Genomic DNA, 111,142 nt, shown 5'->3' on the forward strand with positions numbered 1-111,142 from the left:
GTGTCCAGGCTCTCGCTGGTCTCCGTCAAAAACTCCCGCAACAGATCATCCATGAGCTACGCCTTACTGACCTGAACCTGGACTTCGACGTCCGAGCCAGTCTTTGACACGGACGGAAGTCCCTCCCCTGGATCGTTAGACAACCCCTTTCACAGTCCCGTTAATTTCATCCTCCGTGCTAATACGGATATTGAAGAGAAGTTTGCGGTTTGACGACACGCAGCAACGCTTTTCGGCAAGACCGGCTCTGCGCCTCGGCGGCGGGGAGGCGTGAGGTGAACGGGCCGATAACAACGGGGTGAGACGCGCGGGAAAGGCTTGCTCGTGAAGGACGATAGAGGTGGCCTGCGGGGCATTGAACCGAGCCGCCCGCAACCGGAGCCGCACGCGCGTTCCTCGTCTCACATTGTCGCTGCGACCTTCAGGGTCTGCGCATTCGGTAAACGAACAGTTACCCCGTCGCCAGGGCGGCGCGCGCCACGCTAACCCAATCGTGCGGCCGAGCTCATGTCGCCATCGGGACGATGCTCCGCCAGGCAATCGTTGATGGCGGCGAGCAGCGCGTGCGGCGTGAACGGCTTGCGCAGGCAGCGCGCAGCACCGAGCTCCAGCGCCATCCGCAGGAAATCGGGCGCAGGCGAGTTCAAATTTGCAAAGGCGTAGCCGGACATCGCAATCAACGGAATGACGGGCGCGCGCTCGTGGAAGATCCGGATCGATTCGAACCCGCGCATGTGCGGCATGAAGATATCGATGACCATCAGATCGAATTGCCCCGTTTCGAGAGCGCGCAATCCGGCTTCACCTCCTTCGGCAATCGTCACTCGAAAATTGTTGCGCTGAAGATAGACCTCGATGGCCATGCACACCATCGGGTCGTCGTCGACAACGAGAATATGGCGTAGACTTTCGGTCCCCGTAAGAGCTTCCCGTTTCGGCGATTCAATAATTGAACCGTGGGGCACGCCGTTCTCCTTTGCTTTCAATCAAGAGAGGGATGGTCGCAAACATCATTGGCGGGACGAGAAAAACGAAGACGACGGAAACGAGATCCGCGGTCATCGAGCGCCAGGTTTCAGAGCAATAATGGATAGCTGTAAGCACTCGCCCAACGGACGAGGCGGCGCGGGTCGACCGGCGTCCGATGGCAGCGCGGATGCAATGCTTCCGGCTCATGAAGGCCCCCTTACCGCTTTTTCCTGCATGCCCTTGCAGGACACGCGCCGCTCAAAAGCGAATCAACGCGCCGTTCTTATTTCCGCCGCAAATGAGACAGCCTGTCTGCCCTCTAACGGGTATATGGACGACACTACAACCTTTACAATAAACTTTGTTCGCCGTGCAACTGAACGACGAACGGGCCCCGCGCCGATTGTCCCATCGAACCCGCCGGATTGACCTGCATGACCGCGAGCGCCCGCCCGCCCAATCAACTGCTGCAATTGCTCGATGCTGCGGATTTCGATCTGCTGCGCCCGCATCTCGCGACGGTCGAAATGGTCAGGAAGTCTGTCTTGGGCGAGGCGGGTGCCGCGCTGAGATATGTCCACTTCCCGCATGGCGGATCGGTTTCGATCACGGTGGGCCTGTCCGAAGGACAGATGATCGAGGTTGCGATGTTGGGCCGCGACAGCGCCGTAGGCAGCGGCGCGGCGCTGGCCGACGGCATCGCGCCCTCGGACGTGGTCGTGCTATTCCCCGGCGCCGCGTCCGTGCTTGAGATTTCGGCTTTCCGTGCCGTCGCTGCCGCAAGCACGCCGTTTCGAAAGCTGATGATCCGCCATGAGCAGATCTTGCTGGCGCATGCGCAGCAGTCGCTGCTCTGCAATACGATCCATCCGGTGGAGGCGCGGCTCGCGCGTTGGCTCTTGCGCGCCCGCGATCTCTCCGACAGTGGAATCCTGCCGCTGACTCAGGAGGCACTGGCGCAGATGATCGGGGTCCGGCGCAACGCCATCTCGCTGGTTGCGCATGAACTTCAGCGCACCGGCATCATCCACTACAGCCGGGGCCACATCGAAATCCTCGATCTGCGGGCGCTGCAAACGACGGCTTGCGCGTGCTATGCCGCGGTGAAAGCCTACCATCTCCGCCTGGTCGGAACGGCACCGTGACGACAGAGCGAGGCCGTCGACTGTGTGCCGGCGTGAATGCAGCATTCCCAGGAACGGTCGCAGGGAGGACATCTTGTCCCAATTGCCAATATATCCCGACGTGAACATGATGGAACCTGACCTGCGCCGGGCGTGATTTCGCCCATCGCGATCTGATCGTGCAGGACATGGGAGGCAGCTTTGGAAACGATGGTGCGCTCAGCCAACGGCTTCCTGTCCGCACTGCCGGCAGACGACTATGAATTGCTCCGCCCGCACCTGCGAACAGTCGATCTGCCCCATGACGCCGTGCTGGTCGAGACCGGCGAGACGCTGAAGCGCGCTTATTTTCCCCACCGCGGCGTCATCTCGCTGGTGGTGAAGCTCGCCAAGGGTGAACATGTGCAGGTCGCCATGATCGGCCGCGACAGCCTGCTCGGGACGCTCTCGACCATGGGCGATGCGTGCGCGCTGAATACCGCCATCGTGCTGGTTCCGGGCCTTGCATCGGTGATGGATCTCGACCGGCTGCGGATCGCCGCCGACCAGAGCAGCACGCTGCGCACCTCGCTGACGCGCCATGGGCTGGCGGTCTACGCCCAGGTCCAGCAGACCGCGGGCTGCAACGCCGCCCATCCGGTCGAGGCGCGGCTGTCGCGCTGCCTGTTGCACACGCACGACCTGTCCGGCGACTACCGGTTGCTGCTGACCCAGGAGGCCATGGCGCAGATGATCGGGGCGCGGCGCAACAGCGTGTCGCTGGTCGCCAATACCTTGCAGCAGGCCAATTTCATCCATTACAGCCGCGGGCACATCCAGATCGTCAACCTCGACGGCCTGCGCCAGACGGCATGCGAATGCTACGCGACCGTGAAGGCGCAGTACGACCGTCTGCTCGGCGCGCGCTGACCGCCGCGGCTCCATGGTAAATCGCCGGCTAACGCCAGTCTGCAAACACCTCACGTCCCGCTACCGGAACTGAAATTCGAATGCCGTAGACACGGAACATGGTGTCGCGCCGGAACGTGCCGCGCGACAGATGACCCGCGATCAAGGCAGCAAGACCATGTTTGACGTCACCCTCGCCCCGGCGCCAAAGGCGCTCGATGCCGAGCCCGCACGCGAGCCGCGCGCCTATGAAGCGCTGGTGCGCGAGATCGGTGAGGACGGGGCCGGTGAAGTGCGCGAGGTGTTCTGGAGCGAGACCTGCGCGCGCCTGGAGCTGTTCCGCACGCTCTCGCTCGCACAGCACGCCGGCAAGATCGCACGCGAAGCGCATTCGCTGAAGAGCGCGGCCGGGACGTTCGGCTATGCCAGGCTCGCGGTGCTGGCGCTGACGCTGGAGAAAACCGCGGAGAGGCTCGACGACGTCGAATTCCGCGATCTCCTGGATCGCATGGATGCGGCTTATGCCGCCGCGCGTGCGCAGGAGCCGCAGGTCTGAAGCGTGATGCATTTGAGACGAAACGTCATCACGGTTCGGATACCCTTTCAGGCATAGTGTTTTTCTAGAGATCGCCGCGCAAGTCGCACCGGCCCGGGCCGCGCGAAACCCGCCGTACTTCTACGGCTTGGGATTTTTAGAGATGGCTAATCATAGGTGGTGATAGTCGCGGGAAACCAGGAGGGTTTTCCATGTTCACCTACGAGACCGCGGACCAGAAAGAGGTTCGCCGCTTCCGCATCGCACAGTTCAACGGCCGGATGGCGACGGTGAAGGCGGGAGAATCGACGGTGACCGGCTTTGTGCGTTCGGTGCTGGAGCAGGAATCGACCATGCCGCCGCGCTGGACCATCACGATCATCCCGAATGGGCCGAAGGAAGAGATCAAGCCGCTGCGTCCCGCCTCGCGCGCGCGTCCCTTCGCCGAAGATTATTTCTGAGCACGATCGGTTTTCGGCAAGCCCGCGCCGCTACCTGCGGCGCCAAGTCCTCAATCGATTGAATGCAGCAGTGCCGCACGGACGAGGTCCGCGGTGTTGCGCGCACCGAGCTTGCGCATCGCCTCGGCACGATGGCTCTCGAAGGTGCGCGGACTGATCTGCATCCGAAGCGCGCCCTGCTTGTTCGAGTAGCCTTCGCTGATCAGTCTCAGCACCTCGCGCTCGCGCTTGGTCAGGCGCTTCTGGCCGGACAGGCCGATGAGTTCGGCGCTCGGCACGCGTTGGGCTTGCTGTGCGCGGGCGGCCTTTGCATCCGCATCCTCGGTGCCGGCGGGAATCGCAAGGCCGGCCTTGTGAGGACCTGCAAGCTGCTTGACCAGACCGCAGACGCGCTCGGTTTGGGCCAGCGCGTTCTCCACCACCCGCTGCAGATAGGCACGATCGCCGGTCACGGGCGCGAGCTGATCGCTGTGATGCTTGATCTCGCCCATGTAGAGCAGCAGCGCAGTCAGGGGGCCGTTGAGCTCACGGGCGATGGCAGCGGCCATTTCGTCGGCGGCCTTGGCCCGGGCGGCGCTCAGGCGGACGAAATCGAGCTCTTCAGTTGGAGCGGCGCTGCTTTCGTACCATTCCGACGGCCGCGAATCGGTGGCCGTATCATTCTGTGACCCCATGTCACTCATTTAGCGGAACCGGGGGCGATCTGTGGTTAACTTTTTGCTCCGTAAGACTACGGTGATTTTGACGGTTTTGCGCTAAAATGGCGACGTCGGCACAATTTGTGCTTGCGCCGGCCGGCAGGCGACCACGCAAGGGTTGAGTTTTTCGCTGGAGTCCTGGGCAAACGGGCCGAAAACTCCTTAACAGCCGCCTTCGCCCGACCTCGCCCCCCGGTTTTTACGGAATAATTAACGGCGACTTGCTTCTCTTAGGGAGGTTGAGAGCGCGCAAATGCCTCTACGCATTGGGCCCGCACGCCCGCGGGAAACGCTGCGAAAGATTGCGTGCCATGGATGAGATCGATCGGCTGTCGGAATTCTTGCAGAGGCTGACGCCGCTGTCGCGCAGCTGTCTGCTCAGCGAACTGGAGCGGCTCGAGCTGTGCGGCATCGACATGCCCGGTTCGGCCGACATTCAGTCGCGCCTGCGCGCCGAGTTTCGCAAGGACGGATCGACCCAGGCGCGCGCCACGAGCCCTTCGCGTTACTTCTTCGCGCCGCTCGAGCTGCTCCTGATCGACGGCGCGCCCGAGCACGCCAACATGGGGCGGATCTCGCGCAACACCCTCACTCCGATCTGGGAGTGGATCTGCCGCGATCTGCTGCCGACCATGGCACGCGACTACATCAAGGCGATCAACGACCAGGTCGCCGCCAACAACCCGAAGGAAGTTTTGAAGATCGCGTCGACCTTCCAGACCAAGGTCATCAAGGTCCTCGAGAACACCCTGGCATCGACGGAGAGCGCCGAGTTCGCGCGCGGCAAGCTCGCCCAATACACCGCCTCGCGCAGCGCCTTCGACGACGTCAGGAAGATGCAGCTGGTGCTGCGTGCCGGCAACGCGCTGCCGAAGTTCAACGAAAAGCTGCCCGAGAAGATCGCCAAGTTCGACGACGGCCAGGTGGCCCAGATCACCGCACAGCTCGACGCCTTCAAGAAGGCGCAGCCCGAAGCCCTGCCGTTCGCGCTGGCGCTGGTGGCGAGGCGCCTCACCACGCCCTGGCAATTGGCGCGTCTTGCCACCAAGGCCGCCGCGAGCAAGAGCGTTGCCGATGTCGCCGCAACGTCCTATGCCTGCGTCATTCCCATGGTGCTGGACCGGCTCGACGACAAGCGGCTCGCGCTTCGTGTCGCGCTCCGGCACAACCGGGTGCTGGTCGCCCGCGACCTGCTCACCGAGATCTACGACACCGAATATGCGCTCAAGGTGCGCATCGACGGCATCGAGAGTCACGAATGGGGCGTCCGCCTTCAACAATTGATGGACGCGATCGCAGCGCTGGTCTCCGCCGAGGTGAGCCGCTTCCCGTCCAATGTCGGCCACATTCTCGGATCGCGCCGGCTGCGCAGCCACGACACGATCGGCGGTAAGCTGACCTATCTGGCCTGGAAGGGGCGCGATGCGATGCAGGACGGCGCGGCCGCGTTTCGCAAATTGATCGGGCAGACCTGATATCGCGCGGCAGTCTATTGTTCGAGCATGATCTGTTCGGAACACCGCGGTACACTTTTCCGGATCATGCTCTAATGCGCGCGCGGCAGGCACAGGAAGCGATCGAGAAATCGCCCTGACATCACGACCCTGAACCACCAGTACATCAACCGCCGCGTCGTCATTGTCGTAATCCTCGACAGCCCACCACCGGCTGTGCGGAGCAATAGCGCAGCTGCAGCAACACGCGTGTGATGCGTTTCACATTCGCGGCGGCAGGCCCGGACGCGTTGTCGCAGAACCTTGGCGCGCGCGAGCCAAACATGCGCGCACAGCGCGAAGGCGAATCCGCCACTGACGGCGCGATCCCTTTTCACCGTCTTCGTCGCGCACGAGCGGTCGCGCGCTCCGCGAAGGCACTCACGATTAATCGTTCGATGCTCTCGCCGGTGCTTCGAAAGGGCACACCACGTCATCGCTTGCCTTCATCCGCCAGCGAGCAAAAAACCGCTGCAATGTCGCGTGAGAGGAAATTTCGCATGCGCCGGCAATCGTTGCGCGCGTGGTGCTCGGGTATGCAAATTCTTTTCGAAGATTCTGTCGAAAGATTAGCTCGAGTTGCAGGGTTTAACGTTACTCAAATAATTCAAGAACGATGTGAAGCTCTCCTTATTTGAACCCACGCTCGGCGTTTAAGAAACCGTCACGGAACGGGAGTGGTGTTGATGAACGATGGGATGGTTGAACTCGTCGGACGAAGGCCTGTGACCTTCGGACGACGAAAGGTAACGCCGCGCGCCTGCGTGGCCGACAGCAAGCGTCATCTGCGCGCCTTCCTCAGCGAGGTGCTGGAGGATCTCGGCTTCGTCACCAGCGAATGCGCCAGTGCGGACGAGCTGAAAACCGTGCTCGCCACCGAATTGCCGGACCTGATCCTGCTCGGCGTCGCCGCCGACGGTATCGAGCCCGGACGATTTCTCGAAATACTGGTGCGCGAGGCATTTGCCGGCAAGGTTCTCGCCGTCGGCGCCCGCGAGTCGATCATCGTCAGGGCCGTGCGCCAGGTCGGTGAGGAATACGGCCTTGCCATGCTGCCGCCGCTCACCACGCCCTTCGCCGCGGAAACGCTGCGCGACCGGGTCGCCATGCTGCTGCCGGAGGAGCCGGCGCCGAGCCCGGCCGTGCATGTCGGCGAGGCCCTGCATGCCGGCTGGCTCGAGCTCTGGTACCAGCCCAAGATCGACGCGCGCACGCTGGTCCGCAGCGGCGCCGAGGCGCTGGTGCGGATGCGGCATCCGACCTGGGGCGTGGTGCCGCCGGCTTACTTCATTCCCGAGGAGCACGATCCGCATCTGCGCGACCTCTCCGAATTCGTGATCGAGCGCGCCATGCGCGACTGGCATTTTCTGCTGGAGCAGCAGACCCCGGTCAATCTCTCGATCAACCTGCCCGCGTCCTATCTGAAGGAGCCGCAGGCGGTGCGCGATCTCTGCCGCCGCGTGCCGACGCATCCGGCCTTCGGCGGGCTGACGGTCGAGATCGACAGCGAGGAGGCGATCCGCGACCTCGATCTGCTGACCGAGGTCGCGCGCGAGGTCGGCCTTCACAATATCGGCCTGTCGATCGACAATCTCGGGGCCAACTGGCCGTCGCTGATGGAGCTCGACAGGATTCCCTTCGTGAAGCTGAAGGCCGACCGGCAATTCGTCACCGGCAGCGGCAATGACCGGTTGAAGCGCACGGTGTGCCGTCACATCGTCGAGCTTGCGCAGAGTTATGGCGCACGTTCGGTGGCGCAGGGAGTCGAGAGCCGCGCCGACCTCGTCGCTGCCAACGAGCTCGGCTTCGACCTCGTGCAGGGCTTCCTGTTCGGCAAGCCGATGCCGCTGAAGAAGTTTGCGAGGAGCGCGCTGACGAAGACGGTGATGGAGTGAGCGTGAGGCGCAGGCCTCACGCGTACCGCCGCGCGAAAAACACGCAGGCGACCACGAGCATGGTCGCGACGATCATGCTCCAGGCGACGGGCTCGTGCAGCAGAAGGCTAGCGAGCGTCAGGCCGAAGAACGGTTGCAGCTGTTGCAATTGCCCGACGCGCGCGATGCCGCCGATCGCAAGGCCGCGGTACCAGAAGATGAAGCCGACGAACATGCTGAAGATCGAGACGTAGGCGAGCCCGATCCAGGCGGGCACGCTGACGCCGCTCCAGGATGGCGGCCAGGTGAGAATTGCGAGCGGCACCATCAGCGGCAGTGCGAGCAGGAGCGCCCAGGAGATCACCTGCCAGCCGCCGAGCCGGCGCGACAGCGCGGCCCCTTCGGCATAGCCGAGGCCGCACAGCACGATCGCAGCCACCATCAGGAGATCGCCGGTGAGCGACGTCGAACCGGCGCCGGACAGGGCGAAGCCGGCCACCGTAGCGCTGCCGAGACAAGCGAACAGCCAGAACAGCGGCTGCGGCCGCTCGCCGCCGCGCAGCACGGCGAAGATCGCCGTCGACAGGGGCAGCAGGCCGATGAAGACGATCGAATGCGCGGAGGTGATGTGCTGAAGCGCGAGCGCGGTCAGCAGGGGAAAGCCGACCACGACGCCGATCGACACGATCGCGAGCGAGGCCAGATCCCCGCGCTGCGGCCGCGCCTGCCGGAGCAGGAAGAGCACGGCAAGGCCGATCAGCGCCGCGATGACCGCGCGCGCCGAGGTCAGGAACAGCGCGGAGAAGCCGCCGACCGCAACGCGCGTCGCCGGCAGGGAGCCGCTGAAGATGATGACGCCGAGAAGTCCGTTACCCCAGCCGCCGCTCGCAGATTGCATGTCCGTCTCATTTTCTTTTCGAGCACCGACACTCGCCCTTCCGGGATGGCGAGGCCAGCGACAATCCAATACAATCTGGCCGAACTGTATGGGTATGGAAGGACGTACACTTTGCCGGACGAGGCGCAAACCGGAGGTCGCGGCGGCACGCGGACCGTCGAGGTGATGAGCGCGATCCGCGCCAAGGTTGCCGGCCGTGCGCTCGGCGCCGGCGACCGCCTGCCCTCGATCCGCAGCCTCGCCTCAGCGATGGACGTCTCGCCCTCCACGGTGGTGGAGGCCTATGATCGCCTGGCCGCCGAAGGCCTGATCCGCGCCCGCCGCGGCTCGGGCTTCTACGTCTCGCAGACGATCCTGCCGCCGCTTGCGCTTGCCGAAGCCGAGCCGCGGCGCGACCGCGAAGTCGACCCGTTCTGGGTCTCCCGGCAATCGCTCGATGCCGACGACGCCGTGCCGAAGCCCGGCTGCGGCTGGCTGCCGGCGAGCTGGATGCCGGAGGCGGGCTTGCGCCGCGCCATCCGTGCGCTGGCGCGGACGGACGCGGATCTGTTGACCGACTATGGCAGCACGCGCGGCGCTGTTTCGCTGCGCCGGCTGCTGCTCGCGCGCCTCGCTGAGGATTCGATTCACGCTTCCGTCGATCAGCTCATGCTGACGGGCTCGGGCACGCAGGCCACCGATCTGATTTGCCGCTTCCTGCTCCGGCCCGGCGACACGGTGCTGGTCGACGACCCCTGCTACTTCAATTTCCGCGCGCTGCTGCGGGCGCATCAGGCCAGGATCGTCAGCGTGCCCCATACGCAATCGGGCCCCGACGTCGCGCGTTTCGAGCAGATTCTCGGCGCCGAGCGTCCCAGGCTCTACATCACCAATTCGGCCCTGCACAATCCGACCGGCGCGACGATGTCGCTTGCGACCGCGCACCGGCTGCTGACGGCGGCCGCCGCGCACGACCTCACCATCATCGAGGACGACATCTTCGGCGACTTCGAGCCGGAGCGCTCGCCGCGGCTTGCCGCGCTGGACGGGCTCAATCGCGTGATCCGCATCGGCAGCTTCTCCAAGACGCTGTCGGCCTCGGTCCGCTCGGGCTACATCGCCGCGCGCGCCGACTGGATCGAGCATCTCGTCGACCTCCAGGTCGCCACCAGCTTCGGCGGCCCCAGCCCGGTCGCGACGGAGATCATCGCCAAGGTGCTGGCCGGCGGCGGCTATCGCAAGCACATGGACGAGCTCCGGCAAAAACTGACACGGGCGCGCCGCGACATCGCGCGGAAACTCGGGGCGATCGGCGTCGAGCCCTGGCTGATGCCGCGCGGCGGCTTCTTCCTGTGGTGCCGCCTCACGGACGGTCAGGACGCGACCCAGGTCGCGCGTGCCGCGCTCGAGGAGGATGTCGTGCTGGCGCCCGGCAACGTCTTCAGCGTGGCGCAGACGTCCCGGCACTTCATGCGCTTCAACGTGGCGCAGATGAACGACCCTCGGACGTGGGAGGTGCTGCGGCGGGCGCTGAAGGCGGCGCCGACATAGCCAGCGCGGCGGTTCCCGGCAGGGAGAGAGAAATCGGTTGCCGTACGGCGTCGCTGGATTAAGCTGCGAAGCTGTATTTTATCGCCTGTCGATCCAATCATATTCAACCGAACGACGTCATGCGCTCCTTCATTCTCGCGGCAATTGCCGCACTCGGGCTATTCCACTTTCCGGCTCAGGCCGAGACCTTGCAGAAGAAGTTCGGACCCAGTTGGAACTGCAGTTACATCTCGGTGGAACTGCAGGGCCTGTATAACAAATGCATGGAGTGCGACGCTCACAAGCAGCACGTCGTTCGAACCGGCTATGATTCCGGAGAATGCATCGACAAGGCATCGTTGAGAGAGAATCTCACGACCCGGCCGGACTACGAAAGTCCCCAAGAGGAGCAAATGCGGCTCAACAGCGCGGCTGCCGCCGCTCGCGAGCTGCAGCAATTCCAGCACTGGCGCAATCAGCGCACGCCGCTGGAGTCGGACGTTTCGGGTGACGGCGGCGGGCGCGTGGCTCCCAGCCCCCCGAGGTCGAATGCCTTGCCGCGGGGGAATTCCGGCCCAACCCGGGAGTCCGGCGTCAGCGGCGCCCGCGAGCCGGCTGCATCAAGCTCGAACTCGGCTGGCGTCGGCGCAAGGACTCGCGAATCGGACGTCAGCGGCCCGACCCAGCGGCCCGCCCCGGCAGCTGTCGGCGGCGTGCACATAGGCGCCGTTCCGACCGGAAAGGAAGGCGACCTCAGCGAGCTCCGCCGCAAGGTTCTCAATTTGAAGAAGCCGGATACTTAACCGAAGAATTTCTCGAAGCGGGGACGTAGACCTCCATGATGCACAGAGTGCTTGTCAATCGGCGCGGCTTTCTGGCGTCGGGCGCGAGCGCGCTCGTCGCGCAACAGCCCCTGGCTGCGTTGGCGGCTGACAGCGCGTGCAAGGCTCCGCCCGCGACGGTGACCACGAACATGCGGGCTGAAGTCGCCGTTTCGCTGCGCGAAGCGTTGAGACAAGCCAAATCAGGCGGATCGAAGCGGCTTACGGGTCTGACCCGGATTGATACCGTCTGCCAGGATGACGACTACGATATCCTGCTCTGCGGCGTTGCCGAGAGAGGCCAGCCGGATCTTTACCTCGACGATCTCATCGTCGCGATCAGGTCGGCCAACAGGAAGTACGGGAATATCGAGCCGGGCATTTCGCTGGACCCGGACAGAAGCCAGACGCCCGGCCTCGACCAGATTGCCGGGCGCGACGCGGCCGCCAGGCAACAATATCTGCGCATGTGCTCGCAGCAGCCGCAAATGGTTCGCGTGGACTCGCTGCCCAGGCATTGCCGCGTCACGAAGGTGCTGGTCGAAGCCGACTATCGCATGAAGCAGGTTTCGCAGGGTACGCTGCAATTGCCGGTCGACCCGCCCCTGCCGGGGACGTTCGCGCGCCGGCTCAACCAGTCGCGGCAGATGCTCCGGGCCGGCACGTCAACGGGCGACTGGAGCAGCCGGCGCCGGTTCTGGTTCGAACCCGGCAAGTTCGAGTATGCGCACGATTACCAGATCGCGTCCCTGCAATCGGCCCAGGTGATCCTTAGCGACGCCGACGCCAATGCGGATGCAGGTGCCAAGAACGGGAACGAAGACCCCATCGCCAGGGAGTTCGCCTGCGACTGGACCGCGCGCATGGAGGAGACGTTTCGTGCCGAGCCGATCTGGCGCGACATGTACAACATCTACCGGCATTTCGCGATCGCACATATCCTGAAGGAGCAGGATCTTCTCACCTATCATATCACGCCGCTGATCGATGCCCATCAGATCGACCACGTCGAATTGCCGGATTCACTTCCAGGCCTGGGGCGTTGGGAAACCCTCGAAGAGACCAAGGGCAACCGTCGTATAACGCTGGTCTCGTCGGTCTGTGGCGGCGTTTCGCTGGGGCTGACGAAACGCGTGACGGCGACCCGCGTCGGTTCAGCAGGCAATTCGCCGTCGCAAATGACATTGCTGTCGCGGGCGGTCGCTCTCTCGCGGCCGGAAAAGACATCGGTGAGCTGGGCCGTTCCGGCGACGGCGCTTCAGGCCGCGGCAAAGTGGTTCGTGGATCGGGAAGAGAAGCGTCTTCAAGACGAGAGAGAGGCCGAGGAGCGGAAGCGCAAGGAGGCGGACGACACCAAGACGGGCGCGATGATCCTGGCCGGGTTCGTGGCGACCGCATCGTTCGTGGGGTGGCTGATGAATCGCCGGAACGCACGGCCCCCGCCGGCATTGGCGGCCACGGTTTCGGACCTCCCATCTGCCCCCCTCGTGAGGATACCCGACGAAGCCAAGACGCCGACAGCGTTTGCGGGCCTGCGCCGCAACGATCCCTGCCCGTGCAATTCAGGAAAGCGCTTCAAGCATTGCCACGGCGCGCATGAGACGGCGTCGGATTCCGACTGAGCGCAGGAACTAAGAGCAGGAACGACCTCCGGCTAATACAGCGGCTCCTCGTACACCTTCTCGCCGTCGAGCAGCAGCCGCTTGATGGCGGCGCGGCCCGAGGGCAGCACGGCGGCGACGATGCGCAGCTTCTGCTGGTTGCGGGCCTGCTCGAGCTTGCCGCCCTCGCCTTCGGGCACGAAATAGCTTTCGAGGCCGTATTTGATCGTCAGCCTGTCGCAGAAGGTGCGGATGTTGGTTCCGCAGGAATAGCTGACGCGGCCGCGGATCTGTACCTCGGGTGCGGTGACCGGCACCGGCCCGGCATGCACCGACACCGCGGCGTAAAGCCCGTCGGCATTGGGCGCGAGCTTGACGAACACGACGGGATTGCGCGCATCAGTCGACTTGCCGGCGAGATGACCTGCCGGCAGTTGCGAGATGTCGTAGCGCAGCACGACATAGTCGCCGCGCAGCAGATCGCGCGGATCGACCGGCTGCGTCTGCAGCGTCACCTCACGGCCTTCGCGCAGGATCTGCATGCGGTCGGCGACCATCAGCACCAGCAGCGCGCATTGCACGAGCACGGCGACGCCGAACAGCACGGCTTTCGGGGTACGGTGCCAGAGCGCGGCTAAGGACATGGCCAGCTGGTTCATCGCGCACTCCTCGGCAGCAAACGATTGAGCGCGGTGGCAAAGGCGACGGCGACGATGCCGGCCGCCGCAAGGAACGCCGAGCGGCCGAGCAGCGATCCCTTCACCGCCCAGGTGATGCCGGCGATGACGCCGGCGATCCCGAGCCAGCCGGCGATGATGCGCGGACGCACCTCGTCGAGCACGCCCGACACGACGAGGCAGAGCATGGCACAAAGCAGTGCCGCATAAGCCGGCCAGGGCTCGCCGGCCGTGGAGACCGGCCAGACCGGCGCGGCGAGCAGCACGAGCCCGATGGCGCAGGCGGCAAGGATTTCACCGGCGCGCCTGGTGAACGCAGCGGAGACGAAGGTGAGGATCACGCCCGCCGCCCCGCACAGGATCGACCACAGCGGCTGGCCGGACGCGATGCGGCTCCGGAACAGAAAGTTGTCGTCGACCGTCGTCACCTCCAGGGCAGCGGCGGCGGCCAGCGCAAACGCGCCGTAGATCGACAGAACGCTGCCGAGCCGGGCCGCCCGCGGCGAGGGCCAAGCTGCTATCGCCAGTCCGGCGCCGAACAGCAGGGCCGCACCGTTCGCGAGCACGAAGGACGGCGGGGCGCCGTCGAACTCGAACCGAAACGACGTCGCGATCCACCACGGCAGCACCGCGATCGCGACGAGATGGGCGGCGACACGGGAATTCCAGGCGAAGGCAAGGCCGGCGGCAATCAGCCAGACCACCAGATACGGAAGATGCAGAACGTCGGGCGTGTCGTAGATCCGCATGCAGGTCCAGATGCAGGCGGCGACGAGGCCGACCGCGAGCGCACCGCGCGACCCGGTCAGCATCGCTGCGGCGAATGCGCCGATCGACCACAGCAGCATGCCGCCGGCAAAATCCTCGCCGAGATGATACATCTGGCCGACCAGCGCGATGCCCGCGCCGAAGATGATCGCCCCGATGCTCGCGCAGAGATCGGCGAGGACGTTGCGGCCCGTCGTCGCGAACCATGCGCCAAGCGCGCCTGCGACGATCATGCCGGCGAGCAGGATCGCAAACCGCGCCAGCCGCGCGATCTCGGTCCAGTGCGCCGCCACGAAGGCGAGGAAAGCGGCTGCGATCAACAGGCCGCCGACAATGCCGACCACGACGGCGATATTGATGCCCGCCGGCAGCGGCGGCAGCGCATGACGGATGGCAGCAGCCGCCGCCGGCGCAATCACGCCATCGGCCTCCCATTGCGCAAGATCAGCTTCGAGGCGATCGCGGTAGGTCTTCTCGAACATCGTGGAGGGTTACCTCGGGCTCGGCGAATGGCGGGACGTTGCTGGGTCGGATCGTGGACGCCGCGGGTTCAAGCTGGCACCGCGCAGCGCGGGGTCTTCGGCCCCCGACACCAAAAAGTGCGAAAACAACCCCATGCACAGTAGACGGCCGCTGCAACATCAATGACTTGCGCGGTGAGGCGTCGGGCAGTTTTTGGGGCGCAAGCGATCCGGGCGATCGCAAGCTTTGGCCGGACGGCGATCCATCGATCTTTTCATATTCTGCAAAAGTGATGCTCGGACTGCGCCCATGGTTGGCAGGGATTCAAGACTGTAGCCTCCGGTCAAGATGGCCATCAACGGCCACACTGTACCGATGGGAGGACTGCATCCATGGCGTTTGCATCTGCGCGACTCCGGGAGCGAGCAGACCATGCGAGCGGTCCGCAACACGCCGCCGCGGGAGCCGGCGCGGGCCGCGGCCTGCGCGGGCGCCGAGGGGAGACCGTGACGCGCGCGCTTTCACGAGCGCTGATGTGTCTCGTGGCCGCGGCGAGTCCGGCATTTCATGCGGGCCCCGCGAGGGCGCAGACGGCCGCGGCTTCGGCTGCGGATACCGCGGCAGATGCGGCTGCGAACTCCTGGCCGAACCGCACGATCACCTGGGTGGTGCCGTTCGGCGCCGGCGGCGTCACCGACCTCGTCTCGCGCAAGATCGCCGAGCTGCTGCGGACGCGGCTCGGGCAGCCCGTGGTGGTGGAGAACCGGCCCGGCGCCGGCGGCACCATCGGGACGGAGTTCGTGGCGCGGGCGCAAGCGGACGGCTACACCGTGCTCTACGCGTCCGGCGGGCCGATGACGATCCAGCCGAATCTGGGACTGACGAAGCTCAACTACGACCCGCTGAAGAGCTATGTCCACGTTCGCGGCGTGAGCTCGTCGAACCAGGTCCTCGTCGCGACGGCGGCGGCGCCCTACAACACGCTGGCCGAGTTCGTCGCCTACGCGAAGGCGAGCCCGGGCAAGGTCAACTTCGGCTCCCCCGGCCCGGGCACCGCCCAGCATCTCGCCGGCGAGATGTTCCAGGCGGCCGCCGGCATCAAGCTGACCCACGTGCCCTACAAGTCGGGCTCGAACCAGATGACCGACATGATGTCGGGCATCCTGGACGTCTCCTTCGACTACCTCACCGTGCTCCGGCCGCTGATCGACACCGGCAAGGTCAAGGTGCTCGGCACCACTGGTGCTACGCGGATGGCCGCGCTGCCCGACGCGCCGACGGTGCTCGAGGCCGGCTACCCCGACGCCGTCAATGCCGGCTCGACCTGGGTCTCGCTTCCCGCCGGCACCGACCCGAAAATCGTGAGCAAGCTCTCCGAGGCGATGGCCGCCGTGCTCGCCGACCCCGGCATCGCCGCGGACCTCGCCGCCAACGGCCAGGTCTCGATCGCCGACAAGGGGCCGGCCGAGCTGGTGCCGTTCATCGTCGAGGAGACGGCGCGAAACAGGCGGGTGGTTGAGAGGGCGGGGATTGGGGAGCGGTAGCGGGGGGCGTTCGCACTCGATCCCGAAGCGATCCCGCTCGACGGATAGGCGGGATTCCGATCGAGCCTCTTGAAGATGACTTAGCTACGGCGTCGACGCCAGTTCGGAATTTTGTCTGCCCGACGTTAGCGGTCGAACAGCGCCAGCTTAGTGCACTGTCATTGCAACTGACTTGCATAAAAAAAGCCGATAGCGCTCAGGTTTGAGCTTAGAATTGTGGCAGCCCAAATGTGCACCTTACGAAAGGTTACAAGATAATGCAGTTGAATTTATGCGATATCGCTACGCTACCTGTCGGAAACGATCGAACTCCTTGGGCAGCAACCCAACAAGCTTTTCTGGAGTAAGATCATACATATCCCAAGTGACATCCAGTTGGGAGCGGACCTTAGCCAATCGCCGGGGTGTCCCGCCCTTCTTTCCACCTGCGCCTTTTTTCAGCTTCTGCTTTTCAGGGTCATAGTAAAGCGCGCGAGCGGCGGCCTGAAAGACAGGGTGAAACATATCCTGCTGACTTGTCAGTTGCTCCCGGATTTCAGGAAGAACCGCGGGACTTCCGCAAAGCAGATGATCTGCAGTGTCGCCTAGAGTATCCACAAGAAGAACCGGCATTCTCACCAAGTGACGCTGCGCTTTTTGCCAGTCATTGGGGTTGCTGGGGTACCAGCGATGAACCTCGCCGAACTCGCGCCGCCCGGCTTTGTCACGCAAAAAAAGAACATCCCGCAGAACAAAAGTCAGCCATGCCCAAAGTCCGGTGTTCGGAACGAGTGTGGGTAATTGGTGATTGCCGAGCGAGGCTTTGATAGCCAACGCCATCTCCTTGGCTGTTTCGAACGGAAGCACTTGGAATGGTCCCGTACCCGGGATCATCTGAGCGATCGCTGGATCGTCCAAGTCCACGGCCATCTCGTCGAGGGTGCCATTGAAAGCGCGCTCGAAAAGTGAATTTCCGGCGTCCGTAAACTGATAAAGCGATGCGTATCTCATTGTTGATTTTCCGGCGTGAGAACCTTGAGCAGGCGGTCAGCAAGCTGATGTCGTTGCGCAAAGGTATCCACCAGATCGTCAACCCATTTACGCCTGTCGGCGCGGGATTCGCTAAGTGGCGGCTTTTTGCCTGGCATCAGGATGCCGGCCCATTTGATCCAGTCCTGCATCCACTCAATGTCGTGCGGATTGGATTGGTCAAATATGTCTTCAAAAATCTGCAGAAGTATTGCCGGAAGCGCGCAGCCAGTGAAAGCTGCATCAGTCCGGGCCCATGTAGCGGGATCGGGAATTCGTTCGTCAACGTACACGACTGGATAGTCATCATCACGAATGTCAAGGCTCCATACGCGAGGAGCAGTTCTTGCAGGCAGGAAAAGAAGAATTCCGTCTGTGTTTTTGTTCTGGGAGTTTGACTTCTCCGGCTGAAGCGTCCAGCTATCAGTACTTCCAAGCAGCAGGCTTCGATTGTTTTCGGATGTTGCGGCTACCCGCAATTGAACGGATGGCGCAACAAAGGATTTGTTCTGGATTTCAGCAACTGTGTTCAGCGATCCGAGATTGCCGAAATCGGCGATCTCGACCAACTTGTTCTCGTAGAGGCGCACGGTGACACGAGCGTCAGGCGGAAATCCCTGAAACGATCTCTGTTCCACGATCCCGAGCGTCAGGAGCCGCTTCCCGGGCACCTCGGCAATCTTGAGTTCGACGCTGGAGCGACTGAGCTGCCGCCGTCCCGTTAATCTAATCCGTCTGCGCATCGCGTGTCGTCCTGATCCGGGTGTCAAGCTCGCGGTTTGCATCGAAGCCTGTTACCCCGATGGAAAAATCCGAACCGCAGTTGGTTGCCTGAAGCCGGTTGTCGGTAAAAGAGATGTCGCAATCCTGATAGTCAGTGGAAAGCTCTGAAGGCGTAAAATCGTATTCGGCCCACCCCGGATTCCGCGTGCCGTCAGCATACGCAATCCTGACGGAAAGGCTGATTGGCCAGTTTTCGTATTTCGGGTTGGCCTTGATGCGGAACCCGTTGTCTAGTTTTTCAATCAACACTGCGGCGACGACCGGCGGTGGAGGAGGTGGTGGTGGCGGCGGCGTATCAACATCGTCGTTACCACCTCCGGTTCGCTTGCCGGGATCATCGCTCGGTATGGAGAAAAACGAGCTGAACACGTCCGCATCTGGCTCGGCGATGTTAGGCGTGAGCAAGTTGCGCAGTTCAACCGGAAGCGATTTTACGAAGCGCCTGACCCTGAAGTTGGAGCGGAAACCATTTTCCTCGAGCTTCGTCTTGATGTCCTTTGATTCAAGGAGGTCGAGATGGGCCTTGCCTTCGCAGAAATTGAGATAGGTCGCCAGAAGATGGTCATCGACAAGCAGGACGGCATCGAAAACCCCGGGATTGCGGGCCTTCACTTCAGGCAGGGCCATGCCTTCACGAAAAAAGCGGTCGATGGGCAACTTGCCATGGGGTGCTCGGGCAAGCACTGCGCGAAGCACGACGTGCGAGACCTGTCCGTTTCGCTCAAGGTTGAACCGAATCCGGATGCCGATCGGCTCGTCGTTTTCGGTGGCCGTCTGAAGCTTCTGTCCAAGCGGCTGGTCGCGGAGCGTCTGTAACGCTGCCTTCAGGTCGCTTTTTGCGTCTGTAAGCGGGATTTCAATTGAATTATTGGCGAGGCAGCGACGGATCAATGCGAGGTATCGCGCAGAATCTTTTGATATGGCTTCGTCATGAATTTTTGCCGCCACACGAGCGGCAGCAGTTTCGATTGATTTTTCGTCTAGCTGCTCACCATTGACGCGAACGATGAGTGTTCCGTTGATGATCGCCGGCGCGAAATGCTCGATCGCCGATGCCAGAATGCCGTCACCACTGAGTTCCGGGTGCGGATAAGGAATGACAAGCGCGAGTCCACTGGCATGACCACCTTGATCATAGCCCTTGAGATTAAACGCCTGCTCGATACCGCGGTGAAAAATGCTGGAACTATATAGATTGTAGATCGAATTATGTTCGCTGCTGGCAAGGTAGGCGTGGGTCGAATGGAAGCCGGTGGCGTCTTCGAAAGCCTTAAGGACGCACATGCCACAAGCCGCCGTTACTCCGTCCACGCTACGGCGGGTCAGGCCAATGACGGTCTGAAGCTTCGAGGCAATGAGAAATGTTATCCGCCCGATGCCACGACCGCCCCTCCCCGTTCCATCCTTGTTTGAGACGCCGAAATTGAGCCAATAATTCCAGAAGTCGCTCATGCGCTTCTTCAGGTCGCCACCAAGACCCTTGGCGTTGAAATCTTCGATCGTGAGCCAAGCTATTTGATCGTTGTCCCATTCTTCGGGGATCCCGTATTTAGCCTTCCGGCGGAACTCGATCGCGCGTTCAAAGAAGCGGCGGCGTGGACCGAGCGTGTCCGTATGAAAATTGAAACTGATGATGACCGGCTGCTCAGTGTCCAAGCGTGCATCAAGACTGTTTTGGATGGCTTCGCGGACGAACGTTTCTGAATAGGGATAATCGGGACGATCGAACATCTCGAAATCCAGCCCCTGCGAAATGGGAGTTGGCCCCACCCGCGGCCAGATCCACTCCCAAACCTGTCCCACCGAACCGCCCTGCATTAGACCCCCAAGCCGAATCCCCGCTTGCTGACGTCACCTTCCCCGCCGAATTTTCCGCGGGCCGCTCCAAGTTCATTCTGGAGCGCCCGAAAATTCTTCGGACGTCATCCTCAGTGTACGCATAGGCACTGACATTAGACAGGTTGCCAATTAGACAAATGTCGCGCGATCCGAGTGACCCGCGCCTCGGCATCGGGTCCGTCCCCGTTATCGACGACGACAAACCGCGCTGACGCACGCTGTGACGACCGCGCCGTGCTGGCCCCGCGGTGGACGGGCGGCCGTTCTTCGCCGGCGAAGCGACGTCGCCAACGTTCTTCACGACGGCGCATAAGGTAAGGATGGTGGGGAGGCGGGCGGCTAAGGAAGTGCTGGTAGAGGTCGGTGGCCAAGCTCAACTTGACGGAACATACCATGAACAACTATACATTCTGGGACGAATCGATGACAAGCTGTCAGTTGATTGTCCCAGGATGAAAAGCCATGCCCCGTTCGCATCACTCGGTCGAATTCGAAGCTCTTCGACTGAAAACGGGGCTATCCAAGGCCGAGACGGCCAACCTCCTTGGCGTTACCGAGCGGACCGTCATCCGGTATGAGAACGGAGATTCTCGTCCATCTCCGGTCGCACTGAAATGGCTGCAAGAGTATCTGGCAAAGATACCCGAAAAGCGCCGACGGCCAGCGGCGTTCAAGTTTATCGACTTGTTCGCGGGGATTGGTGGCCTGCGGATTGGCTTCGATGCGATCGGCGGGCAGTGCGTATTCACGTCCGAATGGGACAAGTACAGTCAGATCACCTACCGCGAGAATTTTGGCAAGGACCATCCGATCGCGGGGGACATCAGAGAATATTCAAAGGACCCTGCGCAAATCCCCGCGCATGACGTCTTGCTTGCGGGCTTTCCTTGCCAACCATTTTCGATTGCCGGTGTTTCAAAAAAGAATGCACTGGGTCGTCCGCACGGTTTCCTCTGCGATACACAGGGCACATTATTCTTTGATCTGGCGCAGATCATCGCCCACCATAAGCCTTCCGTCTTCTTGCTGGAAAACGTGAAAAACCTCCAACGGCATGACAAGGGACGTACTTTTGCAACGATTGTAAACGTCCTCCGAAATGAATTGGGTTACGAGATTCATCATCGCGTCATTAGCTCTGCTCCATGGGTTCCGCAGAAGCGCGAACGCATTTTCATCGTGGGCTTCAGAAAGGAGAGTAAGTTTGACTTTGATCGACTTGTCGTTCCCGAGGAAGGCCCAAAGCTTGGATCGATTCTAGAGCCCAACGAAAACGTCGATCCCAAATACACATTGACCGCGCATCTCTGGAAGTATCTCAAAGAGTACAAGAACAAGCACGAGTCGAAGGGCAATGGATTTGGCTACAGCCTGTTCGGTCCGAATGATGTCGCCCGCACTCTTTCAGCCAGATACTTCAAAGACGGTTCAGAAGTCTTGATTGCCCAACAAGGAAACCGACCGCGCCGCTTGACGCCACGCGAGTGCGCAAGGCTCATGGGCTTCCGTCACGTGGACGGGTCGGATTATCGGATCCCTGTTTCTGACACCCAAGCGTACAGGCAATTCGGAAACGCTGTGGTAGTGCCTGTCGTTGCGGCAATCGCTCAGCTGATGAAGCCGCACATTCTGGCTGCGGTCGAAAACCGATCACACCGTAAGCCAACGCAGCAATCGGAATTGCCCTTTGTGAAGGAACCTGATCGAGCGTTCGTCTATGGTTGATGTCGTATCGCCCGAGGTACGAAGCCGGATGATGGCCGGCATTCGGGGCAAGAATACGAAGCCAGAATTAGTTATCCGGCGCGGCCTTCATGCGAGGGGCTTTCGCTATGTTCTGCACGACAATCGCCTGCCAGGAAAGCCGGACCTTGTATTTCCCAAGCATCACGCCGTGATATTCGTCCACGGTTGCTTCTGGCACGGCCATTCTTGTCATTTGTTTAAATTGCCAAGTACGCGACGAGAGTTCTGGCAAAAGAAGATCAGCCGCAATCAACAAGTGGATCATAACGCAATCGTCGCGATCAAAGACGCCGGCTGGCGCTGCTGTGTTATTTGGGAATGCGGCCTCAAGGGACGCGGGGCCATTCCGGTCGACCTGCTCCTCGATCGATGTTCAAGCTGGCTTCGTTCAAAGCGCCCCTCGTATGAGCTACGGGGAGTACCAGGAAGATGAAGCGGGGATATCTTTCGGAATATTTCGTAGGAGTCGCCGCAAAGACTTTGGCTGCGACCGAAGTTGATCCTGAGACCTCCCGTGGTCACGAGTACCAAGGCGTTGATGCCTTCCGCGAGTTTCTTGGCTCACCCGATTCCAAGAAGAAGATCGACGTTACATACATTCGTCTGGAGGATGACGAACCCCCGCTCAGGCTCGAACTCGACGGCACTTGGTACAACAGCCGAAAAAACCAGCCGCATCGAGAACCCGAATATCGGCTGTATTATCCGGCCACAGCAGAGGAAGTGGTTCGTAAGGCACGAGCTGGAGACACGCTCTTCTTCTGCAAGCCGAAAGCCGGTCCATTGTTGGCCATGAGTTGCGCCACTGGCAGCGCAATTGAGCAACAACTTTGCTGGCTCTTCGGCCTGCACGCGACTGGCGATCGTTTCGGCGACAACAAGCGTGACCTGCGTCGTGAGCGTGGCCAGGAACTGTCCTTTACCGCCCGCTATATTCTCGAGCTGATCGAGATAGAGGCCATTATTACCGAGGACGAGTGGCTCGAAGCGATTCTAAAAAAGTTTGGCGCAAAATTTCCAGCGACAGGTCTCTTCTCCGAATTCGCGAGAAAACATGCTCCCGAGACGAGCGTTCGAGACGATCCCGATCATGCTCTCACGACATGGATCGAATTCGAGGAGAGGCTATTCCGCACTTTGGAGCGGCACATTGTATCGGAACGACTGGCCAACGGCTTTATGTCAGGCAAGCAGGCCGACGTTGAGGGTTTCATCAAATTTTCCTTGAGCGTTCAGAACCGACGCAAGTCACGGGCCGGGTCGGCCCTCGAAAATCATCTCGCCGCTATTTTTGCGGCGAGAAAACTCAGATTCGAAAGAGGGGTGAGGACCGAAAATAATAACAAGCCCGACTTTCTCTTTCCGGGGGCAAAAGAATATGCGTCATCAGCCTTTTCCGCGAATCGTCTCATGATGTTGGGAGCGAAGTCGACCTGTAAGGACCGCTGGCGTCAGATTTTGACTGAAGCGGACCGGATCAAAAGGAAGCATCTTTTGACACTGGAGCCAGGAATCTCAGAGAATCAAACGTCAGAGATGCGCGCCAAATCATTGCAACTTGTCCTACCCAAAAAGCTCCATGAGACCTACAAACCAGCTCAGCAAAGCTATCTCCTGGCGCTATCCGAGTTTGTCGGTCTGGTGGAAAAGGCCCAACGCTAAGTCGTCGTCCTAGTTTATCATTGCGGGCTGAAGACACCTGTCCAGCACCAGCAGGAAGCGATTATGGCCGCTCTGGACCAAGGGCGAAGTTCCTAACCCCGACGCTGGCGCAGTCCGGACGGACGTCACTGCACGACGCCCTCACGTCTCTCAAAGCCCAAGCGGGCCCTAAAGTGTTGCAGGCAAATACACGAAATTTTGCAAAGTAATCAGCTAACTGGCGGAGAGGGAGGGATTCGAACCCCCGATAGGCTTGCACCTATGCCGCATTTCGAGTGCGGTGCATTCAACCACTCTGCCACCTCTCCTGAAGGCGCCATGGTAGGAGCAGGGCCCCTGTGGTTGGGGGCGTTAATAGGCGAGGATCGCGGGCCAGACAAGGCGCGAAAGGGGAAAATCGGAGGGTTGTTTGCCGGGTTTGGGCTGTTCTCGCCGCGTCGGAGACAATCGGCACCTTTTTCCGGGCTACCCCTCTCCCTAACCCTCCCCCACATCCGCCTTCGCCCGAAGGCGGGCTTCGGCGAGACAAGCGCGGGGGAGGGAACGCACCTGCCTTGTCGCGGCGACTGAAACCCTGATCTGATCATGCTCAGAGCACTTGCCGGATGGAAGGACCTGCCATGGAGCACCTGACGATCTCCGCCAATGGCGCCGAATTCCACGTGGTTCGCGCCGGACGCGGCAAACCGCTGCTTTTGCTGCACGGCTGGCCGGAATTCTGGCTGACCTGGGAGCCGGTGATGGCGCGCCTCGCCGACCGGTTCAGCCTGATCGCGCCCGATCTGCGCGGCTTCGGCGACAGCGACAAGCCCGACGGGCCCTACGGGCCGGACGGCCATGCGAGCGACATGCTGGCGCTGATGGACGCGCTCCGTGTCGACCGATTCGGCGTGGTCGGCCACGATGTCGGCGGCGCCGTGATGCAGCCGCTGGCGCGGCAGGCGGCGTCGCGGCTGTCGGGGCTGTTCTTCTTCGACTTCGTCTATCCCGGGATCGGGCCGCGCATGGCCGCGCCCGATCGGCTCAACCACATCTGGTATCAATCCTTCCACCAGATGGAGATGGCGCCGGCGCTGGTCGGCGCCAACAGGGAGAGTTGCAGGCTCTATATCAGCCATTTCCTCAAGGGCTGGGCGCACCGGAAGGACGCCTTCGACGACGTGCTCGAGGCCTTCACCGACACTTTCTTCGATGACGGCAACCTCGCCGGCGGCTTTGCGCATTACCGCGCCTCGCATGCCGGGCGCGTTGCGATGATGAAGGGCGAAGCGCCAGTTCTGCCGCCGATCGCGGTGCCGACCTGCGTGCGCTGGGCGGAGCACGATCCGCTGTTTCCCTATGCGTGGACGGATCGGTTGTCCGAGACCTTCAGCGCGCTCGATCTGAAGATGCTTCCTGATGTCGGACACTTCCCGCATCGGGAGGATCCGGATGGCGCGGCGGCGGAGATCGCGGGGTTCTTCTCGCGGGTGGGGTGGAGCTGAGTTCGCGGGAGCTGGAGCGGGATGAAGTCGCTTCGTCGGCTTGCTCCGCCACTCCCGCTTGCGGGAGAGGCCGACGCGTTCGAAGAACGCGGCGGGTGAGGGCTCTCACCGCACCGGGATACAATCGGGCAATCCCAACGCGGAGACACCCCCCACCCCGGCCCTCCCCCGCAAGCGGGAGAGGGAGTGCACCTTCATTGAGGCGCGAGCCTGGCTCATTCCATCATGTTCGGAAAAACGGGGTGGGACCGCCAGACGCGGTAAACACTGGCGGTCCCGGTGCCGCTCATTGAAAATCTGGCTGGGAAGGGCGGCTTCGCCGGCCAGGTGAGGCGACAATTCGACCCTAGCGTGCAGCCCCGGCGCTGCAACGCAATCCGGTCCTTAACCTAACCAGTCAAGGTTACTCCTTGTCGCTTTTGGCGCTATCCTTGTTGTTTTCCTTGCCCTTTTTCTTGCCGTTCTCCGTAGTGTCCCGGTTCTTCCCGTTCTCCTTGCCGGTTTCCTTGCGGCGGTTGGTGAAGCGGGCATTGCCGAGGCCGGTGCCGATGGTGAGCACGCCCCAGCGGTCGACGTCCTGCATGAACGGCACCTCCGAGAGGCCCTGCACCACGCCGTCATTGTGCATCAGGATCGCGGTGTCGTGCTCGCCGATGACGGGGATGCCCTCGATCAGGCTCGCCGGCAGGTTGAACTTGCTGCTCTCCCAATTGCCCGGCAGGTTCTGCGCGCCCTTCTCGATCGAGCCGTCGGCGTTGATGACGCCGGGACAGGCGATGCCGATGAAGGGGGCGAGCTTGTAGCCTTCCTTCTCGGCCTCGGTGATCAGCCCCTTCAGCATCTTGGTGAGCCGCTTCACCGCGCCTTCGCGCGTCGGCTCGTCGTCGGCATGACGCCACAGCTCGGATTTGACGACCTTGGCCTTCGACAGGTCCTTCGCCTTTTTCCAGCTGGTTTCCACGAGGCCGCAGCGGATGTTGGTGCCGCCGATGTCGACGGCGAGGATGCTGTCATGGGCCTCGAAGATCCAGGACGGCGCCAGATGCAGCGCGCCGATCAGGCCGGCTTCATCAGGGTGATGGCGGATCGGCTGCAGGTCGATCTTGAAATCCTCGGATTTCAGGATGATCTCGGTGCGCGCGATCGCGAGCTCGCCGAGCCGGGAATCGCGAAAGCCGCCGCCGACCACGATGCGCTCGGTCTTGGCCCAGGCTTTTGTCTTCAGGAAGCGCCGGGTGACATAGGCGAGCTCCTGGGCAAAGTCCTCGATCGCGCTGTGCACCACCGCGGAGGCCTCGACGTCGTCGCCAACGAGAATGTCATCCAGCGTCTTCTTGCTGATGTTCTCGGACGGCTCCTTGCCGAACGGATCCTCCCCCGTCTTGCGCAGCGGCTTGCGCCAGCGGTCGAGAATCTCGCGGAACGCGCCCTTGCTGGCGCGGTCGCCGAGAAAGCCGTCCTCGTCCTTGATCTCGATATTGAAGCTGTCGACGTCCACCGACGGCAGCCGCTCCGCGCCGTGATGGGCGATGCCCGTCGTCTTGACCAGTTCGTCCGTTGCCATTGATGAGCCCTTGCCCGCTTGACGTGTTCCGGCGGACTAACTGCGAGGGAACCGGTTTGTTGCAAGGCGGCCCGAGATTCGGCCTAAGGCCTCGAGGCGAGCCAAATCCTTCAAATCCGGGCTGTTTTCGGCGGTTTTCCTTGACTTGGCGCAGGCGGCGGCTATAAGTCCCACAGCCGGCGCGGGGCGTTTCTCGCGCCGCTTGTTTTTGCGTGGGTTTTCAATGGGATAACTCCCGCCCGCACAAAACCACATAAACCCATAGCGACTGACAAAAAGCCGGCCCGGACGTAACAGTCGCGAGGCCGGGATTGAACACGGAGAAAAAAACGATGTTCGCAGTCATCAAAACCGGCGGCAAGCAATACCGCGTCGTGCCGGATGATGTTCTCGAAGTTGGCAAGATCGAAGGCGAAGTCGGCTCGATCGTGCAGTTGAATGACGTGCTGGTGCTCGGCGGCGACACGCCGGTGCTCGGCGTTCCCACGGTGGCCGGCGCCTCCGTTGCGGTCGAGGTGCTCGACCACAAGCGTGGCCCCAAGGTCATCGCGTTCAAGAAGCGCCGCCGCAAGAATTCGCGCCGCAAGCGCGGCTATCGCGACGAGATCACGGTGCTCCGCATCTCCGAGATCCTGGCGGACGGCGCCAAGCCCACCAAGGGCCCGCGTCCGAAGAAGGAGAAGGTGGCGAAAGAGGCCGCTGAATAAGCCAGAATTGATCACGCCAATTCACGAATTGATGCGTGAGAGATTTTGAAATGATTCCGTCAAGGAATTGATCTAGAACGACTTAGGTTTTCGGAGACGAGCCATGGCTCACAAAAAAGCAGGCGGTTCATCGCGCAACGGTCGCGATTCCAAGGGTAAGCGCCTCGGCATCAAGGCGTTCGGCGGGGAAGTTGTGATTCCCGGCAACATCATTGCGCGTCAGCGCGGCACCACCTGGCATCCCGGCCTTAATGTCGGCATGGGCACGGACCACACTCTGTTCGCCAAGATCGAGGGTCGCGTCACGTTCCAGGCCAAAGCCAACGGCCGCACTTTCGTATCGGTCCTCCCGATCGCAGAGGCTGCTGAATAGACGGTGGATCAAATTGGAGTCCGCCGGTCCCACTGAACCGGCGGAGTCCCAGAGATCTCAAGAGATCGAAGGCTCCAAGGGGAGGCGGGAAACCGGCCTCCCCTTTTCTTTTGACTTGCTCACTTTGACTTAGTGACTTTCTCACGGAGCCGGACATGTTGCAGGATTTCTCGAGCGTGACCCTGGCGGAGGCGAGACCCAGCGTCGTCGCCACCGAACGGCTGACATTGCGGCGGCCGACGCTGGCCGACGTCAGGACCATCGCCCGGCTCGCCAACGACCGCCGCGTCGCGGAAAACACCCGCCGCCTGCCGCATCCCTATTCGCAGGACGACGCCGTCGAATTCATCCGTGCCACCGCCGCGCTCGGCAGCGAAACCGTGTTCCTGATCGAGCACGATAGCGGGCCGGTCGGCATGGTCGGCATCGACTGCTCCACGCCTGGCAATGCCGAGCTCGGCTACTGGCTCGGCGTCGAGCATTGGGGCCAGGGCTTTGCCACCGAGGCCGCGCGCGGTGCGATCGACTTCTTCTTCGAGGAGTTCGAGGACGAGCACCTCCATGCCGGCGCGCGCGTCACCAACCCAGCCTCGCGCAAGGTGCTGGAGAAGTGCGGCTTCCAGTGGAGCGGCGTGCAGCTGCATCGCTTCCTCGCGCTGGGATCGTCGACCCCGGTCGACTGCTTCCGCCTGTCGCGCGGCGTGTGGGCCTCGCTGAAGAGCTGGAGCAGCGCGAGAAGGGTGAGGTAGGCGGCGGACACTTACCCTCCCCTGGAGGGGTCCGGGACGAGCGAAGCTCGCCCGTGGTCGATCGCGCGCAGCGCGAGCGGGGTGGGGTGATCTCTCCACTCGGGCACTGTTGGATGTGGAGAGACCGTCACCCCACCCCGCTCCGCATTCCGCTTCGCTACATGCGCAGCGACCCTCCCCCTCCAGGGGAGGGTGGGAGCTACGCCGGCGGATTCACGTCCTCACTCGGACGCCCCAGATCGCGCTCGCGCAGATAGATGTAGAACCCGGCGCCGATGATGATCGCGGCGCCGACGATGGTCGCGACCGACGGCACATCACCAAACACGAAGAAGCCGAAGATCACCGCCCAGACGATCATCGAATACTGATACGGCACCACGACGCTGGCCGGCGCCAGTTTCAGCGAGCGGTTGACGCAGAACAGCGCCGTCACCGAGATCAGCCCGGCGGTCGCGAAGATCACGAGGCTGCCCGGGGTCGGCGGCACCCAGTTGAAGGCCGAGAGCACCGCGCCCAGCGAGAACGTGCCGACGAATTGCGAGGACGCCATCACGATGTCGGGCGTCTTGCGCAGGCTGCGTGTGATCAGCATCAGGGTCGCGAAGGACAGACTGCCGCCGAGCGCGATCAGCGCCGGCAGGCTGACGGTCTGCGCCGACGGCCGCAACGCGATCAGGACGCCGCAGAAGCCGATCAGGATCGCGGTCCAGCGCCGCCAGCCGACCTTCTCGCCCAGAAAGATCGCCGACATCGCGGTGACGAAGATCGGGCCGGCGAGATAATAGGTGATGACGTCGGCGAGCGGCAGATAGACCGTGGCGAGGAAGAACGCCGCAACTTCCAGCGTCGACAGCACGACGCGAAACAGCTGCAGGCGTGGGCGCTCCAGCTGCAGGAACTGGTGGCGCTGCTTCCAGATCAGCGGCGACAGCAACAGCAGCGCGGCGCAGGCGCGCAGGAACAGCAGCTGCCCGACCGAATAGGTGCCGACCAGGAACTTGCCCATGGCGTCGCCGAACGAGAACATGAAGATCGACAGCACCATCAGCCCGATGCCGGCGAGGCGCGCGGAGCGATCGTCATAGGCGGAGAGGTTCTTGAACAGGGGCATTGAGACGAGACTATGTGGAGTCGTCATTGCGAGCGAAGCGAAGCAATCCAGACTGTCTCTGCGGGAATAGTCTGGATTGCTTCGTCGTTTCGCTCCTCGCAATGACGAACGGAGAGAGCGTCAGGAATCGGCTGGTAGAGTTGCCAGCAGTCGTTTTAATGACGTGAGCCGCCGCGACAAGCCCGCAACGCCGAATTGAACGGATTGTCGCACTCTTCGCATCGCGGTAGCGATAGGCGCCTCCCGAATGAAAGAGCATCGCCATGACCGACTTCGATCCGAACCAGCATCGCATGATCCCGACGCAACGCTGGTTTGAGGATTTCGTGGTCGGCGAGCGTTTCGTGCTGCCGAGCCGGACCCAGACCTCGGCGATCTTCGCCGCGTTCCAGACCGCGAGCGGCGACACCCATCCCGTGCACTATGACGTGGAATATTGCCGCAGCCGCGGCATGCCGCACCTGCTCGCCCACGGCTTCCAGACCCTGATCCACACCGCGCCCGGCGCCGGCCTGTTTCCATTCATGGTCGAGGACTCCCTGGTCGGCTTCCTCGAGCAATCGAGCCGGTTCCTCAAGCCTGTTTACGCCGACGACACCATCTACCCCGCGCTCGAGGTCACCGAGCTGGTGCCGGGACGAACGACAGGCGCAGTGACGCTGCGCAGCAGCGTGTTCAACCAGCGCAAGGAGCTGGTGCTGGAGGGCATGCAGAAATTCCTGATCCGGCGGCGGCCGGCGTGAGGATTATTCGATCACGTCATCGGCGGTCGCCAGCAAGGTCGGCGAGATTGCAAGACCCAGCACCGAGGCGGTCTTGCCGTTGAGAACGAGCTCGAACTTGGTGGCCTGCTGCACCGGCAGTTCGGCCGGCCTTGCGCCCTTGAGCACCCGTGCCGTGTATTCGCCGGCCAGCTCCATCACGTTGAAATAGTCCGAGCCGTAGCTCGCCAGCCCGCCGGCCTCGACATAATCGCGGACGTCGAAAATGGTCGGCACCTTGTGACGCAGCGCCAACGCCGCAATGCGCGTGCGATGGACGTAGAAGAAGGCTTCCGGGCCGAACACCAGGCCCGCGCCCGGCGTCGACAGCAGCTGCGCGAAGGCGCTGTCGATCTCACCCTCGGTCGCGGCATTGAGCACCTCGACGCGAATGCCGAGCGGCGCCGCGGCCCGCGCCAGATCGGAAACAAAAGGCGCAGCCAACGCCGAGCCCGGCTTCACCAGGGCGAAATAGCGCGACACCCCGGGCACGAGCTCGCGAAAGATGCCGAGCCGCTTGGCCGACAGCTCCGCATTGAGCGAGGTGATGCCGGTGGCATTGCCGCCGGGACGGTTGAGGCTCTCGACGAGACCGAGCGCAACCGGATCGGTGCCGGACGAGAACACGATCGGGATCGTCGCCGTGGCTTTCCGGGCCGCCATGGCCGCCGCCGTGGTTCCGGGCGTCGCGATCAGCGCGACGTTGCGGCGGACCAGATCGGCCGCGAGCGGGGCGAGCTCCTCGTTCCGGCCCGAGGCCCAGCGATATTCGATCGCAACGTTCTGCCCTTCGGTGAAGCCGCCACTCGCGAGCCCCTTGCGAAACGCCGCGAGCCGCTTGACGTTCTCCTCCGCGGAGCCGGCGTGCAGGAAGCCGATGACCGGCATTGCCGGTTGCGCACGCGCCCGCGACAGCGCTGCGACCGCAATCGCGCCCCCGATGAACTCCCGCCGCCGCATCCGCAACGCTCCGCCCCGTTCCGGGCCGCTATACCACATCCCGGCGATGCGGGAGCCGCCCCGAAGGGTTAAGCAAGGGGCGAAATCGCGAGAAATTCGGCCGATTTGCGGGTCTATCCGGGTTGCCGGAGGGGGCCGGCTGGCCTACCTATGGCCCATGAAATTCCTCGACGAAGCAAAGGTCTATATCCGCTCCGGTGACGGCGGAAACGGCTGCGTGGCGTTCCGCCGCGAGAAGTTCATCGAATTCGGCGGTCCCTCCGGCGGCAATGGCGGCCGCGGCGGCAATGTCATCATCGAGGTCGCCGACGGGCTGAACACGCTGATCGACTACCGCTACCAGCAGCACTTCAAGGCCCAGAAGGGCGAGAACGGCATGGGCTCGGACCGCCACGGCGCCAACGGCAAGAACATCGTGCTGAAAGTGCCCATGGGCACGCAGATCTTCGACGAGGACCGCGAGACGCTGATCCACGACTTCACCAAAGTCGGCGAGAAGTTCGTGCTGGCCGAGGGCGGCAATGGCGGCTTCGGCAACGCGCATTTCAAATCCTCGACCAACCGCGCCCCGCGCAACGCCAATCCCGGCCAGGTGGGCGAAGAGCGCTGGATCTGGCTGCGGCTGAAGCTGATTGCGGACGCCGGTCTCGTCGGCATGCCCAATGCCGGCAAGTCGACCTTCCTGTCCAAGGTCAGCGCGGCACGGCCGAAGATCGCCGACTATCCCTTCACCACGCTGCATCCGCAGCTCGGCGTCGTGAACGCCGACGGCCGCGAGTTCGTGCTGGCGGACATTCCCGGCCTGATCGAAGGCGCGCATGAAGGCACCGGCCTCGGCGACCGCTTCCTCGGCCATGTCGAGCGCTGCCGCGTGCTGCTGCACCTGATCGACGCCACCTGCGAGCATGCCGGCAAGGCCTACAAGACCGTGCGCAAGGAGCTCGATGCCTATGGCGGGCTCTTGACCGACAAGATCGAGATCGTCGCGCTGAACAAGATCGACGCGGTCGAGCCGGACGAGCTCAAGAAGCAGAAGGACCGGCTGAAGCGCGCCGCCAAGAAGACACCGCTGCTGCTGTCCGGCGTGACCGGCCAGGGCGTGAAGGAAGCCTTGCGCGCGCTCGTCGAGGTGATCGGCGAGGCCCCGGTCTCCGCCAAGGCGAAGAGCGCGGCCGAAGCGGAGCCGTGGTCGGCGTAGTGGTCGTCCCCGCTGTCGTCCCTGCGGGCATGCGCATCACTGGCTTGTCTTCGCCAGCGCGATAGCGCAGCATCGAACAATCAAGAAACGGCAGGGATAATTCATGGCGCGCGCGAAGAACGTTCTCTGGATCATGTGCGACCAGCTTCGCTATGATTATCTCGGCTGCACCGGCCATCCCACGCTGAAGACCCCGAACATCGACGCCATGGCGAAGCGCGGCGTGCTGTTCAGCAAGGCCTATGTGCAGTCGCCGATCTGCGGCCCCTCGCGGATGTCGTTCTACACCGGCCGCTACATGCGCTCGCACGGCTCGCACTGGAACGGCTGGCCGCTGCGCGTCGGCGAGCCGACGCTCGGCGATCATCTCAAGAAGATCGGCGTCCGCAACGTGCTGGTCGGCAAGACCCACATGGCCCCCGATCTCGAAGGCATGAAGGCGCTCGGCATTCCCCCGGAATCCGTCATCGGCGTGCACGTCGCCGAATGCGGTTTTGAGCCTTATGAGCGCGACGACGGCCTGCATCCCACGGGGCGCCCGCGACCGAAATACGACGACTATCTGCGCAGCCAGGGTTTCGAGGCCACCAATCCCTGGGAGCACTGGGCCAATTCCGGCGCAGCCGAGGATGGTTCGCTGCAGAACGGCTGGCTGCTGGTGCACGCCGACAAGGCCGCGCGCGTGCCGGACGAGCATTCCGAGACGCCCTACATGACGCGGCGTGCGATGGACTTCATCAGCGAGGCCGAGACCGACGGGCGGCCGTGGTGCCTGCATCTGTCCTACATCAAGCCGCACTGGCCCTACATCGCGCCCGAGCCCTATGCCAGCATGTACTCGACCGGGGACATGATCCCGGCGATCCGCTCGATGCGCGAACGGCAGAATCCACATCCGGTGTTCGGCGCCTATATGGACATGCGCTACTCCCGCAACATGGCGCGCGACGAGGCCCGCGAGAAGGTGATCCCGACCTATATGGGCCTGATCACCCAGATCGACGACCAGATGGGCGTGCTGATGAAGTTCTTAGGTGAGCGCGGTTTGCTGGACACCACCATGATCGTGTTCACCTCCGATCACGGCGATTATCTCGGCGATCACTGGATGGGCGAGAAGGACCTGTTCCACGAGCAGTCGGCCAAGATCCCGCTGATCATCATCGATCCCTCCAGCGAAGCCGACGCCACGCGCGGCACGCGCAGCGACGCACTGGTGGAGGGCATCGATCTCGCCCCGACCTTCGTCGATTATTTCGGCGGCAAGGTGCCCGGCCACATCCTCGAAGGACGCTCGCTGCTGCCGCTGCTGCGCGGCCCGACGCCATCGGATTGGCGCAAGGTGGCGTTCTCCGAGTACGACTATGCCATGCAGGACGTGCGGCTGAAGCTGAACCAGCCGATCGAGCGCTGCCGCCTGTTCATGGTGTTCGACGGCCGCTGGAAATACATCCACGCCTCCGGCTTCCGCCCGATGCTGTACGATCTCGAAACCGACCCGGAGGAATATCTGGATCGCGGCGACGATCCTGATTGCGCCGGCATCATCGCGCGGCTCCAGGCCGAGCTGTTCGAGTGGGCGCTGCATCCGAACGACCACATCACCACGACGCGCGAGAAGATCGCGGCCTATGCCGACAACCAGCTGCAGGTGAAGAACGGCGTCCTGATCGGCATCTGGGACGAGAACGAGCTCGCCGCGATCAAGGACGGCATCGCGCAGCGCGCGAAGATGTGAGTTCTTCGTCGTCCCGGACAAGCGCGCCATCAAGCGCGCGCCGATCCGGGACCCATACTCCCAGGCCGTAATTGTGGGGCGGGCCGGCAACTCCGAGTCTTCGCCAAACTCAATCCTGTGGCTATGGATCCCGGATCAGCGCTCCGCTTCGCTGCGCTTGTCCGGGATGACGTTGGGATAGTTGCGCTTGCATCGCCAGAAGATCTCAATTCTCGATCTTGTATCCCGTCGCTTTCACGATCGGCTGCCACAGCGCGATGTTCGCGGCGAGCTCCTTGGTCAATCCCTCCGGAGTCGAGCCGACCGGGATCAGCCCGATCGCGGTGAGCTTCTCCTTCACCTCGGGCTTGGCGAGCGCAGCGCTCGCGGCGGCACCGAGCTTGCTGGCGAAATCCGGCGGACTGCCGGCGGGAAGCCACATGCCGTACCAGGCGTCCGCGACGAGATCGATGCCGCTCTCCTTCAGCGTGGGAACCTCCGGCGCGAACGGCGAACGCTCCGCACTCGATGACGCGATGATCTTCACGCCCTTGGCCCGATGCTGCGGCAGCGCATCGGCCAATGTCACGATACCGAACGAGACATGTCCCCCGATGATGTCGTTGAGGATAGGCGCGCTGCCACGATAGGGCACGCGGGTCAGGGGAATGCCGAGATCCTTCTCCAGCTTGGAGCCCATGAAATGCGGAATGGTGCCGTTGCTCGGCACCCCGAACGAGGTCTTGTCCGGATGCGCCTTCAGCCAGGCGACGAATCCCTTGAAGTCAGCGGCTTCGATCGCGGGATTGATGACGACGGCGAATTCAAACCGTGCCAGCAGCGACACCGGCATGAAATCCTTCGCCGTGTCGAAGCTCGGATTCGTCTCCACCATCGGCAGCAGGTACATGGTCGGTCCCGTCGTCACCAGCACCATGCCGCCGTCGGGGTTTGCCCCCTTCACCGCCTTGATCCCGATCAGGCCGTCACCGCCGGTGCGGTTCTCGACCACGATGGTCCGTTGCAGCATCGGAGCCATCTCCTGCGCGATCAGCCGGCACAGCGTGTCGCCGCCGGCGCCCGCCGCAAACGGAAATATGATCTTGGTCAGCCCGGCCTGCGCTTGCGCTTCACCTGCCTGCGCCAGCAGCGGCAGCCCGAGACATCCGGCCATGAATGTGCGGCGATCCATGTGTTTCCCCCTCGACCTCATTTTGGTTGGCCGCAGTTAGGACCAGAGCGGCGTCCCCGACAAGGCCCACCTTCGCCATTTACCATCCGTTACCGTCCTTGCCGCCTTGCGCCGGCCATCGTCCTGCTGCAAAAGCAGGCCTATCGGCGCCGCTCTCTCGCTCCGCCGTTTCCAAGAGCAGATCGCCCGAGCGCGCCGACACGCATACAGACATGGCCAGCCCCGAACTCAGTCAATTCCGTCGCATCGTGGTCAAGGTCGGCTCCGCGCTGCTGGTCGATTCCGACAAGGGCGAGGTGCGCTCGTCCTGGCTCGCCGCGCTCGCCGACGACATGGCCAAGCTGCACAAGGAGGGCCGCGACGTCCTCGTCGTCTCCTCCGGCTCGATCGCGCTCGGCCGCAGCCGCCTCAAACTGCCGCGCGGCCCGCTGAAGCTGGAAGAGAGCCAGGCCGCCGCCGCCGTCGGCCAGATCGCGCTGGCGCGGATCTGGTCGGAGGTGCTCGGGGCCCACGGCATCGGCGCCGGCCAGATCCTGGTGACCCTGCAGGACACCGAGGAGCGCCGCCGCTATCTCAACGCGCGCTCCACCATCGGCAAGCTGCTGGAGTGGCGCGCCATCCCCGTGATCAACGAGAACGACACGGTGGCGACCAATGAGATCCGCTACGGCGACAACGACCGCCTCGCCGCCCGCGTCGCCACCATGGCCAGCGCCGACCTGCTCGTGCTGCTGTCCGACATCGACGGTCTCTACGACGCCCCGCCGAAAAGCAACCCGAACGCAAAGCTCATTCCGGTGGTCGAGAGCATCTCCTCGGAGATCGAGGCTGTGGCTGGTGACGCCGAGTCCGAGCTGTCGCGCGGCGGCATGCGCACCAAGGTCGAGGCGGCCAAGATCGCCACAACCGGCGGCACGCATATGCTGATCGCCTCCGGCAAGATCGAGCATCCGCTGCAGGCGATCGCCGATGGCGGCCGCTGCACCTGGTTCCTGACGCCCGCCAATCCCATCACCTCGCGCAAACGCTGGATCGCGGGCACGCTGGAGCCGAAGGGCACGCTGACAATCGATGCCGGCGCCGTGACGGCGCTGCGCGCCGGCGCCAGCCTGCTGCCGGCCGGCGTGATCAAGGTCGAAGGCCAGTTCGCCCGCGGCGACGCCGTGATCGTGCGCGGCCCCGACACCAGCGAGATCGGCCGCGGCCTGATCGCCTACGATGCCGAGGAGGCCGAGCGGATCAAGGGCCGCTCCTCGCCTGACGTGATGGCCATCCTCGGCATCAGCGGCCGCGCGGAGATGATCCACCGCGACGATCTGGTGGTGGGCGGGTAAGGGCCGCCGCGGCCCATTTTGCTGGGCCAATGACCCAGACGGCCCGCCGCCTGGGAGACCTGCCATACCCTTCCCGCCCTTCGCAGACGCGGGATTTCCGTGCTAGGACACCGCCTTAGCAAAGGTTGAAAACCCCATGGCCGCCCCCCTCAAAGCCGTCGACGGCAATGCCGATCTTCAGGCGCTGATGTCCGATCTCGGAACCCGTGCCCGCGCTGCCGCACGCGTGCTGGCGCTGGCGCCGCCGGAGCAGAAGAACCGGGCGCTGGAGGCCATGGAGCGGGCGATCCGTGCCAATGCGGCCGGCATCCTCGCCGCCAATGCCGAGGACGTCGCGGAGGCCCGCGCCTCCGGCAATGCCACCTCCTCCTTCATCGACCGCCTGACGCTGACGCCGGCGCGCATCGAAGGCATGGCCGAGGGCATCGCCATCGTGCGCGGCATCGCCGATCCCGTCGGGATCGTCACCGAGAGCTGGCAGCGGCCGAACGGCATGACCATCGAACGCGTGCGCGTGCCGCTCGGTGTCGTCGGCGTGATCTTCGAGAGCCGCCCGAACGTGGCGGCTGATGCCGGCGTGCTGTGCCTGAAGTCGGGCAATGCCGTGATCCTGCGCGGCGGCTCCGACAGTTTCCGCTCTTGCCGCGCCATCCATGACTGCCTGGTGCAGGGCCTGCGCGAAGCCGGTCTGCCGGAAGCTGCGATCACGCTGGTACCGACGCGCGACCGCGCGGCGGTCGGCATGATGTTGTCGGGACTGAACGGCGCCGTCGACGTGATCGTGCCCCGCGGGGGCAAGAGCCTCGTCGCACGCGTCGAGCAGGAAGCGCGCGTGCCCGTGTTTGCGCATCTCGAAGGCGTCAATCACGTCTATGTCGATGCCAGCGCGGACCTTGCGATGGCGAAGTCGATCGTGCTCAACGCCAAAATGCGCCGCACCGGCGTCTGCGGCGCGGCCGAGACGCTGCTGGTCGATCGCGCCGCTGCTGCATCGAGCCTGAAGCCGCTGGTCGAGATGCTGATCGAGGCCGGCTGCGAAGTGCGCGGCGACGACGCCGTGCAGAAGGCGGACGCGCGCGTCAAGCCTGCGAGCGACGACGATTGGGACACCGAATATCTCGACGCGATCATCGCCGCGAAAGTGGTGGACGGCGTCGATGGTGCAATCGCGCACATCCAGGATCACGGCTCGCACCACACCGATGCGATCGTGAGCGCGGACGAGGCTGCGGCGAAGAAATTCCTCAGCGAGGTCGATTCCGCGATCGTGCTGCACAACGCCTCGACGCAGTTCGCCGATGGCGGCGAGTTCGGCTTCGGCGCCGAGATCGGGATCGCCACCGGCCGCTTCCACGCCCGCGGTCCTGTCGGCGCCGAGCAGCTGACGAGCTTCAAATATCGCGTTCACGGCACCGGGCAGACGCGGCCGTAGGTAACGTTGCAAGGCGCGGGGCATTGAGCAACAATTTCGTCGTGCCGCGTTCGGTAGCGCAAGCGGCTCCGCCCCATACGCAGGGCATGCGCATCGGCCTGCTCGGCGGCTCGTTCAATCCGCCGCATCAGGCGCATCGCGCCATCAGCCAGTTCGCGCTGAAGCGATTGCAGCTCGATCGCGTGTGGTGGCTGGTGACCCCCGGCAATCCGCTGAAGGAGAACGGCAATCTGCACGAGCTCGGCGAGCGCATGCAGGCCGCGCGCGAGGTCGCCGACGATCCGCGCATCGAGGTCAGCTGTCTCGAATCCGTCATCCGCACCCGCTACACTATCGACACGATCAACACCTTGCGCCGCCGCTTCTCCGGCCTGCGCTTTGTCTGGATCATGGGCGCCGACAATCTCGCTCAATTCCACCGATGGCAGCACTGGCGGCGCATCGCCGCCCAGGTGCCGATGGCCGTGATCGATCGTCCGCCGCAGAGTTTTCGCGCCCTCGCCTCCCCCGCAGCCCGGGCGCTATCGCGCTACCGTCTGCCTGAGAAAAAGGCAGCGCTGCTCGCGGACCGGCCGGCGCCGGCCTGGGTGTTTCTGACCGGATTGAAGCTGAATTTGTCCTCGACGGGCCTGCGGAACCCGGACGGGAGCTGGAAAGGTACGACGTGAGACGGCGTGTGCGGGCGAGAGGCTCTCTGGCATATTGAAACCCTTAACCCCACATGATGTAGTGTAACCGGTGAGCGCCGGATTCGGCGTTCGCGATACAGTGAAAGGAATGGTCCCTGACCGCATCTGTATTGTCCAAGTCAGCTTCAACCAAGTCTGTTTTACCCAAGGTTGCCAAGCCGACGCGTAAAACATCGACCAAAGCTGCGGCCTTGAAGGCGCAACCCGACGCCGACAAGACGCTGAGCCTGATCCTCTCCCGCCTCGAGGACATGAAGGCGGAAGAGACGGTCACCATCGACCTTCGCGGCAAATCGGCGTATTCCGACTACATGATCGTCACCACCGGCCGGGCCAACCGGCACGTCGGCGCGATCGCGGAAAACGTCGCCAAGGGCCTCAAGGAAAACGGCATCAAGAACATCCATGTCGAGGGCTTGCCCAATTGCGACTGGGTGCTGATCGATTCCGGCGACGTGATCGTGCACGTGTTCAGACCCGAGGTCCGCGAGTTCTACAACCTCGAGCGGTTGTACACGCAGGGCCCAGGGGCGGCGAAGGCGATCGCGGCGAAGGCGATCTAGGCTCATCGAGCCGATTTCGAATCGGCTGACGCGCATGCTAGCGTCGTGCGCGCGCAACCTGCGCGCGGTGTTGAAAACGCGACCCTGAACATACCATGCGTGTTGCTGTCATTGCGGTGGGCCGGCTGAAGCAGGGCCCCGAACGGGAGCTTGCCGACCGCTATTTCGAGCGGTTCGACGAAGCCGGCCGCAAGCTCGGCTTCCGCGAGCTCACCATCCATGAAATCCCGGAGAGCCGCGCGCGCGATACCGCGACGCGGATGACCGAGGAAGCCGCGGCGATCTCGGCGCATATTCCGGACAGGGCGATCCTGGTGGCGATGGACGAGCGCGGCCAGAACCTCGATTCCACCGTATTCGCACGGCATCTGGCGCGCTGGCGCGACGAGGGCGCCGGACATACTATCTTCGTAATCGGAGGGGCGGACGGACTTTCGCCCGAATTGCGCCGTAAGGCCAAGCTCGCGATCGCGTTCGGCTCTGCGACCTGGCCGCATCAAATGGTCCGCGTCATGCTTCTGGAACAGCTTTACCGGGCCGCCACCATTCTGGCCGGCCACCCCTATCACCGCGCGTGATACGCGCCACAACGAGCACCTTTGCCGACACGATGCGAGCGCCGCTCCTCAACCTGCTGCTGATCACTGGCGTTGCCGGCGCAAGCCTCGCGCAAGCGAACACAAGCCTCGCGCAAGCTCAGACGGCAACGCCGGCACAGCAAGCCGCAGCCGTCTCTCCCGATGCCATCAAGCAGCGCGAGCAGGAGCTGGAAGCCGCCCGCGCCAGGCAAAAGAGCGCCGAGGAAGCGCAGGCCAAGCTCAAGGCCGAGATCACCTCACTCGGCAAGGACCGCACGCAGCTCAATCAACAGCTGATCGACACCGCCGCCAATGTGCGCGGGGTCGAGACCAAGATCGACGACACCGAAGCGCGGCTGCGAAACCTGAACGGCCGCGAGCAGGAGATGCGCGCTTCACTGGATTCGCGCCGCGCCGACATCGTCGAGGTGCTGGCGGCATTGCAGCGGGCCGGACGGCGTACGCCGCCGGCGCTGCTGGTGCGCCCCGAGGATGCACTGCAATCGCTGCGCACCGCGATGCTGCTCGGCGCCGTCGTCCCCGAATTGCGCGGCCGCGCCGAAAAGATCGCAAGCGAGCTCGGCGAGCTCGTCGCCTTGCGCAAGGCCATCGCCACCGAGCGCGACCAGCTCGCCTCCGACCGCGACAAGGCCAGGAGCGACCAGAGCCGCCTCACCGCCCTCGTCGACGAGCGGCAGCGCCAGCAGGCGGCGCGCGAAAAGGATCTCGACGCCGAGAACTCGCGCGCGATCATGCTGTCAAAGCAGGTCGGCGATCTCCAGGGCCTGATCACCAAGATGGAGCAGGACCTGCAGAGCGCCGCCAAGGCCGCCGAGAAGGCGGCCGAAGCTGCCAGGCAGGCCGAGGCCAAGGAAGCCAAGCTGGCGGCCGCCAGCGCCAAGGCCGGCCCCGGCGCTTTCAAGGACCGTTCCCGCACCACCCCGGCGATCGCGTTCGCCTCGGCCAAGGGCCTGCTCCCGCTTCCGGTTAACGGTAACAAGATCAGGGAGTTTGGCGGTTCCGACGGGGTCGGCGGGGTCCAGAAGGGCATTTCGCTGGCGACCAAGCCCGGCTCCCAGGTCACGACGCCGTGTGACGGCTGGGTGGTCTATTCCGGCCCGTTCCGCAGCTATGGACAACTCTTGATCCTCAACGCCGGGGGCGGGTATCATGTCCTGATCGCCGGGATGGAGCGCATTTCGGTCAACATCGGACAGTTTGTGCTCACGGGGGAGCCGGTCGCGACCATGGGGTCGACATCTCAAGTCGCCTCCATTCTCGCGACGAACGCGAGTCAACCTGTGCTGTATGTCGAGTTCCGTAAGGACGGCACTCCAATCGATCCAGGCCCATGGTGGGCCGCAAATGAAGGCGAGAAGGTTCGCGGATGATGCGCAAGACTTCAGTAATTCTCCTCAGCGCAGCCACCGGTGCGGCGCTGACGCTGTTCGTGACGCAGCCGCGCGCGGTGTTCATGGGCTCCAGCGCGCGAGCCGCCACCGCGGACACCTATCGCCAGCTCAATCTGTTCGGCGACGTCTTCGAGCGCGTGCGCTCGGACTATGTCGAGAAGCCCGACGACACCAAGCTGATCGAATCCGCCATCAGCGGCATGCTCACCGGCCTCGATCCGCATTCGAGCTACATGGACGCCAAGAGCTTCCGCGACATGCAGGTGCAGACCCGCGGTGAGTTCGGCGGTCTCGGCATCGAGGTCACGATGGAAGACGGCCTGATCAAGGTGGTCTCGCCGATCGACGACACGCCGGCCTCGCGCGCCGGCATCATGGCCAACGACATCATCACCAATCTCGACGACGAGGCGGTGCAGGGCCTGACCCTGAACCAGGCGGTCGAGAAGATGCGCGGCCCGGTCAACACCAAGATCAAGCTCAAGATCATCCGCAAGGGCCAGGACAATCCGCTCGACGTCACGCTGGTGCGCGACAACATCCGCGTCCGCTCTGTGCGCGCGCGCGTCGAGCAGGACGACATCGCCTATATCCGCATCACCACCTTCAACGAGCAGACCACCGAAGGCCTGAAGCGCGAGGTCGCCAACCTCTCGAATCAGATCGGCGACAAGCTCAAGGGCTACATCATCGACCTTCGCAACAATCCGGGCGGCCTGCTCGAGGAAGCGGTCACCGTCTCCGACTCGTTCCTGGAGAAGGGCGAGATCGTCTCGACCCGCGGCCGCAATGCCGAGGAGACCCAGCGCCGCACCGCGCATGCGGGCGACCTCACCAAAGGCAAGCCGGTCATCGTGCTGGTCAATGGCGGTTCGGCTTCGGCGTCGGAAATCGTCGCCGGCGCGCTGCAGGACCACAAGCGCGCGACCATCGTCGGCACGCGCTCGTTCGGCAAGGGCTCGGTGCAGACCATCATCCCGCTCGGAAGCGGCAACGGCGCGCTGCGCCTGACCACGGCGCGCTACTACACGCCGTCGGGCAAGTCGATCCAGGCCAAGGGCATCGTGCCTGATATCGAAGTGCTGCAGGACGTGCCGGACGAGCTGAAGGCGCGCACCGACACCAAGGGCGAGGCTTCGCTGCGCGGCCATCTCAAGAACGACGGCGACGAGAAGACCGGCTCACAGTCCTACGTCCCGCCGGACGCCAAGGACGACAAGGCGCTCAAGCTCGCCGGCGACCTGCTCCACGGCATCAAGAACAGCGCTTCGGCCGCGCCCGCCTCCGGCGGCGACACCAAGGCCACGACCGACAAGCCCAAGGCTGCGAACTAAAGCGGCCAACTAAGTCGGCGTCATAGCGATCTCACGAAAAGGGCGGCTCCCGGAGCCGCCCTTTTTGCTTGGAACTCCCGACGCCGTCCGGCATCCCCGGCCTATCCCGGCCTGCCGCCACTTGACCATGGCGTGGTATCGTCGGCAGCAGTGATTCGGGATCGCGCATGACTGAAACGGCCGATGATCTGAGCGCCCCGCTCGGACAGGACAAGCCGCGCCGGAAACGCCGGCTGCGGCTGCCGTTCTCGGCCATGCAGCTGCTGGCCGTGCTGCTCGGCCTGTTCCTGCTCACCTTTGCGGGCTTTGCCATCTTCAACAAGGATCCGCTCGGCGGCGAGCCGATGACGCGGATTGCCATCCGCGAAAACGGCGCAGACAAGGCCCCCGCCGAGAAGCCGGCCGCGCCCGCGGACAGCAAGCACGAGACCAGGGAAGCGCCGAAGCAGGCCGCCCCTGGAGAGCAGAAGACCGTCACCATGATCGACGGCTCGACCGGCGCGCGCCATGACGTGGTGATCGGCGCCGGCGATGCAGCGGACAAGGGCGAGGCGGCGGCCGCTTCGGCCCCGCCGCCGGTCATGGCCGGAATCGATCCGAAGCTGTTGGAGAAGTCGCGCTACGGCATGATCCCCGTGGTCGCCGGCGACCTCAAGCCATTCAACGTCTATGCCGCGGATGCCGACCGCACCAAGGCCGCCAAGATGCCGGTGGTCGCGATCGTGATCGGCGGCCTCGGCGTCGGCGCCGCCAAGACCCTAGATGCCATCATGAAGCTGCCGCCGGCGGTGACCCTTGCCTTCACGCCCTACGGCGCCGATCCCGGCAAGCTCGCCGAGCGCGCCCGCGCGCAGCGCCACGAGATCTTCCTGCAGATCCCGATGGAGCCCTACGATTTTCCCGACAACGATCCGGGTCCGCAGACGCTGCTGACCTCGCTCAGCCCCGACCAGAACATGGACCGCCTGTATTGGCATCTGAGCCGGATGCAGGGCTATGCCGGCATCACCAATTTCATGGGCGCGCGCTTCGTCGCGACCGAGCCGGCGATGCAACCGATCATCCGCGAGGCCGCCAAGCGCGGTCTCGGCTTCTTCGACGACGGCTCCTCGCCACGCAGCATCGCCTCCCAGGCAGCAAGCAGCGCGGCGATGCCGTTCGGCAAGGGCGACATTGCGATCGACGCGGTGCCGACCCCGACCGAGATCGACCGCGCCCTGAACAAGCTCGAATCGGCGGCACGCGAGCGCGGCGCGGCGGTGGGCACGGCTTCCGCCCTTCCCGTCTCGATCGACCGCATCGGCGCCTGGACCAAGACATTGGGCGACCGGGGTATTCTTTTGGTGCCATTGACAACCGCGATGCTGAAATCAAAATCCAGCTAAATCAACGAATTGGTGCGGCACGGATCCTGACGGGGCCGGTTAAGCCGTACCGGCAGCATGCGAGAGGTCTGGCGGAATGGCGCGTTACGAGGATCTGCCCTACCGGACCTGTGTCGGGGTGATGCTGATCAACACGGCGGGACTGGTGTTCATCGGCCGCCGCGCCGGCGGCATCGAGCATGTCGACGACACCCATGTCTGGCAGATGCCGCAGGGCGGCGTCGATCCCGGCGAGGACACCTGGGAAGCCGCCAAGCGCGAGCTCTATGAGGAAACCAGCGTGCGCTCGGTCGAGCGGCTCGGCGAGGTCCCTGACTGGCTCACTTACGACATCCCGCGCACGGTCGCCGGACGCGCCTGGAAGGGCCGCTACCGCGGCCAGCGCCAGAAATGGTTCGCGGTCCGCTTCACTGGCAAGGACAGCGAGATCAACGTCGAGAAGCCCGGCGGCGGCGGCCACAAGGCCGAGTTCGTGAGCTGGCGCTGGGAGCCGATGAAGAATCTCACCGGCCTGATCATCCCCTTCAAGCGCCCGGTCTACGAGCGCGTGGTGCAGGAATTTTCCGCGCTGGGGGGTTGAAGAGCCAGCTCTACCCCAACACTCCGTTCGTCACCCCCGCGAAGGCGGGGGTCCATAACCACAGGCGGGTGTGGTGAGCCGGATTTCACCGCAAGCTTCCAACTCGTGACTGCTTGTGGTTATGGATTCTCAGGTGCGCAATTGCGCACCATAGCTCGCGCTCCGCGCGCCCCGGAATGACGGTGAGAGATTACGCGTGACGACTGAAAAGCCCTACCGTCCCAATGTCGGGATCGCCCTCTTCAACACCGAAGGCCGCGTCCTGATCGGCCATCGCTTCAAGGGCGATGGCCCTGAGATCATCCTGCCCGGCCTCGACTGGCAGATGCCGCAGGGCGGCGTCGACGAGGGTGAGAATCTGCAAGACGCCGCGAAGCGCGAGCTCTGGGAAGAGACCAACGTCGTCAGCGCGAGCTTCCTCGGCGAGACCGACTGGTTCGCCTACGAATTCCCGCCCTATGACGGCCCGCAGACGCATCGGCTGGCAAAGTTTCGCGGCCAGCGCCAGAAATGGTTCGCGCTGCGCTTCACCGGCAAGGACGACGAGATTGATCCGCTGACGCCGCGCAACGGCCAGCCGGCGGAGTTCGACGCCTGGCGCTGGGAGCGGCTCGACCGTGTCGCCGACCTCGTGGTGCCGTTCCGGCGCGAGGTCTATCTCGCGGTGGCGCGTGAGTTTGCGACCTTCGCCAACTGAAATTGCGAAAACAACCCCATGCACAGTAGAGTGGGGCTTGAAATCATGAGAGAATTTTCGTCGGCGATTGGCGTGTGAGGGAGCCCCGCTTTCTCATTCCCTCCTCCACAAGGGGAGAGGGAACGCAGCGCTTGCTGCGCGCCGGTCGGGCCTCATCTCAGCTAATTGATCGGTCCCACCGTGAACGGGCCGATCGCGATGACGTGGCAATCGCTGTCGCGCTTGGCGCAGTCGGCCAGCGCGGACTTGACGGCGGCCTGCTCGTCGGCGGCCTTGAGGCCGAGACCTGCCCGGCCGGCGGTGCCGACGGCGACCGCATTCCAGCCCATGGCGTCGCCGAGCTTGCGCACCACCTCACCCCGGGCATCCGCCACGATGGAAGCGTTGCTCGCCGCATTGAAGAAGCCGGTGATCCGAAACAGGGTCGGGATCGGCACGACGAAATTGTCGTCGATCGCGACCACGAGGCACGCCACGCCAGCGATCGCGCCGCACGATTCCAGCGACCGCCGCGCCGCGTCCTCTGCGGATGAGGCGCCGAGCACCATGAAATAATGTCCGCCCGGACCGAGCGCGACCGAGCGGGATTTCGCCGCGGGCACGAAGATGTTCTCGAGCCGGACTTTCTGCGGCTCACGCACGATCGGAAAATCCTTCGATGCGAAGGTCCGTTCGGTCATCGCATCGTGCCGGAAGTAGGGCGACGGCGGCATCGGCGGCTTGCCATGCGCGTACACGACATTGTTGCCGAGCGCATAGAGCTCGCATCGCCGCGGCGATTGCGCGGCGTCGGCGCGCTTCTGGCACTGCTCGATCGCCATGTTGCGCGCGGCTTCCTCGTTCGGCTGGTTCATCGCCGAGCCGGTGAAGCCGCCGACATTGAGCGCAAAGGCCTTGTAATCGCCGGAGCTCGCATAATCGCCGGCGAGGAAGGCGCGCACGCGCTCGTTGATGAAGGGCACGCTGTCGGCTGCAAGCCGGCCCGATGTCGGTGATGCCGATGGCGACGGCGCAGGCATCGGCGCCATCGCGGCGCCGGCGCCAGGCGGCATCATCGGCGCCTTTGCCATTTGGGTCGGCATCGGCGTCGGCGACGCGGCCATTGCAGTCGGCGCTGGGGTCGGCGCAGCGCTGGGCGTCACGGCAGAAGCCGCGATGGTTGCGCCCTGCTTGAGCTTGGTGTTGTAGAGGAAGCCGGTGACAACGATGCCGACGATCGAGACGACGGCGACCACCAGCGGCCACATCCACACCGGTGCCGCGGCCACCTTCGCGGCCGCCTTCTTCAGCTGCGGCTTGGAATAGCTGCCGTCCTCGCGCCGCATGGCCACCATGTAGGCATGCACCGGCGTCGGGATGTTCTTCACCTCCTGCGCGCCGATATCGGCGAATTGCACCGACAATTTGTTGGCGACCTGCTCGTGCACGGCGCGCGAGACGCAGATGCCGCCGACCTCGGCAAGGCCTTCCAGCCTTGCCGCGATGTTGACGCCGTCCCCCAAGAGATCGCCGTTGCGCTCGACCACGTCACCGATGGTGATGCCGATGCGAAACGACATCTGCCGGCTCGGCGGATAGGCCATGTTGCGGGTCCGCAGGGATTCCTGGATGTCGATCGCGCAACGCACCGCATCGACCGCGCTCGGGAATTCCGCGAGCACCGCATCGCCTGCGGTATTGAAGATGCGGCCGCTGGCCTTGGCGATGAAATCGTCGACGACCTCGCGATAGGAGGCCAGACGCCGCAGCGTCTCCTCCTCGTCTTCCGCGACCAGTCTCGAGTAACCGGCAATATCGGCTGCGAAAATCGCTGCGATCTTGCGTTTCATCTGCACCCTGCCCCGGGAACAAAATATGCGGGCAGAATGCCGCCTTCCCCGGCACGGTGCAACAAAGTTTCAGCGCCCGCCACATCCGTGACGAGCGCTGAAGCCGTTCAGAAATCTTGAGCTTGGCCCCGAAGCGATGCCTCGGGGCTTAGTGCATGGCCGTGGAGTTGAGCTGATGCTGGATGCTCTTGTAGTGATCAAGCCGCTCGATGGCCTGATCGAGCTCGCTGCCTTCGTGCTCCTTCAGGCTCTCTTCCATTCCGGCGATGGTCTCGGCGAACTGGGCGCGGTCGAGCTCGGCCAGCGACGTCGCGACGTCGGCGAGCACGGTCAGGCCCTTTTCGGAGACCTCGGCGAGACCGCCGAGCACGATGACCTTCTCGTGCTTGCCACCGGTGGTGATGGTGAGAATGCCGGGACGAATCGCCGCGACAACAGGCGCATGCCCCGCCAGCACGCCGAAGTCACCTTCGACGCCGGGAATGTCGACCTGATCGACCTCGCCCGAGAAGGAGAGCTTTTCCGGTGAGACGAGATCGAAGTGGAAGGTGGCCATGGTTGTTTCCGTTCTCTTCACTTGTCACCCGCGGGCTTGACCCGCGGGTCCATCCATCAAAACCTTCTTTTGATGGATCGCCGGGTCAAGCCCGGCGATGACGAGATGACTAAGCTTAGGCCGCTTCAGCGGCCAGCTTCTTGCCCTTCTCGACGGCTTCTTCGATGGTGCCGACCATGTAGAAGGCAGCTTCCGGCAGGTGGTCGTACTTGCCTTCGACCAGGCCCTTGAAGCCCTTGATGGTGTCGGCGAGGTCGACGAACTTGCCGGGCGAGCCGGTGAAGATTTCGGCGACGTGGAACGGCTGCGACATGAAGCGCTCGATCTTGCGGGCGCGGGCCACGGCCAGCTTGTCCTCTTCGGAAAGCTCGTCCATGCCGAGAATGGCGATGATGTCCTGGAGCGCCTTGTAGCGCTGCAGCACCTGCTGGACCTGACGGGCGACCGCGTAGTGCTCCTCGCCGACGACCAGCGGGGAGAGCATGCGCGAGGTCGAGTCGAGCGGGTCCACCGCCGGATAGATGCCCTTTTCGGCGATCGAGCGCGATAGCGTGGTGGTCGCGTCAAGATGCGCGAACGAGGTCGCGGGCGCCGGGTCGGTCAAGTCGTCGGCCGGAACGTAGATCGCCTGCACCGAAGTGATCGAGCCCTTCTGGGTGGTGGTGATGCGCTCCTGCAGCGCGCCCATGTCGGTCGCGAGCGTCGGCTGATAACCCACCGCCGAGGGAATACGGCCCAAGAGCGCCGACACTTCCGAGCCGGCCTGGGTGAAGCGGAAGATGTTGTCGACGAAGAACAGCACGTCCTGGCCCTTGTCGCGGAAGTCTTCCGCGATGGTGAGACCCGTGAGCGCGACGCGGGCGCGGGCGCCGGGCGGCTCGTTCATCTGGCCGAACACCAGCGCGCACTTCGACTTCACGCTCGGATCCGGGTTCTTCGGGTCGGCGTTGACCTTGGACTCGATGAACTCGTGATAGAGGTCGTTGCCCTCGCGGGTGCGCTCGCCGACGCCGGCGAACACGGAATAACCGCCGTGCGCCTTCGCGACGTTGTTGATCAGCTCCTGAATCAGCACGGTCTTGCCGACGCCGGCGCCACCGAACAGGCCGATCTTGCCGCCCTTGGCGTAGGGAGCGAGGAGGTCGACGACCTTGATGCCGGTGACGAGAATTTCAGCTTCGGTGGACTGGTCGGTGTAGGTCGGCGCTTCCTGATGGATGGCGCGCAGGCCTTCGGTCTTGACCGGGCCGGCTTCGTCGATCGGCTCGCCGATGACGTTGATGATGCGGCCGAGCGTGCCTTCGCCGACGGGAACGCGGATCGGCGCGCCGGTGTCGGTCACTTCCTGGCCGCGGACCAGACCTTCGGTGGTGTCCATCGCGATGGTGCGGACGGTCGACTCGCCGAGATGCTGGGCGACTTCGAGCACCAGGCGGTTGCCGCCGTTCTTGGTCTCGAGCGAATTGAGAATGGCCGGCAGGTGGCCTTCGAACTGCACGTCGACGACGGCGCCGATGACCTGGGTGACGCGACCGAGCTGGGCTGCCATTGAATGTCTCCTTCGATCCGAACTTCTAGACCACGGTCCGAAGACCGGGATGTTGCGTTGATGGGTGCCGATGCGTCCTTAGACGGCTTCGGCGCCCGAGATGATTTCGATCAGTTCCTTGGTGATCTGCGCCTGACGCGTGCGGTTGTAGACCAGCGTCTGCTTGCGGATCATTTCACCGGCGTTGCGCGTCGCGTTGTCCATCGCGCTCATCTGCGCGCCGTAGAACGAGGCGTTGTTCTCGAGCAGCGCGCGGAAGATCTGGACCGCGAGATTGCGCGGCAGAAGACGGGTGAGAATCTCGTCCTCTTCCGGCTCGTATTCGTAAGACGTGGTGTTGGCGGCAGCGCCCTCCTCGACCACCAGCGGAATGATCTGCTGGGCGGTCGGGATCTGCGCAATCACCGACTTGAAGCGCGAATAGAACAGCGTGCAGACGTCGAACTCGCCGTTGTCGAACCGCGCCAGCACCTTCTTGGCGATGTCCTCGGCATTGACGAAGCCGAGCTGGCGGACGCTGCGCAGGTCCATATGCTCGACGATCTGCTTGTCGAACTGGCGGCGGAGCTGCTCGTAACCCTTGCGTCCGACGCAGAAGAACTTCACGTCCTTGCCCTGCGCCATCAGCGCCAAAGCGCGCTCGCGGGCGAGACGCACGATCGAGGAGTTGAAGGCGCCGGACAGGCCGCGCTCGCCGGTGCAGACCAGCAGCAGATGAACCTGGTCCTTGCCGGTGCCGGCCAGCAGCACGGGTGCGCCGGGCGAGCCCGCCGCGGCGCTGGCGATGTTGGAGATCACCGCGCTCATCTTGTCGGCATAGGGGCGCGCCGCTTCCGCGGCGGTCTGCGCGCGGCGCAGCTTGGAGGCCGCGACCATCTGCATGGCCTTGGTGATCTTCTGCGTCGCCTTGGTGGAGGCGATGCGGACGCGCATGTCTTTAAGTGACGCCATTCTTCGTTCACCCCGGCGGTTCGGCCCTTGTCGGCCAAGCCACTAGCCTATCCCAGTCGTCATGCCCGGGCTCGTCCCGGGCATCCACGTTCTATCTTGCAAGCCGAAACGCGTGGATGGCCGGGACATCAGTTGCGAAGACGCGCTTCGCGCTTTAGCCCGGCCATGTCGGCGTTTAAGCGAAGCTCTTCGCAAAGCCTTCGACCACCGACTTCAGCTTGGCAGCTGTGTCGTCGGAGAGATCGCGGCTGTCGCGGATCGAATTGAGGATGTCGACGTGCTTGCCGCGCAGCAGCGAGAGCAGGCCGTCCTCGAACGCACGCACCTTGTTGAGCGCCAGCGGATCGAGATAGCCGTTGGTGCCGGCCCAGATCACGCAGACCTGCTCTTCCATCTTCAGCGGCGAGAACTGCGGCTGCTTCAGGAGTTCGGTCAGGCGCGAGCCGCGGTTGAGCAGGCGCTGGGTCGAGGCGTCGAGGTCGGAGCCGAACTGCGCGAACGCCGCCATTTCGCGGTACTGCGCGAGCTCGCCCTTGATCTTGCCGGCGACCTTCTTGGTGGCTTTGGTCTGCGCGGACGAGCCGACGCGCGACACCGACAGACCGACGTTCACCGCGGGGCGGATGCCCTGGAAGAACAGGTCGGTTTCCAGGAAGATCTGACCGTCGGTGATCGAGATGACGTTGGTCGGGATGTAGGCCGACACGTCGTTGGCCTGGGTTTCGATGACCGGCAGCGCCGTCAGCGAGCCCGAGCCCATGTCCTTGTTCAGCTTCGCCGCGCGCTCGAGCAGGCGGGAGTGCAGATAGAACACGTCGCCGGGATAGGCTTCGCGGCCCGGCGGGCGGCGCAGCAGCAACGACATCTGGCGGTAGGCGACGGCCTGCTTGGACAGATCGTCATAGATGATGACGGCGTGCATGCCGTTGTCGCGGAAGTACTCGCCCATGGTGCAGCCGGTGAAGGGCGCGATGTACTGCATCGGCGCCGGATCGGATGCGGTGGCGGCGACGACGATCGAGTATTCGAGCGCGCCCTGCTCTTCCAGCACCTTCACGAACTGGGCGACGGTCGAACGCTTCTGACCGACGGCGACGTAGACGCAGTACAGCTTGATGTTCTCGTCGGGCTGCGCGTTGAGCGGCTTCTGGTTCAGAATGGTGTCGAGCGCGATCGCGGTCTTGCCGGTCTGACGGTCGCCGATGATCAGCTCGCGCTGGCCGCGGCCGATCGGGATCAGGGCGTCGATCGCCTTGAGGCCGGTCGCCATCGGCTCGTTCACCGACTTGCGCGGAATGATGCCGGGCGCTTTGACGTCGACGCGCATGCGCTTGTCGGCCTGGATCGGACCCTTGCCATCGATCGGGTTGCCGAGCGCGTCGACGACGCGGCCGAGCAGGCCCTTGCCGACCGGCGCGTCCACGATGGCGCGGGTGCGCTTGACGGTCTGGCCTTCCTTGATCTCGCGGTCGGCACCGAAAATAACGACACCGACGTTGTCGGTTTCGAGGTTCAGCGCCATGCCGCGGGTGCCGTTCTCGAACTCGACCATTTCACCGGCCTGGACGTTGTCCAGACCATAGACGCGGGCGATACCGTCGCCGACGGACAGCACCTGTCCGACTTCGGAGACTTCAGCTTCCTGGCCGAAATTCTTGATCTGGTCCTTGAGGATCGCGGAAATTTCCGCGGCGCGGATGTCCATCAGCCTGCCTCTTTCATCGCGTGCTTGATCGAATTGAGTTTGGTGCGAAGCGAACCATCCACCATGCGGCTGCCCAGCTTGACGACAAGGCCACCGATGATCGAGGGATCGACTTTCACGTTCAGCGCGACGTCCTTGCCGGTCACCGACTTCAGGGCAACCTTGAGGGCGTCGAGATTCTTGTCCGAGAGCGCTTCCGCCACCGTGACCTCGGCCGTCGTCTCGCCCTTGAACTTGGCGACGAGGGCGCGATAGGCGCGGATGACTTCGGCCACCGCGAACAGGCGGCGGTTGGCGGTCAGCACTTTCAGGAAATTGGCGGAGATGCCGGCGATACCGGCCTTGGCCAGCACGGCCGACAGGGCCTTGGACTGGGCATCGGCCGCAAACACCGGGCTGCGGACGAGGCGCTTCAGATCGGCGCTCTCGTTCAGCAAGGCCTCGAATTTATCGAGATCGGCTTTGACCTCGTCGACCACTTTCTGGTCGCGGGCCAGTTCAAACAAGGCCGTTGCATAACGGCCGGACACACCTGAAACGGACGTATCTTCTGCAGCCACAGACGCGCTCTTTTTGCTGTCAAACTCGCAAGGGAAAAACCGTCGCCACAAAGCGGCGCCTAGCGATCCAAGCCCTTGGAATTCAAGCGGGACTTCGATTTTCGGCCGGCACGGGAGGTGCCGGGTCCGTTAAAATCGCGGCTTTGCTAACATAGCAGGCGCGCAGGTGCAACATGACGCCAAATTAAAGGCACGAGGTTCTGTCGCCAGTTCGTCGCACGTTGCGACACTTCTTTCATGATCCAAGGACCGGATGACCCGCGCCACGGAATTGCCGTGAGCCCTGTCGCGGCAGCCCGCCATTTCGTTCCTGCCCACAGCGCATAGCGGCCATGAACACGGATCGCTGAGGCGTGACTCCCGGGCCGGCTGCCAGCTCGCCCCGAATACTTACCGAATTCTAAACGTGGAGCGGGATGACTTCGCTTTACAGTATTCGAAAGTAATAAATAGGTTAAAGAATCGTTAAAGCGAAAGATTACGGAACATCGGCTGCAATATCGGTGCCAGTCACAAGATATTTCATGACGACACAGAACGGATTTACTGCCCAATTCATGCCGCATTGGGAATCGAAACGCCAAACCGCTCACAAACTGATGGGGGCTCCACTAGCCACATATGTGGCAATACTAGCTTAGGGACCACTAAATGCTGTCTTTGAAGACGCTGGGCTTTGTGACCCGGCCGCGTACGGCGATCGCTTTCGTTGCCGCAACTCTCCTTATCGGTGGAACTGCCACCGAAGCTTCCGCCAAATCCCGCCACCACCGGCATCACCATCATCACCGCCACCACGCCCAGGCCGATACCAACACGACGTCCGATTGGCGCAACGCCAATGCAGCGATGACGCCGACCTCGGGCGGCGGCCACAGCTTCTCCGGCATGGCCTCCTATTACGGCAACGAGTCCGGCAGCCGCACCGCCTCCGGCCAGCGCTTCAACCAGAACGCCCTGACCGCCGCGCACCGTTCGCTGCCGTTCGGCACCAAGCTGCGCGTCACCCATCGCGGCCAGAGCGTGGTCGTCACCATCAATGACCGCGGCCCCTTCATTCGCGGCCGGGTTCTCGACCTCTCCACGGGCGCTGCCCGCGCCATCGGCCTCACCGGCGCCGGCGTCGGCCGCGTCACCGCGGAAGTCGTCTCGTAAGGGCTCGACGCCCTCACGCTACGCGCAGATTTCCATCAGTTTGATGCGCGTCTGAAACAAGCCCGCGGTCTTGGGGGACCGCGGGCTTTTTGTTTATGCTCGTCGCCGCCGCACGTGTCCCGGACAAGCTGCAACGCTTAAGCGTTGCGGCGCAGAGCCGGGACCCAGGAGCGGCGAGTTCCTCTGCGAGATGGGCCCCCGCTCTGCAGCGCACCGCCGAAGAGGCGCTGCGCTGCGTCCGGGGCACGAGAGGAGAGATCTGAGTCCTCCTACAAGAAGCTCTGCGGATCGACGTCGACTTCCAGCTTCTGATTGCCCGTCGGCTTCGGACACACCGTAAGCCAGCTCCGCAGATAGTCCGAGAGATCGAAGCCGCGCGCCGATTTCACCAGGATGCGGAAGCGGTAGCGGCCCTTGATGACGGCGAGCGGCGCCTCCGCCGGACCCAGCACCACCACGCGCTCGTCGCGCGGCGCGAGCGCGACCAGCCTGCGGCCAAGCCCTTCGGCGCTCGGGCGGTCTCCGGCCGAGATGATCAGGCTCGCGAGCCGGCCGAACGGCGGATACAGCGTCCTTTCACGCAGGTCGATCTCGCTGTCGTAGAAGGCCTCGCGGTCGCAGGCGATCAGCGCCTTCATCACGGGATGATCGGGCTGATGCGTCTGCAAGTATCCGACGCCGCGGCCCTGCTCGCGGCCGGCGCGGCCGATCACCTGGTTGAGCAATTGCCAGGTGCGTTCTGCCGCGCGCGGATCGCCGTTGCTGAGGCCGAGATCCGCATCGACCACGCCGACGAGATTAAGCCGCGGGAAATTATGGCCCTTGGCCACGAGCTGCGTGCCGATGATGATGTCGACGCGGCCTTCAGCGATCTCGGCGAGCTCGCTGCGCATCGTCTCGATCGAGGTGATGAGATCGCTCGACAGCACCATGGTGCGCGCTTGCGGAAACAGCGCGGCAGCCTCCTCCTGCAGGCGCTCGACGCCGGGCCCGACCGCGACGAGCGATTCCTCCGCCGAGCAGTGCGGACAGGTATGCGGGCGCGGCATCGAGAAGCCGCAATGATGGCAGACGAGGCGCTGGCGAAAGCGGTGATCGACCAGCCAGGCATCGCAGATGGTGCAGGCGAAGCGGTGGCCGCAGCCGCGGCACAGCGTCAGCGGCGCATAGCCGCGGCGGTTGAGGAACAAGAGCGCCTGCTCGCGCCGCTCGATCGCACCTCTGATCTCGCCGGCAAGGCGCGGCGAGATGAAGCGGCCGCGCGCCGGCGGCTCGCGGCGCAGATCGATCGCCTCGATATGCGGCATGTGCTGGCCGCCGAAGCGCGAAGGCAACGCGACGCGCTGATAGCGGTGCTTGCGCGCGTTGACCTCGGACTCGACCGACGGCGTCGCGGAGGCCAGCACCACCGGGATCTTTGCGATATGGCCGCGCACCACCGCCATGTCGCGGGCGTGATAATGCACGCCCTCGTCCTGCTTGTAGGCCTGGTCGTGCTCTTCATCGACGACGATCAGGCCGAGATCGGCGTAAGGGAGAAACAGCGCCGAGCGCGCGCCGACCACGACCGGCGCGGTGCCGCCCGAGATCGCCGCCCAATTGCGGGCGCGGGTGCGCGGCGTTAGCTCCGAATGCCATTCGATCGGCCGCACGCCAAAGCGTTGCGCGAAGCGATCGAGGAACTGGCCGGTGAGCGCGATCTCCGGCATCAGGATCAGCGATTGCTTGCCGCGGCGGATGGTTTCCGCGACCGCCTCGAAATAGACCTCGGTCTTGCCCGAGCCGGTGACACCGTCGAGCAGCGCCACATGAAAGGTGCCGTTGGCGGCAAGCGCACGCATCGCATCCACGCCGGCCCGCTGCAGCGGCGAAAAATCCGGCCGGCCGAATTCCGGATCGGGCACCGGCGGCGGCGCAGGCGGCGGCATCGGCTCGACCGTCAGCGTGCCTTCGTCGACGAGGCCGTCGATGACGCCGGCCGAAACGCCTGCCTCCTTCGCCGCCTCCGACTTGCCGTGCAGCAGCCGGTCCGACAGGACCTCGATCACGCGCGCCCGCGCCGGCGTCAGCCGCTTCGGCGGATCGCCGACCAGGCGCACGCCGGGACGCACCCGCTCGGGGCCGAGATTCTCGCCCATCCGCAGGCACATGCGCAGCACCATGCCGCGCGGGCTCAGCGTGTAATTGGCGACCCAGTCGACGACCTGGCGCAGCTCGGGCTTGAGCGGGGGAATATCGAGCTTCTCGCTGACTTCCTTGAGGCGGTTGTGCAGGCGCGGATCCGGATTGGCGTTTTCGCCCCAGACCACGGCCAGCACCTCGCGCGGGCCGAGCGGCACGGCGACGAGATCGCCCGCCTTCAGCTCCATCGCGCGCGGCACCTTGTAGGAATAGGTCTGGTCGAGCGCGACCGGCACCAGCACGTCGACCATGCCGGTCGTGTTGGTTGGGGCGGTCGAGCTGCGGGACGAGTGATCCATGGAGAGGGAATCGGAACCTTTGGGCTTTCAGCCTAGCGCGAGGGCACGACCTTAGCGAACGTTAACGGGTCTGATGCGATATACTCTGCGGAATCAATTCGTCCAGAGCGCATGAGCAAAGCCGCCGCACCCCAAATCGAGCTCGCCAGCGCCGATCCCTCGATCGCGCAGGAGATGACGCGCTGGCTGTCGCATCTCGGCGCCGAGCGGCGGCTGTCGCCGAAGACGCTGGAGGCCTATGGCCGCGACTTGCGGCAGTGCCTGGATTTCCTTTGTTCGCATTGGGGCGAGCGCGTGACGCTCAAGCGCTTCGCCGCGCTGGAGGCGACCGACGTCCGCGCCTTCATGGCGATGCGCCGCGCCGACGACATCGCCGGCCGCTCACTGATGCGCGCATTGGCGGGCCTACGTTCGTTCGGCCGCTTCCTCGAACGCGAGGGCAAGGGCAAGGTCGGCGCGCTCTCCGCGATCCGCGCACCGAAGGTGGCGAAGAGCCTGCCGAAGCCGTTGCCGATGGCGTCTGCCAAACGTCTGGCCGATGCCGACGAGCGCGCCGGCGAGGAACGCGAGACCTGGATCCTCGCGCGCGATGCCGCGGTGATGGCGCTGCTCTACGGCTCGGGCCTGCGCATCTCTGAAGCGCTCGGCCTGAAGCGCCGCGAGGTGCCGAGGCCGGGCGAAGGCGACGTGCTGGTCGTCACAGGCAAAGGCAACAAGACCCGCATGGTGCCGGTGCTGCAGAACGTGCTGGAGCTGGTGCAGGACTATGTTGCGATGTGCCCCTATCCGCTGCCCGCGGAAGGCCCGATCTTCGTCGGCGCACGCGGCGGCCCGTTGAGCCCGCGCATCATCCAGCTCGCGATGGAGCGGCTGCGCGGCGCGCTCGGCCTGCCCGACAGCGCGACGCCGCACGCGCTACGCCACTCTTTCGCCACGCACCTGCTGTCGCGCGGCGGCGACTTGCGCGCCATCCAGGAATTGCTCGGACATTCCTCGCTGTCGACGACGCAGGTCTATACCGGCATCGATTCCGAGCGCCTGCTGGAAGTCTATGCCAGCGCGCATCCGCGGCGGTGAAGGCCGCCGATTCCTGACATGAAGCTGTCACAGCGCGCGTGCCTCTTGCGCAGGCCGCGCGGTTCGGTCAATCGTTGCGGAACCGAAGCGGAGGGGAATCATGAGCGCACATGAAAGCATGGAGCATGCCGAGCACGCCGAACACGCGTCCGGCTCGAACAAGAAGATCGCGCTCTTGATCGCGGTGCTGGCGCTATTCCTGGCGGTCTCGGAGACGCTCGGCAAGGGCGCGCAGACCGAATCGATCAGCAAGAACGTCGAGGCCGCCAATCTCTGGGCGTTCTTCCAGGCCAAGAGCATCCGCCGCACGGTGGTGGTGACCGCGGCCGAGCAGGGCAAGCTCGCACTCGCCGCCGCGGACGAGGCGCAGAAGCCCGCCGTGCAGAAGCAGGTCGACGACTGGACCAGGACCGCGCAGCGCTATCGCTCCGAGCCCGAGACCGGCGAAGGCACCGAGCAGCTCGCCGAGAAGGCCAAGCACGCCGAGCACGATCGCGACGAGGCAACCGCGAAGTACCACCATTTCGAGCTGGCCTCGGCCGCCTTCCAGATCGGCATCGTGCTGGCTTCGGCCACCATCATCACCGGCATGTTCGCGCTGGCCTATGTCAGCGGCATCCTGACCCTCGCCGGCCTGTTCATGACCGCGCTCGGCCTGTGGTGGCCGCATTTGCTGCATTTGCATTAGGAGAGGAGAGATCGCTGTACTCTCCGCGTCATTGCGAGGAGCCCTTGCGACGAAGCAATCCAGACTGCCTCCGCGGAAAGATTCTGGATTGCTTCGCTGCGCTCGCAATGACGGCGGATAGAGGTGTGCTCCGGCAGCTAGCGCGCCTGGTGCACGCTCTTCCTGAAGCGCTGGATCAGGCGCAGCGTGCGTGACGACCAGCCTTCGCCGTTGCCGGCGATCAGCTCGCGGACGCGGCGCTTGATGGGATCGACGAGCTCGGTGGCCTTGGCACGGATCTTCATCACGAGATCGTAGATCCGCTCGAACCAGCGCATCTCCAACAGCTTGGAGCGCGTGACGTCGAACACGAAGGCGGTGACGCCGACGCCGAGCAACTTGGCGAACAGGAACGTGGATACGCCGGTCATCCAATATTCATGGGTGAGCAGCCACAGCCCGATCAGCTTGAGCGGAAACAACGGGATGATCGGCACGGCGAAGATGATCAGCGTCGTCGCCGGCGACAGTGCATCGACGCGATCGGCCAGCCAATGCTTGAAGCGCGCTAGCGGGATCGCTGCGACAACTTTCGCAACGATCGGCTCGAGATGGTCCCATAGCCAGGCTTCGATCAGGAAGATGATCGCAAGCAGGACCCAGACCGGTTGAAGAAGGCGGCGCAGCATATGTTTCCCGCCCGATTCAGCGCTGGGCGCGTTGCTACATATGGATGGCCCGCTTGCCGACTGCAAGCGCGGCTTCCTTGACCGCTTCCGAGCGGGTCGGATGGGCGTGGCAGGTGCGCGCGAGATCTTCCGCACTGCCGCCAAACTCCATGAGAACACAGGCTTCATGGATCATTTCGCCGGCTTCGCGGCCGATAATGTGCACGCCAAGCACGCGATCGGTCTTCGCATCTGCGAGAATCTTCACAAAGCCGTCGGTGGTCTGGTTGACCTTGGAGCGGCCATTGGCAGTGAAGGGAAACTTTCCGACGGTATAGGCGGTGCCCGCCTGCTTCAATTCCTCTTCGGTCTTGCCGACGGAGGACACTTCCGGCGTGGTATACACGACGCCCGGGATCACGTCGTAATTCACATGGCCGGCCTGGCCTGCGATGATCTCGGCGACGGCAACGCCCTCATCCTCGGCCTTATGCGCGAGCATCGGGCCTGCAACGACGTCACCAATGGCGTAAACGCCTTTCAGGCTGGTGGCGAAATGCGGATCGATCTGCACGCGGCCGCGGGGATCGAGCGCAACGCCCGCTTCCTTCAGGCCGAGCGCCTCGGTGTAGGGCACGCGGCCGATGCAGACCAGAACGACATCGGCCTCGATGGTTTCAGCCGCGCCGCCGGCGGCCGGCTCGACCGTCGCCTTCAGCGTCTTGCCTGAAGTATCCACGCCCGTGACTTTCGCGCCGAGCTTGAACGCAAAGCCCTGCTTCTCGAGGATGCGCTGGAATTGCTTGGCGATCTCACCATCCATGCCGGGCAGGATGCGATCAAGGAATTCGACGACGACGACTTCGGCGCCGAGACGGTGCCAGACCGAGCCGAGCTCGAGGCCGATCACGCCGGCGCCAACGATGAGGAGCTTGCCGGGGACCTTGTCCAGCGACAGCGCGCCGGTGGACGACACGATGCGCTTCTCGTCGATCTCGATGCCCTTGAGGCGCGCGATGTCCGAGCCGGTGGCGATCACGATGTTCTTGGTCTCGACCACTTGCGACTTGCCGTCGGCGGAGACTTCGACCTTGCCGGTGCCGAGGACCTTGCCGGTGCCCTTGAGCACGTCGACCTTGTTCTTCTTCATCAGGAACTCGACGCCCTTCACGTTGCCGTCGATGCCCTGCTGCTTGAAGTTCATCATCGCGGGCAGATCGAGCTTCGGCGCGGAAACGCTCACGCCCATCTTGGCGAAGGAGTGCCCGACTTCCTCGAACATCTCGGAGGCGTGCAGCAGCGCCTTCGAGGGCATGCAGCCGACATTGAGGCAGGTGCCGCCGAGGGTGGCGTTCTTTTCGACCACGGCGACTTTCATGCCGAGCTGGGCTGCGCGCACCGCACAGACATAACCGCCAGGTCCGGTGCCGATGACGACGAGATCGTAGGTAGCCATGAGAGAAAGTCCCGTAAGGTTTAACGTGATGAGATGTGTCAGCGTCCGCGCGGCGCGTCAGCGTCCGCCGGACACATCGAGCGTGGCCGCGGTGATGTAGGACGCCTCGTCCGACATCAGCCAGATGATGGCGCTCGCGATCTCGTCGGCGGTACCGACGCGCTTCATCGGCACCATATGCGCGAGACGATGGTGCCGATCGGGCTCGCCGCCCGAGGCGTGGATTTCGGTATCGATCAGGCCGGGGCGAATGCCCGCGACGCGAATGCCCTCGTTTGCGACCTCATAGCCGAGACCGGTGGTGAAGGAATCGATCGCGCCCTTGGACGCGGCGTAATCGACATAGGTGTTGGGTGCGCCGAGCTTGGCCGCGACCGACGACAGATTGACGATGACGCCGCCCTTGCCGCCGTGCCTGGTCGACATACGCTTCACGGCTTCGCGGGCGCAGAGGATCGAGCCGGTGACGTTGATCGCCAGCACGCGCTGGATGCGTTCGGCCGACATCTCGTCGACACGCACGCCGCTGGTGCCGACGATGCCGCCATTGTTGACGAGCGCGCCAAGCGTGCCGAACTTGTCGGCCTCCTTGAACAGGTCGACGATGTCGCGCTCCTCGGCGACGTCGCATTTCACCGCGATCGCCTTGCCGTTGCTGGCCTCGATCTGCGCGACCACCTCGTCGGCGGCCTTCTTGTTGCTGGCATAGCCAACCACGACGCGATAGCCGCGCGCGGCCGCCGCAAGCGCGGTCGCCCGCCCGATGCCGCGGCTGCCGCCGGTGATGACAACGACCTTATCCGTCACGCGCGCCTCCATGGTTCGACACGCGCCGTCGCGCAAGCCGGCGACGGCGCTCGCAAAGCATCAGGGATCAGAGATCGAGCACCAGACGCGCCGGATCTTCCAGGCTCTCCTTGACGCGAACCAGGAAGGTGACGGCTTCCTTGCCGTCGATGACGCGGTGATCGTAGGACAGCGCCAGATACATCATCGGGCGGACCTCGATCTTGCCGCCGACGACCATCGGACGATCCTGGATCTTGTGCATGCCGAGAATGCCGGACTGCGGCGCGTTCAGGATCGGGGTCGACATCAGCGAGCCGTAGATGCCGCCATTGGTGATGGTGAAGGTGCCGCCCTGCATCTCGTCGATCTTGAGCTGGCCGTCACGGGCGCGGCGGCCGAAATCGGCGATGCCCTTCTCGATGTCGGAGATCGACTTGTGGTCGCAGTCGCGCACCACGGGCACGACGAGGCCCTTGTCGGTGCCGACGGCGACGCCGATGTGATAGTAGTTCTTGTAGATCAGATCGGTGCCGTCGATCTCGGCGTTGACGGCCGGGATGTCCTTCAGCGCCTGCACCACGGCCTTGGTGAAGAAGCCCATGAAGCCGAGCTTGGCGCCGTGCTTCTTCTCGAACGCATCCTTGTAGTGGGCACGCAGCGCCATCACGTTGGTCATGTCGACCTCGTTGAAGGTCGTCAGCATGGCCGCGGTGTTCTGCACGTCCTTCAGGCGGCGCGCGATGGTCTGGCGCAGGCGGGTCATCTTGACGCGCTCTTCGCGGGCGGCGTCATCGGCCGGCGACGGCGCGCGCACCTGCACGGCGGCGGCGGGCTGGTTGACCGGGGTCGGCGCGGAAGCCGCGCGCTCGATCGCAGCGAGCATGTCGCCCTTGGTGACGCGGCCGTCCTTGCCGGAGCCCGGAACGGTCGAGGCGTCGATGCCGGTCTCGGCGGAGAGTTTTCGCACGGACGGCGCCAGCGGCGCATCGGCCGGGGCCGCCTTCGCGGCCGGAGCCGGCGCGGGTGCAGCAGTGGGCGCCGGAGCAGCGGCAGGCTTGGCGGGTGCGGCAGCGGGCTTCGCAGCACCGACGCCATCGGTGATCTGCCCGAGCAGCGCACCGACCGCGACCGTCGCGCCGTCGGCGGCGATGATCTCGCTCAGCGTGCCGGCGGAGGGCGCGGGGACTTCGATGGTGACCTTGTCGGTCTCGAGCTCCACCAAGGGCTCGTCGACCGCGACGGGGTCGCCGGCCTTCTTGAACCAGCGGCCGATGGTGGCCTCGGTGACGGATTCGCCGAGCGTCGGCACACGAATTTCAGTCATGGTCTTTTCCTTAAGGGATCGCCAATGCGGTCATGAATTCATAGGTCATGCCCCGCGAAGGCGGGGCATCCAGTACTCCGCGGCGTTCGTTCAGGTCACGAAGGTCACGGCGTACTGGATTGCCCGCCTTCGCGGGCAATGACAGAGTTTAAAAACGTCTCAGCTCAGTGCTTCGTCCAGGAACGCCTTCAGCTGAGCCTGATGCTTGGACATCAGACCCGTGGCGGTCGCGGCGGAAGCGGCGCGGCCGACATAACGCGGACGCCGGCTCACGCCGTTCACCTGGTTCAGCACCCATTCCAGATAGGGCTCGATGAAGTGCCAGGCACCCATGTTGCGGGGCTCTTCCTGGCACCACACCACTTCGGCCTTCTTGAAGCGCGACAGCTCGGCCACCAGCGCCTTCAGCGGCACCGGATAGAGCTGCTCGACGCGCATCAGATAGATGTCGTCGATGCCGCGCTTCTCGCGCTCCTCGTAGAGGTCGTAATAGACCTTGCCGGAGCACAGCACGATGCGGCGGACCTTCTCGTCCGGAACGAGCTTGATGGCTTCGTTCGGCAGCATCTGGGCGTCATCATAGAGGATGCGGTGGAAGGTGGTTCCCTTCGCCAGCTCCTCGAGACGCGACACCGCCCGCTTGTGACGCAGCAGCGACTTCGGCGTCATCATGATCAGCGGCTTGCGGATCTCGCGATGCAGCTGCCGGCGCAGCGCGTGGAAGTAGTTCGCCGGCGTGGTCGGGTAGACCACCTGCATGTTGTCTTCCGCGCACATCTGCAGGTAACGCTCGAGGCGCGCCGAGGAGTGCTCCGGTCCCTGGCCCTCATAGCCATGCGGCAGCAGGCAGACGAGGCCGGACATGCGCAGCCATTTGCGCTCGCCGGAGGAGATGAACTGGTCGAACAGGACCTGCGCACCGTTGGCGAAGTCGCCGAACTGGGCTTCCCACAGCGTCAGCGTGTTCGGCTCGGCGAGCGAGTAGCCGTATTCGAAGCCGAGCACGGCTTCTTCCGACAGCAGCGAGTTGATGACCTCGTAATGGCCCTGCTCGTTGCCGAGATGGTTGAACGGCGTGTAGCGGCTCTCGTCTTCCTGGTCGATCAGGACCGAGTGACGCTGCGAGAAGGTGCCGCGCTCGCAGTCCTGGCCGGACAGACGGACATGGTGGTTCTCGTTCAGCAGCGTGCAGAACGCCAGCGCCTCGCCGGTCGCCCAATCGATGCCGTTGCCGCTCTCGATCGCCTTGGAGCGGTTCTCCAGGAAGCGCTGGATGGTGCGGTGGACGCGGAAGCCGTCCGGCACCTTGGTGATCTTGCGGCCGAGGTCCTTGAGGACGGGCAGATCGACGCCGGTGACGCCGCGGCGCGCATCCTCTTCCTGGTCGGCGATCTTGAAGCCCGCCCACTTGCCGTCGAGCCAGTCGGCCTTGTTCGGCTTGTAGGAGGTGCCGGCCTCGAACTCGGCATCGAGCCGGGCGCGCCAGTCGGCCTTGAGCTTGTCGACCTCGCCCTCGGTGACCACGCCTTCGGCGATCAGGCGCTTGGAGTAGAGCGTCAGGGTCGAGGGATGGGCCGCGATGCGCTTGTACATCACCGGCTGGGTGAAGGCCGGCTCGTCGCCCTCGTTGTGGCCGTAGCGGCGATAGCACCACATGTCGATCACGACGGGCTTGTGGAACTTCTGCCGGAATTCGGTCGCGACCTTGGCCGCGAACACGACGGCTTCCGGATCGTCGCCGTTCACGTGGAAGATCGGCGCGTCGATCATCTTCGCCACGTCGGACGGATAGGGCGAGGAGCGCGAGTAGCGCGGATAGGTGGTGAAGCCGATCTGGTTGTTGACGATGAAGTGCACGGAGCCGCCGGTGCGGTAGCCCTTCAGGTCCGACAGGCCGAAGCATTCCGCGACCACGCCTTGGCCGGCGAACGCAGCGTCGCCGTGCATCAGGAGCGGCATCACGGAGATGCGCATATCAGGGGGATCGCCGTGCTGGTCCTGCTTGGCGCGCACCTTGCCGAGCACGACGGGATCGACGATCTCGAGATGCGAGGGGTTGGCGGTCAGCGACAGATGGATGCGGTTGCCGTCGAACTCGCGGTCCGAGGAGGCGCCGAGGTGATACTTGACGTCGCCCGAGCCTTCGACCGCATCGGGATTGGCCGAGCCGCCCTTGAACTCGTGGAACAGCGCGCGGTGCGCCTTGCCCATCACCTGCGTCAGCACGTTGAGGCGGCCGCGATGCGGCATGCCCAGCACGATTTCCTTCACGCCGAGATTGCCGCCGCGCTTGATGATCTGCTCGAGCGCGGGGATCAGGGATTCGCCGCCGTCGAGGCCGAAGCGCTTGGTGCCGGTGAACTTGGTGTCGCAGAACTTCTCGAAGCCCTCGGCTTCGACCAGCTTCATCAGGATGGCGCGGCGACCTTCGCGCGTGAACGAGATCTCCTTATCGGGTCCCTCGATGCGCTCCTGGATCCACGCCTTCTGCGCGGCGTTGCTGATATGCATGAACTCGACGCCGAGCGTCTGGCAGTAAGTGCGCTCGCAGATCGCGGTGATCTCGCGCAAGCTGCCGTATTCGAGACCGAGCACGTGATCGAGGAAGATCTTGCGGTCGAAATCGGCTTCGCTGAAGCCGTAGGTGCGCGGGTCGAGCTCTTCGCGGTTGCGCTGGGCCTCGATGCCGAGCGGATCGAGCTTGGCGTGGAAATGGCCGCGCATGCGGTAGGAGCGGATCAGCATCAGGGCGCGGACGGAGTCGCGCGTGGCCTGGAGCAGATCGGCGGAGGAGATGTCGGCACCCTTGGCCTGCGCCTTGGCGGCGATCTTGGCACCGACCGTCTTCTCGACCTCGGCCCAGTTGCCGTCGAGGGCGGAGGTCAGGTCGTCCTGCGGGGTCAGCGGCCAGTTGTCGCGCTCCCAGGACGGCCCTTCGGCGTTCTTGCTGATGTCAGCGGGCGCGTCGTTCAGGCTCTTGAAGAACTCCTGCCACTCGGCGTCGACCGAGGACGGGTCCTTCTGGTAGCGGGCGTAGATTTCGTCGATGTAGGTGGCGTTGGTGCCCTGCAAAAAGGATGACAGGGCAAAGGCTGCGTTCGCGTCCTGGCGAGACATACTGGAGTTCCTGGCGATTTCGGTTCGCGCATAACAAACGGCGCTGGCACCGAGCTCCCCGGCAGAGGCTCGGCGCGACAGGCACCCTTTACCCTATTTGCTGCGAAACTTCGCCCGGAAAAGCACGAAGAAGTGAATTAGCCCTTCAACTTTTCGGCAAGCGTATGGCCGAGGCGGGCGGGCGACGGGGACACTGTAATCCCTGCCGATTTCATCGCTTCGGTCTTGGAACCGGCGTCGCCCTTGCCGCCCGAGATGATCGCACCGGCATGGCCCATGCGGCGACCGGGAGGGGCAGTGACACCCGCGATGAAGCCGACCATCGGCTTCTTGCGGCCGCGCTTGGCCTCGTCCTTGAGGAACTGGGCGGCGTCCTCCTCGGCGGAACCGCCGATCTCGCCGATCATGATGATCGACTCGGTCTTGGGGTCGGCCAGCAGCATTTCGAGGACGTCGATGAACTCGGTTCCCTTGACCGGGTCGCCGCCGATGCCGACCGCGGTGGTCTGGCCGAGGCCTTCCTGGGAGGTCTGGAACACGGCTTCGTAGGTCAGCGTGCCCGAACGGGAAACGATGCCGACGGAACCGGTCTTGAAGATGTTGGCGGGCATGATGCCGATCTTGCACTCGCCGGCGGTCATGACGCCCGGGCAGTTCGGCCCGATCAGGCGCGACTTGGAGCCGATCAGCGAGCGCTTCACGCGCACCATGTCGACGACGGGAATGCCCTCGGTGATGCAGACGATCAGCGGTATCTCGGCGTCGATGGCTTCGCAGATCGCATCCGCCGCGCCCGGCGGCGGCACGTAGATCACCGAGGCATCGGCGCCGGTCTTCTCACGCGCATCGCGCACGGTGTCGAACACGGGCAGGCCGAGATGCGTCGAGCCGCCTTTTCCCGGCGAGGTGCCGCCGACCATCTTGGTGCCGTAGGCGATCGCGGCCTCGGAGTGGAAGGTGCCGTTCTTGCCGGTGAAGCCCTGGCAGATGACCTTGGTGTTCTTGTCGATCAGGATGGACATGAGGTCTGCTTTCGCGAAACTAACGGAGTGAGAGGGTCAGTGGATGCGGCGGTAGACGCCGGTGAGCACGTCGGCCCAGCCTTCCGCATCCGGTGAGAACTGAATCTTCAGCGAGTAGGAATTGTCGTCGATGATCTCGTAGACATGGCGCGCATTGCCGCGGAGCGAGCCGCGCACCAGCGTCAGGGTCTTGCCGACCCACCCGCCGGAAGCGGGCGAGGGCGGGGTGTAGCCGAGCGAGTCGTACCAGAACAATTTGTAGGTCCGGTCGTCGCGATCGTAGGTGAAGATGCCGTGGGTGGCGAAGACCTGCTTGCCGTCGCGCATCTGGACACTGTCCTGGATCAGGTAGAATCCATTGAGGTCCATGCGCGCGACGGTGCGCGAGGTCGCCGGCCCGCCGGCCGTCCAGCGCGACGGGAAGACCATCTCCTCGCCATCCCATTCGCCGGCGAACGCGGCAAGACGCGCGTGCTCGGGAAGCGGAGATGATGCGGCGAGATGGTCCTGGGCCATGGCCTTAGCCTCCCTTGACGGCCTTCACGATCTTCTGCGCGGCGTCGTCGAGATTGTCGGCCGGCACCACGTTCAGTCCGGATTCATTGATGATCTTCTTGCCGAGCTCGACGTTGGTGCCTTCGAGGCGGACCACCAGGGGCACGCTGAGGCCGACTTCGCGCACCGCAGCCGTGACGCCCTCGGCGATCACGTCGCACTTCATGATGCCGCCGAAGATGTTGACCAGGATGCCCTTCACGTTGGGATCGGCGGTGATGATCTTGAAGGCGGCCGCGACCTTCTCCTTGCTGGCGCTGCCGCCGACGTCGAGGAAGTTGGCCGGCGCCATGCCGTAGAGCTTGATGATGTCCATCGTCGCCATGGCGAGGCCGGCGCCGTTGACCATGCAGCCGATGTTGCCGTCGAGCGTGACGTAGTTGAGATCATGCTTGGACGCCTCGATCTCCTTGGCGTCTTCCTCGGTCTCGTCGCGCAGCGCGAGCACTTCGGGGTGACGGAACAGCGCGTTGTCGTCGAACGACACCTTGGCGTCGAGCACGCGGAGCTGGCCCTGCTTGGTCACGACCAGCGGGTTGATCTCCAGCATCGACATGTCCTTGGCGACGAAGGCAGCGTAAAGCTGCGCAGTGAGCTTCTCGGCCTGCTTGGCGAGATCACCGGAGAGCTTCAGCGCGTTCGCGACCGTGCGGCCGTGATGGCCCATGATGCCGGTGGCGGGATCGACCGAGAAGGTGACGATCTTCTCGGGCGTGTTGTGCGCGACGTCCTCGATGTTGACGCCGCCCTCGGTCGAGACGACGAAGGAGACGCGCGAGGTCTCGCGGTCGACCAGGATCGAGAGGTAGAATTCCTTGTCGATGTCGGAGCCGTCCTCGATGTAGAGGCGGTTGACCTGCTTGCCGGCGGGACCGGTCTGGATCGTCACCAGCGTCGCGCCCAGCATCTGCTTGGCGAATTCGGAGACTTCTGCGGCCGACTTGGCGATGCGGACGCCGCCCTTGTCGCCGGCCGAGGCTTCCTTGAACTTGCCCTTGCCGCGGCCGCCGGCGTGGATCTGGCTCTTCACCACATAGACCGGACCCGGCAGCGCCTTGGCGGCGGCTTCCGCATCTGCGGCCTTGAGCACCGGGACGCCCTTGGAGATCGGCACGCCGAACTCACCCAGCAGCGCTTTGGCCTGATATTCATGGATATTCATATGGTCGCTCCCTGAACCCGCGGGCGGTGACCTCTTGGGCCCACCTCAGTCTTGTGGCTGGCATACCATATACCACAGGAACTGCAACCCGGATTCTTTGACATCGATCTGGACTGCCGACCCGGAGCCTGTCCCGACAACCCGGCCCCGGAAATGAAACCGCCGAAGACCGGTTTTCGGGCTTCGGCGGGACGTGCTTGGCGCTTAGCGGCCGAGAAGATCGGGGGCGATCTTCTTGCAGGCGTCGACCAGGCCCTGGACGGCGCCGACCGACTTGTCGAAGGCTTCGCGGTCCTTGCCGGCGAGCTCGATCTCGACGACGCGCTCGACACCCTTGGAGCCGATCACGACGGGCACGCCGACATACATGTCCTTCACGCTGTATTCGCCGTTCAGGTAGGCGGCGCAGGGCAGGACGCGCTTCTTGTCACGCAGATAGCTCTCGGCCATCGCGATCGCCGAGGCGGCCGGGGCGTAGAAGGCCGAGCCGGTCTTGAGCAGGTTGACGATCTCGGCGCCGCCGTTGCGCGTGCGGTCGACGATCTCGTCGAGGCGCGCCTGCGAGGTCCAGCCCATCTTGACGAGGTCGGGCAGCGGGATGCCGGCGACGGTGGAGTACTTCACCAGCGGCACCATGGTGTCGCCGTGGCCGCCGAGCACGAAGGCGGTGACGTCTTCGACGGAGACGTTGAACTCGTCGGCCAGGAAGTAGCGGAAGCGCGCCGAATCCAGCACGCCGGCCATGCCGACGACCTTCTTGTGCGGCAGGCCCGAGGCCTTCTGCAGCGCCCAGACCATGGCGTCGAGCGGGTTGGTGATGCAGATGACGAACGCGTCGGGCGCGTACTTCTTGATGCCCGCACCGACCTGCTCCATGACCTTGAGGTTGATGGAGAGGAGGTCGTCGCGGCTCATGCCGGGCTTGCGCGGCACGCCGGCGGTGACGATGCAGACCTTGGCGTTGTCGAGCGCTTCGTAAGAGTTGGCGCCGGTGTAGTGCGCGTCGAAACCGTCGACCGGCGAGGACTGCGCGATGTCGAGTGCCTTGCCCTGCGGCACGCCCTCGGCGATGTCGAACATCACGACGTCGCCCAGTTCTTTCAGGCCGATGAGGTGAGCCAGCGTTCCGCCGATCTGACCGGAGCCAATCAAAGCAATCTTGTCGCGCGCCATGTGAACCTGTCCTTTAGACACGTAAGGTGGGGAAAACTGAGAGGGTGGTTATCCCTTTCGCCTCCCCCGTTCAAGTCGCCCAATGCCCAATTGTCGGGCTTGGCGCGTTTACGAGCGCAACCCGGTCATTCCCGCGCCGCGCAGGCGTTAACCCGAAAGTGACGCACCGGATTTCAGGGCGCGCGGCGGCCTCAAATGACAGCGCTGGCAAATAGGACTTAAGTCTCCACCAGGCCCTTGGTGGAGCCGCTGGCGGTGGAATCCTTGCGGCCATGCGCCAGCGCCAGATAGGATTCCGAGCTCATCTCGATCAGCCGCGAGGCCGTCCGCTTGAACTCCATGGCCTCAACGCCCTCATGGGCGAGGTACAGCGAGATCGGGTTGGCGTCGGCCGAGGCCATCAGCTTCACCGCATTGTCATAGAGCGTGTCGATCAGCGTGATGAAGCGCTTGGCGGCGTTGCGCTGGGAGAGATCCAGCACTGGGATACGGTCGACCAGGATGGTGTGATAGTCGTGCGCCAGCCTGAGGTAATCCGATGCGCCGAGCGGCTTCTCGCAGAGATCGGCGAACGAGAACCGCGCCACGCCGTGCGCCGAGCACGGCACGTGCAGGATGCGGCCCTTGATCGAAATGTCGCGCGAGCGGCATTTGGCGCCGCCCGACATGCGCGACCAGGCACGGTCGAGCGCGGCATCCGCATCGGCGTCCGCCGGCGTCAGCCACATCGGCACGCCCTGCAGCTTCTCCAGCCGGAAGTCGGTGCGCGCGTCGAGCCGTGCGACGTCCATGTGGTCGGTGATCTGCTTGATGAAGGGCAGGAACAGCGAGCGGTTCAGCCCGCCCTTGTAGAGATCGTCGGGCGCGACGTTGGAGGTCGCGACCACGACGGTGCCGAGCTCGAACAGTTTGGCGAACAGGCGCCCGAGGATCATCGCGTCCGCGATGTCGGTGACGTGGAATTCGTCGAAGCAGAGCAGCCAGCTCTCCTCGAAGATCGCGTTCGCGGTCAGGGCAATGACGTCGCCATCGGCGATGTCGCCGCGCGCGATGCTCTGGCGATAGTCGTAGATGCGCTCATGCACGTCGGCCATGAACTCGTGGAAATGCGCGCGCCGCTTGTGCTCGACCGAGGAGTGCTGGAAGAACAGGTCCATCAGCATGGTCTTGCCACGGCCGACCTCGCCATGGATGTAGAGCCCGCGCGGCGCCTCGTCCTTGTCACCGCCGCCGAACAGACGGGCGAGCAGCCCCTGCTTGCGCTGCGGACTGTAGTTCGCAAGCCGCAGATCCAGCGCCGCATAGGCTTCGGCGACCTCGGCCTGCGCCGCATCCGGCTCGATCGCACCGGAGGCGATCTGGGCCTGATACGCTTCGCTGAAGGGGGAGTTGGGGGTCGAGAGCATGGCCCTTTACCGCCAGAGACGGATGGAAATTGCAAGCCGTGAATTGGTGGACGGGGTATGCGGATTTCTCTTCCCGCCCGCTTGGACGCGGCATCTGTCGCCCGGCGCCCCCTATGCGGGCTGCTGGATGCCGTCAGCCTCCACAATGAAGCGAGCACGTTCGTACAACTCGTCAAAGGTGATGATCGCAGGCCGGATCAGGTTTCTTCTATAAAGCTCGAATGATCGGAATTTGCGTTCGTTGATGCCACGTGGTGCTTGAAACTCGCTGAGACTTCCGCAGATCACAAATGATCGAGGTTCAGTCGTGAACAGGGTCTCGCCGGTCGGGTTGCCCTCCCCATCCACAATCGCCTCACGCGCCTGCCATTGCTCAAGCGCCGCCGAAACTGTGCCCTGTATCTGGGCGACAGCCCCCGACAGCTCTTTGGACGGCTGCCAGACGCCCGCGCGATAACTACTCTCTGCGACCAAGTCTGTATCGTGGCGCTTGATCTCTACGAAGCAAGTCGTACTCAGCATCGCGCTCGACTTCAGCAACGCATCTACGCGCTTGCCCGGACCGGTGAGATCGAACCCCCGCACAGTTTGCTCAAGCCCGCGCTCATCTAGCGGACCAAAATGGATCAACGATAGACCGCAGCCGAAAATCCACGGATTGGCCTCAAAGAATTTCTGCCAGACATCTTCCGGTCCCTTGGGGTGCTCGCGCAGAACCACTTCGAAGTAAGCAGAGTCTGTCACCAGCCGCTTGAACTTCAGCAACTGCTTACGCCGATGGCCCAACGCAACGATATCTTCGCTGGTGATTTCGGTACGCGCGAAAGCCGCGAGCAGCTCCTGGTTGTCCCTAGCTAGCCTCTTAACCTGGATGGGATTGAGGAGGAGCTTCTCAAGGTCGGCGTCCGTGATGTTGATCTTGCCCTCGTTCGGGAAATGGACGCGTTTGATGTTCGAGAGAAATTTTAGAAGCGTTGCGATTTCCCCCGGAAGAAGGGTGAAGTGCTCCCGTCCTCGGCCGTTGTTGGTGAATTTTTTATTTGTGACGGTCCGAAATGAGCGATCATCCTCGACAAAGGTCGCCTTGATCTGAAAGCGGCCGCCCCGCGTGGTACGAAGGACGATCTCGTCCTTCACAAGCGCAAACTCATACCCTCCCTCCCCATCAATGTACTTATTGGCGATTCGAAGCCGCTGGCCGCTAAGCGTTGGAAAGGAAGGACCAACGTAGGTCTTGTCGGTCCTGCTTCTCGAAAAGATCGTGTAGTCGTCGGCCTCACTCATTCGCGATGCCCTCCGTAGGCAGGCAGTTTACCTAGACCACTGGGGGTCAAGGCCAATATAGCGCCATCAGGAAACCTGTTCGATTTTTGTTCTCGGCTTCGGCGTTTCCATATTTCGATCTCTCAAGGTAGAATATCCCCGACGAGGTACCTAGGAACCTGGACATGGCGTTAAGCATCAAGGACCCCGAAACCGAGCAATTGGCCCGGAGTCTGGCGCAATTGACAGGGGAGAACATCACGACTGCGACCAAGCGCGCGATCGAGGAACGATTGCGCCGGCTCAACGCTCAAACGCGCAAGGACGCGCTGCTCGAAGACCTCGCCGAGATCAGACGGCGCTGGAGCGAAATGCGTGTCGTGGACGACCGCACGCCGGAGGAAATTCTCGGATACGACGAGCATGGATTGCCACGCTGATGGTGATCGACACATCGGCGATCGTGGCCATCGCGCTCAACGAAGACGATGCAGCCGATATTGAGCGACTGATCGTGGATGATCCGATCCGCCTGATCTCTGCAGCCACAGTGCTTGAAGCAACGATGGTGATCGAGACCCGGCTGGGCGATGCAGGCGGGCGCGAGTTCGATCTCTGGCTCGTCAAGATCGGCGCCGAGATCGTCGCAGTCGATGCCGTGCAAGTCGATGCAGCACGGCGCGCGTGGCGGCGTTACGGGAAGGGACGACACGCCGCATCGCTCAACTACGGTGATTGCTTTTCTTATGCGCTCGCCACCACTCGCAGCGAACCGCTGCTGTTCAAGGGCGAGGACTTTGCGAAGACCGACGTCAACCGATCGGGCGCATTGCAACCGCGATAACGCGGCGAGGTGCAGAACTACGCGCACAGCACGCAGTCGCCTTCGGCAGGAGCGGCTGCAGGGATTTCATTCCGTATTCTTGTTGCGCCGAAAGCTCGGCCGTCGCCAAGCCTCCAACGCAGCAGACGGCCATGCTCGACAACCAAACCCAATACCCGGCCCCATAGGCCCGGATGGGATTGAGGATGCCAGCTTCATTCATCATGACTTCCCGTTGAAGCAGAAACGATGCCGCGACGACGAGTGCAGCCAAGCCTGCACCAAATGCCAAGAATCTCGCGTCAGAGATCCTGTCCGCGACCGCGAGACCAAACCATGCCGAAAAAAGCACAGGGTTGGCGAGCCAGGTCCAACTCGTAACGGACGCTAACAGACCGAACGGCCCGGTGATCAAGATGTCGTATCCGCGCTGGCATGAAGGCGCGCAAAAAGCATCGAGGGACAAGCACCAGACGTACAGCGCAATACTGAGGCCCAGCGAGCCGTATCGCCAAATTTGATCGGCCCGCACCGTTCGATTTTCCGCTACTCACACAGCTCGTAGGCGTCCTCGACCACATACGGCCCGCCGCCGGTGGACGCGCGCGAGGAGAACAAGACAAAACGCTCGGCCGTGAAGGCCTTGCTCGGGAAGTAGCCGCGCAGCGACAGATAGTCGGCGACGTCGCGATCGCTGGCGTCGTGCAGGCGGGCGAGCGTGACGTGCGGGATGTATTTGCGCCCCTCGGGGTTGAGACCGATCCGCTGCATCATGCGTTCGAGCTCGGCCTGCAATTCCATCAGCGGCTTGCTCGGCGCGATGGTGGCGACCACCGCGCGCGGCTTGCGGCCGCCGAAACTGGTGAGGCCCTGCACCTTGACCTCGAAAGGCTTGCGGTCGACGCGAAACAGCATCGAGGCGATCTCGTTGGCGGACATGCCGTCGATATCGCCGATGAAGCGCAGGGTGACGTGATAATTTTCGGGATCGATCCAGCGGGCGCCGGGAAGGCCACCTCGCAAATTGGAAAGCGTCTGGCCAATTTCGGCCGGGATTTCCAGACCAGTGAACAAACGCGGCATCGTTTCGCACTCCCGATGCTTGGGCATGGTCCCAGGGAAGACCACATCCAAATTTTAGAGCCGGTGACGAATCACCGGTACCCTGATTCCTATCGCGTTTGTGTGACTCTGCGAAGCATCGCGCGGGCTACCCCGTGAAAACCCTGGGAATTAGGGTTAGCGTTGCCTGCTTTTCACCGCCGCTGCTCGCTTATGTTGCGCAAGAATGCCTCCACACTGGGCATGATATTGCCGACGATGATGTCGACGCCTGCCGCAGTCGGATGAATGCCGTCGGCCTGGTTGAGCTTGGCGTCGGCGGCAACGCCCTCGAGGAAGAACGGATAGAGCGGCACGTCGAATTGTTTCGCCAGATCCGGATAAATCGAATTGAAGCGCGCGGCATAATCGGCGCCGTAATTCGGCGGCGCCACCATGCCACACAGCATCACCGCGATCTTGCGCGCCTTGAGCCGCTGGACGATGTCGCTGAGCGCGGCGCGCGCCAAATCGGGATCGATGCCGCGCAACGCATCGTTGGCGCCGAGCTCGACGATGACGCCCTCGGTTCCTTCAGGCACCGACCAGTCGAGCCGATCGCGCCCGCCGGAGGTGGTGTCGCCGGACACCCCGGCATTGATCATGTCGACCGCTATGCCTTTGGCCTGCAAGGACTTTTGAAGTTTTTGGGGAAACGCCTCCTGGGCCGGCAGGCCGAGACCTGCGCTCAAGGAATCGCCGAGAACGACGAGCTTGACCGGTTTTGTCGCCTCCGCCCAAGCCGGGTTCGCCATTGTCATGAAGACGAGCATCAACACGGCTATGTGCATGAACAATCCGTAACGCCTCTCGACCGCGCTATCGGACTTGCCATATGACCGGACCATGGACACTCGCATCGAACCCTCTTCGCTCGCCGCTACCGCGGACACCATCGCCATCTCCAGCGTCAATCTCTCTTTGGGCACGGGCGCGGCACGCGTCCACATTCTCAAGGATATCAGCCTGCGGGTCGGGCGTAGCGAGACGATCGGCCTGATCGGCCCGTCAGGCTCGGGCAAATCCACGCTGCTGATGGTGATGGCGGGGCTGGAGCGTCCTGATAGCGGAGAGGTGGTGGTCAATGGCACCCCTTTCAATGCCCTCGACGAGGACGCGCTGGCGCGCTTCCGCGGCCGCCAGGTCGGCATCGTCTTCCAGTCCTTCCATCTGATCCCGACCATGACCGCGCTGGAGAACGTCGCGGTGCCGCTCGAGCTTGCCGGCAACCCTGATGCTGCCCGGCGCGCGGCGCAGGAGCTGCAATCGGTCGGGCTCGGCGATCGCCTGCATCATTATCCGACGCAGCTCTCCGGCGGCGAGCAACAACGCGTGGCGCTCGCCCGCGCACTGGCGCCCGATCCCGCCATCCTCGTCGCGGACGAGCCGACCGGCAATCTCGACGAAGCCACCGGACAACAGATCGTCGATCTCCTGTTCAGCAAGCATGCCGAGCGCAGCATGACGCTGGTGCTGGTCACGCACGATTCCTCGCTCGCGCATCGCTGCGATCGGGTGATCCGCCTGCGTTCGGGCCGCATCGACACGCAGACCGCGCCGGCATGAGCACCGCTGTCGAATCGTTCGCGAAGCCGAACGGAATCGCGCTGTCGCTGCGTTACGCGCTGCGCGAATTGCGCGGAGGCCTGCGCGGCTTCTACGTCTTCATCGCCTGCATCGCGCTCGGCGTGATGGCGATTGCCGGCGTCGGCTCGGTGTCGGCGAGCCTCTCCGACGGACTCGCCCGCGAGGGCCGCACGCTGCTCGGCGGCGACGTCTCCTTCGTGCTGTTCCAGCGCGAAGCAAAACCTGAAGAGGTCGCTTTCCTGCGCTCACGCGGCACGGTCTCGACCGCCGCGACTTTGCGCGGCATGGCGCGCGCGGCCGACGGCCAGCTCGCGCTGGTCGAGATGAAGGCGGTCGACGACACCTATCCGATGCTGGGCCAGCTCACGCTGGCGCCGCAGCTTCCGATGTCCGATCTGCTCGCGGAGCGCGACGGCGCATTCGGCGCCGCGGCCGATCCGACGCTGCTGGCGCGGCTGTCGCTGAAGACTGGCGACCGCGTCACCATCGGCTCGGCGACCTTCCAGATCCGCAGCACCGTCGAAGCCGAGCCGGACAAGCTCGCCGGCGGCATCGGCTTCGGCCCGCGTTTCCTGATCAGCGAGGCGGGCCTGCGCGCCACCGGCCTGATCCAGCCCGGCAGCCTGGTGCGCTGGGTCTATCGGGTGAAGCTGCCCAAGGCCGCCAACAGCGAGCGCGCCACCGAAGCCTTCATTGCCGATGCGCGCAGTGCCGCGCCGCAGGCGGGCTGGGAGATCCGCAGCCGCTCCAATGCGTCGCCGCAGCTCGAACGCAACATCAACCGCTTCACGCAATTCCTGACGCTGGTCGGCCTTGCCGCGCTGCTGGTCGGCGGCGTCGGCGTCGCCAATGCCGTGAAGAGCCATATCGACCGGCGGCTCGAAGTGATCGCGGCCCTCAAAGCCGTCGGCGCCACCGGGCGCGACGTGTTCGGGATTTATCTCGCGCAGGTTCTGCTGCTCGCGGGCATCGGCTCGATCATCGGCCTTGCGCTCGGCGCCGCCATGCCGTTCGCCATCGTCGGCCTGTTCGGCAAGCTGCTGCCGCTGCCGGTGGTGCCGGCCGTGCATGCCGACGAGCTCGCGCTGTCCTTCGTTTACGGCCTGCTGACTGCGCTCGCCTTCGGCCTGTGGCCGCTCGGACGCGTGCACGACGTGCCGGTCGCCGCGCTGTTCCGCGACACGATCAGCTCGGAATGGCACCGGCCGCGCGCGGGCTATCTCGTGTTCATGGCCGTGGTGATCGCGCTGCTGATCACTGTTGTGATCGGGCTCTCCTTCGACAAGCGCATCGCCGCGGTGTTCGTGGCTTCCTCCGTCGTCGTGTTCGCGCTGCTGCGCGGCATCGCCGCACTTCTGATGACCATCGCGCGGCGATTGCCGCGGACGCGGCTGCCGATGCTGCGGCTCGCGATCGCCAACATCCACCGGCCCGGCGCGCTGACGCCCTCGGTCGTGCTGTCGCTGGGCCTCGGCCTCGCCGTGCTCGTCACCATCACCCAGATCGACGGCAATCTGCGCCGGCAGTTCCTGGCGGCGCTGCCGGATCGCGCGCCGTCGTTCTTCTTCATCGACATTCCGAGCGCGCAGGCCGCACCGTTCGACGCGTATCTCCGCAAGATCGCGCCCGGCGCGACGGTCGAGGACGTGCCGATGCTGCGCGGACGCATCGTCGCCGCGCGCGGCGTGCGCGCCGAGGAGCTCAAACCCACCACCGATTCCGAATGGGTGCTGCAGAGCGACCGCGGCCTGACCTATACGGGCGAGCTGCCGAAAGGCTCAAAGGTGGTCGAGGGCGAATGGTGGAGCCCCGATTATTCCGGCCCGATCCTGGTCTCCATGGAAAAGAAGATCGCCGACGGATTGGGCCTCAAGCTCGGTGACGAGATCGTGGTCAACGTGCTCGGCCGCGACATTCCCGCCAAAATCGGCAATCTGCGCACCATCGACTGGCAGGGGCTCGGCATCAACTTCGTCCTCGTGTTCTCGCCGAACGCCTTCAAGGGCGCGCCGCACACCCACATCGCGACGCTGACGGAGACCGGTGGAACCGCGACGGGTGACGGCAAGATCATCAAGCAGGTCGCCGACGCCTATCCGATGGTGACGAGCGTGCGCGTGCGCGAGGTGATGGAGACGGTCGGCTCTGTCGTGACCAATCTGGCGCTGGCGATCCGCGGTGCCAGCGCCGTGACCCTGATCTCGGCGATCCTGGTGCTGGGCGGGGCGCTTGCCGCCGGCCATCGCCACCGGGTCTACGATGCGGTGATCCTGAAGACGCTGGGCGCGACGCGGCTGCGGCTGCTTGGCGCCTATGCCCTCGAATATCTCCTGATCGGGCTCGCGACCGCGGTATTCGGCGTTATCGCCGGCAGTATCGCGGCCTGGATGATCGTGACGCGGCTGATGACGCTGAGCTTCGTCTGGCAGGCCGGCAGCGCGGCCGGCGTCGTCGTCGCCGCGCTCGTCGTCACCGTCGGACTCGGGCTCGCGGGCACGCTGCTGGCATTGAACAAAAAGCCCGCCACGGTGTTGCGGAATTTGTGACAAAATGTAGCGGATGGCCGCTCGGATGCGGAATCGCACGATTCCTGCGATTAACCACGACTGCTCGTCAGGTTCGCGTCAGGATTGCCGCCAAGGGCGACATTCAGCCGCGCGTGGAAGGTTGCAGCGAATGTGTTAGTTTCCCACATATCGAATGGGTTCGGAGCCCCGATTGTTAGCCAAAATTTAGTCGGCTGGCATTGGTATCCGAGATAGAATTAGACGAACCGGCGGCATGGCGACCCTCATGCCGGACCGGACCAACCAACGGGAATTCGACCATGTCGGACCTAGACCGTAACTACGCTTCTCCTTTCGGCAGGGCCGCCGGGCGTGTTGACGCCGCGACGGTCGATGCCGGCCTGCGCGCTTACATGCTGCGCATCTACAACTACATGAGCATTGGCCTCGCCATCACCGGCCTTGCCGCGCTCGGCGTCTACATGGCTGCCGTGACCGACGTCCCGACCGCGGACGCCGTCCGCGTCGGCAAGATGTTCCTGACGCCGTTCGGCTACGCGATGTTCGTCAGCCCCCTGAAGTGGCTGTTCATGCTCGCGCCGCTCGCCATGGTGTTCGTGATCTCGGCGGGCATCAACCGTCTGGCTCCCTCGACCGCCCAGATCCTGTTCTGGGTGTTCTCGGCGCTGATGGGCATCTCGCTCTCGTCGATCTTCCTGGTGTTCACGCACACCTCGATCGTGCGGGTGTTCTTCATCACCGCGGCGACCTTCGGTGCGCTCAGCCTCTACGGCTACACCACCAAGCGTGACCTGACCGGGATGGGCTCGTTCCTGTTCATGGGCCTGATCGGCATCATCATCGCGAGCCTGGTGAACCTGTTCCTGGCCTCTTCGATGCTGCAGTTCATCGTGTCGGTGGTCGGCGTGCTGGTGTTCGCGGGCCTCACCGCCTGGGATACCCAGCGGCTGAAGAACGACTACATCTACGGCTACGCCTCGGCCGGCGGTGACATCGCAGAGCGTGCGGCCATCACCGGCGCGCTGTCGCTGTACCTGAACTTCATCAACCTGTTCACGCTGCTGCTGCAGCTCCTCGGCCAGCGCGACTAAGCGACGGACCAGAGAGAACGGACACGAACCCCGGCCGAGAGGCCGGGGTTTTTGTTTGGGGCCGCGGCTTCTCCGCGTCATTGCGAGGAGCTCTTGCGACGAAGTCCCTCCGCGGATGCATTTCTGGATTGCTTCGCTTCGCTCGCAATGACGGGGGTTGAGGCAGCCCAGACCCTTCCAGCCGCTGCGGGAAGCCTTTAGGCTGATGCCATGACCGCACCCGACATCAGGCCCACGCTTGAGGCCGACCTTCCCGCCATCACCGCCATCTACCAGCAGGCCGTCCGCGAGGGCACCGCGACGTTCGAGCTGGAGCCGCCTGACCTTGCCGAGATGACGCGCCGCTATCGCGCGCTGGTCGACGGCGGCTATCCCTATTTCGTCGCCATCCTCGACGGACGCGTGGCCGGCTATGCCTATGCCGGCGCCTACCGGCCGCGGCCGGCCTATCGCTTCACGGTCGAGAACTCGATCTATCTCGATCCCTCGTTCCACCGCCGCGGCATCGGCTCAAGGCTGCTGGAGCGGCTGGTCACCGAATGCGAGGCGCGCGGCTTCCGCCAGATGATCGCGGTGATCGGCGATTCCGCCAATGCCGGCTCGATCGGCGTGCACACCAGGGGCGGATTCAAGATGATCGGCACGCATCCCAATGTCGGGCTGAAATTCGGCCGCTGGCTCGACACGGTGATGATGCAGCGCGAGCTCGGTGAGGGCGGGAAGAGCGTTCCGACAAAGTAGATCGCGTAGGGTGGGCAAAGCGTAGCGTGCCCACGGTCTGAAGCGATGGAGAGAGGACGTGGGCACGGCGCTTCGCGCCTTTGTTTGCCCACCCTACGGCACCCTGCGTGCGGCTACACCACCGCCAGTTTCCGATCGATCACCAGCAGCACGCGCTCGAGCTCGTGGCCGCGGCGCAGGATCAGGCCCGTCGCCGAGATCACGCTGTACATGCCTTGCTTGCGCGCCAGGCGCGGATCCTTCTCGATGCGATAGATCGGCACTTCCGAGGCGCGGCGGTAGACCGAGAACACAGCGCGGTCCTTCAGGAAGTCGATGGCGTAGTCGCGCCATTCGCCGTCGGCGACCATACGGCCGTAGAGATTGAGAATACGGTGCAGCTCGAGCCGGTTGAACGTCACCCTGCTCTGTTGCGCATTCGCAGCGGCGGGGCGCGCCGCCGCGTGCTGCTCGCTGGGATCGGCATCCTCCGACATCAGACTCATGGAGAGCCTCCTCATCGCACGTCATCGCGTCACCTGACCCCGACCGCCGAACCGTCCCGGAACCGGGGGATCATGACAGTGGCATGATTGCGCCAACCGTTCTCCGCCGCAAGGCTCTTGATGGAACTCGGCACTGCGCCGTGTTCAACCCATCGAATCGGGCGCGGCTCATTGCACACGCAAAGGTGGAACTCTGTCGCGGCAAACCGTCACGGGATCGTTAGAAGGAATCATAGTCTCGCCGCTTTTCCGCCTAGCGACTGCCGCCCTGCATTGCGAAAAGATTCGTGTGCGTTGACCCGGTCCTTTCGGTTCCGGATTCCTCAGCCCCCAGCCCCCCGGGGTCGAACAGGATCGGGTCTGTACGCGCGACAAGGAGGGCCAACGCAAGTTGGTCCTTTTTTGTTTGTGTCGGGATGTTTCCGGCGCAACGGACGGTCTCTCAACCACATCAGTGCGCACACTTTCTCCCCTCATCCTGAGGGACGCTCTTGCGCGTCTCGAAGGATCGAGGCCCGAGCTGCATGAGCGTGCCTTCACGGCTCGCGAGGCGCGCAAGGGCGCGCTCCTCACCAAGAGGATTGAGAACGTTGCGTGAGAGCGAGATTCGAATCAGTGCAGCGACGTGTAGGCAGCACCGAGCATCGGGCCCGGTCGTTCGCGGCTGCCGTCCTGGACATAGACCACCGCACCGTCGACACCGTCGCGCGTCAGGTTCTCGATCGGCACCGTCCAGCTTTCCGGACGTCCGGTCCAGTCACCGACCTTGAGCAGATTGCGCACCACGTTGTGATAGGTGACCTGCTGTCCGCGATTCTCGCCGCGCGTGATTGCGATCGGGACCGACTTGGCGATCGAGCAGATCCAGACCTCGCCATGCGAGACGGCCGGCTCCTTGCTTGCGGCGACCGACACGTTGATCTGCTTGCCGGCGAGCGACATCGTCACCGGCACGCTCATCACAACCCCGCCCTGGTCGGTCTTGCCGATCGCGCTCTCGATGCCGGCACGATCGCTGCCGATGACATGGGTGGAGCCGTTGACCACGACCTGCGGCGTGTAGACCTCACGGTCGCCGCGCATGCGCGAATAAGCGCGCTGCCGTGCAGAGAAACGCGAATCCGCCAGCGTGTCCTTCCAGCCGAGATAGTCCCAATAATCGATCGGCATGCTCAGCGCGATGACCGAGGGATCCTTGGAGAGGTCGCCGATGATCTTGTCGGCGGGCGGACAGGAGGAGCAGCCTTGCGAGGTGAACAGTTCGACAACGGCGCGGGGATCAGCCTCGGCAGGACGAATGACGGCGACGATCGCACAGATGCCGAGAGCGCCCGACCAGAGAGCACTGGACCAACGTGAAACCAGATGGGAAGCCGTCATTGTTGTCATCTCGAACGCCGCACACCATTGCTCGTGGGAAGGGGATCTTATCGCCGGATGGTCACCGTAGTCTTACGGGGCATACTCCACCGTCCAGGCGAACCATCCAAAGGGACGTCTTTCGCCGGGCGAGCCCATCTAGAACATGCCACAAACGCACGAAGGCGGCCTTGTGATAGGCCGCCTTCGTTTAACCTTCTACTCACGTCGCGGTGAGCCACCGTTCACAAATTCGCGCTTAGGCCGCGAGCTTGCGCAGCACGTAGTGCAGGATACCGCCGTTACGGTAGTAGTCGAGCTCGTCCAGCGTATCGATGCGGCAGAGCAGCGAAACGCGCTGCAACGAACCGTCGCCGGAGACGATCTCAGCGGTCAGCTTCTGGCGCGGCTTGAGGTCGCCGACCAAGCCGCGGAGCGTGACCTTCTCGTCACCCTTGAGGCCGAGCGACGACCAGGACGTGCCGTCCTCGAAGGTCAGCGGCAGCACGCCCATACCGACCAGGTTGGAGCGATGGATGCGCTCGAAGCTCTGGCAGATCACGGCGCGAACGCCGAGCAGGCGGGTGCCCTTGGCAGCCCAGTCGCGCGAGGAGCCGTTGCCGTATTCGGCGCCGGCGAACACCACCAGCGGCACCTGCTCCTGCTGGTACTTCATCGCGGCGTCGTAGATCGACATCTGCTCGCCGTCGGGCCAGTGCTTGGTGATGCCGCCCTCGGGGATGTTGCCGTCGGCGCCCTTCAGCATGAAGTTCTTGATGCGGATGTTGGCGAAGGTGCCACGCATCATCACTTCATGGTTGCCGCGGCGCGTGCCGTACTGGTTGAAGTCGGCCGGACGCACCTGGTGCTCGCTGAGATATTTGCCCGCGGGCGAGGTGAGCTTGATCGAACCGGCCGGCGAGATGTGGTCGGTCGTGATCTTGTCGCCGAACATGGCGAGGATGCGCGCCTCGACGATGTCGGTGACCGGCTCCGGCTCCTTCTTCATGCCTTCGAAATAGGGCGGGTTCTGCACATAGGTCGAAGACATGTTCCAGCGATAGGTCTCGCTCTCGACCGTCTTGATCTTGCGCCAGTTGGTGTCGCCCTTGAACACGTCGGCATACTTCTTCTTGAAGATCGCCGAGGTCACGAACTTCTTCATGAAGGCATTGATTTCCTTCGTCGTCGGCCAGATGTCCTTCAGATACACCGGCTTGCCGTCCTTGCCTTCGCCGATCGGCTCGACGGCGAGGTTCTTGGTGACGCTGCCGGCGAGCGCGTGCGCGACGACCAGCGGCGGCGAGGCGAGATAGTTCGCCTGCACATCCGGCGAGACGCGGCCTTCGAAGTTGCGGTTACCCGAGAGCACGGCGGCGGCGACGATGCCGTTCTCGTTGATCGACTTCGAGATCTCCTCCGGCAGCGGACCGGAATTGCCGATGCAGGTGGTGCAGCCGAAGCCGACCAGGTTGAAGCCGACCTTGTCGAGATCCTTCTGCAGGCCGGAATCGGCAAGATAGCCGGCGACGACCTGGCTGCCCGGGGCGAGCGAGGTCTTCACCCACGGCTTGGCCTTCAGGCCCTTCGCCGCAGCGTTGCGGGCCAGGAGGCCGGCGCCGATCAGCACGCTCGGATTCGAGGTGTTGGTGCAGGAGGTGATGGCGGCGATCACGACGTCGCCATGGCCGATCTCGAAGTCCTTGCCTTCGACGGCGAAGCGCTTGTTGGGCTCCTCGGCCTTCTTGTACTCGCTGCTCAGCGCGAGCGAAAAGCCTTCGGCGACCGACGGCAGCGCGATGCGGCCTTCGGGACGCTTCGGGCCGGCCATCGACGGCACGACGTCGGCGAGGTCGAGCGTCAGCGTTTCCGTGAACACGGGATCGGCCGACTTGGCGGTGCGGAAAAGCCCTTGCGCCTTCGCATAGGCCTGCACCAACGCAACGCGCGGCGCGGCACGGCCGGAGGTCTTGAGATAGTCGATCGCGGCGGCGTCGACCGGGAAGAAGCCGCAGGTCGCGCCGTATTCCGGCGCCATGTTGGCGATGGTTGCCTTGTCGGCGACCGAGAGATGGTCGAGGCCGGGGCCGAAGAACTCGACGAACTTGCCGACCACGCCGAGCTTGCGCAGCATCTGCGTCACGGTCAGCACGAGATCGGTGGCGGTGACGCCTTCCTTCATCGCGCCCTTCAGCTTGAAGCCGACGACGTTGGGCAGCAGCATCGACAGCGGCTGGCCGAGCATGCAGGCTTCCGCCTCGATGCCGCCGACGCCCCAGCCGAGCACGGCCAGACCGTTGACCATGGTGGTGTGCGAATCGGTGCCGACCAGCGAATCGGGATAGGCGACCTCGAAGGTGCCGGTCTTCTTGCCGACCGTCATCTTCTCCTTCTTGGTCCACACCGTCTGGGAGAGATATTCGAGATTGACCTGGTGGCAGATGCCGGTGCCGGGCGGCACGACCGAGAAGTTCGAGAACGCCTTCTGACCCCACTTCAGGAACTCGTAGCGCTCCTGGTTCTGCTTGTACTCCTCGGCGACGTTCTTGCCGAAGGCCTTGTTGTCGCCGAAGAAGTTCACGATCACGGAGTGGTCGATGACGAGGTCGACCGGCACCAGCGGATTGATCTTCTCGGCATCGCCGCCGAGCTTCTGCATCGCGTTGCGCATCGCGGCGAGGTCGACCACCGCGGGCACGCCGGTGAAGTCCTGCATCAGCACGCGCGCCGGGCGGAAGGCGATCTCATGCTCCAGCGACTTCTTGCGCAGCCATTTCGAGACGGCGACGATGTCCTCTTTCTTGACCGAACGCCCGTCCTCGTTGCGCAGCAGATTCTCGAGCAGGACCTTCATCGAGTAGGGAAGTTTGGAAATTCCCTTCAGACCATTCTTCTCGGCCGTGGGCAGGCTGTAATAGACATAGGTCTTGGCGCCGACCTTGAGGGTCTTTTTGCATTTGAAGCTGTCGAGCGAGGTCATGTAGGAAATCCCAATTGTTAGTTATACCCGGCAGGGTATCTTAACACCGTCAGCGTATCAGGCTGGGCTGCTTGCAGGGGCAGGTTGAGTTGCTGCATCAAGTAGTTCCGGGCTTATAGAAGCTTTCTAACCGCGCCGCCACAGCCACAATCGTGCCGCAGCAACCGCGAGCCAAAAATTCCCATGCGCTACCCCAAGTTTTCCTGAGGCCTAGTTTTGAGTGACCTGAAACGAGGCGAGATGCAGCTGTCCGGACACGGACTCACCTGCGTGCGCGGCGGCCGCCAGGTGTTTGCCGGGCTCGATTTCGCGGCCGTCTCCGGCGAGGCGGTGGCGGTCGTCGGCCGCAACGGATCGGGCAAAACCTCGCTGCTGCGGCTGATCGCGGGCCTGCTCGTGCCGGCGGGAGGCAAGATTGCGCTTGAAGGCGGCGACGCCGAGCTGTCGCTGCCGGAGCAGTGCCACTATCTCGGCCATCGCGATGCCCTCAAGCCGGCCCTCAGCGTGGCTGAAAACCTGACGTTCTGGGCCGAATTTCTCGGTGGCGAGCGTTTGGATTTCGCCGAGAGCCTCGCCACCGTGGGGCTCGAACACGCCACCCATCTGCCCGCGGGCTTCCTGTCGGCCGGCCAGCGCCGCCGGCTGTCGCTGGCGCGCCTGCTGGCCGTCCGCCGCCCGGTCTGGCTGCTGGACGAGCCGACCAATGCGCTGGATGTCGCCGGTCAGGACATGTTCGGCGGCCTGATGCGCGAGCACCTGTCCCGCGGCGGCATGATTGTCGCGGCCACCCATGCCCCGCTCGGGATCGAGTCGCGGGAGCTGCGGATCGGGGGTGCGGCGTGAGACAGCCCCACCCTCAGCTTTCCGAGCGGCTGGCCATCGGCTTATCCGTTCCCTCCCCCCTTGCGGGGGAAGGCCAGGGAGGGGGGTGCCACACGGGGATTCTCTCGATCGATCGAAGTCCCTTTCTCAACCCACACGCACCTTTTCCGGGGCTACCCCTCTCCCCCACCCTCCCGCACAAGGGGGGAGGGAGCGCAGCGTACCTGTGGCGCGAGCCGGGCTCGCACAGCTGCCCCGCCGGAGCCGCCCCATGACCGCCCTGTCCGCCCTGATCCGCCGGGACATCCGGATCGCGCTCCGCGTCGGCGGCGGGGCGCTCATTGGCGTGCTGTTCTTCCTGACCGTGGTGGTCCTGATGCCGTTCGCGGTCGGGCCGGATCTGGCGCTGCTGTCGCGGCTGGGGCCGGCCATTCTCTGGCTCGGCGCGCTGCTGGCGAGCCTGCTCACTCTCGACCGGCTGTTCATGGCCGACCATGAGGACGGCTCGCTCGACCTGATCACGATGAGCCGGACGCCCCTGGAACTCGCCTGCGCGGCCAAGGCGCTGGCGCATTGGCTGGCCGCCGGCCTGCCGCTGATTGTCGCAACCCCCGTGCTCGGCCTGCTGCTCAACCTCGACATGGTCGCGACCGGAGCGGTGGCGCTGACGCTGCTGGCGGGGACCCCGGCGCTGACCTTCACCGGCATGATCGGCGCGGCGCTGGCGGTGACGCTGCACCGCGGCGGACTTCTGATGGCGGTGCTGGTGTTGCCGCTGTCGATTCCCGTGCTGATTTTCGGGGTTGCGGCCTCGCAGGCCGTGATCGTGGGCCCGATGACGTTCGGCGCGCCGTTCTCGATCCTGTGCGCGCTGTCCCTGGTCAGCCTCGTGATCGGGCCCTTCGCAGCCGCAGCGAGCCTGCGGCATGGGCTCGACTGAACTGGCCTCGGTCGATGTTGACCCCGATCAACTTTCGTCTCTCGCTTTCGTGCTGATTGCCTGAGCGGCCACCGATGATTATCAGGGTACCATGACACTGATCGACCTCGCCAACCCCACGCGGTTCCTCGCGCTGACAGCGCGGGTCCTGCCATGGCTTGCGGCCGCGACCGTCCTGCTGCTTGCGATCGGTCTCTATCAATCGGCGCTTGCGCCCGACGACTACCAGCAGGGCGCGACCGTGAAGATCATGTTCATCCACGTGCCCAATGCCTGGCTGTCGATGTTCGTGTGGGGCGTGATGAGCATCGCCTCGCTGGGCACGCTGGTGTGGCGTCATCCGCTCGCCGACGTCGCCGCGAAGGCCGCAGCACCGATCGGCGCCGCCTTCACCTTCCTCGCGCTGCTCACGGGCTCGCTGTGGGGCCGGCCGATGTGGGGCACCTATTGGGAATGGGACGCGCGCCTGACCTCGGTGCTGATCCTCTTCCTGATGTATCTCGGCCTGATGGCGCTGTGGCGCGCGGTCGACGATCCCTCGCGCGCCGCCCGCGCTGCCGCCGTGCTGACCCTGGTCGGTGCGCTCAATCTGCCGATCATCAAGTTCTCGGTCGACTGGTGGAACACGCTGCACCAGCCGGCTTCGGTGATGCGCATGGGCGGATCGGCGCTCGACAAGTCATTCCTGATTCCGCTGCTGGTGATGGCGATCGCCTTCACGCTGCTGTTCGTCACGCTGCACCTCGCCGCGATGCGCAACGAGATCCTGCGCCGCCGCGTCCGCTCGCTGCAGATGATGCAGGCGAGCCGCGTGGCGTTCTCGAGCGAGATGGGCGCCGCCCCGCGCGGACAGAACGCGTCGAAAGAAGTTGGGGCCGCATGATCATGTCGCTCGGTCCTTATGCATCCTTCATCGTGACGTCCTATGCCGCAGCGGCCCTCGTGGTCGTGATCCTGATCGGCTGGATCGCGCTGGACTATCGCAACCAGACGCAGCGCCTGCGCGAGCTTGAGGAACGCGGCATCACCCGCCGCTCCGGCCGCAGCGCCATGGACGCGTCATGAGCGATCAATCGACCTCCGCACCGCCGCAGCGCCGCACCTTCCTGATGGTGCTGCCGCTGATCGCCTTCATCGGCCTCGCCGTGCTGTTCTGGTTCCGGCTCGGCAGCGGCGATCCCTCGCGGATTCCCTCCGCGCTGATCGGCAGGCCCGCACCGCTGACCGCGCTGCCACAGCTCGAGGGATTGCAGGACAACGGCGCACCGGTGCCGGGGCTCGATCCCGCCGCCTTCAAGGGCAAGGTCAGCCTCGTCAATGTGTGGGCGTCCTGGTGCGTACCGTGTCATGACGAAGCACCGCTTCTGACCGAACTGGCAAAAGACAAGCGCTTCCAGCTGGTCGGCATCAATTACAAGGACGCCGCCGACAATGCGCGGCGCTTCCTCGGCCGTTACGGCAACCCGTTCGGCCGCGTCGGCGTCGATGCCAACGGCCGCGCCTCGATCGAATGGGGCGTCTACGGCGTGCCGGAAACCTTCGTCGTGGGACGCGAGGGCACCATCGTCTACAAGCTGGTCGGCCCGATCACGCCGGACAATCTGCAGAAGGTCTTGTTGCCGCAGATGGAGAAGGCGCTGAAGGCGGGGAGCTGACCGCGCGCAGCGAAGCCGAGTTCACGGCAAATTGTCGCGACGATTGGGTGTGTCCGTGCTGCCTGCGAGCAGGCCGGACACGACGTCCCATCCCTTCTCGAACATATGGCCGACCCTGTGGCCGAAGGAATGGCCCGGGCGCAATCGCGGCGATTCCAGAATGTGCGTCAAGTGCCGGTGATCGCCCGGAATGCTGCTGATCTCGGCGTCGACGGCAACCTGGACGGCCGTCATCAGACCATCCAGACGCCGGGCCCAGTCCGACCCCTGGAGCTCGATCTGCGCTCTCAGCGCCTCCTCGATCCGGTAGATCTCGCCAACGATCTCCTTGGCCCGCACGGGGCGGTTGTTCCTGAGCGCAAACTGCAAGAGGAGGTGCTTTTCCTCGATCTGATCGAGCACCATCGACACCGCGATGGCGAAGGAGCCCGTGGCGATCCGCGCCGCAGCCCGGTCGTCAGCCGGAGTGGTCGCGACGGAGAGCAGGTCCCAGGAGGTTTCCAGGCGCTTTGCGAGAATCGTGAGCGCGAACGGCACGGCATCGACGCGCCGGGCCTTGAGCCCGCTCAGAAGGCCGAGAACCTTGTCCAGGCCGGGGCCCTCGAGCCGGGCAATCTTTGGCGCAAGCGCGCTGCCAAAATCCTCGAGCTCCCGCTGCATGTCGAGGTAGCGCAGCATCTTCTTGAGGTCGTCGAACGTCGCATGCGAGCTGGTATAGGCCATCAGCCCGTCGTGAACGCTGGCGGCGCCCTCGGCCGAACCGAGCAGACCGTTGAGAGAGATCAGCGCCTTCTTCTGGAACGTCCGCGCCATCTGCCGTGCTTCGGACTGCCTGCCGGCGGAAATGACATCGTTCGCACTGGCGATGTAGTCGGCGGCCAAGCTGCGCAGCAATTGTTCGGTGACGAGGCTCCAGATCGGAGCGAGCGATCCACGGGCGATCTGACCGCTGTTGGCACGCTCCGGTGCGCCGTCCATCAGCACCGGCTCGATCGGCTCGAAGAAATAGCGTGAGGGATTTCCGACGCGATAGTGATTCTGACCGGTGTTGCGAAACTCGGCGCGTAACGCGGCGATCAATGGCTCGGAATGCGGAATGTCCTCGCCGAGGAGATGGAGCCGCTCCAATTCGGCAAGCAGGCGGCGCCGGACCTGCGGAGCGAGCTGCCGGAGGTACTGAATCAGGTGTTCAGCGGCATGGTCCTGTTTTGCGCTCATCACCGGGCTCTCCGGCGTGCCGTCCTCTCTTCACAACGCGAGGCTATCGCCTCCAACCTTCCAGGCAAGGGCGAGAGCCGAACAATCTTGGTTTGCGGTTACAGAGCGATGAAGAAGCCGATCGGCTTGATCGCGCGATCCGTTGCAGCGTCCGACGGACCGGGCCGAGTGCACGTCAGCGTGAATAGCGTGATCGCGGCCAGGGGCGCGTTGGAACCGGCGTCACCCCTTGCTCACATCGCCCGCCTCGGCCTCGCTGGTCTCCAGCGAGGCCGGCTCGATGTGGTAGCGCTTGGTCAGGGGCATCTGGGCGATGGCGAAGATCATGGTCAGCGGGGTCACGCCGAACACCTTGAAATTCACCCAGAAGTCAGTGCTTTGCGTGCGCCAGATGATCTCGTTCAGCACCGCCATGCCGGCGAAGAACAGCGCCCAGCGCAGCGTGAGGATGCGCCAGCCCTGCGGCGTCAGATTGAACACCTGGTCGAACATCACGGCGATGAAGGAGCGGCCGAACAGAAGGCCGCCGCCGAGGATCGCGGCGAACAGGCCGTAGATGATGGTCGGCTTGACCTTGATGAAGGTCTCGTCGTGCAGCACCAGGGTCAGCGTGCCGAACACCAGCACGATCACGCCCGTCACGATCGCCATGATCGGGATGTGGCGCGTCACCGCATAGGAGGCCACCATGGCCGCCATGATCGCGACCATGAAGGCGCCGGTCGCGGCGAACAGATTGAACTTCGCATTGACGAAGAAGAACACGAGCAGCGGACCGAGCTCGGTCGCGAGCTTGAACAGCGGATGCGGCTGGGTCTTGTCCATCTCTAGCTTTCGATTCCGGCGATGGCGCGGGCGAAGTCGCGCGCGGTGAACGGCGCAAGATCGTCGACGCCTTCGCCGACGCCGATGAAGTGCACCGGCAGTTTGAATTTCTCCGCGAGCGCCACCAGGATGCCGCCGCGCGCGGTGCCGTCGAGCTTGGTCATCACGAGGCCGGTGACCCCCGCCGTGCGATGGAAGGCCTCGACCTGTGACAGCGCATTCTGGCCGACGGTGGCGTCGAGCACCAGCAGCACGGCATGCGGCGCAGTGTCATCGACCTTGCGGATCACGCGCACGACCTTTTCGAGCTCGTTCATCAGCTCGGCCTTGTTCTGCAACCGGCCGGCGGTGTCGATCAGCAGCACGTCGACATTCTGCTCCTTCGCCGCCGTCAGCGCATTGAAGGCGAGGCTCGCCGAATCCGAGCCCTGCGCGCCCGCGATCACCGGCGTCCTGGTGCGCTCGCCCCAGACCTTGAGCTGCTCGATGGCGGCGGCGCGAAACGTGTCGCCGGCGGCCAGCATCACCTTGCGGCCTTCGGAAGCGAATTTCTGCGAGAGCTTGCCGATGGTGGTGGTCTTGCCGGAGCCGTTGACACCGACGACGAGGATCACGAACGGCTTTTTCGCGGCGTCGATCACGAGGAGCTTGGCCACCGGCGCCAGCACCTTCTCGACCTCGGTGGCGACGACGTCCTTGACCTCGTCCGCCGAGATCGCCTTGTCATAGCGCCCGGTGCCGACCGCATCCGCGATCCGCACCGCAACTGAGGTGCCGAGGTCGGCCCGCAGCAGCACATCCTCGATGTCGTCGAGCATGGCGCGGTCGAGCTTGCGCTTGGTGACGAGGTCGGCGACCGCGGTCCCGAGCGAGGACGAGGTGCGCTTCAGCCCGTTGGACAGGCGGCGCCACCAGCTCAGCTTGGGGGGATCTGACGTGGTATCGTTCATGATGGCGGTGTGTTAGCCGTTCCGGCTCCCAAACGAAAGTCTTGACCGAAAGTCCTGCAATTGCTCGATGTTCCCCAATTGACCGCCGAGGAGATCCAGGCGCGCGTGCTCCACCGCGACGGCTTGATGCTGATCATCGACAAGCCCTCGGGCCTTCCGGTGCATCGCGGTCCCAAGGGCGGGCCCAATCTGGAGGATTCCTTCCAGGCGCTGTGCTTCGGCCTGCCCCGGCCGCCGGTGCTGGCCCACCGGCTGGACAAGGACACCTCCGGCTGCCTCGTGCTCGGCCGCCATCGCAAGGCGACGGCCTCGCTCGGCCTGCTATTCAAGCACGGCAAGATCGGCAAGACCTACTGGACCGTGGTCGAGGGCGGCCCCGCTGAAGACGAAGGCACCATCGACATGCCGCTGGGACGGCTCAATGCCGAGCGCGGCTGGTGGCAGAAGCCCGACCCGGAAGGCCAGAAGGCGATCACCAACTGGAAAGTGATGGGCCGCGGCGACGGGTTCACCTGGCTTGCCATGGAACCGGTGACCGGGCGGACCCATCAATTGCGGGTGCATTCGTCGGCGACGGGCTGGCCGATCTTCGGCGATAACATTTACGGCAACGGCCCGCGCTTCGGCGAGCCGAAGCTGCATCTGCACGCCCGCGAGATCGTGGTGCCGATCTCCCGGAACAAGGAGCCGGTCCGCGTCGTGGCGCCCGCCCCGGTGCATATGCACGAGAAGCTGCGCGCCTGCGGGTGGAATGGGGAGTAGGCGCCGCGAGTTCGGTGCACCTCTCCCGCTCGCGGGAGAGGTCGGAGCGCGAAGCGATCCGGGTGAGGGCTCTTTCCCCTTGGAGACTGTCCCGTTGCGGAGACACCCTCTCCCCGCCCCTCTCCCGCAAGCGGGAGAGGGAGACCATCAGGCCCATGGTTTACGAAACGTTCAGTGCTCGTCCGTAATGATTGCGGTTGCTTAGAACAAGCTTCTGTAACCGCTCAGGACGAGCACGCGTCATGTCCACGGCCGGGCTATCGATCATCGACGAGGTCGAATCCGCGATTCGCACCGGCTCGCCGGAAAAGGGCCTGGCGACGGCCCGGCGCGTCACCAATCTGTTCCTCGCCTCCGCCGGCAGTTTCGACGACGAGCAGATCGCACTGTTCGACGAGGTGCTCGATCGCCTGATCGGCACCATCGAGCTGCGCGCACTCGCCGACATGGGCGCCCGCATCGCGCTCGCCGAGATCAGCGCGCAACTGGCGCCGGTCGCGCAGGCGCCGCCCTCCGTGATCCGCCGCCTCGCCAGCAACGACGAGATCCGCATCGCCGGTCCCGTGCTGCAGGAATCCGCCCGCCTCGACGATGGCGAGCTCGTGAAGATCGCCTCAACCAAGGGCGAGCCGCATCTGCTCGCGATCGCCGGCCGCTGGTGGTTGAAGGAGATCGTCACCGACGCACTTCTGGCGCGCCGCTATCCCAGCGTCAGCCGCAGGCTCGCCGCCAATCCCGGCGCGCGCGTCTCCGGAAACGGATTTTCCGTCATGGTCGCTCAGGCCGAGGCTGATCCCGAGCTTGCCGTGAGCGTCGGCGTCCGTGTCGACCTGCCTGCTGATATGCGCCGCCGATTGCTGCGCTCGGCGACAGATGCCGTGCGCACCCGCCTGTTGTCGCGCGCGCCGCCGCACCTATTCGAGGAGATTCAGAGCGCGATCGCCGCCGTCACCGTCGGTGTCGAGCGCGAGATGACGGGCGTTCGCGATTTCGAAGGCGCCAAGCGCGCCATCGCCGGCCTCAAGGCCACCGGCCAGCTCAGCGAGGCAACGCTCTCCAGCTTTGCCAAGCAGCGGCGCTACGAAGAAACTGCCGCGGCTCTGGCGGCCTTGTCCGGCTCCACCGTCGAGGTGATTCGGCCGCTGATGCAGAGCCTGCGCGAGGACGGCCTCCTGGTGCCGTGCAAGGCGGCGCAGCTCAGCTGGGAAACGACAGCCGCCGTGCTCGAATGCCGCTTTGCGACCGGCGCCATGAAGCTGGCAGACCTCGCAAGAGCGCAGGGGCATTACGCACGCATGACGCCGGAGAATGCCAAGCGCACGCTGCGATTCTGGCAGGTGCGGGCGTCGTAGGGGCGCCATCAGGGCGCAAGCGTACCCACACCCTCAGTGTCGTCCCTGCGCACGCAGGGACCCATAACCACAGGGTGACGCTTGGCGAAGATTCGCAGTTCGGTACTCCGACCATCCGTCATCAGATGAATCACGCGGTATGGGTCCCTGCGTGCGCAGGGACGACGTTGAGGATAGAGCCCGCGCATTATTCGCAGCCCTGCCTACGTCGTGAGCCGCTCGCCATCACAGCCGGCAATCATAAGCGGCACCACGCTGCCCACGCGCTCGCCCACAATCGCCACCGGCAGATAGTGCTCGGTGCGCCCCTGGCCTTCGCTCTCGATCAGCACCTCGCGCGTGGCGCCGATCTCGGCTTGCAGCCGCTGGCGCAACGCCGCCTCACCTGCCGCTCGCAGCCGCTTCGCGCGCTGCTTGATCGCACCGCCAGCGACCTGCGGCATCTTTGCTGCCGGCGTGCCGGGGCGCGGCGAATAGGGGAAGACGTGCAGGAAGGTCAGGCCGCATTCCTCGACGAGATCGAGCGAGCGCGCGAACATCTCGTCCGTCTCGGTCGGGAAGCCCGCGATGATGTCGGCGCCGAAGACGATATCGGGACGCAGGCGACGCACCTGCTCGCAGAACGCGATCGCATCGCTTCGCGAATGCCGGCGCTTCATGCGCTTCAGGATCATGTCGTCGCCGGATTGCAGCGACAGATGCAGATGCGGCATCAGCCGCGCATCATCCGCGACGGCGTCGAGCAGATCGTCATCCGCCTCGATCGAATCGATCGATGAGATGCGCAGGCGCTTCAGCTCCGGCACGTGCCGCAGGATCTGCTTCGTCAGCATGCCGAGTTTCGGCGCACCGGGCAGGTCGGCGCCGTAGCTGGTGAGATCGACGCCGGTCAGCACGATCTCGGCGTGGCCGCGCTCGGCCAAGTTGCGCACCTGCTCGACCACCGCACCCATCGGCACCGAGCGCGAATTGCCGCGGCCGAACGGGATGATGCAGAAGGTGCAGCGATGGTCGCAGCCGTTCTGCACCTGCACGAACACGCGCGGCAGGCCGCTCGCATAGCCGTCGACGAGATGCGGTGCCATCTCCCTGACAGCCATGATGTCGCTGACGGCGATCTTCTCGCTGGCCCCGAAATCGAGAGCATCGCGCGTCGCGCGCCAGGCCTGGCTGCGCATCTTGTCGTCATTGCCGACGACGCGGTCGACCTCGGTCATGCCGGCGAACATCGCGGTCTGCGTCTGCGCCGCGCAGCCGGTGACGACGATACGCGCTGAGGGGCGCTCGCGCTTCAGTTTGCGAATCGATTGCCGCGCCTGCGCCACCGCCTCGTTGGTGACGGCGCAGCTGTTGATGACGATGGTGTCGTCGAGCCCCGCAGCTTCGGCTTTGCTGCGGATCACCTCGGCCTCGAAGGCGTTGAGGCGGCAGCCGAAGGTGACGATGTCGACGGCCATCAGGCGGCCGGCGCGAACAGCGCCGGATCGAACTTGCCCTCATATTCGAAGGTCGCCGTGCCCGTCATCAGTACGTGGTCGTCGCGCTCGCGCCATTCGATGCCGAGCTTGCCGCCGGGCAGCGTGATCTCGACCTTGCGCTCGGTCCGCTTCAGGCGAGCCGCAGCGACCGCCGTGGCGCAGGCGGCCGAGCCACAGGCCTTGGTCAGGCCGGCGCCGCGCTCCCAGGTGCGGATGGTGATGTGCTGGTCATCGACGATATGGGCGAGCGTGATGTTGGCACGCTCCGGGAAGATCGGATGGTTTTCGAGCAAGGGACCGAAACGCTCGAGATCGTAGGCGTTGACGTCATCGACCCAGAAGATCGCATGCGGATTGCCCATGCTGACCACGGAGGGCGAATGCAGGATCGGATTGTCGATCGGCCCGATCTGCAATTCGATGTAGCGGGTGTCGCGGAATTCTTCCGCCAGCGGGATGTCCTGCCAGCCGAACTTCGGCGTGCCCATGTCGACGGTGTAGAGATCGGGCGCCGGGCCCTGCCAGGCGTTGAGCAGGCCGGCCGCGGTCTCGAACGTCGCATTGGTCTGCCCGTTCTTTTCGAAGATGCGCCGCACCACGCAGCGCATGCCGTTGCCGCAGGCGCCGGCTTCCGAGCCGTCATTGTTGTAGATGCTGATGAAGGCCTCGGTGCCGTCGAGCCGCGGCCTCGAGAGCACCATGAGCTGGTCGTAAGCCACGCCGCCATTCGCGGATGCCACCGCACGGGCATCGTCCGGCGTCACCCGGCCCGCGGAATCACGCATGTCGACAACGACGATCTCGTTGCCGATGCCGTTCATCTTGGCAAATGCGTGATTGGCCAGCGCGCTCATGAAAATTCCCGAATTTCGCCTGTCTTATATGGCGATCCTTGCCGGCTTGGCCAGTGTTTTGCCGCCAGGCGCCAGCAAGCCCGCCAAGAGGCCTACCAAGAGTCCTGCCATGACGCATCTGTCATGGGACGAATTTGGCGCTCGCGTGTTAGAACGCGAAAGTTGGCGCGAAGCGGGATGCGCGGCCGGGCGCAGAGCGGATTGGACGTAGTGGTTAAGGCCTTGGCGACTAGGGCGCCTTGGTGATCAAGGCCTTGGGGAGAATAAAATGTTCAGGTTTCGTCGTCTCGCTTTGGCCGCGCTGATCCCGGCCGCGGCCTTGTCGCTTGGCCTGCCCGAGGTTCTGGCACAGAGCCCGAGCCCGACACCGGCCGCCTCGGCGAGTCCCGCGCCGGCCCCGTCCGCCTCCCCCTCTCCGGCAGCGAGTGCCTCGCCTGCGCCTGCAGCCACGCCCTCACCGGCGCCATCGCCTGCGGCCAGCGCTTCGCCGGCCCCGACAACGTCACCCTCGCCCGCCGCCAGCGCCTCGCCCAGCCCGACAGCGCCGCCGCCGGCCGCGGCCGCAACCCCTGCCCCGGTGCAGACCGCCGATCCGTTTGGCCTGGAGACCACGCTCGAGGCCAAGAAGGTCGTGATGGTCAAGGGCACCGCGAACTGGGACTCGGCCTTCGACACGCTGATCGACGCCTTCAAGGCGCTGAACACGCTGCTGGACAAGCAGGGCATCAAGCATGCCGGCAACGCGATGATCGTCTACACCTCGACGGACGACACCGGCTTCACCTTCCTGGCCGAGATCCCGGTCGAGCAGGATCCCAAGAACTTGTCCAAGGACATGAGCATCGGCAAATCGCCGGAAGGCAAGGTGCTGAAATTCGTCCATCGCGGCTCCTACGACAACATGGACAACACCTATGAGGCCATCACCAATCACCTCGACGACAAGAGGCTGGAGGCCAAGGACACCTTCATCGAGGAGTACCTCACCGATCCCCTGAAGACCGCTGAGGACAAGCTCGTGATCAACGTTTTCGTGCCGCTGAAGTGAGATCAATGAAAAAGCCTGCCGTACTTGCTGCTTCGCTCGCCGCCGTTCTTGCCGCTTCGCTGCCGGCAACCTCCGCAATCGCCGACGATGTTGTCTCCGCCATTTCGGTGAGCGGCGAAGCCACGATCTCCGCGGCGCCCGATCTCGCGCAGATCGATGCCGGCGTCGCCAATGACGCCAAGTCGGCGAAGGAAGCCTCCGATGCCAACAATGCCGCGATGGGCAAGGTGCTGCTGGCGCTGAAGGGCGCCGGTATTCCCGAGAAGGACTACCAGACCTCGCGCCTGTCGCTGCAGCCGCAATACGGCCAGAACAAATCCACCGGCGCATCCCCGGTGGTCGGCTTCCGCGCCAGCAACCGCGTCACCGTGAAGATCCGCGACGTGACCAAGGTCGCCGGCATCATCGACACACTGGTCAGCGCCGGCGCCAACGACATCGGCAACATCTCCTTCGAGGTGACGCAGGCCTCGAAACTGCTCGACGACGCGCGCGAGCAGGCGGTGGCCGATGCGCGCCGCAAGGCCGAGATCTACGCCAAGGCCACCGGCGTCACGTTGGGCGCGCCGCTGAGCGTGTCGGAAGGTGGCGCCCCCGTGCCGTTGTTCAAGGCGCGGATGGCAACGGCACCGATGGCTGCACCGGCGGCCGTCGCGCCGGGCGAGGAAACGCTGTCGGTGACTGTGAATGTGAGCTGGGCGATCAAGGCTGCGCAGTAAGGCGCAAGAGGCACAGCGTGTGCGGCAACCACAGCTGTCGTCCCGGACAAGCGCGCCCCAAGCGCGCGCAGATCCGGGACCCATAGCCACATCAAGTGGTTGTCGTGCGATGTCAGCAACTCCGAGTCGTGGTCAAACTCCTCCCTGTGGGTATGGATCCCGGATCTGTGCTCCGCCCTGGACAACGCTACGCGTTGCCAAGAGCTGCGCTTGTCCGGGACGACGAGCTGCGTGTGTGGCGACAGCGGAGCAAACCGCGCGCCGTCGGATCTCCACCACCTGCCTGATCAGTCGTTCGCGCCGATATCCGTCAGGAGGAATCCCGCCGGAGTCTTGGTAAAGACGAAGATGAGCTCGCCGCAGAAGACGAAGTAATTGTCGTTCTTCTCCTGATCGCGATCGTAGACGGCCTTGCCGCGCTGGATGCACGTGCGGTTTTTCGGCGTGAACGAGGTCCGATAGATCTTGGCGCCGAATTGCGCGGCGTCGCCAATTGCCTTGTCGTTCATGAACGGCAATTGTGTCATGGCGGCAACGGCGGCGGGATCGTTTGCCTTCAGCGCCGCGCGAAACTTCTCGAAGAAGCCGTCGAATTCCTTCTGCAGGGCAGGAGAAGCGACGGCGTCCTTCGCCTGGGCGACGGCCGGAGCAAGGTTCACCAGAGCGGTCGCAAGCACAATTCTCAGCAAAAATCCCACAGGCCGGCTCCATCCATCGATCAATCAAGGTCTTCCGACCGAAAGAAATCCATGGTGTTTTGTTGCGTCATGGGCTTTCTGGTTCAACGGCGCAGCGCCGCGCGCACGTGTCGCCATGAGAGCAAAGCGGACATTGCTTTGGTCGCATCACGCCGCCGGGCCTATGGGGACGCGACCTAAATCTCCACCACCTGCCCCGGCTTCATCGCCACGAACTTCTCCTGCGCAATCTTTGCCGCATCGAGCGCTTCGACCAGCGCTTTTGCCGGTGCATCGATGGCCTCGTCCGTCAGCTGGAACGTGCCGTGATGATGCCCGAGCGCGGCTTCCGCGCCGCAATCGGTCAGCGCCTTCACTGCATCTTCCGGATTCATGTGCTGGTCGCGCATGAACCAGCGCGGCTCGTAGGCGCCGATGGGAAGGATGGCGAGGCGCAGCTTGCCGTGCTTCTCGGCAACGCGGCGGAAATGCCGGCCGTCGCCATAGCCGGAATCGCAGACGACATAGATTTTGCCCGCGGGCGTCTCCAGGACAAAACTCGCCCACAGCGCCTTGTTGCGATCGAACATGCCACGCGCGCTCCAATGCCGCGTCGGCACCAGATGCACGGCGATCCCGCCGCCGAGCTCGACGCGATCGTGCCAGTCGAAGGTTTCCACCTTGATCGTGGAATCCGAGCTGCGCATCGTCACGTCGTTGCCGAGCGGGGTGACCACACGCGGCGCAAAATTCTTGGTAAGCCGCGACAAGGTCGCGATATCGAGATGATCGTAATGGCCGTGCGAGACCAGCACGACATCGATGTCAGGCAGCTTCTCGAACGCAATGCCGGGATCGTTGTGCCGCTTCGGCCCGGCAAAGCTGACGGGCGAGACCCGCTCCGACCAGACCGGATCGACCAGGATGTTGAGGCCGCCGGCCTGGATCAGCCAGCTGGCGTGGCCGACGAAGGAGAGCCGGACCTTGTCGCCCTCGACCCGCGCCGGCGGGGTGTCGGCATGGGGGCTGGGGGCCCAATCCGGCCATTTCGCGCGCTGCCGCTTGCCGCCGAACTGCCAGCGCAGCACCTCGCGCAACGACTTTGGCGGCACGCCGTCCGGATCGAAGAAGGTCAGGCCGTCGAAATGGTCGGAGCCGGGACCGTCATAGGTTTTCATGTAGGACATCCAGAGCGAGGGAACACCGACCAGCGCGCCGGCGCCGGCAAGCAGTCCGAAAACGCGGCGTCGGGTGATCGGCACGGGCAGGCTTCTAGGGGCAATTGGGGCGGTAAGACATCACCGCTATATGGGCGGCACCGCAGAAAAAGGAACCCGTGGCCGAAAATGTCGTATTTTCAGAGTGTTGCTTGGGCGGAGGGGCTCCGGCGCCCTAACTTTCCTTGACTTTTGGGTGGGAGCGGCGTTTAACCCCGCCACTTTCTCGGAAAGGCTTTCTTTTCGACCCGCCGACCGGCCCTCGAGACCGGAGGTCAACGCCCGACAGCGCTGTGCGCCCTCGGGCGTAAAGGTGTTTGGTTTTCTGCTCCCTCGCCCCGCTCTTGCGGGGAGAGGGTCGGGGTGAGGGGCTCTCTCCGCGTGTGATGCGCGTCGATGGTCCCGTACCCCCTCACCCGCCGCCAAGAGGGCGGCGACCTCTCCCCGCAGGCGGGGAGAGGTAAAGAAGGACAACGGCATTGTTCGACAATCTGTCGGAACGGCTTGGTGGCATTCTCGATCGTCTGACGGGGCGCGGTGCGCTGACCGAAAAGGACGTCGACGCCGCGATGCGCGAGGTGCGCCGCGCGCTGCTGGAGGCCGACGTCGCGCTCGAAGTCGTGCGCAGCTTCACCGAGCGCGTCCGCGAGCAGGCGATCGGCGCCACCGTCGTCAAGTCGGTCACCCCCGGCCAGATGGTGGTCAAGATCGTCCATGACGAGCTGGTCAACACGCTCGGCGCCGAAGGCCAGACCATCGACGTCAATTCCGTGCCGCCGGTGCCGATCATGATGGTCGGTCTGCAGGGCTCGGGCAAGACCACCACCACCGCAAAGCTCGCCCGCCGCCTGGTCCAGCGCGACAAGCGCAAGGTGCTGATGGCCTCGCTCGACGTCTATCGCCCGGCGGCGATGGAGCAGCTGGCCGTGCTCGGCCGCGACCTCGACATTCCCACGCTGCCGATCGTCGCCGGCCAGCAGCCGCCGCAAATCGCAAAACGCGCGCTGGAGGCCGGCAAGCTCGGCGGCTACGACATCGTGCTGCTCGACACCGCCGGCCGCACCACGCTCGACGAAGAGATGATGGCGGAAGCAGCTAGCATCAAAGCTGCGGCCAACCCGCATGAAGTGCTGCTGGTTGCGGACTCGCTCACCGGCCAGGATGCCGTGAACCTTGCGCGCGCGTTCGATCAGCGCGTCGGCCTCACCGGCATCGTGCTGACCCGCGTGGACGGCGACGGCCGCGGCGGCGCCGCGCTATCGATGCGCGCTGTCACCGGCAAGCCGATCAAGCTGATCGGCACCGGTGAAAAGACCGACGCGCTGGAAGATTTCCATCCTGATCGTATCGCCGGCCGCATCCTCGGCATGGGCGACGTGGTCTCGCTGGTCGAGCGCGCCGCCGCCAATATCGACGCCGAGAAGGCCGCGCGCACCGCCGAGCGCATGCGCAAGGGTCAGTTCGACCTCAACGACATGCGCGAGCAGCTGCTGCAGATGGCCAACATGGGCGGCATCAGCGGCCTGATGGGCATGATGCCCGGCATCTCCAAGATGAAGAACCAGATCGCGGCGGCCGGCATCGACGACAAGATCCTGAAGCGCCAGGTCGCGATCATCGATTCCATGACGCGCGACGAGCGCCGTCATCCCGACGTGCTGAAGGCCAGCCGCAAGAAGCGCATCGCGGCAGGCAGCGGCCAGAGCGTCGAGCACGTCAACAAGCTGCTCAAGATGCACCGGAACATGGCCGACGTGATGAAGGCCATGGGCTCGGGCAAACGGGGCCCACTCGCCGGCATCGCGCAGGCCATGGGCTTTGGCGGCGGCATGAAGATGCCTTCGCCCGAAGAGATGAAGGCGATGCAGGAAAAGATGCAGGCCGGCGGCGGTGGCCTTCCGAACCTGCCGAAGGATCTGCCGCCCGGACTTCGCACCGGCCTGCCAAACCTTCCGGGACTGACCGGGCTGAGCGGCAAGCCGACGCTGCCGGGCCTCGGCGGTTTCCCGGGCAAGAAGAAATGAGGAATTCGTCGCGGCGGGATCGCACCGGTCTCACGTGACGCGGAATACCAATCAACCGAACAAAACGTACTTTGCAAACCACACTTTCAAGGAGAACTAGATGTCCGTCGTTATCCGCCTCGCCCGCGCAGGCACCAAGAAGCGTCCCGTCTATCACGTCGTCGTCGCCGACTCGCGTTTCCCCCGCGATGGCCGCTTCATCGAGCGTCTCGGCTATTTCAACCCGCTGCTGCCGAAGGACAACGAGACCCGCCTGAAGCTCGACATGGACAAGGTGAAGGCCTGGCTCGCCAAGGGCGCGCAGCCCTCGGACCGCGTGTCGCGTTTCCTCGATGCCGCCGGCGTCAAGAAGCGCGAAGCGCGCAACAACCCCGAGAAGGCCGTGCCGCGCAAGGAGCGCAAGGCGCAGGCCGAAGCCGCTGCGAAGGGCTAAGGCTGGATCATGTCGGCGCTGGTCTGCGTCGCGCGGATCGGCGCCGCGCATGGTGTGCGCGGTGCGGTCAAGCTGTGGACCTTCACCGAAGATCCGTTTGCCATCAAACATTACGGTCCGTTGCTGTCCAAGGACGGCAAGCGCCAGTTCGAGGTGGCAACGGCGCGCGAGGCCAAGGATCATCTGGTCGCGACGTTCAAGGGCGTCACGACCCGCGATGAGGCCGAGCGCCTCAACGGCATCGAACTCTACGTCGCGCGCGACAAGCTGCCCGCGACGGATGAGGACGAATATTACCACACCGATCTGATCGGGCTCGACGCCGTCACCACGGACGGCGACGTGCTCGGCCGCGTGCTCGCGATCCACAATTTCGGCGCCGGCGACATCATCGAGATCGCCCCGCTGAAGGGACCGACGATGCTGCTGCCGTTCTCCAACGCGGTCGTGCCCGAGGTCGATCTCAAGGGCGGCCGCGTCGTGGTCGCGCTGCCGCAGGAGATTGAGGGCGAGGACAAAGATAACGAACCCTCCCCGAGTCGTCCCCGCGAACGCGGGGACCCATAACCACAAGCCATGGTTTTTTGGCTAATCTGATCGCTCCAGCCGTCGCAAAACTTGCCGCGATGGTTATGGATCCGGGATCTGCGCGCGCTTAAGGCGCGCTTGTCCGGGATGACGAGAACTGAGATCCGATGACTAACCCTGTCCCCTGGCGCGCGACGGTGCTGACGCTGTTTCCGGAGATGTTTCCGGGGCCGCTGGGCGTGAGCCTTGCCGGACGGGCACTGGCCAGTGGGATCTGGCAGATCGAGGCCCGCGACATCCGGGCCTCCGCCACCGACCGCCATCGCAGCGTGGACGACACCCCGGCCGGCGGCGGGCCGGGCATGGTGCTGCGGGCGGACGTGCTGGCGGCGGCCATCGATGCCGCGGAGGTCGAGCAGAACCGGCCGCGCCTGCTGATGAGCCCCCGGGGTCGGCCATTGACCCAGGCCCGGGTTCAGGAGCTCGCCGGGGCCCCCGGGCCCCTGATCGTCTGTGGGCGGTTCGAGGGGATCGACCAGCGGGTGATCGACGGGCGAGGCCTCGAGGAGGTCTCGATCGGCGATTACGTGCTTTCAGGAGGCGAAATCGCCGCGATGGCCCTGATCGACGCCTGCGTCCGGCTGCTGCCGGGCGTGATGGGCAAGGAAGCCTCGGGAACCGAGGAGAGCTTCTCCGACGGCCTTCTGGAGTACCCCCAATACACCCGCCCGCAGCTGTTCGAGGGGGTTCCGATCCCTGACATCCTGACCTCCGGCGATCACGCCAAGGTCGCCAGCTGGCGGCAGGCGCAGTCCGAGGCCCTCACAGAGGCCCGGCGGCCCGATTTATGGGCCAAGATCCCGCCCAAGATCTCGAACAAGCCGGCGAATCGGGCCGGGCGCCAAAAAACGCCAAAAAACAAGACAGACGGGTGACAAACGCTCCGGCTTGCCTTATAGGAGCGGCCAAATCCGCAATGGCTGGATAGACGAATTTTGCGCAGCCCCCCGTTTCCAGGGCTGGGCGCGCCGATGGAGATTTACCCATGAACCTGATCCAACAGCTCGAAAAAGAGCAATTCGACAAGCTGTCCGCCACCAAGGACATTCCGGAGTTCGGACCGGGCGACACCGTGATCGTCAACGTGAAGGTCGTCGAAGGCGACCGCACCCGCGTGCAGGCCTATGAAGGCGTTTGCATCGGCCGTTCCGGCGCTGGCCTCAACGAGAGCTTCACTGTGCGCAAGATCTCCTACGGCGAAGGCGTGGAGCGCGTGTTCCCGGTGATGTCGCCGATGATCGACTCGATCAAGGTGGTGCGCCGCGGCAAGGTGCGTCGCGCCAAGCTCTATTACCTCCGCAGCCTCCGCGGCAAGTCGGCCCGCATCGTCGAGAAGCAGGACCGTCAGGCCGCCGTCGGCGAGTAAGCTTCGCCCCACCAGGCAAGTCTTCGAAAGCGCGGGGCTCGGCTCCGCGCTTTTTTGTTGCGTCAGCCGTGCGCGTCAAACCACTCGCGCTTCCAATTCGGCCTGCTATATATTCCTGGAATGTTTCCAGATCTGACCAGCTTTGTATCCCCCCAGCGCGTCGTCATCGACGATCGCTCGCGGCTGCCCGGCCGGTTCTTCGGACGCTTCGCGACCTCGGCAACGTCAGAGCTTATTCGCGCAGCCTAAAAGCTGCGCTGACGATTTTGTTGCCCGCGCGCTCGCCGCGCACATCCGCTTACAAAACATTCCTTCGGAGCTTAAGCTCATGTCCAAGCCCACCACCCTGTACGACAAGATCTGGAACGACCATCTGGTGCACGAAGCCGAGGACGGCACCTGCCTGCTCTACATCGATCGCCATCTGGTGCACGAGGTGACCTCGCCGCAGGCATTCGAAGGCCTGCGCGCGACGGGGCGCAAGGTCCATGCGCCCGAGAAGACGCTGGCGGTCGTCGACCACAACGTGCCGACCACCGACCGCACCAAGCCGAATCCCGACCCCGAGAGCATCGAGCAGATCAAGGCGCTGGCGGAGAACGCCAAGGAATTCGGCATCGAATATTACAACGAGTTCGACAAGCGCCAGGGCGTCGTCCACGTCATCGGTCCCGAGCAGGGTTTCACGCTGCCCGGCACCACCATCGTCTGTGGTGACAGCCATACCTCGACGCATGGCGCGTTCGGCGCGCTCGCCCACGGCATCGGCACCAGCGAGGTCGAGCACGTGCTGGCGACGCAGACGCTGATCCAGAAGAAGGCCAAGAACATGCGCGTCACCGTCGACGGCAAGCTGCCGGATGGCGTGACGGGCAAGGACATCATCCTGGCCATCATCGGCGAGATCGGCACCGCCGGCGGCACCGGCTACGTGCTGGAATATGCGGGCGATGCGATCAGCGCGCTCTCGATGGAAGGCCGCATGACGGTCTGCAACATGTCGATCGAAGGCGGCGCCCGCGCCGGCCTCGTTGCGCCCGACCAGAAGGCGTTCGACTTCCTGCGCGGTCGCCCCAAGGCGCCGAAGGGTGCCGACTGGGATGCGGCCATGCGCTACTGGGAAAAGCTGCGCTCCGACGACGGCGCGCATTTCGACAACGAGCTGCGCCTCGACGCTGCCAAGCTGCCGCCGATCGTGACCTGGGGCACCAGCCCGGAGGACGTGATCTCGGTGACCGGATTCGTGCCGGATCCCGACCAGATCGCGGACGAAGCCAAGCGCATCTCCAAGCATCGCGCACTGAAGTACATGGGCCTGACCGCGGGCACCAAGATCACCGACATCAAGGTCGACCGCATCTTCATCGGCTCCTGCACCAACGGCCGCATCGAGGACCTGCGCGCGGCTGCGAAGATCGCAGAGGGCAAGCACGTCTCGGGGCACGTCAGCGCCATGGTCGTGCCGGGCTCCGGCATCGTGAAGGAGCAGGCAGAGGCTGAAGGTCTGGACAAGATCTTCATCAAGGCCGGCTTCGAATGGCGCGAGCCGGGCTGCTCGATGTGCCTTGCGATGAACCCGGACAAGCTGGCTCCGGAAGAGCGCTGCGCCTCGACCTCGAACCGCAACTTCGAGGGCCGCCAGGGCTTCAAGGGCCGCACGCACCTCGTCTCTCCGGCGATGGCAGCGGCCGCCGCGATCGCGGGTCACTTCGTCGACGTCCGGGACTGGCGCTAAGCCTGTTCCTCCAATTTGAGCGATCGCGGCAAACCGCCGTTAAACGATCGCCTGACACTCTCGTCCTCGCGAGGTTTTCGCGAGGACGCGCCATGGCCAACAAGCCGGAATATGTCGACCTGATTGGCGAAGCGACGCGGCAGCACCGCCGGCGCGCGGCACCCTTGCGCATCGTCGCCAAGCCCGAGGTCGAGGAGACCTCCAAGCTCAGCCGCTGGCCGCCCGCGATGTTCAAGCAGTGGAAGCTGGACAATCTGATGCGGTGGAAAGCTTCGTCGTGGAAGCTGAAGGATTGGCTGTAGGCCACCCCTCCGTCATGGCCGGGCTCGTCCCGGCCATCCACGTTCTTAGGCACGCATAAAAGGTCGTGGATGCCCGGGCCTTCGCCGCGCCGAAGGGGCTTCGGCCCCGCAGGCGGGACAAGCCCGGGCATGACGCGTGCGGATCGAGCGGAAACTCACATCACCAATAGTAGCGATACGGATGGTGCCAGCGATGCCAGCGGCAGACGCGGCGCGGGCCGTAATAGGTCCAGATGACCCGACAGCGGCGCGGATAGTGGTAATAGGGATAATAGCCGCCGTAATAGTAGCGCCGGTGAAAGTGGCGATGGCCGTAGTGAGGCCGATAGATCCCATAGCGATGAAATCCGCCGTAGCGATGAAATCCGCCATAGCGGTGAACGCCGCCATAGCGATAGCCGCCACCATGGAAGGCCGGCGCAGCGCGGAAGCCGCCGATACGCGCGCCATGGAACCCACCACCACCACCGCGGAAGCCGCCGATATGTCCACCGCCCCCGCGGAAGCCACCGCCCCCGTGAAAATGTCCGCCACCGCCATGTCCGCCGCCGCCGTGACGAACCTGCGTGACGAGATCGTCACTCGCGGCCTTCGTCGCGGGTGACGTCGCCGGATTGATCAAGGTCAGCGCCTCAGCACGGCGCGCGGTCCCCGCCGTCAGCATCAGCGTCGCGGCTGCCGCAATCCCGAGCAGGCGCATCGGGCCGACTTTGAAACCCAAACTCCTCAGCATGGAATCCTCCCAGAATCTGGACAGCGGAGTTGCGATGCTCGTTCCCGGCTCGCGTCATCCCTGTTCAATTGCAGTCGCTCCCGGGATTAAATTGCGGACAGCGATGTGAACGCGCCATGAATGAACGGGCCGGTAATTGCGATGCGACGCGGTGCCGCGACAGGAGGACGCTTTGAGATGACCGTCTACGCGATTGCACAATTGAAGATGACGAACCGCGCCGCCTATGACCGCTACCAGGCGCGGTTCTTCGACGTGTTCAGGAAGTACAATGGACGACTGCTCGCCGCCGACGAGCGTCCGCGTGTGCTCGAAGGAACATGGCCGCACGAAAAGCTCGTCATGATGTCGTTTCCGGACGAGGCCGCGTTCCTCGCCTTCTCGACGTCACCCGACTACGAGGAGATTTCGCGCGACCGCAAGGCCGGCGCGCAGGCAACCGTGCTGCTGGTGAAGGGATTCACGCCCACGGGCTAGTCACCAGAACGGCCCGTAGCCGAACACGAAGGGTGCGGGCACTCGGTATGGATAAGGACGGTAGTGGACGGGCCGCGCGTAATAGCGGGGATCGCGGCGCACCGCAGGCCGCACGACATGGGCTCGCGGGGGTCGTCGCGCATCGAAGATTGCGATCCCTGCCGAGGCCTCCGGAACCGTCGCCCCTGGTGCGGCGGACGCGCAAGGCAGGCCCGCGACCAGCGCGACGGCAACGGCCCATGCAAACCATCTCGCCATCATCACCCCTCGAGGCTGCCGCCGGCACCGAATCGGCGCTAGCCAGGACGCCAGTAGCAGCTCACGCGCGGCACGATCACGGTGCCGCTCGGCCGAAATTCCTGGACATAGGTCGCGTTGCATTCGCGGACGGCATTGGGGCCCGGGTTGTAGCGCGGGTAGACGCCATCAGGTGCGTAATAGGGCGTGACGCGCAGGCGCGCTGGGTGCCGCTTGCGCGGCGGCGGGACGTCGTCCGGCGAGGCTGCCTGCGCCAGCCTGACGCCGGGTGCGGCGGTCTGGGCCTCGGCACCGACGCAAAATTGCGAAAACAACCCCATGCACAGTAGCGTCAGCGCTGTTCTTGCTCGCATTTTTTCGCCCACCTGAAACGTCCCAGTCGCGGCCCACGCTCCCCGTTTTGGCGGCGCCCGTCAACCTCGCCGCGCTTATAAAGCCGGATGCATCGCCAAGGAACCCGCGCTAAGAGGAACGCATGTGGACGGAATTGAAAGCGCCCTCGCTGGCCGAGATGGAAACGACGGCGCATGAGATCTTCGAGGCCCTGCCGGCGGAATTTCGTGGGCTTTGCGAGGGCGTGATCATCCGCGTCGACGACTTCCCGACCGAGGAGGTCCTGGACGAGATGGAATGCGAGAGCGAGTTCGACCTGCTCGGCCTGTTCCAGGGCGTCGGTCTGCCCCAGCAGAGCCTTGGCGACGTCGCACGGCTGCCGAACATGGTCTGGCTCTACCGCCGGCCGATCCTGGATTACTGGGCCGAGCACGACGAGAGCCTCGGCCACATCGTCCGCCACGTCCTGATCCACGAGATCGGTCACCATTTCGGCCTCTCGGACGACGACATGGAGGCGATCGAGGCTCAGGCGGAGTCCGACGCGGACTGATCAAGGCGTGGTGCAGAGAGAAGCATCGTCAGCCGATAGTCGGACCAGCCCGCGAGTGACAGCGACACCTGCTGAAAGTGCAACAGCCCCATCGCCGGATGATCGAACGCGCGTTCGCCGCCTTCGCGCGCCAGAACACCCTGCGTGTCCCAGCACCGTTCGAAGTCCGGGCTTTGGATTCTCAGCTCCTCGACAAGCCGGCGAATCTCGGGATCGTCGGCGTAGGCCGTCACAGCGGCGCGGAACTCCGCGACGACGCGGCGGGCGCGCGAGGCCCAGTCGAGGATCAGGGTTCGCGCCTCGGGCCTGAGGAAGATGTAGCGCAGCAGATTCTTCTCGCCGTCCGCATCGAGCCATCCCGCAAACAGAAGCGACGCCTTCGCATTCCAGCGACGCGCGCGCCACGTGCGATCGAGGATGTAGGCGGGCCCGTCGATCGCGTCGACGCAGGCCAGGATCTCTTCAGGCGGATCATCGCTGGCGCCGGGACGCTCGGGGTCGCGCTTGCCGGCAATCTCGAACAAATAGCTGCGCTCGGCCCGCGACAGCCGCAGTCCGCTGGCGAGGCGCGCAAGGGCTGACGCAGAGACGGACACATCCCGCCCCTGCTCGATCCAGGTGTACCAGGTGACGCTCAATCCGCAGAGTTGGGCGACCTCCTCGCGCCGGAGCCCCGGCGTGCGCCGTCGCGGTCCAGCGGCGAGGCCGAATTCTGCCGGAGACTGGCGCTCCCGGAGCGCACGCAAGAACGCGCTGAGCGAGAGCGCCGGCGCGATGACGTCTGCTGCCTTCATGGTAGTTTTTATACCAGCACAATATAGGTACTTAAACTGGTATCACTGCCATGCTACGTCCCTGCCCGACTTCGTCGCTGCGCAAGGACGCACGCACATGGGCAAGCAGTTCCCCGGGATCGAACCCGAGCACAGGGCTTTCATCGAGCGGCAGAAGATCTTCTTCGTCGCGAGCGCCCCGCCGAAGGGGCGCATCAACGTGTCGCCCAAGGGCCTGTCCTCATTCCGGGTGCTCGGAGACAATGATGTCGCCTACCTCGATTGCACCGGGAGCGGCAGCGAGACCCGCGCGCATCTGACCGCCTCCGACGACAAGCGGTTGACCATCATGTTCTGCGCCTTCGAGGGCCCGCCGGTGATCCTGCGTCTCTACGGCCAGGGGCGGTCGCTCATGCGCGGCACGCCCGAATACGCCGATCTCACCCCTGCCTTCGAGGACATGACCGGGGCACGCCAGATCGTGCGCCTCTCGGTCGAGCTCGTGCAGACGTCGTGCGGCATGGGCGTGCCGCTGTTCGACTACAAGCAGGAGCGTGGCAGCCTCATCCGCTACTGGACCAAGCAGGGTCTCGACAACTTACGAAAATACTGGGGCCTGAAGAACATGAAGAGCATCGACGGCCTGCCGACGGGCTTCGTCCCCGACAGCATGGCTCCGCAAAGGCCGACAGATCATGTCTGACAGACCACGATTGCCGAATCCGGCCTAGGATTCGTGCACCAACCGGGCTAAACAGCCCTCCCCTGACGACAAACCGGGAAGCCCACAATGGACAAGTTCACCACGCTGGAAGGCGTCGCGGCGCCGCTGAAGATCATCAATGTCGATACCGACATGATCATTCCGAAGCAGTACCTGAAGACCATCAAGCGGACCGGCCTTGGCAAGGGGCTCTTCTCCGAGCAGCGCTACAAGGACGACGGCAGCGAGAACCCGGATTTCGTCCTCAACCAGCCCGCCTATCGGGGCGCGAAGGTGCTGGTGGCCGGCGACAATTTCGGCTGCGGCTCGAGCCGCGAGCACGCGCCCTGGGCGCTGCTCGACTTCGGCATCCGCTGCGTGATCTCGACCTCGTTCGGCGACATCTTCTACAACAACTGCTTCAAGAACGGCATTCTGCCGATCCGCGTTGCCCAAGAAGACCTCGACAAGCTGTTCGACGACGCCGAGCGCGGCGCCAACGCGACGCTGACGATCGACCTGCCGAACCAGGAGATCCGCGGTCCCGATGGCGGCAAGGTCAAGTTCGAGATCGACCCGTTCCGCAAGCACTGCCTGATCAACGGCCTCGACGACATCGGCCTCACCATGGAGAAGAAGAGCTCGATCGACAGCTATGAGGACAAGCTCAAGCGCGAACGCGCCTGGGCTTGATCGCAGGTTCTCATTCGAGCCCCGGTGCTGTCGGCGCCGGGGCTTTTTCTTTGCTCCTGACATCCCGTATAGCTTGCCCATGCTGCCCGAGATCGTCACCTTCTGGCATGGCCCGATGGACGCGCTGCGCCAGACCTGTCTGCGCTCGCAGCTCGCTGCCGGCCACAAGGTCACGGTCTACAGCTTCGACCCCATTTCCGGCCTTCCTGCCGGCATCCAGAATGCGGAGGCGGAAGCAATCCTGCCCCACATCTTCTCCGAACGCCTGCGACCACCGCAGCCGGACGGGAGCTGGCGCGACTGGACCATTCTGCAGTTCAGTGACTTTTTCCGCATGAAGCTGATGGCGAAGAATCTCGGCCTTTGGCTCGATGCCGACGTGCTGCTCCTGAAGCCGATCGAGATCGACCCGGCAAAGCCCTACTTCGCCTGGGAGCGCCCGCGCCAGCTCGGCAATTCCGTGATCTACCTGCCGCCCGCGCACGGCATCGTCGCCGCCTTCGAAGAGCTGATGGAGCAGGAGGAGCTGACGCCGAACTGGCTGTCGGTGCGCCACCGCATCACCTTCATGATGCGGCGTCTGCGCGGCGGCTCGAACCGGCTCGCGGATATCCGCGTCGCGATCTACGGACCGGCGGCGCTCACCGCACTGGCGCGCCGCACCGGCGAGCTGGGATGCGCGCTGCCGAAACAGTCGTTCTACGCCGTGCATGCCGAGCCAAAGCTGTTCTTCGATCCCTCGAGCTATCTCGGCCTCGTCACCAATCCTGACATTATCGGCCTGCACATCTCGCCCAAGGGACGCGGCGGCGAAAAGCCGATTCCAGGCAGCCTGTATGCCTGGGCGACGGAGCGGTTTGCTTAAGCTTCCGCTCGTGTCCCGGACGCGGTGCAGCGTGTAACGCTGCTCCGCAGAGCCGGGACCCAGCAAGCCGCGAGATGGGTCCCGGCTCAGCGGCGCACCACTGCGTGCTGCGCCGCGTCCGGGGCACGAGACCTGTTTCCGGCCCCTCCCAGTTTGATCCAGCGCAACGCGCCTTTGCAACATTGTGCTTAATTCGCTCCAATTCCGCCGTCCGAAGGAGCTTTCCATGAGCACCGCAAGCAGGCCTTATCCCATCGTTCAGGACCTCATCGACTCCTTTGCGAGCTGGCTGAAGCATCGCCGTGAGATGAACGAGATGCGGCAGCTCGATCGCGCCGATTTCGACCGGATCGCGAGCGATTTGAGGATCGCGCCCGACGATCTGGAGGAGCTCGTCCGTCACGGCAAGCATTCCGCCGACGAATTGCCGATGATGCTGCAGCAGCT

Annotated in this window: 108 protein-coding genes, 1 tRNA gene and 1 pseudogene (1 of these 110 cut by a window edge); 63 read left to right on the forward strand and 47 right to left on the reverse strand. The window is 64.3% G+C overall.

The genetic code is table 11. The features are described from left to right. Positions 1-482: 482 nt before the first annotated feature. The gene (locus Q0743_RS25360; RefSeq protein WP_298244339.1) at positions 483-965 is read right to left on the reverse strand and encodes a response regulator; all 483 of its coding nucleotides are present in this window, start codon (positions 963-965) and stop codon (positions 483-485) included. A gap of 438 nt (positions 966-1,403) precedes the next feature. Here Q0743_RS25360 and Q0743_RS25365 point away from each other — a divergent pair, with 438 nt between their 5' ends. From Q0743_RS25365 to Q0743_RS25380, 4 genes are all read left to right on the forward strand, one after another. Then, positions 1,404-2,114 carry a Crp/Fnr family transcriptional regulator gene (locus Q0743_RS25365; protein ID WP_298244218.1) on the forward strand — a complete coding sequence of 237 codons (711 nt, stop codon included), beginning with the start codon at positions 1,404-1,406 and terminating at the stop codon, positions 2,112-2,114. A 189-nt stretch (positions 2,115-2,303) separates the two neighbouring features. Continuing rightward, entirely contained in the window at positions 2,304-3,002 is a 699-nt protein-coding gene (locus tag Q0743_RS25370; RefSeq protein ID WP_298244219.1) for a Crp/Fnr family transcriptional regulator, read from the forward strand. Between the two features lie 157 nt (positions 3,003-3,159). Then, positions 3,160-3,537: an Hpt domain-containing protein gene (locus tag Q0743_RS25375; RefSeq protein WP_298244220.1), complete on the forward strand. Its 378-nt coding sequence runs from the start codon at positions 3,160-3,162 to the stop codon at positions 3,535-3,537. A gap of 191 nt (positions 3,538-3,728) precedes the next feature. Further along, on the forward strand, positions 3,729-3,977 hold the full coding sequence (locus tag Q0743_RS25380) for a hypothetical protein (RefSeq protein ID WP_100179392.1): 249 nt from the start codon (positions 3,729-3,731) through the stop codon (positions 3,975-3,977). Between the two features lie 50 nt (positions 3,978-4,027). Here the strand turns inward: Q0743_RS25380 and Q0743_RS25385 are convergent, their stop codons facing one another. Then, positions 4,028-4,651, reverse strand: a complete 624-nt coding sequence (locus Q0743_RS25385; RefSeq protein ID WP_298244221.1) for a LuxR C-terminal-related transcriptional regulator — start codon at positions 4,649-4,651, stop codon at positions 4,028-4,030. A 335-nt stretch (positions 4,652-4,986) separates the two neighbouring features. On the opposite strand from Q0743_RS25385, the gene Q0743_RS25390 reads away from it, so the two are divergent. The 3 genes from Q0743_RS25390 (at position 4,987) to Q0743_RS25400 (ending at position 8,063) form a co-directional block, all read left to right on the forward strand. Further along, positions 4,987-6,150 carry a hypothetical protein gene (locus tag Q0743_RS25390; protein ID WP_298244222.1) on the forward strand — a complete coding sequence of 388 codons (1,164 nt, stop codon included), beginning with the start codon at positions 4,987-4,989 and terminating at the stop codon, positions 6,148-6,150. 233 nt (positions 6,151-6,383) lie between these two features. Further along, complete coding sequence (locus tag Q0743_RS25395) at positions 6,384-6,806, forward strand: hypothetical protein (protein ID WP_298244223.1); 423 nt, start codon at positions 6,384-6,386, stop codon at positions 6,804-6,806. Between the two features lie 48 nt (positions 6,807-6,854). Further along, on the forward strand, positions 6,855-8,063 hold the full coding sequence (locus Q0743_RS25400) for an EAL domain-containing response regulator (protein ID WP_298244224.1): 1,209 nt from the start codon (positions 6,855-6,857) through the stop codon (positions 8,061-8,063). A gap of 16 nt (positions 8,064-8,079) precedes the next feature. On the opposite strand, the gene Q0743_RS25405 is transcribed toward Q0743_RS25400, so the two are convergent. Beyond that, on the reverse strand, positions 8,080-8,940 hold the full coding sequence (locus Q0743_RS25405) for a DMT family transporter (RefSeq protein WP_298244225.1): 861 nt from the start codon (positions 8,938-8,940) through the stop codon (positions 8,080-8,082). A 165-nt stretch (positions 8,941-9,105) separates the two neighbouring features. Here Q0743_RS25405 and Q0743_RS25410 point away from each other — a divergent pair, with 165 nt between their 5' ends. From Q0743_RS25410 to Q0743_RS25420, 3 genes are all read left to right on the forward strand, one after another. Further along, complete coding sequence (locus Q0743_RS25410) at positions 9,106-10,470, forward strand: PLP-dependent aminotransferase family protein (protein ID WP_298244226.1); 1,365 nt, start codon at positions 9,106-9,108, stop codon at positions 10,468-10,470. 119 nt (positions 10,471-10,589) lie between these two features. Then, the gene (locus Q0743_RS25415; RefSeq protein WP_298244227.1) at positions 10,590-11,252 is read left to right on the forward strand and encodes a hypothetical protein; all 663 of its coding nucleotides are present in this window, start codon (positions 10,590-10,592) and stop codon (positions 11,250-11,252) included. Between the two features lie 35 nt (positions 11,253-11,287). After that, positions 11,288-12,892 (forward strand): SEC-C metal-binding domain-containing protein, encoded by a 1,605-nt coding sequence (locus Q0743_RS25420; protein WP_298244228.1) that lies wholly within the window; start codon positions 11,288-11,290, stop codon positions 12,890-12,892. A 32-nt stretch (positions 12,893-12,924) separates the two neighbouring features. On the opposite strand, the gene Q0743_RS25425 is transcribed toward Q0743_RS25420, so the two are convergent. Together Q0743_RS25425 and Q0743_RS25430 are read right to left on the reverse strand one after the other, a co-directional pair. Continuing rightward, on the reverse strand, positions 12,925-13,530 hold the full coding sequence (locus Q0743_RS25425; RefSeq protein ID WP_298244229.1) for a GDYXXLXY domain-containing protein: 606 nt from the start codon (positions 13,528-13,530) through the stop codon (positions 12,925-12,927). After that, positions 13,527-14,798 carry a DUF2157 domain-containing protein gene (locus tag Q0743_RS25430; protein WP_298244230.1) on the reverse strand — a complete coding sequence of 424 codons (1,272 nt, stop codon included), beginning with the start codon at positions 14,796-14,798 and terminating at the stop codon, positions 13,527-13,529. The genes Q0743_RS25425 and Q0743_RS25430 overlap by 4 nt, the downstream gene beginning before the upstream one ends. 513 nt (positions 14,799-15,311) lie before the next feature. On the opposite strand from Q0743_RS25430, the gene Q0743_RS25435 reads away from it, so the two are divergent. Next, a complete protein-coding gene (locus Q0743_RS25435) occupies positions 15,312-16,322 on the forward strand; it encodes a tripartite tricarboxylate transporter substrate binding protein (RefSeq protein ID WP_298244231.1) in 1,011 nt (336 codons plus the stop codon). Between the two features lie 282 nt (positions 16,323-16,604). Here the strand turns inward: Q0743_RS25435 and Q0743_RS25440 are convergent, their stop codons facing one another. The 3 genes from Q0743_RS25440 to Q0743_RS25450 are packed head-to-tail and all read right to left on the reverse strand — an operon-like array spanning position 16,605 to position 19,844. Next, positions 16,605-17,312 carry a hypothetical protein gene (locus Q0743_RS25440; RefSeq protein ID WP_298244232.1) on the reverse strand — a complete coding sequence of 236 codons (708 nt, stop codon included), beginning with the start codon at positions 17,310-17,312 and terminating at the stop codon, positions 16,605-16,607. After that, positions 17,309-18,073: a hypothetical protein gene (locus Q0743_RS25445; RefSeq protein WP_298244233.1), complete on the reverse strand. Its 765-nt coding sequence runs from the start codon at positions 18,071-18,073 to the stop codon at positions 17,309-17,311. The genes Q0743_RS25440 and Q0743_RS25445 overlap by 4 nt, the downstream gene beginning before the upstream one ends. Next, on the reverse strand, positions 18,057-19,844 hold the full coding sequence (locus Q0743_RS25450; RefSeq protein WP_298244234.1) for a hypothetical protein: 1,788 nt from the start codon (positions 19,842-19,844) through the stop codon (positions 18,057-18,059). The genes Q0743_RS25445 and Q0743_RS25450 overlap by 17 nt, the downstream gene beginning before the upstream one ends. A 333-nt stretch (positions 19,845-20,177) precedes the next feature. On the opposite strand from Q0743_RS25450, the pseudogene Q0743_RS25455 reads away from it, so the two are divergent. The 4 genes and pseudogenes from Q0743_RS25455 to Q0743_RS25470 form a co-directional block, all read left to right on the forward strand. Then, positions 20,178-20,311: pseudogene (locus Q0743_RS25455) on the forward strand (FAD-dependent oxidoreductase); the annotation flags it as partial. Between the two features lie 103 nt (positions 20,312-20,414). Further along, positions 20,415-21,677, forward strand: coding sequence for a DNA (cytosine-5-)-methyltransferase (gene dcm / locus Q0743_RS25460; protein WP_298244235.1), 1,263 nt, complete (start codon positions 20,415-20,417; stop codon positions 21,675-21,677). A gap of 31 nt (positions 21,678-21,708) precedes the next feature. Then, positions 21,709-22,131, forward strand: a complete 423-nt coding sequence (locus tag Q0743_RS25465; protein ID WP_298244340.1) for a very short patch repair endonuclease — start codon at positions 21,709-21,711, stop codon at positions 22,129-22,131. Further along, complete coding sequence (locus Q0743_RS25470; RefSeq protein ID WP_298244236.1) at positions 22,128-23,360, forward strand: type II restriction endonuclease; 1,233 nt, start codon at positions 22,128-22,130, stop codon at positions 23,358-23,360. The genes Q0743_RS25465 and Q0743_RS25470 overlap by 4 nt, the downstream gene beginning before the upstream one ends. Positions 23,361-23,578: 218 nt before the next feature. On the opposite strand, the gene Q0743_RS25475 is transcribed toward Q0743_RS25470, so the two are convergent. Further along, positions 23,579-23,668, reverse strand: a tRNA-Ser gene (locus tag Q0743_RS25475). Positions 23,669-23,980: 312 nt separating this feature from the next. Between Q0743_RS25475 and Q0743_RS25480 the strand changes: the two genes are divergently transcribed. Then, positions 23,981-24,844, forward strand: coding sequence for an alpha/beta hydrolase (locus tag Q0743_RS25480; RefSeq protein ID WP_298244237.1), 864 nt, complete (start codon positions 23,981-23,983; stop codon positions 24,842-24,844). Between the two features lie 403 nt (positions 24,845-25,247). Here Q0743_RS25480 and Q0743_RS25485 read toward each other — a convergent pair whose 3' ends face one another. After that, a complete protein-coding gene (locus Q0743_RS25485; protein ID WP_298244238.1) occupies positions 25,248-26,408 on the reverse strand; it encodes an ROK family protein in 1,161 nt (386 codons plus the stop codon). Positions 26,409-26,740: 332 nt separating this feature from the next. Here Q0743_RS25485 and rplU point away from each other — a divergent pair, with 332 nt between their 5' ends. The 3 genes from rplU (at position 26,741) to Q0743_RS25500 (ending at position 28,237) form a co-directional block, all read left to right on the forward strand. Then, positions 26,741-27,115 (forward strand): 50S ribosomal protein L21, encoded by a 375-nt coding sequence (gene rplU, locus Q0743_RS25490; RefSeq protein WP_298244239.1) that lies wholly within the window; start codon positions 26,741-26,743, stop codon positions 27,113-27,115. 103 nt (positions 27,116-27,218) lie between these two features. Next, positions 27,219-27,488, forward strand: coding sequence for a 50S ribosomal protein L27 (gene rpmA, locus Q0743_RS25495; protein WP_011083253.1), 270 nt, complete (start codon positions 27,219-27,221; stop codon positions 27,486-27,488). A gap of 155 nt (positions 27,489-27,643) precedes the next feature. Further along, entirely contained in the window at positions 27,644-28,237 is a 594-nt protein-coding gene (locus Q0743_RS25500) for a GNAT family N-acetyltransferase (protein ID WP_298244240.1), read from the forward strand. A 199-nt stretch (positions 28,238-28,436) separates the two neighbouring features. Here the strand turns inward: Q0743_RS25500 and Q0743_RS25505 are convergent, their stop codons facing one another. Next, a complete protein-coding gene (locus Q0743_RS25505; RefSeq protein ID WP_298244241.1) occupies positions 28,437-29,351 on the reverse strand; it encodes a DMT family transporter in 915 nt (304 codons plus the stop codon). 263 nt (positions 29,352-29,614) lie between these two features. On the opposite strand from Q0743_RS25505, the gene Q0743_RS25510 reads away from it, so the two are divergent. Next, on the forward strand, positions 29,615-30,094 hold the full coding sequence (locus Q0743_RS25510) for a MaoC family dehydratase (RefSeq protein ID WP_298244242.1): 480 nt from the start codon (positions 29,615-29,617) through the stop codon (positions 30,092-30,094). A gap of 3 nt (positions 30,095-30,097) precedes the next feature. On the opposite strand, the gene Q0743_RS25515 is transcribed toward Q0743_RS25510, so the two are convergent. Continuing rightward, entirely contained in the window at positions 30,098-31,072 is a 975-nt protein-coding gene (locus Q0743_RS25515; protein WP_298244243.1) for an ABC transporter substrate-binding protein, read from the reverse strand. Positions 31,073-31,229: 157 nt separating this feature from the next. Here Q0743_RS25515 and obgE point away from each other — a divergent pair, with 157 nt between their 5' ends. Further along, the gene (gene obgE / locus Q0743_RS25520; RefSeq protein WP_298244244.1) at positions 31,230-32,270 is read left to right on the forward strand and encodes a GTPase ObgE; all 1,041 of its coding nucleotides are present in this window, start codon (positions 31,230-31,232) and stop codon (positions 32,268-32,270) included. 103 nt (positions 32,271-32,373) lie between these two features. Beyond that, entirely contained in the window at positions 32,374-34,008 is a 1,635-nt protein-coding gene (locus Q0743_RS25525) for an alkaline phosphatase family protein (protein ID WP_298244245.1), read from the forward strand. Positions 34,009-34,213: 205 nt separating this feature from the next. On the opposite strand, the gene Q0743_RS25530 is transcribed toward Q0743_RS25525, so the two are convergent. After that, positions 34,214-35,179, reverse strand: a complete 966-nt coding sequence (locus Q0743_RS25530) for a Bug family tripartite tricarboxylate transporter substrate binding protein (RefSeq protein WP_298244246.1) — start codon at positions 35,177-35,179, stop codon at positions 34,214-34,216. Positions 35,180-35,391: 212 nt separating this feature from the next. On the opposite strand from Q0743_RS25530, the gene proB reads away from it, so the two are divergent. The 10 genes from proB to Q0743_RS25580 all read left to right on the forward strand — a co-directional run bounded on the left by proB (position 35,392) and on the right by Q0743_RS25580 (position 45,183). Beyond that, a complete protein-coding gene (gene proB / locus Q0743_RS25535) occupies positions 35,392-36,513 on the forward strand; it encodes a glutamate 5-kinase (protein ID WP_298244247.1) in 1,122 nt (373 codons plus the stop codon). A 136-nt stretch (positions 36,514-36,649) separates the two neighbouring features. Continuing rightward, positions 36,650-37,945 (forward strand): glutamate-5-semialdehyde dehydrogenase, encoded by a 1,296-nt coding sequence (locus Q0743_RS25540; protein ID WP_298244248.1) that lies wholly within the window; start codon positions 36,650-36,652, stop codon positions 37,943-37,945. Positions 37,946-37,968: 23 nt separating this feature from the next. Further along, complete coding sequence (locus Q0743_RS25545; protein WP_298244249.1) at positions 37,969-38,613, forward strand: nicotinate-nucleotide adenylyltransferase; 645 nt, start codon at positions 37,969-37,971, stop codon at positions 38,611-38,613. A 212-nt stretch (positions 38,614-38,825) separates the two neighbouring features. Continuing rightward, on the forward strand, positions 38,826-39,197 hold the full coding sequence (gene rsfS, locus Q0743_RS25550) for a ribosome silencing factor (protein WP_298244250.1): 372 nt from the start codon (positions 38,826-38,828) through the stop codon (positions 39,195-39,197). A 95-nt stretch (positions 39,198-39,292) separates the two neighbouring features. Next, positions 39,293-39,775 carry a 23S rRNA (pseudouridine(1915)-N(3))-methyltransferase RlmH gene (gene rlmH / locus Q0743_RS25555; protein ID WP_298244251.1) on the forward strand — a complete coding sequence of 161 codons (483 nt, stop codon included), beginning with the start codon at positions 39,293-39,295 and terminating at the stop codon, positions 39,773-39,775. A 32-nt stretch (positions 39,776-39,807) separates the two neighbouring features. After that, the gene (locus tag Q0743_RS25560) at positions 39,808-41,166 is read left to right on the forward strand and encodes a peptidoglycan DD-metalloendopeptidase family protein (protein ID WP_298244252.1); all 1,359 of its coding nucleotides are present in this window, start codon (positions 39,808-39,810) and stop codon (positions 41,164-41,166) included. Next, positions 41,163-42,521 (forward strand): S41 family peptidase, encoded by a 1,359-nt coding sequence (locus tag Q0743_RS25565; protein ID WP_298244253.1) that lies wholly within the window; start codon positions 41,163-41,165, stop codon positions 42,519-42,521. Before Q0743_RS25560 ends, Q0743_RS25565 begins: the two co-directional genes overlap by 4 nt. A 167-nt stretch (positions 42,522-42,688) precedes the next feature. After that, positions 42,689-43,906 (forward strand): divergent polysaccharide deacetylase family protein, encoded by a 1,218-nt coding sequence (locus Q0743_RS25570; protein WP_298244254.1) that lies wholly within the window; start codon positions 42,689-42,691, stop codon positions 43,904-43,906. A gap of 76 nt (positions 43,907-43,982) precedes the next feature. After that, positions 43,983-44,486: an RNA pyrophosphohydrolase gene (locus tag Q0743_RS25575; protein WP_298244255.1), complete on the forward strand. Its 504-nt coding sequence runs from the start codon at positions 43,983-43,985 to the stop codon at positions 44,484-44,486. A gap of 196 nt (positions 44,487-44,682) precedes the next feature. Then, positions 44,683-45,183 (forward strand): RNA pyrophosphohydrolase, encoded by a 501-nt coding sequence (locus Q0743_RS25580; RefSeq protein WP_298244256.1) that lies wholly within the window; start codon positions 44,683-44,685, stop codon positions 45,181-45,183. Positions 45,184-45,344: 161 nt separating this feature from the next. On the opposite strand, the gene Q0743_RS25585 is transcribed toward Q0743_RS25580, so the two are convergent. The 6 genes from Q0743_RS25585 to Q0743_RS25610 all read right to left on the reverse strand — a co-directional run bounded on the left by Q0743_RS25585 (position 45,345) and on the right by Q0743_RS25610 (position 52,333). Beyond that, positions 45,345-47,012 (reverse strand): adenylate/guanylate cyclase domain-containing protein, encoded by a 1,668-nt coding sequence (locus tag Q0743_RS25585; RefSeq protein ID WP_298244257.1) that lies wholly within the window; start codon positions 47,010-47,012, stop codon positions 45,345-45,347. Positions 47,013-47,160: 148 nt separating this feature from the next. After that, positions 47,161-47,568, reverse strand: coding sequence for a F0F1 ATP synthase subunit epsilon (locus tag Q0743_RS25590; protein ID WP_298244258.1), 408 nt, complete (start codon positions 47,566-47,568; stop codon positions 47,161-47,163). A gap of 115 nt (positions 47,569-47,683) precedes the next feature. Then, complete coding sequence (atpD, locus tag Q0743_RS25595) at positions 47,684-49,117, reverse strand: F0F1 ATP synthase subunit beta (protein WP_298244259.1); 1,434 nt, start codon at positions 49,115-49,117, stop codon at positions 47,684-47,686. 78 nt (positions 49,118-49,195) lie between these two features. Then, a complete protein-coding gene (locus tag Q0743_RS25600; RefSeq protein ID WP_298244260.1) occupies positions 49,196-50,068 on the reverse strand; it encodes a F0F1 ATP synthase subunit gamma in 873 nt (290 codons plus the stop codon). A 175-nt stretch (positions 50,069-50,243) separates the two neighbouring features. After that, a complete protein-coding gene (atpA, locus tag Q0743_RS25605) occupies positions 50,244-51,773 on the reverse strand; it encodes a F0F1 ATP synthase subunit alpha (RefSeq protein ID WP_298244261.1) in 1,530 nt (509 codons plus the stop codon). Then, the gene (locus Q0743_RS25610; RefSeq protein ID WP_298244341.1) at positions 51,773-52,333 is read right to left on the reverse strand and encodes a F0F1 ATP synthase subunit delta; all 561 of its coding nucleotides are present in this window, start codon (positions 52,331-52,333) and stop codon (positions 51,773-51,775) included. Before Q0743_RS25610 ends, atpA begins: the two co-directional genes overlap by 1 nt. 651 nt (positions 52,334-52,984) lie before the next feature. On the opposite strand from Q0743_RS25610, the gene Q0743_RS25615 reads away from it, so the two are divergent. Then, positions 52,985-53,488: a septal ring lytic transglycosylase RlpA family protein gene (locus Q0743_RS25615; RefSeq protein WP_298244262.1), complete on the forward strand. Its 504-nt coding sequence runs from the start codon at positions 52,985-52,987 to the stop codon at positions 53,486-53,488. A 269-nt stretch (positions 53,489-53,757) separates the two neighbouring features. Here Q0743_RS25615 and Q0743_RS25620 read toward each other — a convergent pair whose 3' ends face one another. Further along, positions 53,758-55,968, reverse strand: coding sequence for a primosomal protein N' (locus tag Q0743_RS25620; protein WP_298244263.1), 2,211 nt, complete (start codon positions 55,966-55,968; stop codon positions 53,758-53,760). A gap of 111 nt (positions 55,969-56,079) precedes the next feature. On the opposite strand from Q0743_RS25620, the gene Q0743_RS25625 reads away from it, so the two are divergent. Beyond that, the gene (locus Q0743_RS25625) at positions 56,080-57,045 is read left to right on the forward strand and encodes a tyrosine recombinase XerC (protein ID WP_298244264.1); all 966 of its coding nucleotides are present in this window, start codon (positions 56,080-56,082) and stop codon (positions 57,043-57,045) included. Between the two features lie 100 nt (positions 57,046-57,145). Continuing rightward, the gene (locus tag Q0743_RS25630; protein WP_298244265.1) at positions 57,146-57,733 is read left to right on the forward strand and encodes a DUF4337 domain-containing protein; all 588 of its coding nucleotides are present in this window, start codon (positions 57,146-57,148) and stop codon (positions 57,731-57,733) included. Positions 57,734-57,870: 137 nt separating this feature from the next. On the opposite strand, the gene Q0743_RS25635 is transcribed toward Q0743_RS25630, so the two are convergent. The 11 genes from Q0743_RS25635 to Q0743_RS25685 form a co-directional block, all read right to left on the reverse strand. Beyond that, on the reverse strand, positions 57,871-58,401 hold the full coding sequence (locus tag Q0743_RS25635; RefSeq protein ID WP_298244266.1) for a hypothetical protein: 531 nt from the start codon (positions 58,399-58,401) through the stop codon (positions 57,871-57,873). A gap of 34 nt (positions 58,402-58,435) precedes the next feature. After that, positions 58,436-59,836: a dihydrolipoyl dehydrogenase gene (gene lpdA, locus Q0743_RS25640; RefSeq protein WP_298244267.1), complete on the reverse strand. Its 1,401-nt coding sequence runs from the start codon at positions 59,834-59,836 to the stop codon at positions 58,436-58,438. Positions 59,837-59,893: 57 nt separating this feature from the next. Further along, positions 59,894-60,655, reverse strand: coding sequence for an SDR family oxidoreductase (locus tag Q0743_RS25645; protein ID WP_298244268.1), 762 nt, complete (start codon positions 60,653-60,655; stop codon positions 59,894-59,896). A 55-nt stretch (positions 60,656-60,710) separates the two neighbouring features. Further along, complete coding sequence (odhB, locus tag Q0743_RS25650) at positions 60,711-61,949, reverse strand: 2-oxoglutarate dehydrogenase complex dihydrolipoyllysine-residue succinyltransferase (RefSeq protein ID WP_298244269.1); 1,239 nt, start codon at positions 61,947-61,949, stop codon at positions 60,711-60,713. 159 nt (positions 61,950-62,108) lie between these two features. After that, entirely contained in the window at positions 62,109-65,066 is a 2,958-nt protein-coding gene (locus Q0743_RS25655; protein ID WP_298244270.1) for a 2-oxoglutarate dehydrogenase E1 component, read from the reverse strand. A gap of 137 nt (positions 65,067-65,203) precedes the next feature. Next, positions 65,204-66,088 carry a succinate--CoA ligase subunit alpha gene (gene sucD / locus Q0743_RS25660; RefSeq protein ID WP_211407172.1) on the reverse strand — a complete coding sequence of 295 codons (885 nt, stop codon included), beginning with the start codon at positions 66,086-66,088 and terminating at the stop codon, positions 65,204-65,206. Between the two features lie 36 nt (positions 66,089-66,124). Further along, on the reverse strand, positions 66,125-66,604 hold the full coding sequence (locus tag Q0743_RS25665; RefSeq protein ID WP_298244271.1) for a DUF1579 family protein: 480 nt from the start codon (positions 66,602-66,604) through the stop codon (positions 66,125-66,127). 4 nt (positions 66,605-66,608) lie between these two features. Continuing rightward, positions 66,609-67,805, reverse strand: coding sequence for an ADP-forming succinate--CoA ligase subunit beta (gene sucC, locus Q0743_RS25670; RefSeq protein WP_298244272.1), 1,197 nt, complete (start codon positions 67,803-67,805; stop codon positions 66,609-66,611). 204 nt (positions 67,806-68,009) lie between these two features. Then, a complete protein-coding gene (gene mdh, locus Q0743_RS25675; protein ID WP_128949093.1) occupies positions 68,010-68,978 on the reverse strand; it encodes a malate dehydrogenase in 969 nt (322 codons plus the stop codon). 218 nt (positions 68,979-69,196) lie between these two features. Further along, complete coding sequence (gene zapE, locus Q0743_RS25680; RefSeq protein ID WP_298244273.1) at positions 69,197-70,384, reverse strand: cell division protein ZapE; 1,188 nt, start codon at positions 70,382-70,384, stop codon at positions 69,197-69,199. 111 nt (positions 70,385-70,495) lie between these two features. After that, positions 70,496-71,668 (reverse strand): Shedu immune nuclease family protein, encoded by a 1,173-nt coding sequence (locus Q0743_RS25685; protein ID WP_298244274.1) that lies wholly within the window; start codon positions 71,666-71,668, stop codon positions 70,496-70,498. Between the two features lie 164 nt (positions 71,669-71,832). Between Q0743_RS25685 and Q0743_RS25690 the strand changes: the two genes are divergently transcribed. Both Q0743_RS25690 and Q0743_RS25695 read left to right on the forward strand, forming a co-directional pair. Then, positions 71,833-72,087, forward strand: coding sequence for a type II toxin-antitoxin system VapB family antitoxin (locus tag Q0743_RS25690; RefSeq protein ID WP_298244275.1), 255 nt, complete (start codon positions 71,833-71,835; stop codon positions 72,085-72,087). Continuing rightward, complete coding sequence (locus Q0743_RS25695; RefSeq protein ID WP_298244276.1) at positions 72,087-72,491, forward strand: type II toxin-antitoxin system VapC family toxin; 405 nt, start codon at positions 72,087-72,089, stop codon at positions 72,489-72,491. The genes Q0743_RS25690 and Q0743_RS25695 overlap by 1 nt, the downstream gene beginning before the upstream one ends. Here Q0743_RS25695 and Q0743_RS25700 read toward each other — a convergent pair. The 3 genes from Q0743_RS25700 to Q0743_RS25710 form a co-directional block, all read right to left on the reverse strand. Next, positions 72,460-73,002 carry a hypothetical protein gene (locus Q0743_RS25700; protein WP_298244277.1) on the reverse strand — a complete coding sequence of 181 codons (543 nt, stop codon included), beginning with the start codon at positions 73,000-73,002 and terminating at the stop codon, positions 72,460-72,462. The two genes, Q0743_RS25695 and Q0743_RS25700, sit on opposite strands and share 32 nt — an antisense overlap. A 14-nt stretch (positions 73,003-73,016) precedes the next feature. After that, on the reverse strand, positions 73,017-73,553 hold the full coding sequence (gene thpR / locus Q0743_RS25705; RefSeq protein ID WP_298244278.1) for an RNA 2',3'-cyclic phosphodiesterase: 537 nt from the start codon (positions 73,551-73,553) through the stop codon (positions 73,017-73,019). A gap of 173 nt (positions 73,554-73,726) precedes the next feature. Next, positions 73,727-74,362, reverse strand: coding sequence for an arylesterase (locus Q0743_RS25710; RefSeq protein ID WP_298244342.1), 636 nt, complete (start codon positions 74,360-74,362; stop codon positions 73,727-73,729). A 55-nt stretch (positions 74,363-74,417) separates the two neighbouring features. Here Q0743_RS25710 and Q0743_RS25715 point away from each other — a divergent pair, with 55 nt between their 5' ends. The 4 genes from Q0743_RS25715 to Q0743_RS25730 all read left to right on the forward strand — a co-directional run bounded on the left by Q0743_RS25715 (position 74,418) and on the right by Q0743_RS25730 (position 79,518). After that, a complete protein-coding gene (locus Q0743_RS25715; protein ID WP_298244279.1) occupies positions 74,418-75,137 on the forward strand; it encodes an ABC transporter ATP-binding protein in 720 nt (239 codons plus the stop codon). Next, positions 75,134-77,704 (forward strand): FtsX-like permease family protein, encoded by a 2,571-nt coding sequence (locus Q0743_RS25720; protein WP_298244280.1) that lies wholly within the window; start codon positions 75,134-75,136, stop codon positions 77,702-77,704. Before Q0743_RS25715 ends, Q0743_RS25720 begins: the two co-directional genes overlap by 4 nt. A gap of 281 nt (positions 77,705-77,985) precedes the next feature. Beyond that, positions 77,986-78,777 carry a Bax inhibitor-1/YccA family protein gene (locus Q0743_RS25725; RefSeq protein WP_298244281.1) on the forward strand — a complete coding sequence of 264 codons (792 nt, stop codon included), beginning with the start codon at positions 77,986-77,988 and terminating at the stop codon, positions 78,775-78,777. A gap of 210 nt (positions 78,778-78,987) precedes the next feature. Then, positions 78,988-79,518, forward strand: coding sequence for a GNAT family N-acetyltransferase (locus tag Q0743_RS25730; RefSeq protein ID WP_298244282.1), 531 nt, complete (start codon positions 78,988-78,990; stop codon positions 79,516-79,518). 113 nt (positions 79,519-79,631) lie between these two features. On the opposite strand, the gene Q0743_RS25735 is transcribed toward Q0743_RS25730, so the two are convergent. The 3 genes from Q0743_RS25735 to acnA all read right to left on the reverse strand — a co-directional run bounded on the left by Q0743_RS25735 (position 79,632) and on the right by acnA (position 84,342). Continuing rightward, positions 79,632-80,003, reverse strand: a complete 372-nt coding sequence (locus tag Q0743_RS25735) for a DUF2794 domain-containing protein (RefSeq protein WP_298244283.1) — start codon at positions 80,001-80,003, stop codon at positions 79,632-79,634. Between the two features lie 612 nt (positions 80,004-80,615). Continuing rightward, positions 80,616-81,392 carry a thioredoxin family protein gene (locus tag Q0743_RS25740; RefSeq protein ID WP_298244284.1) on the reverse strand — a complete coding sequence of 259 codons (777 nt, stop codon included), beginning with the start codon at positions 81,390-81,392 and terminating at the stop codon, positions 80,616-80,618. Positions 81,393-81,621: 229 nt separating this feature from the next. After that, entirely contained in the window at positions 81,622-84,342 is a 2,721-nt protein-coding gene (gene acnA, locus Q0743_RS25745; protein ID WP_298244285.1) for an aconitate hydratase AcnA, read from the reverse strand. A gap of 240 nt (positions 84,343-84,582) precedes the next feature. Between acnA and ccmA the strand changes: the two genes are divergently transcribed. The 5 genes from ccmA to Q0743_RS25770 all read left to right on the forward strand — a co-directional run bounded on the left by ccmA (position 84,583) and on the right by Q0743_RS25770 (position 87,759). Next, positions 84,583-85,185, forward strand: coding sequence for a heme ABC exporter ATP-binding protein CcmA (gene ccmA, locus Q0743_RS25750; protein ID WP_298244286.1), 603 nt, complete (start codon positions 84,583-84,585; stop codon positions 85,183-85,185). Between the two features lie 250 nt (positions 85,186-85,435). Continuing rightward, positions 85,436-86,104, forward strand: coding sequence for a heme exporter protein CcmB (ccmB, locus tag Q0743_RS25755; protein ID WP_028150494.1), 669 nt, complete (start codon positions 85,436-85,438; stop codon positions 86,102-86,104). 91 nt (positions 86,105-86,195) lie between these two features. Next, positions 86,196-86,987, forward strand: coding sequence for a heme ABC transporter permease (locus Q0743_RS25760; protein ID WP_298244287.1), 792 nt, complete (start codon positions 86,196-86,198; stop codon positions 86,985-86,987). Beyond that, on the forward strand, positions 86,984-87,169 hold the full coding sequence (gene ccmD, locus Q0743_RS25765; RefSeq protein WP_298244288.1) for a heme exporter protein CcmD: 186 nt from the start codon (positions 86,984-86,986) through the stop codon (positions 87,167-87,169). The genes Q0743_RS25760 and ccmD overlap by 4 nt, the downstream gene beginning before the upstream one ends. After that, positions 87,166-87,759 (forward strand): DsbE family thiol:disulfide interchange protein, encoded by a 594-nt coding sequence (locus Q0743_RS25770; RefSeq protein WP_298244289.1) that lies wholly within the window; start codon positions 87,166-87,168, stop codon positions 87,757-87,759. Before ccmD ends, Q0743_RS25770 begins: the two co-directional genes overlap by 4 nt. 21 nt (positions 87,760-87,780) lie before the next feature. Here the strand turns inward: Q0743_RS25770 and Q0743_RS25775 are convergent, their stop codons facing one another. The 3 genes from Q0743_RS25775 to ftsY form a co-directional block, all read right to left on the reverse strand. Then, the gene (locus tag Q0743_RS25775; RefSeq protein ID WP_298244290.1) at positions 87,781-88,977 is read right to left on the reverse strand and encodes a hypothetical protein; all 1,197 of its coding nucleotides are present in this window, start codon (positions 88,975-88,977) and stop codon (positions 87,781-87,783) included. Between the two features lie 222 nt (positions 88,978-89,199). Then, a complete protein-coding gene (locus tag Q0743_RS25780; RefSeq protein ID WP_298244291.1) occupies positions 89,200-89,802 on the reverse strand; it encodes a septation protein A in 603 nt (200 codons plus the stop codon). A gap of 2 nt (positions 89,803-89,804) precedes the next feature. After that, entirely contained in the window at positions 89,805-90,752 is a 948-nt protein-coding gene (gene ftsY, locus Q0743_RS25785) for a signal recognition particle-docking protein FtsY (protein WP_298244292.1), read from the reverse strand. A gap of 60 nt (positions 90,753-90,812) precedes the next feature. Here ftsY and Q0743_RS25790 point away from each other — a divergent pair, with 60 nt between their 5' ends. Together Q0743_RS25790 and Q0743_RS25795 are read left to right on the forward strand one after the other, a co-directional pair. After that, complete coding sequence (locus Q0743_RS25790) at positions 90,813-91,514, forward strand: RluA family pseudouridine synthase (RefSeq protein ID WP_298244293.1); 702 nt, start codon at positions 90,813-90,815, stop codon at positions 91,512-91,514. 242 nt (positions 91,515-91,756) lie between these two features. Next, entirely contained in the window at positions 91,757-92,866 is a 1,110-nt protein-coding gene (locus Q0743_RS25795) for a DUF2336 domain-containing protein (protein WP_298244294.1), read from the forward strand. Positions 92,867-93,069: 203 nt separating this feature from the next. Here Q0743_RS25795 and mtaB read toward each other — a convergent pair whose 3' ends face one another. Both mtaB and dapF read right to left on the reverse strand, forming a co-directional pair. Then, positions 93,070-94,323 (reverse strand): tRNA (N(6)-L-threonylcarbamoyladenosine(37)-C(2))-methylthiotransferase MtaB, encoded by a 1,254-nt coding sequence (gene mtaB, locus Q0743_RS25800; RefSeq protein WP_298244295.1) that lies wholly within the window; start codon positions 94,321-94,323, stop codon positions 93,070-93,072. Beyond that, complete coding sequence (dapF, locus tag Q0743_RS25805) at positions 94,323-95,198, reverse strand: diaminopimelate epimerase (protein WP_298244296.1); 876 nt, start codon at positions 95,196-95,198, stop codon at positions 94,323-94,325. Before dapF ends, mtaB begins: the two co-directional genes overlap by 1 nt. Positions 95,199-95,466: 268 nt before the next feature. Between dapF and Q0743_RS25810 the strand changes: the two genes are divergently transcribed. Then, positions 95,467-96,246 (forward strand): GyrI-like domain-containing protein, encoded by a 780-nt coding sequence (locus Q0743_RS25810; RefSeq protein ID WP_298244297.1) that lies wholly within the window; start codon positions 95,467-95,469, stop codon positions 96,244-96,246. Positions 96,247-96,251: 5 nt separating this feature from the next. Continuing rightward, positions 96,252-96,965, forward strand: coding sequence for an SIMPL domain-containing protein (locus Q0743_RS25815; protein ID WP_298244298.1), 714 nt, complete (start codon positions 96,252-96,254; stop codon positions 96,963-96,965). A gap of 287 nt (positions 96,966-97,252) precedes the next feature. Here the strand turns inward: Q0743_RS25815 and Q0743_RS25820 are convergent, their stop codons facing one another. Both Q0743_RS25820 and Q0743_RS25825 read right to left on the reverse strand, forming a co-directional pair. Next, positions 97,253-97,624, reverse strand: coding sequence for a hypothetical protein (locus Q0743_RS25820; RefSeq protein WP_298244299.1), 372 nt, complete (start codon positions 97,622-97,624; stop codon positions 97,253-97,255). A 215-nt stretch (positions 97,625-97,839) separates the two neighbouring features. Beyond that, the gene (locus Q0743_RS25825; protein ID WP_298244300.1) at positions 97,840-98,904 is read right to left on the reverse strand and encodes an MBL fold metallo-hydrolase; all 1,065 of its coding nucleotides are present in this window, start codon (positions 98,902-98,904) and stop codon (positions 97,840-97,842) included. Positions 98,905-99,338: 434 nt separating this feature from the next. On the opposite strand from Q0743_RS25825, the gene ffh reads away from it, so the two are divergent. The 7 genes from ffh to Q0743_RS25860 all read left to right on the forward strand — a co-directional run bounded on the left by ffh (position 99,339) and on the right by Q0743_RS25860 (position 105,307). After that, a complete protein-coding gene (gene ffh / locus Q0743_RS25830; RefSeq protein WP_298244301.1) occupies positions 99,339-100,883 on the forward strand; it encodes a signal recognition particle protein in 1,545 nt (514 codons plus the stop codon). Between the two features lie 100 nt (positions 100,884-100,983). Beyond that, positions 100,984-101,316 carry a 30S ribosomal protein S16 gene (rpsP, locus tag Q0743_RS25835; RefSeq protein ID WP_014438992.1) on the forward strand — a complete coding sequence of 111 codons (333 nt, stop codon included), beginning with the start codon at positions 100,984-100,986 and terminating at the stop codon, positions 101,314-101,316. 9 nt (positions 101,317-101,325) lie between these two features. Then, entirely contained in the window at positions 101,326-101,883 is a 558-nt protein-coding gene (gene rimM / locus Q0743_RS25840) for a ribosome maturation factor RimM (protein WP_298244302.1), read from the forward strand. Positions 101,884-102,011: 128 nt separating this feature from the next. Beyond that, positions 102,012-102,779 (forward strand): tRNA (guanosine(37)-N1)-methyltransferase TrmD, encoded by a 768-nt coding sequence (trmD, locus tag Q0743_RS25845; RefSeq protein ID WP_298244303.1) that lies wholly within the window; start codon positions 102,012-102,014, stop codon positions 102,777-102,779. A gap of 110 nt (positions 102,780-102,889) precedes the next feature. Then, positions 102,890-103,270, forward strand: a complete 381-nt coding sequence (gene rplS / locus Q0743_RS25850) for a 50S ribosomal protein L19 (RefSeq protein WP_298244304.1) — start codon at positions 102,890-102,892, stop codon at positions 103,268-103,270. Positions 103,271-103,598: 328 nt separating this feature from the next. Next, a complete protein-coding gene (leuC, locus tag Q0743_RS25855) occupies positions 103,599-105,005 on the forward strand; it encodes a 3-isopropylmalate dehydratase large subunit (protein ID WP_298244305.1) in 1,407 nt (468 codons plus the stop codon). A gap of 92 nt (positions 105,006-105,097) precedes the next feature. Beyond that, positions 105,098-105,307, forward strand: coding sequence for a hypothetical protein (locus tag Q0743_RS25860; protein WP_063198504.1), 210 nt, complete (start codon positions 105,098-105,100; stop codon positions 105,305-105,307). A gap of 160 nt (positions 105,308-105,467) precedes the next feature. Here Q0743_RS25860 and Q0743_RS25865 read toward each other — a convergent pair whose 3' ends face one another. Beyond that, on the reverse strand, positions 105,468-106,040 hold the full coding sequence (locus Q0743_RS25865; protein WP_298244306.1) for a hypothetical protein: 573 nt from the start codon (positions 106,038-106,040) through the stop codon (positions 105,468-105,470). A gap of 177 nt (positions 106,041-106,217) precedes the next feature. On the opposite strand from Q0743_RS25865, the gene Q0743_RS25870 reads away from it, so the two are divergent. Beyond that, complete coding sequence (locus Q0743_RS25870; protein WP_298244307.1) at positions 106,218-106,517, forward strand: DUF1330 domain-containing protein; 300 nt, start codon at positions 106,218-106,220, stop codon at positions 106,515-106,517. Between the two features lie 296 nt (positions 106,518-106,813). Here Q0743_RS25870 and Q0743_RS25880 read toward each other — a convergent pair whose 3' ends face one another. Continuing rightward, entirely contained in the window at positions 106,814-107,095 is a 282-nt protein-coding gene (locus Q0743_RS25880) for a hypothetical protein (protein ID WP_298244343.1), read from the reverse strand. A 155-nt stretch (positions 107,096-107,250) separates the two neighbouring features. On the opposite strand from Q0743_RS25880, the gene Q0743_RS25885 reads away from it, so the two are divergent. Beyond that, complete coding sequence (locus Q0743_RS25885) at positions 107,251-107,661, forward strand: metallopeptidase family protein (RefSeq protein WP_298244309.1); 411 nt, start codon at positions 107,251-107,253, stop codon at positions 107,659-107,661. On the opposite strand, the gene Q0743_RS25890 is transcribed toward Q0743_RS25885, so the two are convergent. Further along, positions 107,637-108,455 (reverse strand): helix-turn-helix transcriptional regulator, encoded by an 819-nt coding sequence (locus Q0743_RS25890; RefSeq protein ID WP_298244310.1) that lies wholly within the window; start codon positions 108,453-108,455, stop codon positions 107,637-107,639. The two genes, Q0743_RS25885 and Q0743_RS25890, sit on opposite strands and share 25 nt — an antisense overlap. A gap of 97 nt (positions 108,456-108,552) precedes the next feature. On the opposite strand from Q0743_RS25890, the gene Q0743_RS25895 reads away from it, so the two are divergent. The 4 genes from Q0743_RS25895 to Q0743_RS25910 all read left to right on the forward strand — a co-directional run. Further along, positions 108,553-109,137: a pyridoxamine 5'-phosphate oxidase family protein gene (locus tag Q0743_RS25895; protein WP_298244311.1), complete on the forward strand. Its 585-nt coding sequence runs from the start codon at positions 108,553-108,555 to the stop codon at positions 109,135-109,137. A gap of 87 nt (positions 109,138-109,224) precedes the next feature. Continuing rightward, positions 109,225-109,830: a 3-isopropylmalate dehydratase small subunit gene (gene leuD / locus Q0743_RS25900; RefSeq protein ID WP_298244312.1), complete on the forward strand. Its 606-nt coding sequence runs from the start codon at positions 109,225-109,227 to the stop codon at positions 109,828-109,830. Between the two features lie 79 nt (positions 109,831-109,909). Next, a complete protein-coding gene (locus Q0743_RS25905; protein WP_298244344.1) occupies positions 109,910-110,695 on the forward strand; it encodes a hypothetical protein in 786 nt (261 codons plus the stop codon). 226 nt (positions 110,696-110,921) lie between these two features. After that, positions 110,922-111,142, forward strand: partial view of a hypothetical protein gene (locus Q0743_RS25910; RefSeq protein ID WP_097660616.1) — the 5' portion only. The gene runs 199 nt beyond the window's last position; the window shows 221 of its 420 coding nt (coding positions 1-221); it begins with the start codon at positions 110,922-110,924; its stop codon lies beyond the right edge, outside the window.

It is taken from the genome of uncultured Bradyrhizobium sp. (assembly GCF_936943645.1).
Taxonomy (GTDB): Bacteria; Pseudomonadota; Alphaproteobacteria; order Rhizobiales; family Xanthobacteraceae; genus Bradyrhizobium.

What these genes read in the sequence shown, in the direction of transcription:
- Q0743_RS25365 (WP_298244218.1), top strand. Translation starts at nt 1,404, where the DNA reads ATGACCGCGAGCGCCCGCCCGCCCAATCAACTGCTGCAATTGCTCGAT.
- Q0743_RS25370 (WP_298244219.1), top strand. Translation starts at nt 2,304, where the DNA reads ATGGTGCGCTCAGCCAACGGCTTCCTGTCCGCACTGCCGGCAGACGAC.
- Q0743_RS25375 (WP_298244220.1), top strand. Translation starts at nt 3,160, where the DNA reads ATGTTTGACGTCACCCTCGCCCCGGCGCCAAAGGCGCTCGATGCCGAG.
- Q0743_RS25380 (WP_100179392.1), top strand. Translation starts at nt 3,729, where the DNA reads ATGTTCACCTACGAGACCGCGGACCAGAAAGAGGTTCGCCGCTTCCGC.
- Q0743_RS25385 (WP_298244221.1), bottom strand. Translation starts at nt 4,651, where the DNA reads ATGGGGTCACAGAATGATACGGCCACCGATTCGCGGCCGTCGGAATGG.
- Q0743_RS25390 (WP_298244222.1), top strand. Translation starts at nt 4,987, where the DNA reads ATGGATGAGATCGATCGGCTGTCGGAATTCTTGCAGAGGCTGACGCCG.
- Q0743_RS25395 (WP_298244223.1), top strand. Translation starts at nt 6,384, where the DNA reads ATGCGTTTCACATTCGCGGCGGCAGGCCCGGACGCGTTGTCGCAGAAC.
- Q0743_RS25400 (WP_298244224.1), top strand. Translation starts at nt 6,855, where the DNA reads ATGAACGATGGGATGGTTGAACTCGTCGGACGAAGGCCTGTGACCTTC.
- Q0743_RS25405 (WP_298244225.1), bottom strand. Translation starts at nt 8,940, where the DNA reads ATGCAATCTGCGAGCGGCGGCTGGGGTAACGGACTTCTCGGCGTCATC.
- Q0743_RS25410 (WP_298244226.1), top strand. Translation starts at nt 9,106, where the DNA reads ATGAGCGCGATCCGCGCCAAGGTTGCCGGCCGTGCGCTCGGCGCCGGC.
- Q0743_RS25415 (WP_298244227.1), top strand. Translation starts at nt 10,590, where the DNA reads ATGCGCTCCTTCATTCTCGCGGCAATTGCCGCACTCGGGCTATTCCAC.
- Q0743_RS25420 (WP_298244228.1), top strand. Translation starts at nt 11,288, where the DNA reads ATGATGCACAGAGTGCTTGTCAATCGGCGCGGCTTTCTGGCGTCGGGC.
- Q0743_RS25425 (WP_298244229.1), bottom strand. Translation starts at nt 13,530, where the DNA reads ATGAACCAGCTGGCCATGTCCTTAGCCGCGCTCTGGCACCGTACCCCG.
- Q0743_RS25430 (WP_298244230.1), bottom strand. Translation starts at nt 14,798, where the DNA reads ATGTTCGAGAAGACCTACCGCGATCGCCTCGAAGCTGATCTTGCGCAA.
- Q0743_RS25435 (WP_298244231.1), top strand. Translation starts at nt 15,312, where the DNA reads ATGTGTCTCGTGGCCGCGGCGAGTCCGGCATTTCATGCGGGCCCCGCG.
- Q0743_RS25440 (WP_298244232.1), bottom strand. Translation starts at nt 17,312, where the DNA reads ATGAGATACGCATCGCTTTATCAGTTTACGGACGCCGGAAATTCACTT.
- Q0743_RS25445 (WP_298244233.1), bottom strand. Translation starts at nt 18,073, where the DNA reads ATGCGCAGACGGATTAGATTAACGGGACGGCGGCAGCTCAGTCGCTCC.
- Q0743_RS25450 (WP_298244234.1), bottom strand. Translation starts at nt 19,844, where the DNA reads ATGTTCGATCGTCCCGATTATCCCTATTCAGAAACGTTCGTCCGCGAA.
- dcm (WP_298244235.1), top strand. Translation starts at nt 20,415, where the DNA reads ATGCCCCGTTCGCATCACTCGGTCGAATTCGAAGCTCTTCGACTGAAA.
- Q0743_RS25465 (WP_298244340.1), top strand. Translation starts at nt 21,709, where the DNA reads ATGGCCGGCATTCGGGGCAAGAATACGAAGCCAGAATTAGTTATCCGG.
- Q0743_RS25470 (WP_298244236.1), top strand. Translation starts at nt 22,128, where the DNA reads ATGAAGCGGGGATATCTTTCGGAATATTTCGTAGGAGTCGCCGCAAAG.
- Q0743_RS25480 (WP_298244237.1), top strand. Translation starts at nt 23,981, where the DNA reads ATGGAGCACCTGACGATCTCCGCCAATGGCGCCGAATTCCACGTGGTT.
- Q0743_RS25485 (WP_298244238.1), bottom strand. Translation starts at nt 26,408, where the DNA reads ATGGCAACGGACGAACTGGTCAAGACGACGGGCATCGCCCATCACGGC.
- rplU (WP_298244239.1), top strand. Translation starts at nt 26,741, where the DNA reads ATGTTCGCAGTCATCAAAACCGGCGGCAAGCAATACCGCGTCGTGCCG.
- rpmA (WP_011083253.1), top strand. Translation starts at nt 27,219, where the DNA reads ATGGCTCACAAAAAAGCAGGCGGTTCATCGCGCAACGGTCGCGATTCC.
- Q0743_RS25500 (WP_298244240.1), top strand. Translation starts at nt 27,644, where the DNA reads ATGTTGCAGGATTTCTCGAGCGTGACCCTGGCGGAGGCGAGACCCAGC.
- Q0743_RS25505 (WP_298244241.1), bottom strand. Translation starts at nt 29,351, where the DNA reads ATGCCCCTGTTCAAGAACCTCTCCGCCTATGACGATCGCTCCGCGCGC.
- Q0743_RS25510 (WP_298244242.1), top strand. Translation starts at nt 29,615, where the DNA reads ATGACCGACTTCGATCCGAACCAGCATCGCATGATCCCGACGCAACGC.
- Q0743_RS25515 (WP_298244243.1), bottom strand. Translation starts at nt 31,072, where the DNA reads ATGCGGCGGCGGGAGTTCATCGGGGGCGCGATTGCGGTCGCAGCGCTG.
- obgE (WP_298244244.1), top strand. Translation starts at nt 31,230, where the DNA reads ATGAAATTCCTCGACGAAGCAAAGGTCTATATCCGCTCCGGTGACGGC.
- Q0743_RS25525 (WP_298244245.1), top strand. Translation starts at nt 32,374, where the DNA reads ATGGCGCGCGCGAAGAACGTTCTCTGGATCATGTGCGACCAGCTTCGC.
- Q0743_RS25530 (WP_298244246.1), bottom strand. Translation starts at nt 35,179, where the DNA reads ATGGATCGCCGCACATTCATGGCCGGATGTCTCGGGCTGCCGCTGCTG.
- proB (WP_298244247.1), top strand. Translation starts at nt 35,392, where the DNA reads ATGGCCAGCCCCGAACTCAGTCAATTCCGTCGCATCGTGGTCAAGGTC.
- Q0743_RS25540 (WP_298244248.1), top strand. Translation starts at nt 36,650, where the DNA reads ATGGCCGCCCCCCTCAAAGCCGTCGACGGCAATGCCGATCTTCAGGCG.
- rlmH (WP_298244251.1), top strand. Translation starts at nt 39,293, where the DNA reads ATGCGTGTTGCTGTCATTGCGGTGGGCCGGCTGAAGCAGGGCCCCGAA.
- Q0743_RS25560 (WP_298244252.1), top strand. Translation starts at nt 39,808, where the DNA reads ATGCGAGCGCCGCTCCTCAACCTGCTGCTGATCACTGGCGTTGCCGGC.
- Q0743_RS25565 (WP_298244253.1), top strand. Translation starts at nt 41,163, where the DNA reads ATGATGCGCAAGACTTCAGTAATTCTCCTCAGCGCAGCCACCGGTGCG.
- Q0743_RS25570 (WP_298244254.1), top strand. Translation starts at nt 42,689, where the DNA reads ATGACTGAAACGGCCGATGATCTGAGCGCCCCGCTCGGACAGGACAAG.
- Q0743_RS25575 (WP_298244255.1), top strand. Translation starts at nt 43,983, where the DNA reads ATGGCGCGTTACGAGGATCTGCCCTACCGGACCTGTGTCGGGGTGATG.
- Q0743_RS25585 (WP_298244257.1), bottom strand. Translation starts at nt 47,012, where the DNA reads ATGAAACGCAAGATCGCAGCGATTTTCGCAGCCGATATTGCCGGTTAC.
- Q0743_RS25590 (WP_298244258.1), bottom strand. Translation starts at nt 47,568, where the DNA reads ATGGCCACCTTCCACTTCGATCTCGTCTCACCGGAAAAGCTCTCCTTC.
- atpD (WP_298244259.1), bottom strand. Translation starts at nt 49,117, where the DNA reads ATGGCAGCCCAGCTCGGTCGCGTCACCCAGGTCATCGGCGCCGTCGTC.
- Q0743_RS25600 (WP_298244260.1), bottom strand. Translation starts at nt 50,068, where the DNA reads ATGGCGTCACTTAAAGACATGCGCGTCCGCATCGCCTCCACCAAGGCG.
- atpA (WP_298244261.1), bottom strand. Translation starts at nt 51,773, where the DNA reads ATGGACATCCGCGCCGCGGAAATTTCCGCGATCCTCAAGGACCAGATC.
- Q0743_RS25615 (WP_298244262.1), top strand. Translation starts at nt 52,985, where the DNA reads ATGCTGTCTTTGAAGACGCTGGGCTTTGTGACCCGGCCGCGTACGGCG.
- Q0743_RS25620 (WP_298244263.1), bottom strand. Translation starts at nt 55,968, where the DNA reads ATGGATCACTCGTCCCGCAGCTCGACCGCCCCAACCAACACGACCGGC.
- Q0743_RS25625 (WP_298244264.1), top strand. Translation starts at nt 56,080, where the DNA reads ATGAGCAAAGCCGCCGCACCCCAAATCGAGCTCGCCAGCGCCGATCCC.
- Q0743_RS25630 (WP_298244265.1), top strand. Translation starts at nt 57,146, where the DNA reads ATGAGCGCACATGAAAGCATGGAGCATGCCGAGCACGCCGAACACGCG.
- Q0743_RS25635 (WP_298244266.1), bottom strand. Translation starts at nt 58,401, where the DNA reads ATGCTGCGCCGCCTTCTTCAACCGGTCTGGGTCCTGCTTGCGATCATC.
- lpdA (WP_298244267.1), bottom strand. Translation starts at nt 59,836, where the DNA reads ATGGCTACCTACGATCTCGTCGTCATCGGCACCGGACCTGGCGGTTAT.
- Q0743_RS25645 (WP_298244268.1), bottom strand. Translation starts at nt 60,655, where the DNA reads ATGGAGGCGCGCGTGACGGATAAGGTCGTTGTCATCACCGGCGGCAGC.
- odhB (WP_298244269.1), bottom strand. Translation starts at nt 61,949, where the DNA reads ATGACTGAAATTCGTGTGCCGACGCTCGGCGAATCCGTCACCGAGGCC.
- Q0743_RS25655 (WP_298244270.1), bottom strand. Translation starts at nt 65,066, where the DNA reads ATGTCTCGCCAGGACGCGAACGCAGCCTTTGCCCTGTCATCCTTTTTG.
- sucD (WP_211407172.1), bottom strand. Translation starts at nt 66,088, where the DNA reads ATGTCCATCCTGATCGACAAGAACACCAAGGTCATCTGCCAGGGCTTC.
- Q0743_RS25665 (WP_298244271.1), bottom strand. Translation starts at nt 66,604, where the DNA reads ATGGCCCAGGACCATCTCGCCGCATCATCTCCGCTTCCCGAGCACGCG.
- sucC (WP_298244272.1), bottom strand. Translation starts at nt 67,805, where the DNA reads ATGAATATCCATGAATATCAGGCCAAAGCGCTGCTGGGTGAGTTCGGC.
- mdh (WP_128949093.1), bottom strand. Translation starts at nt 68,978, where the DNA reads ATGGCGCGCGACAAGATTGCTTTGATTGGCTCCGGTCAGATCGGCGGA.
- zapE (WP_298244273.1), bottom strand. Translation starts at nt 70,384, where the DNA reads ATGCTCTCGACCCCCAACTCCCCCTTCAGCGAAGCGTATCAGGCCCAG.
- Q0743_RS25685 (WP_298244274.1), bottom strand. Translation starts at nt 71,668, where the DNA reads ATGAGTGAGGCCGACGACTACACGATCTTTTCGAGAAGCAGGACCGAC.
- Q0743_RS25690 (WP_298244275.1), top strand. Translation starts at nt 71,833, where the DNA reads ATGGCGTTAAGCATCAAGGACCCCGAAACCGAGCAATTGGCCCGGAGT.
- Q0743_RS25695 (WP_298244276.1), top strand. Translation starts at nt 72,087, where the DNA reads ATGGTGATCGACACATCGGCGATCGTGGCCATCGCGCTCAACGAAGAC.
- thpR (WP_298244278.1), bottom strand. Translation starts at nt 73,553, where the DNA reads ATGCCGCGTTTGTTCACTGGTCTGGAAATCCCGGCCGAAATTGGCCAG.
- Q0743_RS25710 (WP_298244342.1), bottom strand. Translation starts at nt 74,362, where the DNA reads ATGCACATAGCCGTGTTGATGCTCGTCTTCATGACAATGGCGAACCCG.
- Q0743_RS25715 (WP_298244279.1), top strand. Translation starts at nt 74,418, where the DNA reads ATGGACACTCGCATCGAACCCTCTTCGCTCGCCGCTACCGCGGACACC.
- Q0743_RS25720 (WP_298244280.1), top strand. Translation starts at nt 75,134, where the DNA reads ATGAGCACCGCTGTCGAATCGTTCGCGAAGCCGAACGGAATCGCGCTG.
- Q0743_RS25725 (WP_298244281.1), top strand. Translation starts at nt 77,986, where the DNA reads ATGTCGGACCTAGACCGTAACTACGCTTCTCCTTTCGGCAGGGCCGCC.
- Q0743_RS25730 (WP_298244282.1), top strand. Translation starts at nt 78,988, where the DNA reads ATGACCGCACCCGACATCAGGCCCACGCTTGAGGCCGACCTTCCCGCC.
- Q0743_RS25735 (WP_298244283.1), bottom strand. Translation starts at nt 80,003, where the DNA reads ATGAGTCTGATGTCGGAGGATGCCGATCCCAGCGAGCAGCACGCGGCG.
- Q0743_RS25740 (WP_298244284.1), bottom strand. Translation starts at nt 81,392, where the DNA reads ATGACAACAATGACGGCTTCCCATCTGGTTTCACGTTGGTCCAGTGCT.
- acnA (WP_298244285.1), bottom strand. Translation starts at nt 84,342, where the DNA reads ATGACCTCGCTCGACAGCTTCAAATGCAAAAAGACCCTCAAGGTCGGC.
- ccmA (WP_298244286.1), top strand. Translation starts at nt 84,583, where the DNA reads ATGCAGCTGTCCGGACACGGACTCACCTGCGTGCGCGGCGGCCGCCAG.
- ccmB (WP_028150494.1), top strand. Translation starts at nt 85,436, where the DNA reads ATGACCGCCCTGTCCGCCCTGATCCGCCGGGACATCCGGATCGCGCTC.
- Q0743_RS25760 (WP_298244287.1), top strand. Translation starts at nt 86,196, where the DNA reads ATGACACTGATCGACCTCGCCAACCCCACGCGGTTCCTCGCGCTGACA.
- ccmD (WP_298244288.1), top strand. Translation starts at nt 86,984, where the DNA reads ATGATCATGTCGCTCGGTCCTTATGCATCCTTCATCGTGACGTCCTAT.
- Q0743_RS25770 (WP_298244289.1), top strand. Translation starts at nt 87,166, where the DNA reads ATGAGCGATCAATCGACCTCCGCACCGCCGCAGCGCCGCACCTTCCTG.
- Q0743_RS25775 (WP_298244290.1), bottom strand. Translation starts at nt 88,977, where the DNA reads ATGAGCGCAAAACAGGACCATGCCGCTGAACACCTGATTCAGTACCTC.
- Q0743_RS25780 (WP_298244291.1), bottom strand. Translation starts at nt 89,802, where the DNA reads ATGGACAAGACCCAGCCGCATCCGCTGTTCAAGCTCGCGACCGAGCTC.
- ftsY (WP_298244292.1), bottom strand. Translation starts at nt 90,752, where the DNA reads ATGAACGATACCACGTCAGATCCCCCCAAGCTGAGCTGGTGGCGCCGC.
- Q0743_RS25795 (WP_298244294.1), top strand. Translation starts at nt 91,757, where the DNA reads ATGTCCACGGCCGGGCTATCGATCATCGACGAGGTCGAATCCGCGATT.
- mtaB (WP_298244295.1), bottom strand. Translation starts at nt 94,323, where the DNA reads ATGGCCGTCGACATCGTCACCTTCGGCTGCCGCCTCAACGCCTTCGAG.
- dapF (WP_298244296.1), bottom strand. Translation starts at nt 95,198, where the DNA reads ATGAGCGCGCTGGCCAATCACGCATTTGCCAAGATGAACGGCATCGGC.
- Q0743_RS25810 (WP_298244297.1), top strand. Translation starts at nt 95,467, where the DNA reads ATGTTCAGGTTTCGTCGTCTCGCTTTGGCCGCGCTGATCCCGGCCGCG.
- Q0743_RS25815 (WP_298244298.1), top strand. Translation starts at nt 96,252, where the DNA reads ATGAAAAAGCCTGCCGTACTTGCTGCTTCGCTCGCCGCCGTTCTTGCC.
- rpsP (WP_014438992.1), top strand. Translation starts at nt 100,984, where the DNA reads ATGTCCGTCGTTATCCGCCTCGCCCGCGCAGGCACCAAGAAGCGTCCC.
- rimM (WP_298244302.1), top strand. Translation starts at nt 101,326, where the DNA reads ATGTCGGCGCTGGTCTGCGTCGCGCGGATCGGCGCCGCGCATGGTGTG.
- trmD (WP_298244303.1), top strand. Translation starts at nt 102,012, where the DNA reads ATGACTAACCCTGTCCCCTGGCGCGCGACGGTGCTGACGCTGTTTCCG.
- rplS (WP_298244304.1), top strand. Translation starts at nt 102,890, where the DNA reads ATGAACCTGATCCAACAGCTCGAAAAAGAGCAATTCGACAAGCTGTCC.
- leuC (WP_298244305.1), top strand. Translation starts at nt 103,599, where the DNA reads ATGTCCAAGCCCACCACCCTGTACGACAAGATCTGGAACGACCATCTG.
- Q0743_RS25860 (WP_063198504.1), top strand. Translation starts at nt 105,098, where the DNA reads ATGGCCAACAAGCCGGAATATGTCGACCTGATTGGCGAAGCGACGCGG.
- Q0743_RS25865 (WP_298244306.1), bottom strand. Translation starts at nt 106,040, where the DNA reads ATGCTGAGGAGTTTGGGTTTCAAAGTCGGCCCGATGCGCCTGCTCGGG.
- Q0743_RS25870 (WP_298244307.1), top strand. Translation starts at nt 106,218, where the DNA reads ATGACCGTCTACGCGATTGCACAATTGAAGATGACGAACCGCGCCGCC.
- Q0743_RS25880 (WP_298244343.1), bottom strand. Translation starts at nt 107,095, where the DNA reads ATGGGGTTGTTTTCGCAATTTTGCGTCGGTGCCGAGGCCCAGACCGCC.
- Q0743_RS25885 (WP_298244309.1), top strand. Translation starts at nt 107,251, where the DNA reads ATGTGGACGGAATTGAAAGCGCCCTCGCTGGCCGAGATGGAAACGACG.
- Q0743_RS25890 (WP_298244310.1), bottom strand. Translation starts at nt 108,455, where the DNA reads ATGAAGGCAGCAGACGTCATCGCGCCGGCGCTCTCGCTCAGCGCGTTC.
- Q0743_RS25895 (WP_298244311.1), top strand. Translation starts at nt 108,553, where the DNA reads ATGGGCAAGCAGTTCCCCGGGATCGAACCCGAGCACAGGGCTTTCATC.
- leuD (WP_298244312.1), top strand. Translation starts at nt 109,225, where the DNA reads ATGGACAAGTTCACCACGCTGGAAGGCGTCGCGGCGCCGCTGAAGATC.
- Q0743_RS25905 (WP_298244344.1), top strand. Translation starts at nt 109,910, where the DNA reads ATGCTGCCCGAGATCGTCACCTTCTGGCATGGCCCGATGGACGCGCTG.